This window comes from Kribbella sp. NPDC050459 (assembly GCF_040655315.1).
Classification (GTDB): Bacteria; Actinomycetota; Actinomycetes; order Propionibacteriales; family Kribbellaceae; genus Kribbella.
Genome location: NZ_JBFAJQ010000007.1, coordinates 115,343 through 228,537, shown reverse-complemented (window position 1 = coordinate 228,537; position 113,195 = coordinate 115,343). Strand labels below are relative to the sequence as shown.

Annotated in this window: 108 protein-coding genes (2 of these 108 running past the window's edge); 37 read left to right on the top strand and 71 right to left on the bottom strand. The window is 70.1% G+C overall.

All coding sequences use genetic code 11. The annotated features are described in order from the left end of the window. The 4 genes in view from hisH to hisD are tightly spaced (each overlapping or abutting the next) and all read right to left on the bottom strand, a layout consistent with a single transcriptional unit that may run on beyond the window. Positions 1-530, bottom strand: the 5' portion of a protein-coding gene (gene hisH, locus AB0I12_RS23910; protein ID WP_359933495.1) for an imidazole glycerol phosphate synthase subunit HisH. It extends 112 nt beyond the left edge of the window; 530 of the gene's 642 nt are visible here — the first part of the coding sequence; it begins with the start codon at positions 528-530; its stop codon lies off the left edge, out of view. Next, positions 527-1,126: an imidazoleglycerol-phosphate dehydratase HisB gene (hisB, locus tag AB0I12_RS23905; protein WP_359933493.1), complete on the bottom strand. Its 600-nt coding sequence runs from the start codon at positions 1,124-1,126 to the stop codon at positions 527-529. The genes hisH and hisB overlap by 4 nt, the downstream gene beginning before the upstream one ends. Continuing rightward, on the bottom strand, positions 1,123-2,241 hold the full coding sequence (locus AB0I12_RS23900) for a histidinol-phosphate transaminase (RefSeq protein ID WP_359933491.1): 1,119 nt from the start codon (positions 2,239-2,241) through the stop codon (positions 1,123-1,125). Before AB0I12_RS23900 ends, hisB begins: the two co-directional genes overlap by 4 nt. Then, the gene (gene hisD, locus AB0I12_RS23895) at positions 2,241-3,566 is read right to left on the bottom strand and encodes a histidinol dehydrogenase (protein ID WP_359933489.1); all 1,326 of its coding nucleotides are present in this window, start codon (positions 3,564-3,566) and stop codon (positions 2,241-2,243) included. The genes AB0I12_RS23900 and hisD overlap by 1 nt, the downstream gene beginning before the upstream one ends. A gap of 102 nt (positions 3,567-3,668) precedes the next feature. On the opposite strand from hisD, the gene AB0I12_RS23890 reads away from it, so the two are divergent. Genes AB0I12_RS23890 through AB0I12_RS23880 form a run of 3 tightly spaced genes read left to right on the top strand, consistent with a single transcriptional unit; the run spans position 3,669 to position 4,919 of the window. Next, positions 3,669-4,340 (top strand): LON peptidase substrate-binding domain-containing protein, encoded by a 672-nt coding sequence (locus tag AB0I12_RS23890; protein ID WP_355689981.1) that lies wholly within the window; start codon positions 3,669-3,671, stop codon positions 4,338-4,340. 40 nt (positions 4,341-4,380) lie between these two features. Further along, complete coding sequence (locus AB0I12_RS23885; RefSeq protein WP_359933486.1) at positions 4,381-4,617, top strand: YlcI/YnfO family protein; 237 nt, start codon at positions 4,381-4,383, stop codon at positions 4,615-4,617. Next, positions 4,617-4,919: a type II toxin-antitoxin system PemK/MazF family toxin gene (locus AB0I12_RS23880; protein ID WP_359933484.1), complete on the top strand. Its 303-nt coding sequence runs from the start codon at positions 4,617-4,619 to the stop codon at positions 4,917-4,919. The genes AB0I12_RS23885 and AB0I12_RS23880 overlap by 1 nt, the downstream gene beginning before the upstream one ends. Here the strand turns inward: AB0I12_RS23880 and ilvD are convergent. Both ilvD and AB0I12_RS23870 read right to left on the bottom strand, forming a co-directional pair. Next, positions 4,916-6,766: a dihydroxy-acid dehydratase gene (gene ilvD / locus AB0I12_RS23875; protein ID WP_359933482.1), complete on the bottom strand. Its 1,851-nt coding sequence runs from the start codon at positions 6,764-6,766 to the stop codon at positions 4,916-4,918. The two genes, AB0I12_RS23880 and ilvD, sit on opposite strands and share 4 nt — an antisense overlap. Positions 6,767-6,782: 16 nt before the next feature. Continuing rightward, complete coding sequence (locus AB0I12_RS23870; RefSeq protein WP_359933480.1) at positions 6,783-8,189, bottom strand: IS110 family transposase; 1,407 nt, start codon at positions 8,187-8,189, stop codon at positions 6,783-6,785. 273 nt (positions 8,190-8,462) lie between these two features. Here AB0I12_RS23870 and AB0I12_RS23865 point away from each other — a divergent pair, with 273 nt between their 5' ends. The 3 genes from AB0I12_RS23865 (at position 8,463) to AB0I12_RS23855 (ending at position 11,816) form a co-directional block, all read left to right on the top strand. Further along, a complete protein-coding gene (locus AB0I12_RS23865) occupies positions 8,463-9,320 on the top strand; it encodes a helix-turn-helix domain-containing protein (protein WP_359933478.1) in 858 nt (285 codons plus the stop codon). 10 nt (positions 9,321-9,330) lie between these two features. Next, positions 9,331-11,166: a DNA helicase RecQ gene (gene recQ / locus AB0I12_RS23860; RefSeq protein ID WP_359933476.1), complete on the top strand. Its 1,836-nt coding sequence runs from the start codon at positions 9,331-9,333 to the stop codon at positions 11,164-11,166. Between the two features lie 80 nt (positions 11,167-11,246). Next, complete coding sequence (locus AB0I12_RS23855) at positions 11,247-11,816, top strand: dihydrofolate reductase family protein (RefSeq protein WP_359933474.1); 570 nt, start codon at positions 11,247-11,249, stop codon at positions 11,814-11,816. 20 nt (positions 11,817-11,836) lie between these two features. Here the strand turns inward: AB0I12_RS23855 and AB0I12_RS23850 are convergent, their stop codons facing one another. Continuing rightward, a complete protein-coding gene (locus AB0I12_RS23850) occupies positions 11,837-12,706 on the bottom strand; it encodes a LysR substrate-binding domain-containing protein (RefSeq protein WP_359933472.1) in 870 nt (289 codons plus the stop codon). Positions 12,707-12,807: 101 nt separating this feature from the next. Here AB0I12_RS23850 and AB0I12_RS23845 point away from each other — a divergent pair, with 101 nt between their 5' ends. Together AB0I12_RS23845 and AB0I12_RS23840 are read left to right on the top strand one after the other, a co-directional pair. Further along, entirely contained in the window at positions 12,808-13,509 is a 702-nt protein-coding gene (locus AB0I12_RS23845) for an SDR family oxidoreductase (protein WP_359933470.1), read from the top strand. A gap of 10 nt (positions 13,510-13,519) precedes the next feature. Then, positions 13,520-14,281, top strand: coding sequence for an SDR family NAD(P)-dependent oxidoreductase (locus AB0I12_RS23840; protein WP_359933468.1), 762 nt, complete (start codon positions 13,520-13,522; stop codon positions 14,279-14,281). A 1-nt stretch (position 14,282) separates the two neighbouring features. Here AB0I12_RS23840 and AB0I12_RS23835 read toward each other — a convergent pair whose 3' ends face one another. The 10 genes from AB0I12_RS23835 to AB0I12_RS23790 form a co-directional block, all read right to left on the bottom strand. Beyond that, positions 14,283-14,654, bottom strand: coding sequence for a VOC family protein (locus AB0I12_RS23835; protein ID WP_359933466.1), 372 nt, complete (start codon positions 14,652-14,654; stop codon positions 14,283-14,285). A 123-nt stretch (positions 14,655-14,777) separates the two neighbouring features. Further along, a complete protein-coding gene (locus AB0I12_RS23830) occupies positions 14,778-16,631 on the bottom strand; it encodes a DUF3352 domain-containing protein (protein WP_359933464.1) in 1,854 nt (617 codons plus the stop codon). A gap of 48 nt (positions 16,632-16,679) precedes the next feature. Beyond that, positions 16,680-17,297, bottom strand: coding sequence for a hypothetical protein (locus AB0I12_RS23825; RefSeq protein ID WP_359933462.1), 618 nt, complete (start codon positions 17,295-17,297; stop codon positions 16,680-16,682). A gap of 33 nt (positions 17,298-17,330) precedes the next feature. Next, positions 17,331-20,879: a DNA polymerase III subunit alpha gene (dnaE, locus tag AB0I12_RS23820; RefSeq protein ID WP_359933460.1), complete on the bottom strand. Its 3,549-nt coding sequence runs from the start codon at positions 20,877-20,879 to the stop codon at positions 17,331-17,333. A gap of 336 nt (positions 20,880-21,215) precedes the next feature. After that, entirely contained in the window at positions 21,216-21,329 is a 114-nt protein-coding gene (locus AB0I12_RS23815; protein WP_359933787.1) for a LuxR C-terminal-related transcriptional regulator, read from the bottom strand. Positions 21,330-21,352: 23 nt separating this feature from the next. Next, positions 21,353-23,518, bottom strand: coding sequence for an NB-ARC domain-containing protein (locus AB0I12_RS23810; RefSeq protein ID WP_359933458.1), 2,166 nt, complete (start codon positions 23,516-23,518; stop codon positions 21,353-21,355). Between the two features lie 22 nt (positions 23,519-23,540). After that, a complete protein-coding gene (locus AB0I12_RS23805) occupies positions 23,541-24,443 on the bottom strand; it encodes an RluA family pseudouridine synthase (RefSeq protein WP_359933785.1) in 903 nt (300 codons plus the stop codon). A gap of 32 nt (positions 24,444-24,475) precedes the next feature. Further along, positions 24,476-25,072, bottom strand: coding sequence for a signal peptidase II (lspA, locus tag AB0I12_RS23800; RefSeq protein WP_359933456.1), 597 nt, complete (start codon positions 25,070-25,072; stop codon positions 24,476-24,478). A 23-nt stretch (positions 25,073-25,095) separates the two neighbouring features. Then, positions 25,096-25,788 carry a TraR/DksA C4-type zinc finger protein gene (locus AB0I12_RS23795; protein WP_359933454.1) on the bottom strand — a complete coding sequence of 231 codons (693 nt, stop codon included), beginning with the start codon at positions 25,786-25,788 and terminating at the stop codon, positions 25,096-25,098. Positions 25,789-25,973: 185 nt separating this feature from the next. After that, a complete protein-coding gene (locus AB0I12_RS23790; protein ID WP_359933452.1) occupies positions 25,974-26,249 on the bottom strand; it encodes a DUF167 domain-containing protein in 276 nt (91 codons plus the stop codon). A gap of 277 nt (positions 26,250-26,526) precedes the next feature. On the opposite strand from AB0I12_RS23790, the gene ileS reads away from it, so the two are divergent. Beyond that, positions 26,527-29,676, top strand: coding sequence for an isoleucine--tRNA ligase (gene ileS, locus AB0I12_RS23785; protein ID WP_359933450.1), 3,150 nt, complete (start codon positions 26,527-26,529; stop codon positions 29,674-29,676). Between the two features lie 103 nt (positions 29,677-29,779). On the opposite strand, the gene AB0I12_RS23780 is transcribed toward ileS, so the two are convergent. From AB0I12_RS23780 to AB0I12_RS23750, 7 genes are all read right to left on the bottom strand, one after another. Next, a complete protein-coding gene (locus AB0I12_RS23780; RefSeq protein ID WP_359933448.1) occupies positions 29,780-30,256 on the bottom strand; it encodes a MarR family winged helix-turn-helix transcriptional regulator in 477 nt (158 codons plus the stop codon). 266 nt (positions 30,257-30,522) lie between these two features. After that, positions 30,523-31,272, bottom strand: a complete 750-nt coding sequence (locus AB0I12_RS23775) for a DivIVA domain-containing protein (protein ID WP_355480080.1) — start codon at positions 31,270-31,272, stop codon at positions 30,523-30,525. A gap of 135 nt (positions 31,273-31,407) precedes the next feature. Next, entirely contained in the window at positions 31,408-31,713 is a 306-nt protein-coding gene (locus AB0I12_RS23770) for a YggT family protein (RefSeq protein WP_130379857.1), read from the bottom strand. Between the two features lie 38 nt (positions 31,714-31,751). Continuing rightward, positions 31,752-32,315: a cell division protein SepF gene (gene sepF, locus AB0I12_RS23765; RefSeq protein WP_359933445.1), complete on the bottom strand. Its 564-nt coding sequence runs from the start codon at positions 32,313-32,315 to the stop codon at positions 31,752-31,754. 81 nt (positions 32,316-32,396) lie between these two features. Next, positions 32,397-33,110: a YggS family pyridoxal phosphate-dependent enzyme gene (locus AB0I12_RS23760; protein WP_359933443.1), complete on the bottom strand. Its 714-nt coding sequence runs from the start codon at positions 33,108-33,110 to the stop codon at positions 32,397-32,399. Beyond that, positions 33,107-33,838 (bottom strand): peptidoglycan editing factor PgeF, encoded by a 732-nt coding sequence (pgeF, locus tag AB0I12_RS23755; RefSeq protein ID WP_359933441.1) that lies wholly within the window; start codon positions 33,836-33,838, stop codon positions 33,107-33,109. The genes AB0I12_RS23760 and pgeF overlap by 4 nt, the downstream gene beginning before the upstream one ends. A 9-nt stretch (positions 33,839-33,847) precedes the next feature. Beyond that, a complete protein-coding gene (locus AB0I12_RS23750) occupies positions 33,848-34,831 on the bottom strand; it encodes a S41 family peptidase (RefSeq protein WP_359933439.1) in 984 nt (327 codons plus the stop codon). 57 nt (positions 34,832-34,888) lie between these two features. Between AB0I12_RS23750 and AB0I12_RS23745 the strand changes: the two genes are divergently transcribed. Then, positions 34,889-35,407, top strand: a complete 519-nt coding sequence (locus tag AB0I12_RS23745; RefSeq protein WP_359933437.1) for an ArsR family transcriptional regulator — start codon at positions 34,889-34,891, stop codon at positions 35,405-35,407. A 54-nt stretch (positions 35,408-35,461) separates the two neighbouring features. Here AB0I12_RS23745 and ftsZ read toward each other — a convergent pair whose 3' ends face one another. From ftsZ to mraZ, 13 genes are all read right to left on the bottom strand, one after another. Continuing rightward, a complete protein-coding gene (ftsZ, locus tag AB0I12_RS23740; RefSeq protein WP_359933435.1) occupies positions 35,462-37,084 on the bottom strand; it encodes a cell division protein FtsZ in 1,623 nt (540 codons plus the stop codon). A 101-nt stretch (positions 37,085-37,185) separates the two neighbouring features. Beyond that, on the bottom strand, positions 37,186-37,926 hold the full coding sequence (locus AB0I12_RS23735; protein WP_359933433.1) for an FtsQ-type POTRA domain-containing protein: 741 nt from the start codon (positions 37,924-37,926) through the stop codon (positions 37,186-37,188). A gap of 18 nt (positions 37,927-37,944) precedes the next feature. Next, positions 37,945-39,405, bottom strand: coding sequence for a UDP-N-acetylmuramate--L-alanine ligase (gene murC / locus AB0I12_RS23730; protein WP_359933431.1), 1,461 nt, complete (start codon positions 39,403-39,405; stop codon positions 37,945-37,947). After that, positions 39,402-40,490 (bottom strand): undecaprenyldiphospho-muramoylpentapeptide beta-N-acetylglucosaminyltransferase, encoded by a 1,089-nt coding sequence (murG, locus tag AB0I12_RS23725; protein ID WP_359933429.1) that lies wholly within the window; start codon positions 40,488-40,490, stop codon positions 39,402-39,404. The genes murC and murG overlap by 4 nt, the downstream gene beginning before the upstream one ends. Before the next feature lie 22 nt (positions 40,491-40,512). Then, entirely contained in the window at positions 40,513-41,760 is a 1,248-nt protein-coding gene (ftsW, locus tag AB0I12_RS23720; RefSeq protein ID WP_359933427.1) for a putative lipid II flippase FtsW, read from the bottom strand. A 4-nt stretch (positions 41,761-41,764) separates the two neighbouring features. Continuing rightward, a complete protein-coding gene (gene murD / locus AB0I12_RS23715; RefSeq protein WP_359933783.1) occupies positions 41,765-43,192 on the bottom strand; it encodes a UDP-N-acetylmuramoyl-L-alanine--D-glutamate ligase in 1,428 nt (475 codons plus the stop codon). Between the two features lie 124 nt (positions 43,193-43,316). Then, positions 43,317-44,399: a phospho-N-acetylmuramoyl-pentapeptide-transferase gene (gene mraY / locus AB0I12_RS23710; protein WP_355480101.1), complete on the bottom strand. Its 1,083-nt coding sequence runs from the start codon at positions 44,397-44,399 to the stop codon at positions 43,317-43,319. Continuing rightward, positions 44,396-45,787, bottom strand: a complete 1,392-nt coding sequence (gene murF, locus AB0I12_RS23705; RefSeq protein ID WP_359933425.1) for a UDP-N-acetylmuramoyl-tripeptide--D-alanyl-D-alanine ligase — start codon at positions 45,785-45,787, stop codon at positions 44,396-44,398. The genes mraY and murF overlap by 4 nt, the downstream gene beginning before the upstream one ends. Continuing rightward, entirely contained in the window at positions 45,784-47,253 is a 1,470-nt protein-coding gene (locus AB0I12_RS23700; RefSeq protein WP_359933781.1) for a UDP-N-acetylmuramoyl-L-alanyl-D-glutamate--2,6-diaminopimelate ligase, read from the bottom strand. Before AB0I12_RS23700 ends, murF begins: the two co-directional genes overlap by 4 nt. Before the next feature lie 137 nt (positions 47,254-47,390). Then, a complete protein-coding gene (locus AB0I12_RS23695; RefSeq protein ID WP_359933423.1) occupies positions 47,391-49,541 on the bottom strand; it encodes a penicillin-binding transpeptidase domain-containing protein in 2,151 nt (716 codons plus the stop codon). 256 nt (positions 49,542-49,797) lie between these two features. Continuing rightward, positions 49,798-50,445, bottom strand: coding sequence for a hypothetical protein (locus AB0I12_RS23690; protein ID WP_359933421.1), 648 nt, complete (start codon positions 50,443-50,445; stop codon positions 49,798-49,800). Further along, positions 50,445-51,422 carry a 16S rRNA (cytosine(1402)-N(4))-methyltransferase RsmH gene (gene rsmH / locus AB0I12_RS23685; protein WP_359933419.1) on the bottom strand — a complete coding sequence of 326 codons (978 nt, stop codon included), beginning with the start codon at positions 51,420-51,422 and terminating at the stop codon, positions 50,445-50,447. The genes AB0I12_RS23690 and rsmH overlap by 1 nt, the downstream gene beginning before the upstream one ends. Before the next feature lie 227 nt (positions 51,423-51,649). Continuing rightward, entirely contained in the window at positions 51,650-52,081 is a 432-nt protein-coding gene (mraZ, locus tag AB0I12_RS23680; RefSeq protein ID WP_130446673.1) for a division/cell wall cluster transcriptional repressor MraZ, read from the bottom strand. A 624-nt stretch (positions 52,082-52,705) separates the two neighbouring features. On the opposite strand from mraZ, the gene AB0I12_RS23675 reads away from it, so the two are divergent. The 3 genes from AB0I12_RS23675 to AB0I12_RS23665 are packed head-to-tail and all read left to right on the top strand — an operon-like array spanning position 52,706 to position 57,261. Beyond that, positions 52,706-53,611, top strand: a complete 906-nt coding sequence (locus AB0I12_RS23675) for an AAA family ATPase (protein ID WP_359933779.1) — start codon at positions 52,706-52,708, stop codon at positions 53,609-53,611. A gap of 3 nt (positions 53,612-53,614) precedes the next feature. Next, positions 53,615-54,901 carry a DUF58 domain-containing protein gene (locus tag AB0I12_RS23670; protein ID WP_359933416.1) on the top strand — a complete coding sequence of 429 codons (1,287 nt, stop codon included), beginning with the start codon at positions 53,615-53,617 and terminating at the stop codon, positions 54,899-54,901. After that, complete coding sequence (locus tag AB0I12_RS23665; protein ID WP_359933414.1) at positions 54,898-57,261, top strand: DUF3488 and transglutaminase-like domain-containing protein; 2,364 nt, start codon at positions 54,898-54,900, stop codon at positions 57,259-57,261. The genes AB0I12_RS23670 and AB0I12_RS23665 overlap by 4 nt, the downstream gene beginning before the upstream one ends. Position 57,262: 1 nt before the next feature. Here AB0I12_RS23665 and AB0I12_RS23660 read toward each other — a convergent pair whose 3' ends face one another. The 3 genes from AB0I12_RS23660 to AB0I12_RS23650 form a co-directional block, all read right to left on the bottom strand. Further along, positions 57,263-57,697 carry a GNAT family N-acetyltransferase gene (locus AB0I12_RS23660; RefSeq protein ID WP_359933412.1) on the bottom strand — a complete coding sequence of 145 codons (435 nt, stop codon included), beginning with the start codon at positions 57,695-57,697 and terminating at the stop codon, positions 57,263-57,265. A gap of 109 nt (positions 57,698-57,806) precedes the next feature. After that, positions 57,807-58,208 (bottom strand): DUF3040 domain-containing protein, encoded by a 402-nt coding sequence (locus AB0I12_RS23655; RefSeq protein WP_355689905.1) that lies wholly within the window; start codon positions 58,206-58,208, stop codon positions 57,807-57,809. Positions 58,209-58,440: 232 nt separating this feature from the next. Beyond that, positions 58,441-59,184, bottom strand: a complete 744-nt coding sequence (locus AB0I12_RS23650) for a methyltransferase domain-containing protein (RefSeq protein WP_355689903.1) — start codon at positions 59,182-59,184, stop codon at positions 58,441-58,443. Between the two features lie 174 nt (positions 59,185-59,358). On the opposite strand from AB0I12_RS23650, the gene AB0I12_RS23645 reads away from it, so the two are divergent. Next, on the top strand, positions 59,359-59,718 hold the full coding sequence (locus AB0I12_RS23645) for a cupin domain-containing protein (protein ID WP_359933410.1): 360 nt from the start codon (positions 59,359-59,361) through the stop codon (positions 59,716-59,718). Between the two features lie 59 nt (positions 59,719-59,777). Here AB0I12_RS23645 and AB0I12_RS23640 read toward each other — a convergent pair whose 3' ends face one another. From AB0I12_RS23640 to AB0I12_RS23625, 4 genes are read right to left on the bottom strand one after another with little or no spacing between them, the layout of a single operon-like run. Then, positions 59,778-60,992 (bottom strand): DUF480 domain-containing protein, encoded by a 1,215-nt coding sequence (locus AB0I12_RS23640; protein ID WP_359933408.1) that lies wholly within the window; start codon positions 60,990-60,992, stop codon positions 59,778-59,780. A gap of 52 nt (positions 60,993-61,044) precedes the next feature. Next, on the bottom strand, positions 61,045-61,293 hold the full coding sequence (locus AB0I12_RS23635) for a hypothetical protein (protein ID WP_359933406.1): 249 nt from the start codon (positions 61,291-61,293) through the stop codon (positions 61,045-61,047). 36 nt (positions 61,294-61,329) lie between these two features. After that, positions 61,330-61,803: an SAV_6107 family HEPN domain-containing protein gene (locus AB0I12_RS23630; protein ID WP_359933404.1), complete on the bottom strand. Its 474-nt coding sequence runs from the start codon at positions 61,801-61,803 to the stop codon at positions 61,330-61,332. Continuing rightward, complete coding sequence (locus AB0I12_RS23625; protein WP_359933402.1) at positions 61,800-62,423, bottom strand: DUF6504 family protein; 624 nt, start codon at positions 62,421-62,423, stop codon at positions 61,800-61,802. The genes AB0I12_RS23630 and AB0I12_RS23625 overlap by 4 nt, the downstream gene beginning before the upstream one ends. A 328-nt stretch (positions 62,424-62,751) precedes the next feature. Between AB0I12_RS23625 and AB0I12_RS23620 the strand changes: the two genes are divergently transcribed. Next, complete coding sequence (locus tag AB0I12_RS23620; protein WP_359933400.1) at positions 62,752-63,315, top strand: DM13 domain-containing protein; 564 nt, start codon at positions 62,752-62,754, stop codon at positions 63,313-63,315. A gap of 9 nt (positions 63,316-63,324) precedes the next feature. After that, the gene (locus AB0I12_RS23615) at positions 63,325-63,795 is read left to right on the top strand and encodes a YbaK/EbsC family protein (protein ID WP_359933398.1); all 471 of its coding nucleotides are present in this window, start codon (positions 63,325-63,327) and stop codon (positions 63,793-63,795) included. Here the strand turns inward: AB0I12_RS23615 and AB0I12_RS23610 are convergent. Both AB0I12_RS23610 and AB0I12_RS23605 read right to left on the bottom strand, forming a co-directional pair. Next, complete coding sequence (locus AB0I12_RS23610; protein ID WP_359933396.1) at positions 63,782-64,519, bottom strand: nucleotidyltransferase domain-containing protein; 738 nt, start codon at positions 64,517-64,519, stop codon at positions 63,782-63,784. The two genes, AB0I12_RS23615 and AB0I12_RS23610, sit on opposite strands and share 14 nt — an antisense overlap. A 10-nt stretch (positions 64,520-64,529) precedes the next feature. Continuing rightward, positions 64,530-66,467 carry an N-acetylmuramoyl-L-alanine amidase gene (locus AB0I12_RS23605; RefSeq protein ID WP_359933394.1) on the bottom strand — a complete coding sequence of 646 codons (1,938 nt, stop codon included), beginning with the start codon at positions 66,465-66,467 and terminating at the stop codon, positions 64,530-64,532. Between the two features lie 147 nt (positions 66,468-66,614). Here AB0I12_RS23605 and AB0I12_RS23600 point away from each other — a divergent pair, with 147 nt between their 5' ends. The 3 genes from AB0I12_RS23600 (at position 66,615) to AB0I12_RS23590 (ending at position 70,838) form a co-directional block, all read left to right on the top strand. Beyond that, positions 66,615-67,223, top strand: a complete 609-nt coding sequence (locus AB0I12_RS23600; RefSeq protein WP_359933392.1) for a DUF4126 domain-containing protein — start codon at positions 66,615-66,617, stop codon at positions 67,221-67,223. After that, entirely contained in the window at positions 67,223-68,530 is a 1,308-nt protein-coding gene (locus AB0I12_RS23595) for an NAD(P)/FAD-dependent oxidoreductase (protein ID WP_359933390.1), read from the top strand. Before AB0I12_RS23600 ends, AB0I12_RS23595 begins: the two co-directional genes overlap by 1 nt. Before the next feature lie 91 nt (positions 68,531-68,621). After that, complete coding sequence (locus AB0I12_RS23590) at positions 68,622-70,838, top strand: UvrD-helicase domain-containing protein (RefSeq protein ID WP_359933388.1); 2,217 nt, start codon at positions 68,622-68,624, stop codon at positions 70,836-70,838. Between the two features lie 3 nt (positions 70,839-70,841). Here AB0I12_RS23590 and AB0I12_RS23585 read toward each other — a convergent pair whose 3' ends face one another. Together AB0I12_RS23585 and metF are read right to left on the bottom strand one after the other, a co-directional pair. Further along, positions 70,842-71,372 carry a histidine phosphatase family protein gene (locus AB0I12_RS23585; RefSeq protein WP_359933386.1) on the bottom strand — a complete coding sequence of 177 codons (531 nt, stop codon included), beginning with the start codon at positions 71,370-71,372 and terminating at the stop codon, positions 70,842-70,844. A gap of 4 nt (positions 71,373-71,376) precedes the next feature. Next, a complete protein-coding gene (gene metF, locus AB0I12_RS23580) occupies positions 71,377-72,294 on the bottom strand; it encodes a methylenetetrahydrofolate reductase [NAD(P)H] (protein ID WP_359933384.1) in 918 nt (305 codons plus the stop codon). A gap of 58 nt (positions 72,295-72,352) precedes the next feature. Here metF and AB0I12_RS23575 point away from each other — a divergent pair, with 58 nt between their 5' ends. After that, on the top strand, positions 72,353-73,435 hold the full coding sequence (locus tag AB0I12_RS23575; RefSeq protein ID WP_359933382.1) for a polyprenyl synthetase family protein: 1,083 nt from the start codon (positions 72,353-72,355) through the stop codon (positions 73,433-73,435). Here the strand turns inward: AB0I12_RS23575 and AB0I12_RS23570 are convergent, their stop codons facing one another. After that, the gene (locus tag AB0I12_RS23570; protein WP_359933380.1) at positions 73,436-73,855 is read right to left on the bottom strand and encodes a helix-turn-helix domain-containing protein; all 420 of its coding nucleotides are present in this window, start codon (positions 73,853-73,855) and stop codon (positions 73,436-73,438) included. It abuts the gene before it with no gap. Between the two features lie 76 nt (positions 73,856-73,931). Between AB0I12_RS23570 and AB0I12_RS23565 the strand changes: the two genes are divergently transcribed. Further along, positions 73,932-74,270 (top strand): DUF4180 domain-containing protein, encoded by a 339-nt coding sequence (locus AB0I12_RS23565; protein ID WP_359933378.1) that lies wholly within the window; start codon positions 73,932-73,934, stop codon positions 74,268-74,270. On the opposite strand, the gene AB0I12_RS23560 is transcribed toward AB0I12_RS23565, so the two are convergent. The 3 genes from AB0I12_RS23560 to thiE are packed head-to-tail and all read right to left on the bottom strand — an operon-like array spanning position 74,253 to position 75,747. Then, positions 74,253-74,678: a barstar family protein gene (locus AB0I12_RS23560; protein ID WP_359933376.1), complete on the bottom strand. Its 426-nt coding sequence runs from the start codon at positions 74,676-74,678 to the stop codon at positions 74,253-74,255. The two genes, AB0I12_RS23565 and AB0I12_RS23560, sit on opposite strands and share 18 nt — an antisense overlap. After that, on the bottom strand, positions 74,675-75,103 hold the full coding sequence (locus AB0I12_RS23555) for a ribonuclease (RefSeq protein ID WP_359933374.1): 429 nt from the start codon (positions 75,101-75,103) through the stop codon (positions 74,675-74,677). Before AB0I12_RS23555 ends, AB0I12_RS23560 begins: the two co-directional genes overlap by 4 nt. Then, the gene (thiE, locus tag AB0I12_RS23550) at positions 75,100-75,747 is read right to left on the bottom strand and encodes a thiamine phosphate synthase (protein ID WP_359933372.1); all 648 of its coding nucleotides are present in this window, start codon (positions 75,745-75,747) and stop codon (positions 75,100-75,102) included. The genes AB0I12_RS23555 and thiE overlap by 4 nt, the downstream gene beginning before the upstream one ends. A 43-nt stretch (positions 75,748-75,790) precedes the next feature. On the opposite strand from thiE, the gene thiO reads away from it, so the two are divergent. The 5 genes from thiO (at position 75,791) to AB0I12_RS23525 (ending at position 82,205) form a co-directional block, all read left to right on the top strand. Further along, positions 75,791-76,918 (top strand): glycine oxidase ThiO, encoded by a 1,128-nt coding sequence (gene thiO, locus AB0I12_RS23545; protein ID WP_359933370.1) that lies wholly within the window; start codon positions 75,791-75,793, stop codon positions 76,916-76,918. 168 nt (positions 76,919-77,086) lie between these two features. Then, a complete protein-coding gene (locus AB0I12_RS23540; RefSeq protein ID WP_359933368.1) occupies positions 77,087-78,046 on the top strand; it encodes a LysM peptidoglycan-binding domain-containing protein in 960 nt (319 codons plus the stop codon). A gap of 73 nt (positions 78,047-78,119) precedes the next feature. Further along, on the top strand, positions 78,120-80,081 hold the full coding sequence (gene pknB / locus AB0I12_RS23535) for a Stk1 family PASTA domain-containing Ser/Thr kinase (protein WP_359933366.1): 1,962 nt from the start codon (positions 78,120-78,122) through the stop codon (positions 80,079-80,081). A gap of 34 nt (positions 80,082-80,115) precedes the next feature. After that, complete coding sequence (locus AB0I12_RS23530; RefSeq protein WP_359933364.1) at positions 80,116-81,006, top strand: DMT family transporter; 891 nt, start codon at positions 80,116-80,118, stop codon at positions 81,004-81,006. Beyond that, a complete protein-coding gene (locus AB0I12_RS23525) occupies positions 81,003-82,205 on the top strand; it encodes a glucoamylase (RefSeq protein WP_359933362.1) in 1,203 nt (400 codons plus the stop codon). Before AB0I12_RS23530 ends, AB0I12_RS23525 begins: the two co-directional genes overlap by 4 nt. Here the strand turns inward: AB0I12_RS23525 and AB0I12_RS23520 are convergent, their stop codons facing one another. Both AB0I12_RS23520 and AB0I12_RS23515 read right to left on the bottom strand, forming a co-directional pair. Then, complete coding sequence (locus AB0I12_RS23520; RefSeq protein WP_359933360.1) at positions 82,206-83,276, bottom strand: glycoside hydrolase family 172 protein; 1,071 nt, start codon at positions 83,274-83,276, stop codon at positions 82,206-82,208. 59 nt (positions 83,277-83,335) lie between these two features. Beyond that, entirely contained in the window at positions 83,336-83,863 is a 528-nt protein-coding gene (locus tag AB0I12_RS23515; RefSeq protein ID WP_359933358.1) for a hypothetical protein, read from the bottom strand. A gap of 181 nt (positions 83,864-84,044) precedes the next feature. Between AB0I12_RS23515 and AB0I12_RS23510 the strand changes: the two genes are divergently transcribed. After that, complete coding sequence (locus AB0I12_RS23510; RefSeq protein WP_359933356.1) at positions 84,045-87,185, top strand: amidohydrolase family protein; 3,141 nt, start codon at positions 84,045-84,047, stop codon at positions 87,183-87,185. Here the strand turns inward: AB0I12_RS23510 and AB0I12_RS23505 are convergent. After that, positions 87,182-88,291 carry a Gfo/Idh/MocA family oxidoreductase gene (locus AB0I12_RS23505; protein ID WP_359933354.1) on the bottom strand — a complete coding sequence of 370 codons (1,110 nt, stop codon included), beginning with the start codon at positions 88,289-88,291 and terminating at the stop codon, positions 87,182-87,184. The genes AB0I12_RS23510 and AB0I12_RS23505 overlap by 4 nt on opposite strands. Positions 88,292-88,411: 120 nt before the next feature. Then, positions 88,412-89,167, bottom strand: coding sequence for a methyltransferase domain-containing protein (locus AB0I12_RS23500; RefSeq protein ID WP_359933352.1), 756 nt, complete (start codon positions 89,165-89,167; stop codon positions 88,412-88,414). A 106-nt stretch (positions 89,168-89,273) separates the two neighbouring features. Between AB0I12_RS23500 and AB0I12_RS23495 the strand changes: the two genes are divergently transcribed. From AB0I12_RS23495 to AB0I12_RS23485, 3 genes are all read left to right on the top strand, one after another. Further along, positions 89,274-90,254 carry an ATP-binding cassette domain-containing protein gene (locus tag AB0I12_RS23495; RefSeq protein WP_359933777.1) on the top strand — a complete coding sequence of 327 codons (981 nt, stop codon included), beginning with the start codon at positions 89,274-89,276 and terminating at the stop codon, positions 90,252-90,254. Between the two features lie 113 nt (positions 90,255-90,367). Next, positions 90,368-91,081, top strand: coding sequence for an ABC-2 family transporter protein (locus AB0I12_RS23490; protein ID WP_359933350.1), 714 nt, complete (start codon positions 90,368-90,370; stop codon positions 91,079-91,081). After that, positions 91,074-91,877 carry an ABC-2 family transporter protein gene (locus tag AB0I12_RS23485; protein WP_359933348.1) on the top strand — a complete coding sequence of 268 codons (804 nt, stop codon included), beginning with the start codon at positions 91,074-91,076 and terminating at the stop codon, positions 91,875-91,877. Before AB0I12_RS23490 ends, AB0I12_RS23485 begins: the two co-directional genes overlap by 8 nt. 1 nt (position 91,878) lies before the next feature. On the opposite strand, the gene AB0I12_RS23480 is transcribed toward AB0I12_RS23485, so the two are convergent. Genes AB0I12_RS23480 through AB0I12_RS23460 form a run of 5 tightly spaced genes read right to left on the bottom strand, consistent with a single transcriptional unit; the run spans position 91,879 to position 96,501 of the window. After that, the gene (locus AB0I12_RS23480) at positions 91,879-92,856 is read right to left on the bottom strand and encodes a ribose-phosphate diphosphokinase (protein ID WP_359933346.1); all 978 of its coding nucleotides are present in this window, start codon (positions 92,854-92,856) and stop codon (positions 91,879-91,881) included. Positions 92,857-92,893: 37 nt separating this feature from the next. Next, a complete protein-coding gene (locus AB0I12_RS23475) occupies positions 92,894-93,919 on the bottom strand; it encodes a GntG family PLP-dependent aldolase (RefSeq protein WP_359933344.1) in 1,026 nt (341 codons plus the stop codon). Beyond that, positions 93,916-95,289, bottom strand: coding sequence for a class II 3-deoxy-7-phosphoheptulonate synthase (locus AB0I12_RS23470; RefSeq protein ID WP_359933342.1), 1,374 nt, complete (start codon positions 95,287-95,289; stop codon positions 93,916-93,918). Before AB0I12_RS23470 ends, AB0I12_RS23475 begins: the two co-directional genes overlap by 4 nt. Positions 95,290-95,332: 43 nt before the next feature. Then, positions 95,333-95,725 carry a DUF2237 domain-containing protein gene (locus AB0I12_RS23465; protein WP_359933340.1) on the bottom strand — a complete coding sequence of 131 codons (393 nt, stop codon included), beginning with the start codon at positions 95,723-95,725 and terminating at the stop codon, positions 95,333-95,335. Positions 95,726-95,736: 11 nt separating this feature from the next. Continuing rightward, positions 95,737-96,501: a lysophospholipid acyltransferase family protein gene (locus tag AB0I12_RS23460; RefSeq protein WP_355689836.1), complete on the bottom strand. Its 765-nt coding sequence runs from the start codon at positions 96,499-96,501 to the stop codon at positions 95,737-95,739. A gap of 335 nt (positions 96,502-96,836) precedes the next feature. Here AB0I12_RS23460 and AB0I12_RS23455 point away from each other — a divergent pair, with 335 nt between their 5' ends. The 4 genes from AB0I12_RS23455 to AB0I12_RS23440 are packed head-to-tail and all read left to right on the top strand — an operon-like array spanning position 96,837 to position 100,087. After that, positions 96,837-97,643 (top strand): alpha/beta fold hydrolase, encoded by an 807-nt coding sequence (locus AB0I12_RS23455; protein ID WP_359933338.1) that lies wholly within the window; start codon positions 96,837-96,839, stop codon positions 97,641-97,643. Further along, positions 97,636-98,337, top strand: a complete 702-nt coding sequence (locus tag AB0I12_RS23450; protein ID WP_359933336.1) for a hypothetical protein — start codon at positions 97,636-97,638, stop codon at positions 98,335-98,337. The genes AB0I12_RS23455 and AB0I12_RS23450 overlap by 8 nt, the downstream gene beginning before the upstream one ends. 60 nt (positions 98,338-98,397) lie before the next feature. Beyond that, positions 98,398-99,639, top strand: a complete 1,242-nt coding sequence (locus AB0I12_RS23445) for a TIGR00300 family protein (protein ID WP_359933334.1) — start codon at positions 98,398-98,400, stop codon at positions 99,637-99,639. Between the two features lie 25 nt (positions 99,640-99,664). Then, positions 99,665-100,087: a nuclear transport factor 2 family protein gene (locus AB0I12_RS23440; protein WP_359933332.1), complete on the top strand. Its 423-nt coding sequence runs from the start codon at positions 99,665-99,667 to the stop codon at positions 100,085-100,087. A 4-nt stretch (positions 100,088-100,091) separates the two neighbouring features. On the opposite strand, the gene AB0I12_RS23435 is transcribed toward AB0I12_RS23440, so the two are convergent. Then, positions 100,092-101,381: a DUF3883 domain-containing protein gene (locus tag AB0I12_RS23435; protein WP_359933330.1), complete on the bottom strand. Its 1,290-nt coding sequence runs from the start codon at positions 101,379-101,381 to the stop codon at positions 100,092-100,094. 106 nt (positions 101,382-101,487) lie between these two features. Here AB0I12_RS23435 and AB0I12_RS23430 point away from each other — a divergent pair, with 106 nt between their 5' ends. Further along, on the top strand, positions 101,488-102,237 hold the full coding sequence (locus AB0I12_RS23430; protein ID WP_359933328.1) for an enoyl-CoA hydratase-related protein: 750 nt from the start codon (positions 101,488-101,490) through the stop codon (positions 102,235-102,237). On the opposite strand, the gene AB0I12_RS23425 is transcribed toward AB0I12_RS23430, so the two are convergent. The 8 genes from AB0I12_RS23425 to AB0I12_RS23390 all read right to left on the bottom strand — a co-directional run bounded on the left by AB0I12_RS23425 (position 102,234) and on the right by AB0I12_RS23390 (position 108,231). After that, the gene (locus AB0I12_RS23425; protein WP_359933326.1) at positions 102,234-102,710 is read right to left on the bottom strand and encodes a hypothetical protein; all 477 of its coding nucleotides are present in this window, start codon (positions 102,708-102,710) and stop codon (positions 102,234-102,236) included. The genes AB0I12_RS23430 and AB0I12_RS23425 overlap by 4 nt on opposite strands. Before the next feature lie 70 nt (positions 102,711-102,780). Further along, positions 102,781-103,488 (bottom strand): endonuclease/exonuclease/phosphatase family protein, encoded by a 708-nt coding sequence (locus tag AB0I12_RS23420; RefSeq protein ID WP_359933324.1) that lies wholly within the window; start codon positions 103,486-103,488, stop codon positions 102,781-102,783. After that, positions 103,485-104,615, bottom strand: coding sequence for an ROK family glucokinase (locus AB0I12_RS23415; protein ID WP_355689824.1), 1,131 nt, complete (start codon positions 104,613-104,615; stop codon positions 103,485-103,487). The genes AB0I12_RS23420 and AB0I12_RS23415 overlap by 4 nt, the downstream gene beginning before the upstream one ends. Positions 104,616-104,673: 58 nt before the next feature. Next, on the bottom strand, positions 104,674-105,645 hold the full coding sequence (locus AB0I12_RS23410) for an ROK family glucokinase (protein ID WP_359933322.1): 972 nt from the start codon (positions 105,643-105,645) through the stop codon (positions 104,674-104,676). After that, positions 105,636-106,034 carry a hypothetical protein gene (locus tag AB0I12_RS23405; RefSeq protein ID WP_359933320.1) on the bottom strand — a complete coding sequence of 133 codons (399 nt, stop codon included), beginning with the start codon at positions 106,032-106,034 and terminating at the stop codon, positions 105,636-105,638. The genes AB0I12_RS23410 and AB0I12_RS23405 overlap by 10 nt, the downstream gene beginning before the upstream one ends. Further along, positions 106,031-107,335 carry an ArsA family ATPase gene (locus AB0I12_RS23400; protein WP_359933318.1) on the bottom strand — a complete coding sequence of 435 codons (1,305 nt, stop codon included), beginning with the start codon at positions 107,333-107,335 and terminating at the stop codon, positions 106,031-106,033. Before AB0I12_RS23400 ends, AB0I12_RS23405 begins: the two co-directional genes overlap by 4 nt. A gap of 4 nt (positions 107,336-107,339) precedes the next feature. Then, positions 107,340-107,771 carry an SRPBCC family protein gene (locus tag AB0I12_RS23395; RefSeq protein ID WP_131462701.1) on the bottom strand — a complete coding sequence of 144 codons (432 nt, stop codon included), beginning with the start codon at positions 107,769-107,771 and terminating at the stop codon, positions 107,340-107,342. 4 nt (positions 107,772-107,775) lie between these two features. Next, positions 107,776-108,231, bottom strand: coding sequence for a hypothetical protein (locus AB0I12_RS23390; protein ID WP_359933316.1), 456 nt, complete (start codon positions 108,229-108,231; stop codon positions 107,776-107,778). 112 nt (positions 108,232-108,343) lie between these two features. Between AB0I12_RS23390 and AB0I12_RS23385 the strand changes: the two genes are divergently transcribed. After that, entirely contained in the window at positions 108,344-110,131 is a 1,788-nt protein-coding gene (locus AB0I12_RS23385; RefSeq protein ID WP_359933314.1) for an AMP-dependent synthetase/ligase, read from the top strand. Positions 110,132-110,554: 423 nt separating this feature from the next. On the opposite strand, the gene AB0I12_RS23380 is transcribed toward AB0I12_RS23385, so the two are convergent. Then, positions 110,555-112,111 (bottom strand): DUF222 domain-containing protein, encoded by a 1,557-nt coding sequence (locus AB0I12_RS23380; RefSeq protein WP_359933312.1) that lies wholly within the window; start codon positions 112,109-112,111, stop codon positions 110,555-110,557. Positions 112,112-112,830: 719 nt separating this feature from the next. On the opposite strand from AB0I12_RS23380, the gene AB0I12_RS23375 reads away from it, so the two are divergent. Then, on the top strand, positions 112,831-113,195 hold the 5' end (the start) of the coding sequence (locus AB0I12_RS23375) for an ABC transporter ATP-binding protein (RefSeq protein ID WP_359933310.1). 550 nt of this gene lie beyond the right edge of the window; only the first 365 of its 915 coding nucleotides appear in the window; the start codon lies at positions 112,831-112,833; its stop codon lies off the right edge, out of view.

Genomic DNA, 113,195 nt, shown 5'->3' with positions numbered 1-113,195 from the left:
TCCCCGCCGTACGTCGTCCAGGTGACGCGCGGCGTGACGGACTCGCGGGTGTCGGTCAGCTCCCAGCTCCGCACGCCGTACGAGTGCACGAAGTAGAACCGCTCCTTCTCCAGCCCGTCGAAGAGCGTCGTGCCGGACGGTACGTCGACCGTGTTCCAGCCCATGTGCGGGACCGGCTCCCCGTCCACCGGCTGGAGGCGCTCGACGGTGCCGGGCCACTGCTCGCAGCCCTCGGTCTCGACGCCGTGCTCGATGCCGCGGGTGAACAGGATCTGCATGCCGACGCAGATCCCGAGCACCGGACGGCCGCCGGTCAGCCGCCGGTCGACCGCGACATCGCCGCGGACCGCCTTCAGCCCGGTCATACACGCTTCGAAGGCGCCGACGCCCGGCACCAGCAGACCGTCCGCGTCGCACGCCGCGTCGAAGTCCGCAGTCACCGTGACGTCCGCGCCGACCCGCCGCAGCGCGCGCTCCCCCGACCGGATGTTGCCCGAGCCGTAGTCCAGAAGCACGACCTTCTTGCTCACAGAGCACCCTTGGTGGACGGGATGCCCGGCTGCCGCGGGTCGAGCTCGGCGGCGGCCCGGAGCGCGCGGGCGAAGGCCTTGAACTGCGCTTCGACAATGTGGTGCGGGTCGCGGCCGGACAGCACCCGGATGTGCACGCAGATCGCGGCGTTGAAGGCCAGCGTCTCGAAGACGTGCTGGGTCAGCGAACCGGCGTAGTCGCCGCCGATGATCGCGTACACCTGCCCGTCCGGCTCGCCGGTGTGCACGCAGTACGGACGGCCGGACAGGTCGACGGTGCAGTGCACCAGCGCCTCGTCCAGCGGCACGGTCGCGTCGCCGAAGCGGCGGATCCCGCGCTTGTCGCCGAGGGCTTCCTTGATTGCCTGCCCGATCCCGATCGCGGTGTCCTCGACCGTGTGGTGCGCGTCGATCTCCAGGTCGCCGACCGTGTTCACGTGCAGGTCCAGCAGCGCGTGCTTGGCGAGCGCGTTGAGCATGTGGTCGTAGAAGCCGACCCCCGTGGAGATGTCCGCCCGGCCCTCGCCGTCGAGGTTCAGCTCGACGAGGACCTTGGACTCGCTCGTCTCCCGATCAATCCGCGCTCTGCGGCTCATGACAACCTTCCTACGTCGCTCTTCACGATGCGCTCCAGCGAGGCGCGGAACGCGGCCATCTCCTCGCCGGTGCCGATCGACACCCGCAGCCAGCCGTCCGGGCCGGTCTCCCGGATCAGGACGCCGTCGTCGAGCAGCGCCTGCCAGACCGCGTGCCGGTCCGCGAACGTGCCGAACAGGACGAAGTTGGCGTCCGAGTCGACGGCGCGCAGCCCGAGCGACCGCAGCCAGTCGACGGTCTCGTCGCGCTCGACGCGCAACTGCTCGACCCGGCCGAGCAGCTCGTCGGAGTGCCGCAGGGCGGCCCGCGCGACCGCCTGGGTCACGGCGGACAAGTGGTACGGCAGCCGGACGATCCGCAGCGCGTCCACGAACTGCTTGCTGGCGGCAAGGTACCCGACCCGGCCGCCGGCCATCGCGAACGCCTTCGACATCGTCCGGGCGACGGCGAGATTCGGGTACGACGGCAGCAGGCTGACCGCGCTCGGCGTCCCGGTGCGGCGGAACTCGGCATACGCCTCGTCGACCACCACGACGGCGCCGTGCGCGGCGGCGTGCGCGACGATCGCCTCGGTCACGTCGATCGGCAGCGCCGTCCCGGTCGGGTTGTTCGGCGAGGCGAGCAGCACGACCGACGGGCGGTGCCGGGAGATCGCGGCGATCGCCTTGCTCCGGTCGAGCGTGAAGTCCTCGGCCCGGCGGCCGGTGACCCAGGCGGTGTTCGTGTCCCGCGCGTATTCCGGGTACATCGAGTAGGTCGGGGCGAACGACAACGCCGTCCGGCCGGGGCCGCCGAACGCCTGCAGGACGTGCAGCATCACCTCGTTGGACCCGTTCGCCGCCCAGAGCTGCTCGGGCTCCAGGTGCGCGCCGGACTCCCGGGCCAGGTACGCCGCGAGGTCCGCGCGCAGGCCGAGGAACTCGCGGTCCGGGTACCGGTTCATGCCGCGGGCGGCCTCGGTCACCGCGGCGGCGATGTCGGCGACGGTCGCCTCGCTCGCCGGATACGGGTTCTCGTTGACGTTCAGCAGCACCGGGACGTCGAGCTGCGGGGCGCCGTACGGCTCGAAGCTCTTGAGCTCCTCGCGGATCGGCAGCCCGTCGAAGCGGCCCATCACTGCTCCTCGGGGAATCGGACGGAGACCGCGGCACCGTGGCCGGGCAGATCCTCGGCGTCGGCGAGCGTGACCACGTGACCGGCGACCTCGCGCAGCGCGTCGCGCGAGTAGTTCACGACGTGCATCGCCTTGAGGAAGCTGCGCACCGACAGGCCGGACGAGTGGCACGCGCAGCCGGCCGTCGGGAGCACGTGGTTCGACCCGGCGCAGTAGTCGCCGAGCGACACCGGAGACCAGCTGCCGACGAAGATCGCGCCTGCGTTGGTGATCAGGCCGGCCCGCTCCTCGGCGTCCGCGGTCTGGATCTCCAGGTGCTCGGCGGCATACGCGTCGACAACCGCGGTGCCCTGCTCGAGGTCGTCGACGAGCACGATCGCGGACTGCTGACCGGACAGCGCCTCGGCGACCCGGTCCCGGTGCCTGGTCTGCGCGACCTGCGGCGGCAGCTCGGCCTCGACCGCCTCGGCGAGCGACTCGCTCGGGGTGACCAGCACGCTGGCCGCCATCGGGTCGTGCTCAGCCTGGCTGATCAGGTCAGCGGCGACGTGCTTGGGGTCAGCGGTCGCATCGGCCAGGACCGCGATCTCGGTCGGTCCGGCCTCGGAGTCGATGCCGACCTCACCGAGCAGGTTGCGCTTGGCGGCGACGACGTAGATGTTGCCCGGGCCCGTGATCAGGTTGACCTTCTTGCAGCCCTCGAAGCCGTACGCGAAACCGGCGATCGCCTGGGCGCCGCCCATCGCATACACCTCCTCGATCCCGAGGAGCGCGCACACCGCGAGCACCGTCGGGTGCGGCAGCCCGCCGAACTCCTTCTGGGGCGGCGAGGCGACGGCGAGCGACGGCACGCCGGCGACCTGGGCCGGTACGACGTTCATCACGACGCTCGACGCCAGCGGCGCGCGGCCGCCGGGCACGTAGAGACCCACGCGCTGGACCGGGACGAACCGCTGCGTCACCCGCCCGCCCGGTGCGGGCTCGGAGGTGACATCGGCGGTGAGCTCGTCCTGACTGACCTCGCGGACGCGGCGGATCGACTCCTCGAAGGCGCTGCGCACCTGCGGGTCGAGCTCCTCCAGCGCGGACTTCAGCGCCGCGGCCGGGACCCGGATGTCCTCGACGCGCACATGGTCGAACTTCTCACCGTAGTCCCGGATCGCCTCGAGGCCGCGATGGCGGACGTCCAGGCAGATGGGTCGGACGACGTCGAGAGCCTTCTCGACGTCGAACACGGCTCGGGGAACGAGGGCATTCACTTCGGCTTGGAGGTCGGAGACCTCTCCGGCCGCCACTCGGCCCCGCAGGTCGACGCGGCGAATCATGGGAGTCAGTCTAGTGGTCACGCCCCGCACCCCCGACGCCATATCCACAGGGCGGCCGGTCACCGGACGTGATCGGGGCCTGCGTCCACTACGCTCGTCGGCATGGACTCCCGCCTGCCGTTGCTCACTGTCGACACGGTGATCTTTCCCGGCCTGGTGGTCTCGATTCCGGTCACCGACGTGCAGGGCCGGGCGGTGGTCCGGGACCTGGTCGAGAACGGCGGCGAACTGATCTGCGGCGCCCTCGCGGTCCGGGACGGGTACGAGCTGGGCGAGCGGGTGTTCCGGTCGCTGTACGGGACGGGCTGCGCGGCGACGATCTCCGAGATCGCGGTGGACGCCGACGACGAGGGCCCGATCGAGGTGACGCTGACCGGGAACCGGCGGTTCAAGGTGACCGAACTGGACGGCACCGGCGACTACCTGGTCGCCGACGTCGAGTGGCTGCCCGACGACCTCGGCGACGACCCGTTGGGGACGGCGACGGTCGCGCTGGAACGCTTCCGCAGGTACGCCGCGGCGGTCAGCGAGATCAGCCGCCCGGGCCTGCACCTCGGCGACCTCCCCGACGATCCGGGCACGCTGTCCTACCTGATGTCGGCCGCGATGAAGCTGATGACACCGGACCGCCAGAAGCTCCTCGAGGCCGAGGACGTCACCACCCGCCTCGCGCAACTCGTCGGCCTGATCGACACCGAGCTCTCCGCCATCGCCGCGCTCCCGTCCCTCCCCGCCACGGACCTGATCAGCTGGTCCGCCCTCTCCCCCAACTGACGCACTACCGGATTGAATCCCGGGGCGGTATGGTTTTGGTATGAGCAAGCAGATCACCGTGCGGTTGCCGGACGAGCTGGTCGACTTCATGGACGAACTGGTCGCCACCGACAAGGCGACCAGCCGGGCGTCCGTGGTCGCCCGGGCGATGGAGCGTGAGCGCCGCCGCGAGCTGGCCGCCCGCGACCTCGCCATCCTGAACGAGTACGGCGACTACCCGGATCTCGAGGGTCTCGCCCCCGCGGCCGCCGGGACCGTGCTCAGCGACCTCGACTGATGCGCCCGATCCACATCGCGCGGCTCGACAAGCCGCGCCCGGTGGTGGTGCTCACCCGCGAACTGATCCGCCCGCGCCTCACCAACGTGACGGTCGCCCCGATCACCAGCACGATCCGCGGCCTGTCCACCGAGGTCCGGGTCGGCCCGGAGAACGGCCTCGACCACGCCAGCGCGATCTCCTGCGACAACATCCAAACCATCCCGAAGTCCCAGCTCGGCCGCCTGATCGGCCACCTCCACCCCGACCAGGAACCAGCCCTGGCCGAGGCAATCAACCTGGCGTTCGACCTGGAGCTCTAGCCCAGCTTGCTGATGTCGCGGACGGCGCCCTTGTCGGCGCTGGTGGCCATGGCGGCGTAGGCGCGGAGGGCTGTGGTGACCTTGCGGTCGCGGGACTTGGGGGCGTAGACGCCGTTCAGGGCGTCGCGGCGGGTGGCCAGTTCGTCGTCGGTGACCAGCAGTTCGATCGAGCGGTTCGGGATGTCGATGCGGATCCGGTCCCCGTCCTCGACCAGGGCGATCGTCCCGCCGGACGCCGCCTCGGGCGAGACGTGGCCGATCGAGAGTCCAGACGTGCCGCCCGAGAAGCGGCCGTCGGTGATCAGGGCGCAGACCTTGCCGAGGCCGCGGCCCTTCAGGTACGAGGTCGGGTACAGCATCTCCTGCATCCCCGGCCCGCCCTTGGGGCCTTCGTACCGGATCACGATGACGTCGCCGGGCTGGATCTGCTTGGCCAGGATCTTCTCGACGGCCTGCTCCTGCGACTCGCACACCACCGCGGGACCCTCGAACGTCCAGATCGACTCGTCCACACCGGCCGTCTTCACCACGCAGCCGTCGACGGCCAGGTTGCCCTTCAGCACGGCCAGGCCGCCGTCCTTGGAGTACGCGTGCTCGCGGTCCCGGATGCACCCGTTCGCGGCGTCGGTGTCCAGCGTCTCCCACCGCTCGGACTGCGAGAACGCCTGCGCGGACCGCTTGCAGCCCGGCGCCGCGTGCCACAACTCGACGGCCTCCGGCGACGGCGAACCGCCGCGCAGGTCCCACGTCTTCAGCCACTCGTCGATCGAGTCGCTGTGCACGGTGGTGACGTTCTGGTTCAGCAGGCCGGCGCGGTGCAGCTCGCCGAGGATGGCGGGGATGCCCCCGGCACGGTGCACGTCCTCCATGTAGTACGTGCCCTGCGGCGCGACGTTCGGCGCGACCTTCGCCAGGCACGGGACGCGGCGCGAGACCGCGTTGATGTCGTCGAGGTCGAAGCCGACCTCGGCCTCCTGCGCGGCCGCCAGCAGGTGCAGGATCGTGTTCGTCGAGCCGCCCATCGCGATGTCCAGCGCCATCGCGTTGCCGAACGCCTCCTTCGACGCGATCGAGCGCGGCAGCACGGTCGCGTCGTCGTTGTCGTAGTAGCGGTGGGCCAGCCCGACGACGGTCTCGCCGGCCTTCTCGTACAGCGCGCGGCGGGCGGTGTGGGTGGCCAGCACCGACCCGTTGCCGGGCAGCGACAGGCCGATCGCCTCGGTCAGGCAGTTCATCGAGTTCGCGGTGAACATGCCGGAACAGGAACCGCAGGTCGGGCAGGCGTTCTCCTCGATCCGCAGGATGTCGGCGTCGGAGACGTTCTCGTTGACGGCCTCGGACATCGCGTCGATCAGGTCGAGCTTGCGGACCGTCCCGTCGACCAGCGTCGCGCGGCCGGCCTCCATCGGGCCGCCGGAGACGAACACGGTCGGGATGTTCAGCCGGAGCGCGGCCATCAGCATGCCCGGGGTGATCTTGTCGCAGTTGGAGATGCAGACCAGCGCGTCCGCGCAGTGCGCCTCGACCATGTACTCGACCGAGTCGGCGATCAGGTCCCGTGACGGCAGGCTGTAGAGCATGCCGCCGTGGCCCATCGCGATCCCGTCGTCGACGGCGATCGTGTTGAACTCGCGCGCGATCCCGCCGGCCGCGTGGATCGCCTCGGAGACGATCCGGCCGACCGGGGCCAGGTGGGTGTGACCGGGCACGAACTCGGTGAAGCTGTTCGCCACCGCGATGATCGGCTTCCCGAAGTCCTCGCGGGCTACCCCAGAGGCCTGCATGAGCGCGCGAGCGCCCGCCATGTTGCGGCCGTGGGTGACAGTGCGGGACCTCAGAGCAGGCACGACGAACATCTCCTAGCTAGGTGTGGCGTATCTCCTGATAGTGCCACGCCCGTCCGAATGACGGTATGCGGGTCCCGGATTCTGGAGCCGCGGTTTCTGAGTTCCTAAGGGATGTCAAGCCACTTGGTGGGTCGTAGGGTTGGTGTTGGCGGGTCGGGATGTTGGAGCGCTTGGCGACTCCTGTGGCTCCCGGCCCGTTCTTGCTTTGTGTCGCTTGGACACGCGGGTGTGGGCGGCTTTGTCGCGGGTTTTGGGGTCGATCTTGTGGTGCTCGCGGACGAGTGGTGGCGATGTGGCAGATCGCGGAGTCGTGGTGCCGTTCGGTGGCCATCAGCCGGGCGTATTTCGCGGCGAGTTGGGGATCGGTTCTGCGGGCTTGGTCGGCGGCGGTGAACAGGGCTTCGCGCAGTAGCGGGTCGCCGGCCTTGGTGAGGCCGTGCTGGTGGTGGGACTGTCCGGACTGGGCGACTTTCGGGACGAGGCCGGAGTAGGCACGGATCGCGGCCAGGCTGGTGAACCGGTGCGGGTCGCCGATCCGGCCGGTGATGATGGCGGAGGTGACCGGGCCGACGCCGGGTGCGGAGGCGATGACGGCGGTGGGGTCGGCCTCGGCGTAGAGGTTCGCGATTCGTTCGTCGAGGTCGTCGATCTGGTCGGTCAGGACCTGGGCCTGTTCGGCCTCGACCGCGATATCGGCGGCCAGTTCGGCGAAGTCGATCCCGGTTTCGGTGTCGGTGCCCCACAGCTGCAGGGACTGTTTCGCGGCGGTGAGCAGTGCCCGGGCGTGGTCGTCGCGCCAGGCGCCGCGCGAGTGCCGGATCAGGAACCGGGTCAGCCGGGCCTGCCCGAGCCGCACCAGCGCGTGCGGGTCGGCGTAGCGGGCCAGCACCGCCAGCGCGGCCTTGCCGTAGTTCGAGCCGAGCGCCTCGTACCAGGCCGGGCCGAGCAGCTCGAGCTGGGCGTCGAGGCGCTGGAACACCGCGGTACGGCGTTTCACGATCGAGGACCGGATCTTCACGATCCGGCGCAGCGGTTCGGCCGGCCCGTTGCTGGTGTGCTCACGCAGCCCTTCAGGGTGCAGCAGCGGCAGCCGGGCGAGCAGCTTGGAGTCCAGGTGGTCGTTCTTGGTGTGCTTGGAGTAGTACGCCCGCAGATCGGCCGACTGCGTGGTCGGCACCATGCTCACCTTCGCGCCGCGGCGGCGCAGCCATGACGCCAGCGGTGCCCAGGCGTTCCGGGTGGGCTCGAGCACCACCCGCACCGTGTCGCCCTCGGCCAGACCGAGCGCGGCCCACAGCGCCTCCAGCTCGGCCGGCCGGGTGAAGAACTTCCGCCCGGTCCACACAAACGTCCCGTCCGGGCGGGCCAGCGAGGCCTGATGAGCGGCACGACAGGCGACATCGATACCCAAGGTCAGTTCCACACGCGTCCCTTCCAACATCACCGGATCCCAACACCACACACACCAGGCCCGATTCGACGACGGCACAGCCCAGACATTCCACAAGCAGGAGTCCGACCCACCCCGCGGCGAGCAGCTCCAAGTTCCCGAACAGGAACACCGGCCGAACACAGACCGGCCCCGCGGACGACCACTCAGAACTCAGGAATCACCAAAGCGTTCCGGTCGGTGGTTCGGCCACCCGCGGGGCACACACACAACCTAAATGTCGGTGGACGGTCCTAGCCTGGACGCATGGCAGGACTGGGCCATCACACCCGCGCGGCGCACCCCGCGCTGCGCCCCTTCGTGCCTGACATCACCGGCTATGCGTACGCCGGTGATCCCCCGGCGCTGCACCGCGGCCTGCCCTCGCGCCACCTGACGCTCGTCATCACCCTCGACGAGCCCCTCGGCGTCGCGTGGCCGGGCGGCCCGGTGGACAAGTACGACGCACTCGTCGGAGGACTGCACTCGCGGGCGGTCCACATCGGTCAGACACCGAGCCGCGCCGGCGTACAGGTCTCGCTCACTCCCCCGGCCGCCCGAGCGCTCCTCGGACTGCCGCCGGGCGCCCTCGCGTCGACGGTGTTCGGCCTGGACGAGGTCCTCGGCCGGCCCGCGCGCGAGCTGACCGAGCAGCTGCGCGAGGCGCCGACTTGGGAGACACGCTTCGACCTGCTCGAGGCCCTGCTGCTGCGGCAACTCGACGGGAGCCGTCCCGGTGCTGTGCGGCCCGAGCTCGGCTGGGCCTGGCAGCGACTGTGCGGCGCGAGCGGCTCGGTCGGGGTCCAGGAGCTGGCGACCGAGGTCGGGTGGAGCCGGCGGCATCTCACCGATCGGTTCACGTCGGAGTTCGGTCTGCCGCCGAAGGTCGCGGCCCGCGTGCTGCGGTTCGAGCGCGTCACCGAACAACTACGCCGGCAGCCGCGGATCCGGCTGGCCGAGCTGTCGGCCGCCGCCGGGTATGCCGACCAGGCACATCTGACCAGGGAGTTCCGAGCGATCGCGGGCTGTTCACCGCGGCAGTGGATCCGTGAGGAACTCCCCGACCTGTCCGGTAATCCACAGGTATCGGCGATCGCGCCAGCATCGTCGGCGCGATCTCACTAGACTCGCCGGGGTGAGTGAGACGACCGAGCTGCCCGATTCCGAAGCCCTCCAGGTCCTCCGGCGGGTGTTCGGGTACGACGCCTTCCGCGGCGAGCAGGGCGACATCATCGACACCGTCGTCGCAGGCGGCGACGCGCTGGTGCTGATGCCGACCGGCGGCGGCAAATCGCTGTGCTACCAGATCCCGTCGCTGGTGCGATCCGGCGTCGGCGTGGTCATCTCGCCGCTGATCGCGTTGATGCAGGACCAGGTGGACGCGCTCACCGCGCTCGGCGTCCGGGCGGGATTCCTCAACTCCACGCAGGACTTCGAGCAGCGGCGCGAGGTCGAGCAGGCGTTCCTGGCCGGCGAGCTCGACCTGCTGTACCTGGCGCCCGAGCGGCTCCGGGTGGAAGCGACCGTGCGGCTGCTCGACCAGGGCAAGATCGCGCTCTTCGCGATCGACGAGGCGCACTGCGTGTCGCAGTGGGGCCACGACTTCCGGCCCGACTACCTGATGCTGTCCGAGCTGCACGAGCGCTGGCCCGACGTGCCGCGGATCGCGCTCACCGCGACGGCGACCGAGGCGACCCACCAGGAGATCGCGACCCGGCTGAAGCTCGGCGACGCGAAGCACTTCGTCGCGAGCTTCGACCGGCCGAACATCCAGTACCGGATCGTCCCGAAGGACAATCCGCAACGGCAGCTGCTCGATCTGCTGCGCACCGAGCACGCCGGCGACGCGGGCATCGTGTACTGCCTGTCCCGCAACAGCGTCGAGAAGACCGCGGCCTTCCTGACCCAGAACGGGATCGAGGCCCTGCCGTACCACGCCGGCCTGGACAGCCGGACCCGCGCCGCGAACCAGGCCCGGTTCCTGCGCGAGGACGGGCTGGTCGTGGTGGCGACGATCGCGTTCGGCATGGGGATCGACAAGCCGGACGTCCGCTTCGTCGCGCACCTCGACCTGCCGAAGTCGGTCGAGGGCTACTACCAGGAGACCGGCCGCGCGGGGCGTGACGGCCTGCCGTCCACCGCCTGGCTGGCGTACGGGCTGCAGGACGTCGTCCAGCAGCGGAAGATGATCGACACGTCCGAGGGCGACCTCGCGCACCGGCGGCGGCTGAGCGCGCACCTCGACGCGATGCTCGCGCTGTGCGAGACGGTGCAGTGCCGGCGCTCGCAACTCCTGGCGTACTTCGGCCAGCAGGGCGACGCGTGCGGGAACTGCGACACCTGCCTGACGCCGCCGGAGTCCTGGGACGGCACGATCGCGGCGCAGAAGCTGCTCTCGACGGTGTTCCGGCTGCAGCACGAGCGCGGGCAGAAGTTCGGCGCCGGGCAGCTGATCGACATCCTGCTCGGCAAGGAGACCGACAAGGTCAAGCAGTTCCGGCACGACCAGCTGACCGTGTTCGGGATCGGCACCGAGCTGACGGACACCGAGTGGCGCGGCGTGATCCGCCAGTGCCTCGCGCTGCGGTTGCTCGCGGTCGAGGGCGACTACGGCACGCTCGTGCTCACCGAGGACAGCGGCGAGGTGCTCGGCCGGCGGCGCGAGGTGATGATGCGCCGCGAGCCCGAGCGGGTGCGTTCCAGGAGCAGGTCGTCCAGCGGCAAGAAGGCGGCCGCCGCCGATCTCGCGCCCGAGGCGGCGCCGGTGTTCGAGCGGTTGCGCGCGTGGCGGGCGGCGGTGGCCAAGGAGCAGGGCGTCCCGGCGTACGTGATCTTCCACGACGCGACGCTGCGGCAGATCGCCACCGACCGGCCGACGTCGCTGGCCGAGCTGGGCACGATCAGCGGCATCGGCGAGAACAAGCTGACCAAGTACGGCGACGGCGTCCTGGAGACGCTCGCCGCGGAATGATGTCGAATCGGCGGTAGCGTCTTCGACGCGAAGGCACAGGGCGCGGACCGACCGCGCCACCGGAGCGAGGGAGCACGCTCATGTCTTCATCCGTGCTGTTGATGTCGATGTCGGCCGACGGCTACATCGCGGGACCGGACGACCGGCCCGGCAACCCCGGCGGCGACGACTTCATGCGGTTGCACGAGTGGTACCTGGACGACGCCGGCGAGGTCGGTCGCCCGGACGGCGAGGCCGGCGAGATCTGGGACGAGCTGAACGCCACCGGCGCGGTCCTGGTCGGCCGCCGTACGGCGGAGCAGGTCGACTACTACGGCGGGCACCACCACGGGGTACCGATCTTCGTCGTCAGCCACGACCCGACACCGGTCGACTACGAGAACGTCCACGTCGTCGGCGACATCGAGACCGCGATGGCGCAGGCGAAGGCGGCCGCCGGCGACAAGGACGTGCTGGTCCACGGTGCGGTCACCGCGCAGCAGGCGCTGGCGGCCGGCGTCCTCGACGAGTTGCAGCTCAGCCAGGTGCCGGTCCTGTTCGGCAGCGGTCTGCGGCTGTTCGACGTCCTCCCGCACCGCGTCGAGCTCGAGGTCGTCCGCGTGATCGACACACCCCGCGCGACGCACATCCGCTACCGGGTCCTCAACTGAGCAACGGCTGAGGACACCGCCTAGTGCGTCCAAGTGACCGTTGGAGCAAGGCCGGCGAAGTCCTGGAGCAGGCGGGAGCGGCGGGTGGCGATCCAGGCCAGGGCGACGGTGTTCGGCGCGAGGTTGTCGACGGGGACCGTGACGACGTCGGGGCGCTGGTAGAAGGTGGCGACGGACAGCGGGACGATCGAGACACCGCGGCCGGCGGCGACGTGCTCGAGCTTCTCCTCGACGCTGTGCAGCACGGGGATCGGTTTCGCCGTCCGGGTCCGGAGCTCGACGGCGATGTCGCGCCACTCCGGTACGGCGTCGGGGTCCTGCAGGAGATGCTCGTCGGCGAGATCGGTGATGTCGATGACGGGCTTCCCGGCGAGGCGGTGGCCGGCCGGCAGCGTCGCGACCCGGGGCTCCTCGAAGAGCGGGCGGACGGTGAGGCCGGCCTGGTCGATCGGCAGCCGGACGATGCTCACGTCCACCTGGCCGTCGTGCAGTACGTCGACCTGATCGTCCCACGTGGTGCGGATCAGCTCGATCTCGAGCTCCGGATGCGTCGCGCCGAACGCGCGAACCGCCTCGGTCACGGTCAGGCCCGGCATGAAGCCGATCGTGAACGTCGTCGAGCCGCGCGCGGCCCGGGCCACCCGGCGCCGCGTGGCGTCGGCGGCGGCGAGCAGCGGCCGCGCGTCGTCGAGCAACTGGCGACCGGCCGCGGTCAGTTCGGTCGATCGCCGGGTGCGGGCGAACAGCTGGGCCCGGAGCTCGTCCTCGAGGGCCCGGATCTGCCGGGACAGCACGGGCTGCGCGATGTGCAGCCGCTCGGCCGCGCGGCCGAAGTGCAGTTCCTCGGCGACGGCGACGAAGTACCGCAGCTTGCGGAGATCGAGATCCATAATACCTTCAGGGTATTACAGAGAGCGGAACAGGTCTTGGACGGCGGCGCCCCGGCCGCCGCATCGTGGAAGCGAGATTCCCCACCACGAAAGGCAGTTCCGTGACTCTGCAGGACCACCGCGTCGTCCTTCTCGGCGGTACGTCGGGCATCGGCCTGGCCACCGCACAGCTGGCCGCCGCCCAGGGCGCGACCGTGATCGTTGCCTCGAGCAACCCCGAGTCCGTGAAGGCGGCGCTCGGCGCGCTGCCCGCGTCGGCCGCCGGCGAAGCGGTCGACCTCACCGACCCCGCCGCCGTCCGGGCGTTCTTCGCCGGTCTCGATCCGTTCGACCACCTCGTCTACACCGCCGGCGAGGCGCTGACCTTCCTCGAGGCCGGCTCGATGGACCTGGCGCAAGCGCGGCAGGCCTTCGAGCTGCGGTACTTCGGTGCGCTCGGTGCCGTGAGCGCCGCCGTACCGAAGCTCCGCGCGGGCGGCTCGGTCGTCCTCACGACCGGCGCCGCCGGCGACCGCCCGGGCCCCGGCTGGTCGGTCGCCGCGAGCATCTGCGGCGCGATGGACTCCCTGACCCGCGCCCTCGCCGTCGAGCTCGCCCCGCTCCGCGTCAACGCCGTCAAGCCCGGCGTTGTCCGGACGCCGATGTGGCGCGGCGGCATCGACTACGACGAGGCCGCGCAACACCTCCCGGTCGGGCGCGTCGGGGAGCCGGAGGACATTGCGGCGGCCTACGTCTACCTGATGAACCAGCCTTACGCCACCGGCTCGATCGTCTCCGTCGACGGCGGCCACGTCCTGGTGTGAGACTCCAGTCGTGACACGCATCCTGATCACCGGTTCGGCCGACGGCCTCGGGCAGTTGGTCGCGCGGGAACTCGTCGCCCAGGGCCACGACGTCGTGCTCCACGCCCGCAACGAACGGCGCGCCGACGACGCGCTCCGGGCGGTGCCGGAGGCGACGGCGGTGCTCGTGGGCGATCTCGCGAGTATCGACCAGACGCGGGACCTGGCGGCCCAGGCGAATGCGTCCGGGCGGTTCGACGTGGTCGTGCACAACGCGGCCGTCGGGTACCAGGAGCCGCGGATCGAGACGGTCGACGGTCTCGAGCACGTGTTCGCGATCAACGCGCTGGCGCCGTACCTGTTGACCGCGTTGATCGAACGCCCCCATCGCCTGATCTACCTCAGCTCCGGCATGCACGAAGGCGGTGACGTCGCCCTCGACGACCTGCAGTGGGTACGGCGCCGGTGGCGTGGAGCGCAGGCGTACTCGGACTCCAAGCTGCACGACGTCCTGCTGGCGTTCGCGGTCGCCCGGCTCTGGCCGGACGTGCTGTCGAACGCGGTGGACCCCGGCTGGGTCCCGACGAAGATGGGCGGACGCGGTGCGCCTGGTGATCTCGGCCAGGCGCACCTGACGCAGGTCTGGCTGGCCACCGCGCCGGAGACCGGAAGCGGCAGGTATTACTACCACCGGCGACCGCACCGGACTCATCCGGCCGCTTCGGACCGCGAGACGCAGGACGCCTTTCTGGACGCCTGCGCCTCGCTCACCGGCGTACGACTGCCCCGCTGACTCAGGCCTGCGAGATGTAGAGGCGGTTGCCGTCCGGGTCGTGCAGGCTGAACATCGGGGGTACGCCGGGCCACTCGAGCAACTCGTCGGTGTCGACGCCGCTGGCGAGGAAGTGCTGGTGCGCCCCCTTCGCGTCCGGGCTGGCCATCCGGATCCCGGTGTCGACGCCCGCCGGGTTGCCCTCGCTCGCGGGGACCAGCGCGATGCTCGCCGACGAGCCGGTCGGGGCGACGACGATCCACCGGCCGCCGAGCTGCGGCAACGGCGCGTCCATCAGCACCTCGAAGCCGAGCGCGCCGGTGTAGAACGCCAGCGCGCGGTCCTGGTCGGTCACCGGTACGCCGACGGTCCGGATCTCGCTGATGTGGGTCATGGTCCTTCTCCTTCGTGACGAGGTGCTTTCACCCAGGAGGTAGAACCCGATCCGCCGTTTTCGACATCAGCCACGAAGAAAGCCCCGGACAATTCTGTCCGGGGCTTTCGTTCGCTGTGCTGACTACTTCGCGACGACCCGCAGCGTGACCTCGGCCTCGCCGTCGCCGGTGGAGCGGGTGACGACGCCGGCCGAGCGGAGCGCGGCCAGGTTCTTGTCGTCGGCGAACCGGTCGCTGACCGATCCGGCCGCCTCGAAGTCGACGTACCCGATCATCACCGCGCCCTTGATGTCGGGCAGCGCCTGCTTGAAGTTCTCGGTCTGGCCGAGGCCGCCGTCCTTCAGCACCTGCTCGGCGTAGTCCTTGCTGGTCGAGACGACGAGCGTGTCGCCGTCCTTCGCGCTCTCGATCGGGATGTTCGCCGAGGACCGCTCGCGGAGCAGCGTGGTCAGCTTCTGCACGACCGGCTCGGCCTTCGCCGGGTCGGTCTCCATCCGGGCCGCGATCTTCGGGCCGTCGGCGGTGTCCTTGTCGATCGAGACCGACAGGTTCTTGCCGGCCAGGGTCTTCAGGTCGTCCGGCAGCTTCAGCCCGGTCTCCTGGGCGATCTCGTCGATCATCGGCTGGAGGTTCTCGCCGCCCGCCTTCTGCACCTGCGCCCAGGCGGTGTCGATCAGGTTCTCGCCGCCGGAGATCGCGATCGCGCCGGCGGTGGTCTCCGGCAGCTTGGTGACCAGGTCGGCGGCGTCGGCGGAGCTCACCTTGACGCTCTTGTCGCCGTGCGCGATGCCCTTCAGCTCGACGTACGACGCGTCGAACCGCAGCGCCACCGCGGCGGTCGCGTCACCGAGCCCGGCGATCTGGCTGGACCCGACCTTGCCGCTGATCGAGGCCAGGCCCTTGGCGTCCGCCCAGCCCGAGATGAAGCCCTGCTCGCCGAGCTTGTCCATGTCCGCGCTGAACTTGGCGTTCTTGCTCAGCGGGTTGTCCTTGGCCGTGGCGACGGCCGCGTCGACGGTCGCCTGGTCGTCGCCGAGGATCATGTAGCCGTCGGTGAACGCGCGGCCGGGCTTGTCGTCCTCGTTCGCGAGCAGCTTGTCCATGCCCTTGTTGGCGGCGTCCTCGTCCTTGATCTGGACGGCGACGACCGGGATCGGCTCGTCCTTGCCCTCGGCCGGCGGGAGCGCGGCGAACCCGGCGCGGTCGCCCAGCCAGGGCTTGACGTCCTTGTCGAAGTCGACGTCGGCGAGGTCGTCGCCGGCGGACTTCTTGATCTGCTCGAACAGCTTCTGCCGCAGGTCGTCCTGCTCACCGGTGAGGCCGAGGTTGTCCTTCACGGACGGGAACTTCATCAGGAACCGGACCGCCGCGACCTTCTGGCCGGCCGACGGGTTCAGGTCCACCCGGGCGTAACCGACCGCGGTGCCGGGCAGCACGTCGGCCGGCTGCTTGCCGCCGCCGCCGAGCTTGCCGTAGGCAAAGATTCCGCCGCCGGCGACCACCAGCACCATCGCCACCGCGGCGATGATCGGGATCAGCTTGCCGCGCTTCTTCTTCGGCTCCGGCTGCCACTGCTGCGGACCGCCGTACCCGGGGCCCTGCGGCGGCTGACCGCCGATGTGCATCTGCTCGTACGACGCCTGACCCGGCTGGCCGTGCTGCGGAGGGTACTGCTGCCCGCCCTGGCCGTAGTACTGCGCGCCACCCTGCTGAGGACCACCCTGCTGCGGGCCCGGGCCCTGCGGACCGCCGTACTGGGGACCGCCCTGCTGGGGACCACCCTGCTGCGGGCCGCCGTACTGCTGGCCCTGCTGTGGGTGTTGCTGTGGGTAACCGTGCTGGCCGGGCTGCTGGCCTTGCGGCCTCCCCGGCTGCTGACCCTGCTGGGGCCAGAGGTTCTGCCCTTGCGGCGGGCCGTACTGCGGCTGCTGACCACCGGCACCTGGGTACTGGGGTGGTTGGTTCTGGTCGGACATATGCTCCCTCGCTGGCTCCGATGGCCTCACCACCGGATCTGCAAAAGGCTAGTGGACCGGCGGTGCAGATTCTGACGCAGCAGGTTGCGAAGTGGTTGCAACAGGCTCAGCGCGCCACGTCGCGGCGGCGATGATCGCGCAGGCCAGTGCGGCGCCGATCAGCCAGGAGACGGCCGGCGTCCAGGTGTGCAGCTCCAGCGGGGCCGCGACCAAATCACCGGGGTGAGCGGCCCGCAGCCGCGGCTCGATCGGGTCGTGCCCGAGCAGCATGCCGACGCCCCAGCACACTCCGGCGCCCAGGCAAGCACCGAGAGTGACGATCGCGACCGACCACGGACCGTAGTTGCGAAGCCACCAGAACAGCGCCCCACCAAGCACCACGGCGGCCACGAAGCCGATCGCGGTGAACGTGCCGTCCGGCCCGAAGATCCGGGTCATCTGCTCCTCGCCGAGCGCCCCGCCCTGCTCGTCCACGGTGTACTTGGCCAGCGGCGAGAACTGCTGCCAGGCCCACCCGGCCACCACACCCGCGACCAGGAACACCACCACCGTCACCAGGACCGCCTTCGCCCACGGCAGCCGCGGCTCCTCGACGGCCGGCCTCCCGAACGGGTTCAGCGACGGGGGTGCCAGGTACGGCGACTGGGAGGACTCCGGTTGACTCACGACGCCAGTGTGACGCATGGGTTCCACCGCCGGTCAGCTGGCCAGGCAGGAGGGACCGAGGAGCGCTTTCAGGTCGGCCATCAGCGACGAGGTGGGGGTCACCCGAAAGCGGTCGCCGATGCGCATGACGGTGGTCTTCTGGCGTGCCTGCAGGCGCAGGTGAACCTCTGTCATGCCGGGGTGCGACGTCAGGATGTCCCGCAGCTGATCGACAACCGGCGGAGTGCAGCGGTTGACCGGCATCGTCAGCACGACCGGGCCGCTCGGGCCTTCGGTCAGATCCGGGACGACGACCTCGTCGCCACTCAGCTCGAGCCGGTCCTCGCGGCGCCGGACCCGGCCCTTCATCAAGATGATCGCGTCGTTGGTGAGCAGGTGCGCGTGCAACTGGTACGCCGAGGAGAACATCATCACCTCGATCGAACCTTCGAGGTCCTCGATGGTGACGATCGCGTAGATGTCGCCGCGCTTGTTCACCTTCCGCTGGACCGCGGTGACCAGGCCGCCGATCGTCACCCGGCTGCCGTCCGGCCGGTCCTCGTCGGCGAGCAACTGCCCGATCGTGCAGTCGCTGCCGTTGGTGAGCACGTGCTCGACACCGAACAGCGGATGGTCGGACACGTACAGCCCGAGCATGTCGCGCTCGTGCGCCAGCTTGGTCGCCTTGTCCCACTCCTCGATCTCGGGGACCGTGACGGTCAGGCGGCTGTTGCCCTCGCCCTCGTCGGCGTCGTCGTCACCCATCGAGAACAGGTCGAACTGGCCGTGCGCCTCGTTCCGCTTCAGGTCGATGGCCTCGTCGACGGCCTGCTCGTGCACCGCGACGACCGCGCGCCGGGCGTGGCTCATCGAGTCGAACGAACCGGCCTTGGCCAGCGACTCGATCACGCGCTTGTTGCAGACCGGCAGCGGCACCTTGTCGATGAAGTCGACGAAGTCGGTGAACCGGCCCTTCTCCTCGCGGGCCGCGACGATCTCGGCGACCACGTTCACGCCGACGTTGCGGATCGCGGACAGGCCGAAGCGGATGTCGGTGCCGACCGGGGTGAAGTTCGAGTCCGACTCGTTGACGTCCGGCGGCAGCACCTTGATGCCCATCCGGCGGCACTCGTTCAGGTAGATGGCCATCTTGTCCTTGTCGTCCTTCACCGACGTCAGGACCGCGGCCATGTACTCCGCCGGGTAGTTCGCCTTCAGGTACGCCGTCCAGTACGAGACCAGACCGTACGCCGCCGAGTGCGCCTTGTTGAACGCGTAGTCCGAGAACGGGACCAGGACGTCCCAGAGCGCCTTGATCGACTGGTCGGAGAAGCCGTTCGCCTTCATGCCCTCGGAGAAGCCGACGTACTCGGCGTCGAGCACCTCGCGCTTCTTCTTGCCCATCGCCCGGCGGAGCAGGTCCGCCTTGCCGAGCGTGTAGCCCGCGAGCTGCTGGGCGATCGCCATCACCTGCTCCTGATACACGATCAGGCCGTACGTCGTGCCCAGGATCGGCTCCAGCGCGACGGCGAGCTCGTCGTGCGGGTAGCTGATCTCCTGCTGCTTGTTCTTGCGGAGGGCGTAGTTGGTGTGGCTGTTCGCGCCCATCGGGCCGGGGCGGTAGAGCGCGCCGACCGCGGAGATGTCCTCGAAGTTGTCCGGCCGCATCAGCCGCAGCAGCGCCCGCATCGGGCCGCCGTCGAACTGGAACACGCCGAGCGTGTCACCGCGGGCGAGCAGGTCGTACGTCGGTTTGTCGTCGAGGGACTTGGCCAGCTCGTCGAGGTCCAGCGTGACACCGCGGCTGGCCTCGACGTTCTTGACCGCGTCGTCCATGATTGTCAGGTTCCGCAGGCCCAGGAAGTCCATCTTGACCAGGCCGAGCGTCTCGCAGCTCGGGTAGTCGAACTGGGTGATGACCTGGCCGTCCTGCTCGCGGCGCATGATCGGGATCAGCTCGATCAGCGGCTCGCTGGACATGATCACGCCGGCCGCGTGCACACCCCACTGGCGCTTCAGGTTCTCCAGGCCGCGAGCGGTGTCGACGATCTTGCGCACGTCCTGGTCGGACTCGTACAGCGAGCGGAACTCGGTGGCCTCGGAGTACCGCTTGTGGGTCGAGTCGAAGATGCCCGACAGCGGGATGTCCTTGCCCATCACCGACGGCGGCATCGCCTTGGTGATCCGGTCGCCCATCGCGAACGGGTAGTCCAGCACCCGGCCGGCGTCCTTGATCGCCTGCTTGGCCTTGATCGTGCCGTAGGTGACGATCATCGCGACCCGGTCGTCGCCGTACTTCTCGGTGACGTAGCGGATCACCTCGGGGCGGCGGCGGTCGTCGAAGTCGATGTCGAAGTCGGGCATCGACATCCGCTCCGGATTCAGGAAGCGCTCGAAGATCAGGCCGTGCTGGAGCGGGTCCAGGTCGGTGATCTTCATCGCGTACGCGCACATCGAGCCGGCGCCGGAACCACGGCCCGGACCGACCCGGATGCCGTGCTCCTTGGCCCAGTTGATGAAGTCCGCGACGACGAGGAAGTAGCCGGCGTACCCCTTCGAGGTGATGACCTCGATCTCGTACTCCGCCTGCTTGCGGACCTGGTCCGGAATTCCGGCCGGATACCGCTTGTGCAGACCGGTCTCGACCTCGGCGACGAACCAGGACTCCTCGTTGTGGCCCTCGGGGCAGGGGAAGCGCGGCATGAACCGGCCCTCGCCCTCGGTGAAGCTGACGTCGCACTGCTCGGCGATCAGCAGCGTGTTGTCACACGCCTCCGGCAGCTCCTTCCACACCTCGCGCATCTCGGCGGCGGTCTTGACGTAGAACTCGTTCGCGTCGAACTTGAACCGGTTCGGGTCGGACAGCGTCGAGCCTGACTGCACGCACAGCAGCGCGGCGTGCGCCTGGGAGTCCTCGGGCTTGGTGTAGTGCAGGTCGTTGGTCGCGACCAGCGGCAGGCCGAGCTCGCGGGCCAGCTTCAGCAGGTCCTTCTGGATGTCCCGCTCGATGCCGAGGCCGTGGTCCATCAGCTCGCAGTAGTAGTTCTCCTTGCCGAAGATGTCGCGGAACTCCGCGGCGGCCTCGACGGCCTCCTTGTACTGCCCCAGGCGCAGGCGGGTCTGCACCTCGCCGGACGGGCAGCCGGTGGTCGCGATCAGGCCCTGGCCGTAGGTGTTCAGCAGCTCGCGGTCCATCCGGGGCTTGAAGTAGTAGCCCTCGAGGCTGGCCAGCGAGCTCATCTTGAACAGGTTGTGCATGCCGGAGGTGTTCTTCGCCAGCAGCGTCATGTGGGTGTAGGCACCCGAGCCGGAGACGTCGTCGCGGCCGGAGTTCGCGTCGCCCCACTTGACCCGCTTGCGCTCCGAGCGGTGGGTGTGCGGCGTCAGGTACGCCTCCACGCCGATGATCGGCTTGACGTCGTACTTCTTCGCGGTCCGCCAGAACTCGTAGGCGCCGAACACGTACCCGTGGTCGGTGGTCGCGATCGCCGGCATGCCCATCTCCTGGGCGGTCTTGAACAACTCGTCGATCCGCGCGGCGCCGTCCAGCATCGAGTACTCCGTGTGCACGTGGAGATGCACAAAACTGTCGCTGGACGCCATATCGACGCAGACCTCCCAGGGCGCGATTCAGGTGGACCGGTACAGCCTATGCGGGCCCGTGGACAGTTCTGAATCGGCTCACCGGCGCGCTCCCGCCGCGCCCGCTATCCGGTCGTGGATCAGACCACGAGCACACCAGTTCGCGGCGCGCAAGACGGCGGACCTGGCACCGCCCGGGGTCTCGGGGCACCAGGTCCACCTGCGGCCGGCCCGGGTGGAGGGATCCAGGCGGCCTGCCGCGGGGAGGGGTCCCACGGCCACGTTGTGGCACACAACGCTTGATCCAAGCCTCGCGCGACCGTCGACCCCGCGCATCAGTACGGATACGGATGTTGACTACGTAGGTGGGTGGTCCGCGACCCAGTGGGCGACCTGGCTGCGGGAGGTGAAGCCGAGCTTGCCGAGGATGTGTTCGACATGGGTCTCGGCGGTCCGCCGGGAGACCGTCAGCCGGTCGGCGATCTCGCGGTTGCTCAGCCTTCGCCGATCAGCACCGCGACCTCGTGCTCACGCCGCGTCAGCCGCCGGCCGTTCCGCCGCGTCCCACGCCTGTCCCGTCCGTCGTCCTCGCCCAGCGCGAGCGCGACGGTCTCGTCGAAGGTGTACGCCGCTCCGCGCGCGAAGGCCGCGCCGAACGCGGGCGCACCGATCGCCGCGCGGATCCGCTCCGCCGTCAGGTCGTCGAGCCGGCTGTACGGCGTCGTCTCCCGGACCACGACGCCACTGCGCCAGACCGCCCGCGCCGCTCCCATCAGCCGCGCGGCACGCTCGTCGGGCGCCGCCGCCCCGGCGCACCAGGACAGCGCCTGGACGCAGAACCCGATCCCGGTCCGGTCGTTCAGCGGGCGCAACGACCTGATCGCCTCGCGGAAACGCAGGGTCGCCGACTCGAACTGGTCGTGGTCGCGCGACTGCACGACGCCGAGCACCCAGAGCGCGTACGCCCGCGACTGGACGGCGCCCCGCGATTCGGCGAGCTCGTACGCCCGGCGGCTGAACTCGTCGACCCTGGGGTCATCCAGGAAGAAAGTTGCCAGCGACAACAGGTAGAGGCAGTTGAACTCACCGTGCCGGTCCCCGCCGGCGCGGAACCCGGCGAGCGCCCGCTCCAGCCCGCCGACGGCGGCGGCCTCCCGGCCCTCGTAGATCATCGCGTGCGCCGACACCTCGGCGACCCCGGCCCGCAGCCGGTCGTCGTCGTACTGCTCGGCGAGTTCCGCGCACTCGGTGAGCCAGCGCGCGAACAGTTCCGCCTCGCCGAGGAACATCGCGAGCTGGCAGCCGGCCAGGAGTCCGAACGCGCGGCTCCGCGTCGGCGCCGGCGCGGCGTCGAGTGCCCTGGTGAGATAGCGCAGGCCCTCGCGCAGCAGGCCCGCGAACCAGAACGTCCAGATCGGCGCCGCGAGCTCGAGCGCGACCGGTTCCTCCCCCGGCTCGGCCAGGCAGAAGTCGATGGCCGTCCGGAGGTTGTGGTGCTCGCGCCGCGTCCGCAGGAACAGGTCGGCCTGCCGCGGACCGAACGAGCCGGTCGCCCACTGGGCGGTCAGTGCCCGGTAGTAGTCGCGGTGCCGGAACTGGTACGTGCGGGTCCGCTCACCCAGCCGGGTCGCGCCGAACTGCGAGATGGTCATCAGCATGTCGTAGCCTGCGACCACCGGCGAGGCCGCCGCCGTCCGGGTGATGATCGACTTGTTCACCAGACCGGCGACCAGACCGAGCACCTCGTCGCGTTCGATGCCGTCGCCCGAGCAGACCTCCTCCGCACCGGTCAGGTCGAACCCGCCGGCGAAGACCGAGAGCCGCTCCCAGAGCAGCCGCTCGCCGGGAGAACACAGGTCGTAGCTCCAGCCGATCGCGGCCTCCAGCGCCTGCGGGTACAGCGGATCCGTGGCCCCGCCGCCCAGCAGCAGCCGGACCCGGTCCGCCAGTCGCTCGAGGATCTGCGGCAACGTCAGCGTGCGCATCCAGACCGCGGCGAGCTCGAGCGCGAGCGGTACGCCGTCCAGCCGCCGGCAGACCTCGATCACCTGGTCCCGGTTCGACTCGTCGACCACGAAGCCGGGCATCACCGCGCGAACCCGGTCGGCGAACAGCACCAGCGCCTCGTACCGATCGGGGTCCGTGGACTCGGCAGGCGGCGTCGGCAACGGCGCCACCGTCAGGATCTGCTCGCCCTCGGCCCCGAGGACGTGCCGGCTGGTCGCCAGAACCCGGAGCCCGGGTGCGATCGCCAGCAACTTGCTCACGAGCACGGCGCACGCCTCGACCACGTGCTCACAGTTGTCGAGCACCAGCAGCACGTGCTTGTCCTCGAGAAACTCCGCGACATCCGTCTCCGGGCTCGCCGACACCTGGATCAGGTCGAGCGCCTCGGCCAGCGTGTGGCCGAGCAGGCCCGGGTCCCGCAGCGCGTCCAGTTCGACGAACCAGACCCCGTCGTCGAAGGTACGCCGTACCTCGGCGGCCATCCGCACCGCCAGTCGCGTCTTGCCGACCCCGGCGACCCCGGTCAGTGTCAGCAGCCGGCTGCTCGACAACAGCCGCCTGGTGTCGGCGAGCTCACGCCGTCGCCCGACGAAGCTCGTCACCTCGGCCGGCAGCCGCCAACGCCCCGTCCCCCCGAGGCGAGATTCCTCCATGCCCTCAGCGTAGGCCCGGATCTCAGTCGACGAGGAGGTCGAGCGCGTGGTCGAGGTCTTCGGGGTACTCCGAGGTGAACTCGACGTAGTCGCCGGTGCCGGGATGGGTGAAGCCGAGGCGCATCGCGTGCAGCCACTGGCGGGTGAGGCCGAGGCGTTCGGCGAGGATCGGGTCGGCGCCGTACGTCAGGTCGCCGCAGCACGGGTGCCCGATCGCGGACATGTGGACGCGGATCTGGTGGGTGCGTCCGGTCTCCAGGGTGATCTCCAGCAGCGTCGCGTACCGGAACGCCTCGAGGGTCTCGTAGTGCGTGACGCTCGGCTTGCCGCCGGCCACCACGCCGAACTTGTAGTCGTGGTGCGGGTGCCGGTCGATCGGCGCGTCGACGGTCCCGGTGAACGGGTCGGGATGACCCTGCACGAGCGCGTGGTAGATCTTCTTGACCGTGCGCTCCTTGAAGGCGCGCTTGAGGACCGTGTACGCGTACTCGGTCTTCGCGACCACCATCAGCCCGGACGTCCCGACATCCAGCCGGTGCACGATGCCCTTGCGCTCGGCGGCGCCGCTGGTCGAGATGCTGAACCCGGCGCCGGCCAGGTGCCCGATCACGGTCGGGCCGGTCCACCCGGGCGACGGGTGTGCGGCAACGCCGACCGGCTTGTCCACCACGACGATCTCGTCGTCGTCGTACACGATCCGCAGGTTGTCCACGGTCTCCGGGACGACGGTCACCTCGGACGGCGGCGGTGGCAGCTCGACGTCGAGCAGGACACCGGCCGCGACCCGGGACGACTTCGGCGCCGGCACGCCGTCGACCTGGACCAGGCCGGACTCGATCAGCTCGGCCGCCTTCGTCCGGGACACACCGAACAGGCGGGACAGTGCCGCGTCCAGCCGCTCCCCCGCGAGACCGTCCGGCACCATCACGGTCCGGGAGCTCCCGGATGTCCCTGATGTCACTTCCGCTGCTCCCGGGTCCCGTCCAGCCGGATCCCGCGCAGCGTCTGGATCACCAGCAGGACGGCGGCCGACGTGACCGCCATGTCGGCGACGTTGAAGATCGCCCAGTGCGGGGTCTGCAGGAAGTCGACCACGTGCCCGTGGAACGGCGACGGCTCCCGGAAGATCCGGTCCAGGATGTTCCCGACCGCGCCGCCGAACAGCAGCCCGAACGCGACCGCCCAGCCCGCCGAACCGAGCCTGCGGGACAGGTAGACGACGCCGAGCGCGACCGTGATCTGGATGACGCTGATGTACGGCGTGTAGCCGGAACCGAGGCTGAACGCGGCACCCGAGTTCCGGATCAGGTTGAACTTGAGCAGCGAACCGATCACGTTCACCGGCTCGCCCGGCGTCAGGTGCGCCAGCGCCAGCGCCTTGGTCAACTGATCCAGGAAGAGGATCAGCAGCCCGACTCCCGCGAACACCACGGTCCACTTCCACGACCGGTTACCGGGGGTCGTACTGCCGCCGCCGTCCGCGACAGCGTCATCGGACGACGGAGAACCGGCCGACGCGGTGTCGGCCGGTTCCGGAGTGTCTTCGTCCCCCACCTGGTGAGACGAGGCAGGGTCGTTCAGCGGCGTTCCTGGCGTTCTTTGCATGAGACGCACAGTGTCGCACGCGGGAACGCCTGCAGCCGACCCTTGCCGATCGCGTTGCCGCAGTTCTCGCAGACGCCGTACGTGCCGTCGTCGATCCGGGTCAGCGCGAACTCGATCTGGTTCAGCATGTCCCGGGCGTTGTTGGCCAGGGTCAGCTCGTGGTACCGCTCGAGAGTGGTGGAGCCGACGTCCGCCTGGTCGTTGCCGGCGCCGTCGCTGCCGTCCCGGAACAGGCCCGCGATCTCCTGCTCGGCGTCCCGGATCTCCTGCTTGAGGTGCTCGACCTCACCCTCCAGCTCCGCCCGCAGCTCGGCCAGCTCGGCAGCGGTCCACGGGTCCTCACCCGGCTTCACCTTGAAGGTCTCGGCCGTGTGGGCTGCGGACTTCCCCGGCGCCGTCGCCGGAGTCCTGTTCTCGTTCGTCTTCATGGCCACCCTCTTCGTTGTCGCTTTCCTGGCAGGGGTCTTCTTGGCCGGAGCCTTCTTGGCCGCGGAGCCGGCGGCGGTCGCCGCTTGCTTCGCGGAAGTCTTGGCGGCCGGCGAGGTCTTCTTCGCCGGCGCCTTGCGGGCCGTCGTCGTCTTCTTCGGCTCGCCGGATGCCGGGGCGCTCTTCTTGGCCGCGGCAGAACGTTGGGGGGCGGACTTCTTCCGTGCCGATGTAGCCATGGCGGCTACCCCCTGCCTTAGTCGGAGACTGAAGCGGACTGGTCGCAAGACAGTAGGCCACGCGCACATCACGTGCCAGTCTGACGCGCAGACCGTGGACATACGGTAGTCGGTTCTTCAAGCCCGCTCGATGTTCTGCGCGTCACAACCGCATTGCGGACGTCACTGTCCGTAACAATCCCAGGTCAACCGAGCAGCCGCTCGAGCCGCGCCCGGATGTCGTTCTCCTCCCCCTCCACCTCGACCAGCTTGTCCCTGCTGGTCGCCCCACGCACCAGTGTCACCGCGGAACGCCGTACGCCGAACTCCGCCGCGACCGCCGCCAGGACAGCCTTCGTCGCCTGTCCTTCCACCGCCCGGGCTGCCACCGCGACCACCAGCGCCGGCCCGGACGGACCGTCGTACCGGCCACCGACCGCGGTCCTGGAGGCCCCCGGCCGGACCCGCAACAGAATTCTCATCCTCGAATTCCTACCGCACCACCGATTAACGATTCGTAGCCATCTGGTACGACGCCGTACACTGAGGACCGCGAAGCGCAAGGCAGTGATGAGGCCATCACCTCGGAGCCGCCGGAAGAACAGTCCGTAGGGACCTATTAGAACCGGCAGTGTCTCGTTAAGGAAGTGGGCAACCCGCACAAGGTTGCCAAGGAGGGTGGTACCGCGCGGTAGCCGGCTCGGTCCGGGTGCTTCGTCCCTCGTCCAGCACAGCAGGACGCGACGAAGGACGCAGAAGATGGCGGCAAACACCCCCTGGCGGCAGGTTCCCGCCCAGGTCGACTTCCCCGCGCTCGAGCGCGAGGTGCTCACGCTCTGGGAGGAGCAGGACACCTTCGCGAAGAGCCTCGAGCAGTCCGCCGGCGGCACGCCGTGGACGTTCTACGAGGGCCCTCCGACCGCGAACGGCATGCCCGGCACCCACCACATCGAGGCCCGCGTCTTCAAGGACGTGTTCCCGCGCTACCGGACCATGAAGGGCTTCTGGGTCGAGCGCAAGGCCGGCTGGGACTGCCACGGCCTCCCGGTCGAGGTCGCGGTCGAGAAGGAGCTCGGCTTCAACGGCAAGCCCGACATCGAGGCGTACGGCATCTCCGAGTTCAACGCGAAGTGCCGCGAGTCCGTGCTGCGGCATGTCGACGCGTTCAACGAGCTCACCGTCCGGATGGGCTACTGGGTGGACCTCGAGCACCCGTACAAGACGATGGACCCGGAGTACGTCCAGTCGGTCTGGTGGTCGCTGAAGCAGGTCCACGAGAAGGGCCTGCTGGTCGAGGACTACCGGATCACGCCGTACTGCCCGCGCTGCGGCACCGGTCTGTCCGACCACGAGCTCGCCCAGGGCTACGAGACCGTCGTCGACCCGTCGGTGTACGTCCGCTTCCCGCTGACGTCCGGCCCGCTGGCCGGCAAGGCGTCGCTGCTGGTCTGGACGACCACGCCGTGGACCCTGGTGTCGAACACCGCCGTCGCCGTGCACCCCGACGTCGAGTACGTGGTGGCCACCGACGGAAACGAGTCGCTGGTCATCGCCAAGCCGCTGCTGGACCGTCTCGGCGAGGGCTGGACGGTCACCGGCGAGTACGCCGGCCGCGACATGGAGCGCTGGACGTACCAGCGGCCGTTGGAGCTGGTGCCGTTCGACGAGCCGGCGCACTACGTCGTCCTGGCCGAGTATGTGACCACCGAGGACGGCACCGGTCTGGTGCACCAGTCTCCCGCCTTCGGTGCGGACGACCTCGCGGTGGGCCGCGCGTACAACCTGCCGGTGGTGAAGCCGGTGGACACGACCGGTCACTTCGACGCCGACGTACCGCTGGTCGGCGGGCAGTTCTTCAAGAAGGCCGACGAGGACCTCGTGAAGGACCTCAAGGACCGCGGCCTGCTGTTCAAGCACGTGCCGTACGAGCACCCGTACCCGCACTGCTGGCGCTGCCACACCCCGGTCATGTACTACGCGCTCCCGTCCTGGTACATCCGCACCACGCAGGTGAAGGACGCGCTGCTCCGCGAGAACGAGAAGACCAACTGGTTCCCGGAGTCGGTCAAGTGGGGCCGGTACGGCGACTGGCTGCGCAACAACATCGACTGGGCCGTCTCCCGGTCCCGCTACTGGGGTACGCCGCTGCCGATCTGGCGCTGCGGCGAGGACCACCAGGTGTGCGTGGGGTCGCTGGCGGAGCTCGGCGAACTGGCCGGCCGCGACCTGAGCGCGACCGACCCGCACCGGCCGTACGTCGACGACATCACCTTCGACTGCCCGACCTGCGGCGCCGAGTCGCGGCGCGTGCCCGAGGTCATCGACGCCTGGTACGACTCGGGCTCGATGCCGTTCGCGCAGTGGGGCTACCCGTGGGTGGAGGGCTCGCAGGAGAAGTTCACGGAGACGTACCCCGCCGACTTCATCTCCGAGGCGATCGACCAGACGCGCGGCTGGTTCTACACGCTGATGGCGATCGGCACGCTGGTGTTCGACGAGTCGTCGTACCGCAACGTCGTCTGCCTCGGGCACATCCTCGCCGAGGACGGCCGGAAGATGTCCAAGCACCTGGGCAACATCCTCGAGCCGATCCCGCTGATGGACGACCACAGCGCCGACGCGGTGCGCTGGTTCATGGCCGCCTCCGGGTCGCCGTGGAAGGCGCGCGGCATCGGGCCGAACGTGCTGAACGAGATCGTCCGGAAGGTGCTGCTCACCTACTGGAACACGGTCGCGTTCCACGCGCTGTACGCCCGGTTGGCCGATTGGTCGCCTGCTGACGCGCCGGCTGTCGAGGAGCGTTCGGTGCTGGACCGCTGGCTGGTCAGCGAGACGCACCGGCTGGTCCGCGACACCGACGAGGCGTACGCCGCGTTCGACACGCAGCGGCTCGGCCTGCTGATCAACTCGTTCGTCGATGTGCTCTCGAACTGGTACGTCCGCCGTTCACGCCGCCGGTTCTGGTCCGGTGACGCGGGCGCGCTGGCCACCCTGCACGAGACGCTCGACGTGCTGACCCGGGTGATGGCGCCGCTGACGCCGTTCGTCACCGAGCGGGTCTGGCAGGACGTGCTCCGCCCGGTCACGCCCGGCCTGCCCGAGTCGGTGCACCTGGCGAGCTTCCCGACGTACGACGAGACGCTCGTCGACGACACCCTGGCGCGGCACGTGGCGATGGCCCGCCGGGTCGTCGAGCTCGGCCGGTCGGCCCGCGCCGAGGCGAAGGTGAAGACGCGGCAGCCGCTGGCCCGGGCGCTGGTCGGGTCGGCCGCGATCGCGGACCTGTCGCCGGAGCTGCTGCAGGAGATCGCCGACGAGCTCAACGTGGGCACCGTCGCACCGCTGTCCTCGGCGGGCGCGGACCTGGTCGAGTTCTCCGCCAAGGGCAACTTCCGGGAGCTCGGCAAGCGGTTCGCCAAGCAGACCCCGGTGGTCGCCGCTGCGATCGCCGCGGCCGACGCCGGCGCGCTGGCCGCCGCCCTGAAGGAGTCCGGAACGGCGACGGTCGTGGTCGACGGCGAGCAGGTCCAGGTCTCCGAGGCCGAGGTGCTGGTCTCCGAGCGGCCGAAGGAAGGCTGGTCGGTGGTCAACGAGCAGGGTGAGACCGTTGCCCTCGACCTCGAGGTGACGCCGGAGCTGAAGCAGGCCGGCCTCGCCCGCGAGGTCGTCCGCACCCTGCAGGAGGCCCGGAAGAACGCCGGCCTCGAAGTGTCCGATCGGATCACGGTGTGGGTGACCTCGACCGACGCCGAGCTCAGTGATGCCCTCGGCAAGCACGCCGAGGAGATCGCCCGCGAGGTCCTCGCCGTCGAGCTCCACCAGGAGGCACCGGTCGGCGTCACCCTCGTCGACGTTGCCGAAGGCACCGAAGAGGACCTGCAGCTCACGTACTGGCTGGTCAAAGCCTGACCCCGGCCTCCGCGCCTCCGTGCGTTTGACAGGTTCACCTCCCAAACTGCCCCTTCACCGCCAGCATGCGGGTGATGAAGGGGCACGCGGAGAGGTGAACCTCTTAAACGGGTGGGCGGACGGCGCCGGCGCGGAGGGACGGGGTTGGGCCGAGTTGGGCGATGACGTCGACCAGCAGCAGTCGCGTCTGCTCGACTGCGTCGTCGCCGAGCGCCTTTCGCAGCTCGGCGTCGATGGCTGCGCGGTGTTTGCGGGCCGCGGCGATGATGGCCTCGCCGCGGTCCGTGAGCACGACCTGGCGTGCCCGCGCATCCGACGGGTCCGGCCGGCGGTTGACGTAGCGACGGATCCATAGGTCGGCAACCGTCTTCGAGGCGGCCTGCTGGGTGACACCCAGCTGCTCCGCGAGTGTGCTGATCGTCACCGGCCCGGCGACCAGATGCTGGAACACCACACCGTCGGAGAAGCGTGAGTCCTCGAAACCCTCGGCCGCGAGCCGGCGCTGCAACTCGTCGGCCAGCGCCCAGCCGGCGAACAGCGAGGCCAGGGACAGATCGGCAGCGGCAGGATCGAACTCCATGCCACGGAATATAAAACCTTGGTTGTGCATCGGCCGGGAGCCCGGTGGAGTGTGTTCCCCGACGGTCCCTCCGGGGAATCACCCTCACTCCTACGGCCGGCGCCGTACCGGCTGCGGCTTGCTGATGTCGAGACGCTCAGCGGCCGGAAGGTTGCTGCTGCCTGGCCCTGACTCCCTGTCACTACCGGGAGACCCTGTGTCAAAAGTGGCCAGACATGGCGAAGAGGCGGTGCCGCCGGAAAGCACCGCCTCTTCGATCAGGTCTGTCAGACGCCGTGACCGTGCGCCTGCGCACGCGCCTCCGGCCGGAAGCCGTTGCGCGGGCTGAGCGTGTCGTCGCCGTTGCCGAGCGCCTTCAGCTGCTCGGTGAAGTAGGTCTTCAGGCGGCTGCGGTACTCACGCTCGTAGGCGTGCAGGTCGTCGATCGTGCGCTCGAGCTGACCCTTCTGCTTCTCCAGGGTGCCGAGCATCTGCGCGCGGCGCTCGGCGATCTCGCCGTCGAGCTTCTCGGCGCGGGCGCGGGCCTCACCGGTCATCCGGTCGGCCTTGCCGCGAGCCTCGTTCTCCAGCCGCTCCGCCTTGGCGCGGGCCTCGCCGATGATCTTGTCGGCGGTGTCCTTCGCCTCCTGGACCAGGTCGTCGGAGTGCTTGGTGGCCATCTCCAGCAGCCGCACCGCGGAGCTGGAGGCGTCGCCGACCGTGCCGGCCGCAGCGGCCGCACCCGGAACCGCCACCGGCGGCTTGGGCTCCTCGGGCTTCTCGACCACGACCGGGGGCTTCGGCTGCTGCACGACGGGCGGCAGCGCGGCGGTCTGGTCGACCGGCCGCTGCTGGTCGGCACCGGCACGCTGAGCCGCCGCGAGCTTGGCCCGCAGCTCCTCGTTCTCGGCGAGGAGGCGCTCGAGCTCGGCCTCCACCTCGTCGAGGAAGGAGTCGACCTCTGTGACGTCGTAGCCCTCCCGTAGTCGGACGGGCGTGAATTGCTTCGAGCGGACGTCATCCGGCGTCAGCGGCATCTTTCACCTCGTTTGTCTGTGTCTTGGCGGAGTCCCCGTGGCCCTCGCCTTGGCGACTCAGTAGATCACGTTATCGCTTCGTTGTCTTATGACGGAATCCGGGCTCTACCTACCCGGTCTTCGCGGTCCTCACCCTCACAACGACCGAAGGGCCGTCGAGTTGATCGCCATCGCCACCGACACCATGACGAACAGCATCAGCATCGACAGGTCGATCCGGATACCACCGGCCCCGATCGGGGGCAGGATCCGCCGCAGCGGCTTCAGGAACGGATCGGTGATCGAGTAGATCAGCTCGAAGAACAGCAGCAGCGGACCCTTGGGGTGCCACTGCGGAGCGAACATGACGATCAGGCTGAGTACGAACCGCGCCACCAGCACCAGGAAGAAGGCGAGCAGAACCCAGTAGAGAACGATGAGGACGAGCGCTAGAGCATCCATGTCGACAACGAGTGTAGAAGACGGCGGAAGCGCCGGCTTCAGCTCTGGTTGTAGAACCCGTCCGCAGCGATCTTTTCCTTCTCCTCCGCGGCCACCGTCACGTTCGGCGGGCAGACCAGGAACACCTTGGTGGTGATCCGCTCGATCGAGCCCCGGCAGCAGAAGATCAGGCCGGCCGCGAAGTCCACCAGCCGCTTGGCGTCGGCGTGGTCCATCTCGGTCAGGTTCATGATGACGGGCGTCCCGTCGCGGAAGTGCTCACCGATGACGCGCGCCTCGTTGTAGCTGCGCGGGTGCACGGTGGTGATGCGGGCCAACTCGGTAACCTCCGGGGACGGCGCGACCCCGCGCCGGTCTGGGAACTTGCTGACCGTGGCGCCGCCCAGGTCCGTGCGGTCCTGGCGCTCCTCGCGATGGTCACGCGGCTCGCGGCTCTCCCGGCCGGCGGGCGCCGGCTCGGCTTCGTGGGAGTCCCCGTCGACGGCTTCGTCGTACTCGTCGTCGTACTCGTCGTCGTACGTGTCGTCGTAGCGGGCGTTGTAACGCTCCCCGTCTTCGACCAAGCCGAGGTACACACCCATCTTGCGCAGCGCGCCGCTCATGGCCCTCCAGCACCTCGATCCGGTTCAACGGCAACTCGACGACAACAGTGAGCAGGAAGCAAAACCCGCTCGCTATCGACACTAACCCAGCGGAGTGCGCGTACCGAGTAATGCGCGCCCGAGCCGGACGTGTGTCGCACCGTGCTTGATCGCGGCCTCCAGATCGCCGGTCATCCCGGCCGAGATCCAGTCCGCGCCGGGGTGTTCGGAGCGTAGTCGCGAGGCTACGTCACGCAGCCCGGCGAAGGCTTCGTCCGGGTCCGATCCGAGCGGCGCGACCGCCATCACTCCCCCGAGCTCGAGACCCTCCGCCGCCGCGATCCGAGTGGCCAGCGCCGGCACGGCGGACGGCTCGACGCCGCCGCGGATCGCACCGCTCGCCGCGTCCGCGGAGCCGTACGCCGCGAGGCTCACCTGGATCAGGCAACGCACCGTCTTCGCTTCCGCGACGGCCGCCTTCGACAGCGCGTCGGCGAGCGAATCACGGTCGACCGAGTGCACGACCGACGCGTAGCGCACGACCGACCGGGCCTTCTTGGACTGCAGCTGACCAACGAAGTGCCAGCTGAGGTCCGGGCAGTCCGGTGCCTTCGCCTTCAGCTCCTGCTCACGGTTCTCCCCGACGTCGGTCACCCCGAGGGCCGCGAGCGCCCGTACGTCGCTGATGGGGAAGGTTTTGGTGATCGCCACGAGGGTGACCTCGTCCCGGCCTCTCCCGGCCGCCTGACAGGCCTTCTCGATCCGCTCCTGCACCTGCTCCAGGTTCGCCCGGAGTTCGTCGGCGCGAGTGCTCACGGCGTGACCCGCTTCCGGATCAGTCCCGCCATCCGCCCGCTCTCCGGACCTTCGCGGCGGTACGAGTACAGGTTCGGGGATTCGATCGTGCACGCGGTCGCGTCGATCACCTCGACGCCGAGCTCGGCGAGCTGCGCCTGGACGCCGGCGGCGACGTCGATCGCGGGCGTCCCCCAGCTCGTCTCCGAGTACGACGCCGGCACCCGCTCCGCGACCTCGGCGCGCATCTCCTCGGGGACCTCGTAGCAGTTGCCGCACGCGTACGGCCCGAGCACGGCGGTGATCCGCGACGCACCGAGCTCCCGCATCGCGTCGACGGTCGCCGGGACGATGCCGACGTACATGCCCTTGCGGCCGGAGTGCGCGGCGCCGATCACGCCGCCGCCGGACAGCAGCACCGGCAGACAGTCGGCGGCACGGACCGCCAGGACGACGTCGGAGCGGGTGGTGACGAGCCCGTCGGCCCGCGGCATCGGCTGGATCGGCAGCTCGTCGTCCGGTCCGACGACATGGACGTCACGGCCATGCACCTGGCTGACCCGCACGACGTTGTTCGCCGGCACGCCGAACTCCGCCGCGACCAGCCGGAAGTTGGCAGTGACGCCCTCGACGTCCGGACCCGAGGCGCTGCCCAGGTTCAGTTCGCCGTACGGCGGTTGGCTGGCGCCACCGAAACGATCGGTGAAGGCGACCCGGGCGGCGGAGAGTTCCTCGTCGTAGCCGAACACGACTGAAGATTACCCAGCGGCGACCGCCGGACTCAGCACCGTCCGCGCCTCGTCGGTCACACCGTTGCGCGCGTTGTCCGCCGGCAGCCCGATCACGTGCTCGGCCGCCCGCCGGTAAGCCTCGGTCAGGGCCAGGTCCGCGGGCACGTCGACGTCGGGCGTGATGCCGGTGCCTTCCCAGTTGGTCCCCGACACCGCGTTCACCGAGCGCACCACCGGCACCGTCGCCTCGAGCTGCTCGTGCAGCTTGAATCCACGACGGGCATGCGCGCCGCCACCCGTCCGCTCACCGACGACGACCGCGCGCCCGAACTGCTGCAGGTTGTACGCCAGCTCCTCGCCGCCGGAGAAGGTCGCCGAGCTGGTGAGCACCCAGATCGGCTTGCTGCCGTCGTAGCGCGGACCCGGCACGTACGGCGCGGTCCAGAACTGCCGGATCGTTCCGTCGGCCGGCGTGAGCAGATCCTGCAGATGGATCGGCTCGCCGGACGCGAGGAGATAGCTGCAGACGAAGGCGACCTGGTCGGGCGACCCGCCCACGCAGCGGCGCAGATCGATCACCAGCGCGTCGGTCGACGCGAGCAGCGTCATCGCCGCCGTGATCACCGGGGCGGCGTGCTCGGGCGGATACAGCAACGGCCGGATCTCCAGCAGGCCGATGTTGCCGTTCAGCCGCTCGACCCGGGCCATCCCGCCGGCGTCGAGCTCTGCCCTGCGGCGCCAGTGCGCTTCCTCCGCCACCGGGTCCGTCTCGTCCGGCAGCCCGTCGCGGTGGTACTTGAGCCGCAGATGCTTGTCCTGGTTGCCGATCTGCAGGTCGGCGGTAACGCGCTGCGCGAGCTCCTCCGGCGCCTCGAACGCGTCGTAGCGCCCTTCGGCGGTCGCCGCGGCGAGCCGGTCCGCGATCTCGCGGCCGGTCTCGGGAAAGACGTAGTGCAGGGCGACCAACGCGCCCAGCCGGTCCAGCACTGCCCTGATCTCTTCGGTTCGCATGAGCAGGAGTGAAGCACGGGGTTTGACAAAGCGTCAACAATCTTCGACGCTTTCGTCATGAGCGAGATCTCCGACCACCTGGAGGTGTCGACGGCCGCGCAGTTCAAGGCTCTCGGGCACCCCTTGCGGCACCGTCTGCTGTTCGCGCTCGGGCAGGATGCGGCTACGATCAGCCAGCTCGCCGCGGCGCTGGGCACGGCGAAGGGCAACGTCGCCCACCATCTGGGGGTGCTGCGTGACGCCGGGATGGTGCACGTCGCCGAGACCCGGCAGGTGCGCGGCGGGACCGAGCAGTACTACCGGCGTTCCGTGCGACGGTTCGACTTCGTCGGTGAAGGCGCCCGGGCGAACCATGCCGTGTCGCTGCAGGCGGTCGCGGCCGAGCTGGAGACGGCCGATGACGTCCCGGCGTTCACCGTGCGGAACCTGCGGCTGACCGCCGAGCAGGCCGCGGAGCTCGCTGCGACGCTGGACCGGATGGTCGGTGAGCTCGAGGACGCCGGTGCGGGTGAGTCGCGGTACGGCGTCGTCGTGTCGGTGTACCGGCCGCGGCAGCCGTCGGCCGGCAAACAGTGAGCGCCCACCGGCCGTCATCGCGATGGCTGGTGGGCGCTCGGGTGGTGCGGCGTCCTACTTGAGGAAGTCCGGGATGTCGAGGTCTTCCTCGGGCTCGGGCTTCTTCGGCTTGGGGGTAGCGGCGCCGCTCGTGGAGCTGCTGGGGCCGTGCGTCGGCCAGGAGTGCTGGGTCGACGGCGAGGCCGGGGTGTGCGGGGCCGGCTGGGCGGACTGCTGACCGTTCTGCACGGGGCGGGCCGAGTTCGTCGTACCCACGCGCGGTTCGGTCGGGGCCGGGACCGGGATCGTTTCGTCTGCCGGGGCGGACGAAGGCGCCGGAGCCTGCTGCTGGCCCTGGGGTGCTGGTGACGCCGGAGAAGGCTGGGTCGGGGCTGCCTGGGAGGGCTGGCCTCCGGTCGGCTGGCCGGCCCCTGCCTGTCCCGCGCCCGGCTGTCCCGCGCCGGACTGACCGGTGCCGAACTGGCTCGCGCCGGGCTGACCCGCAGTGGGCTGGCTCGTCACAGGCTGGCCCGCCGGCGGCTGGCTGGTGGCCGGCGGTGGCGTGGTGGGCTGGCCCGCTTGCTGGCCTGCCTGCTGGGCCGGTGGGGTCGAGCCGCCGGACATCGGCGCCGAGTAGGTCGGGCGGGTGGACTGCGGTCTGGCCTGGTTCATGGCCTGTTCGCGGCGCTTCGGCATCCCGCCGTCGAAGCCGGCCGCGATCACCGTGACCCGCACCTCGTCGCCGAGGGCGTCGTCGATGACCGCGCCGAAGATGATGTTCGCGTCCGAGTGCGCGGACTCCGACACCAGTTGCGCCGCCTCGTTGATCTCGAACAGGCCGAGGTCGGACCCGCCCGCGATCGACAGCAGGACGCCGTGCGCGCCCTCGATACTTGCCTCCAGCAACGGTGACGAGATGGCCGCCTCGGCGGCCGCGACCGCGCGGTCCTCGCCGCGCGACGAGCCGATGCCCATCAGCGCCGAGCCGGCGTTCGACATGACCGCCTTGACGTCGGCGAAGTCCACGTTGATCAGACCGGGCGTGGTGATCAGGTCGGTGATACCGGAGACGCCCTGCAGCAGCACCTGGTCGGCCTGCTTGAACGCGTCCAGCACGGACACGGCGCGGTCGGAGATGGTCAGCAGCCGGTCGTTCGGGATCACGATCAGCGTGTCCACCTCCTCGCGGAGGGTGCTGATGCCGTCCTCGGCCTGGGTCGCGCGGCGCTTGCCCTCGAACGAGAACGGCCGGGTCACCACACCGATGGTCAGCGCGCCGAGCGACCGGGCGATCCGCGCCACCACTGGCGCGCCGCCGGTGCCGGTGCCGCCGCCCTCGCCGGCGGTGACGAAGACCATGTCGGCGCCCTTCAGCGCCTCCTCGATCTCCTCCGCGTGGTCCTCCGCGGCCTTCTGCCCGATCGCCGGGTTCGCACCGGCGCCCAGGCCGCGGGTCTCCTCGCGGCCGATGTCGAGCTTGACGTCCGCGTCGCTCATCAGCAACGCCTGTGCGTCGGTGTTGATGGCGATGAACTCAACGCCCTTCAGACCGTGCTCGATCATCCGGTTGACGGCGTTCACGCCGCCTCCGCCGATGCCGACGACCTTGATGAGTGCCAGGTAGTTCTGCGGTGCCGCCACGTCCGCGCCTCTCGCCTCGTTGCTTTCCCGTTGTCCAGCGAAAAGACTGAACCTCAAGTGGATGCTTAGACTTATGTCAACTTTAGATTACGCCGCACGATACGGGACGCTTCGCGCCAAAATCCACGCGCCTCGCCGCACGGTGCCGATGTGACCCGTCACCGCTTTTCGCCTTTGGTGACAGGGAGATCGGGCGCCGAGACGTCGTACACCTTCGCCTCGCGCTTCATCAGCACGCTCAGTACCCCGGCCTTGCGCTCGCTGTCATCGGAACTACCCCAAACGACCTTCACGCCGGAGCTGAGGTTGAGGGTGATCGAGTCCGGCGACGCTGCCGAGATCGACCCCACCTGCGCCCGCAACGTGTCCGGCAGCGCGGCCGAGACCGTCACCACCGAGTGGATCGTGACGTCGCGCCGCGCACCGGTCACCTTCGCCTCCGGCAGTCCGGCCGGCCGGTCCGGCACCGTCCGGTACGACGTCCCGGTCGCGTCCACCAGCTCGTACCGCGAGCCGTCGGTGACCACCACGACCGGAACCCGTTCGGTGACCACGATCACGATCTTGCGCGGCCACGCCCGGGTCACCTGCGCGTCCGCGACGGCCGGGACGGTGCGCACCCGCTCCGCGATCGATCGCAGGTCGACCTTCGCCAGCGGGGTCCCGATCGGCGCGGCCGCGACCTGCTCGATCGTTGCCACCGGCACCGTGTCGGCGCCGCTGATCCGGACCCCGGAGACCGCGAACGCGGTGGAGAAGTAGAACAGCCAGACGACCAGACCGGCCAGCACGACCAGTCCGCCGCCGACCGCCCACGGCAACCAGCTGCGCCACCGCACCAGCCGTTGCCGGCGCGCGAACCGCTGCTGTGCCCGAGCGAGATCGACGCTCTGGCTCATTCGACGTACCCCACGCTTTTACTTCACCACAGGCTCGGGGGTCTCCTGCGCAGACTCGCGGGTGGCAGCACGTTCGGCCAGCAAACCAACGACTTCCGGGCCGATCAGCGTCACGTCGCCCGCGCCCAGCGTGACCACCAGGTCGCCCGGCTCGGCGAGATCCGCGACCAGCTGCGGTACGGCTGACCACGACGGCTCGAACCGGACCTGCTCGGGCTTCAGCGGCACGTGGTTGGCGATCAGCGCGCCGGTGACGCCGGGCTCCGGGTCCTCCCGGGCCGCGAACACGTCCATCACCACGACCTCGTCGGCCAGGGCCAGCGCGTCGGAGAACTGGGTCGCGAAGATCCGGGTCCGGCTGAACAGGTGCGGCTGGAAGCACGCGACGACGCGCCCCTCCCCCGCCACCTGGCGGGCCGCGGTCAGGTCGACGGCCAGCTCGGTCGGGTGGTGCGCGTACGAGTCGAAGACCCGGACGCCGTCCTCGAGACCCTTGAACTCGAACCGCCGCCCGGTGCCGGTGAACGACGCCAGGCCCTCGGCCAGGTCGGCCGCGGAGAACCCGAGCCCGAGCCCGACGGTCAGCGCCGCCGACGCGTTCAGCGCGTTGTGCTTGCCCGCCTGCTGCAGCCGGACGACCGGCAGCTTGCGGCCGCGGTACACCGGCACGAACGACTGCGTCGCCCCGGTCGCGGTGATCTCGGTGACGTGCAGGTCCGCGTCGTCGGCCTCGCCGTACGTCCGGACGTCGATCCCGCGGTCGCGCGCGAACGACGCCAACCGCCGGGCGCCCGTGTCGTCCTGGCAGATCACCATGAACCCGCTGGGCAGCACCCGGCCGACGAAGTCCTCGAAGGCCTGCCGGTAGCTGGCCTCGTCGCCGTAGTTGTCCAGGTGGTCCGGCTCGACCGACGTGACGATCGACACCTCGGGCGAGTAGGTCAGGAACGACTTGTCCGACTCGTCCGCCTCGGCGACGAACAGGTCGCCGGTGCCGTCGTGCGCGTTCGACCCGGACTCGTTCAGGTTGCCGCCGATCGCGTACGACGGGTCGGCGGCGCAGTGCTGCAGCGCGACCGTGAGCATCGACGTGGTGGTGGTCTTGCCGTGCGTGCCGGCCACCGCCAGCGTCCGGCGGCCGACCATCACCGAGGCGAGCGCGGCGGCCCGCGGCAGGATCGGGATCCCGGCCGCGCGGGCGGCGACCACCTCGGGGTTGGTCTCGCGGATCGCGGTCGACACCACCACGGTGTCGGCGTCCTTCACGTGCTCGGCGGCGTGGCCGACCCAGCAGGTCGCGCCGAGCGCCCGGAGCGCGGCCAGCACCTTGCCGTCCTTGGCGTCCGACCCGGACACCTCGATCCCGCGGGAGGCCATGATCCGGGCGATCCCGGACATGCCGGCGCCGCCGATACCGACGAAGTGCACCCTGCCCAGCTTCTCGGCCGGTAACAGCGTGTCAGGAGCGGTGACGATCACGAAGCAGACCCCACCACATCGAGGATGATCCGCGCCAATCGGTCGTCGGCGTCGGTCCGGATGACACCGGTCGCAGCTGTGGACATGGCTGTCAGACGCTCGCGGTCGAGCAGAAGTTGCGGCACGTTCGCGCGCACCCAGTCCGCGGTCAACTCGGCGTTGTCGATCAACACACCACCCCCTACGTCGACGACCGGCTTCGCGTTCAGCCGCTGCTCACCGTTACCGATCGGCAGCGGAACGTAGATCGCGGGCAGGCCGACACCGGACACCTCGGTGACAGTGTTCGCACCCGAGCGGCACACCACCAGATCCGCAGCGGCGTAGGCGAGGTCCATCCGGTCGACGTAGTTCAGCACGACGTACGGGTACCCGCCCGTCGGCGGCACCTCCAGGGTGTTCTTCGGGCCGATCGCGTGCAGCACCTGGATCCCGGCCGCGGCCAGGTCCGCGGCGGCGCCGGAGACGGCCTCGTTGATGCGTTGTGCGCCCTGTGACCCGCCGGTCACGAACAGCGTCGGCGCGTCCGGGTCGAGGCCGAAGAACCGCCGGGCCTCGGCGCGCAGCGCGGCCCGGTCCAGCGTCGAGATCGCCCGCCGGATCGGCAGGCCGACGTACTCGGCGTGTGGCAGGTCGCTGCCCGGGAACGACGTCTTCACGTGCTCGGTGCAGTACCGGGCGGCGAACTTGTTCGCGATCCCCGGGACCGCGTTGCCCTCGTGCACCACGATCGGCGTCTTCCGCCGCCAGGCGGCGACGTACGCCGGGGTGGACACGTAGCCGCCGAAGCCGACCAGAACGTCCGCCTTCGCCTCGTCCAGGATCCGGCGGGCGGCGCTCACCGAGGACAGCATCTTCCCGGGGACGGCGAACAGCGCCGGCGTGGGCTTGCGCGGCAACGGCACCGGCGGGATCAGCTCCAGCCGGTACCCGGCCTCGGGGACCACGCGGGTCTCGAGGCCGCGCTCGGTCCCGAGGGCGAGGATCTCGACCGTCGGGTCGATCCGGCGCAGGGCGTCTGCGGTGGCGATCAGGGGTGAGGTGTGGCCGGCGCTACCGCCGCCGGCCAGAACGATGCTGGGCACAGCTTTCAACGCTCCCGCGGGTTCACTGGTACGACGTACGTCGCGAAGGCAGCCAGCCGAAACGCGGCCGCCGGGTTTCTTTCAGGGCGGCCTGCGCGCCGGGCTCGGCCTTCGCGAAGGACAGCAGCATGCCGATCGCGATCAGCGTCGGCAGCAGTGCGGAACCACCGTACGACAAAAGCGGGAGCGGGATACCCACGATGGGTAGCAGTCCGATCACGGCGCCGAGGTTGACCAGCGTCTGCGCCATGATCCAGATGGTGATCCCGGCCGCCGCGTAGCGGACGAACGGCTCGGTGTTCCGGGTCGCGATCCGCACCCCGGCGTAGGCCAGGGTGAGGAACAGGGCGAGCACGGTGAGCGACCCGACCAGGCCGAGCTCCTCACCGATGACCGAGAAGATGAAGTCGGTGTGCGCCTCCGGCAGGTTGCCCCACTTCTGCCGGCTGTTGCCGATCCCGACGCCCCACCAGCCGCCGGTCGAGAGCGCGTAGAACGAGTGGTACGCCTGCCAGCCGATCCCGGAGGCGTCGCCGAACGGGTTCATGAACGACGTGACCCGGTCGAGCCGGTGCTGGGCCGTCATCACGAAGTACGTCGCGATGGTGCCGACGACCGCGATCGTCGCGACGAACAGGCGGGTCGGCGCGCCGACCACCCAGATCAGCCCGATCATGATCGCCATCAGCACCAGCGCCGTACCGAGGTCGTGCTGCCCGACGACCAGCGCGATCACCAGACCGCAGACCGGCACCATCGGGACCAGCAGGTGCTTCCACTGGGTGAGCAGCTTCTCCTTGCGGGCATACAGGTCCGCACACCACATCACCATCGCGAGCTTGGCGAACTCACTCGGCTGGATCTGCAACGGGCCGCCGAGGTTCAGCCAGTTGGTGTTGCCGTTCACCCCGACGCCGAGACCCGGGATGTAGGTGAGCACCAGCAGGAACACGGAGCCGAGCAGCGCGACGTACGCGAGCATGCGGAAGTGCCGGGGCGTCATCCGCGAGGCGACGTACGCCATCGGGAGGCCGACGCCGACCCAGATCAGCTGCCGGACGAAGATCGTGTAGCTGTTCCCGTTCGCGCGCAGCGACAGCACGCTGGACGCCGACAGCACCATCATCAGGCCGAGCACCAGCAGCAGGCCGGTCGCCCCGAGCACGATGTGGTACGACGTCAGCGGGCGGTCGAGGACCTCCTTGATCGCCGCGATCCACGGGCGCTCGCTCTGCTTCTTCTGGTCCGGCTGATCCGCGATCGACGTCACGCGATCACCCCAGTCGGCGTACGGCTTCGGCGAAGGCGTCGCCGCGGGCTCCGTAGTTGGCGAACATGTCCCAGGACGCGCAGCCGGGCGCGAGCAGCACGGTGTCACCCACCTGTGCGAGCTTCGCCGCCTCCCCCACCACGATCTCCATGGCACCAGTGTCGGTTGACTCGACGACGATCCTCGGGACATCCGGTGCGTGTCGCTCGAGAGCTTGGGCGATCACGTCCTTGTCCTGGCCGAGCAGGACGACCGCACGCAAACGCTTGCGCGCCGCGATCACCAGCTCGTCGAACGTCGCGCCCTTCGCCTGACCGCCGGCGATCCACACCACGTGCTCGTAGGCCAGCAGCGACGCCTGCGCGGCGTGCGGGTTGGTGGCCTTGGAGTCGTCGACATAGTTGACCCCGGCAACGTCCGCGACGTGTGCGATCCGGTGCTTGTCGGGCCGGAACCCGCGCAGCCCGTCACGGATCGCGGTCGCCGGGACGCCGAAGGCGCGGGCCAGCGCGGCGGCCGCCAGCGCGTTCGCGACGTTGTGCGGCGCGGGCGGCGTGACGTCGCCGATCGAGGCCAGCTCCAGCGCCGACGTCTTGCGCTGCTCCACGAACGCGCGGTCGACGAGCAGGTCGTCGACCAGGCCGAGCATCGACAGTCCCGGCGTACCGAGGGTGAAGCCAATCGCCCGGCAGCCCTCGATCACGTCGGCTTGTTCGACCAGGTGCTCGGTGGCGGGGTCCGCGACGTTGTACACGCACGCGACCTGGCAGTTCTCGTAGATCCGGCCCTTGTCCTGCGCGTACGCCTCGAGCGACCCGTGCCAGTCGACATGGTCCGGTGCGATGTTCAGGACGGCGGCCGCGTGCGCCGACATCGAGTGCGTGTAGTGCAGCTGGTAGCTGGACAGCTCGACCGCGATCACGTCGTACGGCTCGGGGTCCATGACCGCCTCCAGCAGCGGCAGCCCGACGTTGCCCGCGGCAACGGCGCGGTGGCCGGCCGCCTCCAGCATCGCGGTCAGCATCTGCACGGTCGTGGTCTTGCCGTTGGTGCCGGTGATGCACAGCCACGGCGCCGCGTGCTCCGGGTCGCGCAGCCGCCAGGCCAGCTCGATCTCGCTCCAGATCGGCACGTCCCGCTCGGCCGCCTGCGCGAGCAGCGGCGCGTGCGGCGGTACGCCGGGTGACGTGACGACCACGTCGACGTCCTTCGGCAGCTCGGTCGTGCTGCCCGGGCCGAGCGTGATCGTGGCTCCGAGCGTCTCCAGGATCTGCGCCTTCTCGCGCAGCGCCTCGGTGTCGCGGTCGTCCAGGACGACGAGGTGCTCGGCGCCGGCCTGGATCAGCGAGTCGGCGCAGGCGTAGCCCGCCGTACCGAAGCCGAGCACCACGAACCGGGTCGTCGCCCAACCCTCGGACGTGCGTGTTTCCATGGTCACGGGGCCTCCCGGTCTGGACTGAGGAGCGGCGGGAGCGAAGCGACCAGAGCGACGAGGGAAGACCGGGAGTCAAAGCCCCGTGACCCGCCGCGACGGAGTCGCGGCAATTCAACACAGCTCATCCGGTCACCCATTCCGCGTAGAAGACCCCGAGTCCGATCACGACGCACAGGCCCTGGATGATCCAGAACCGGATCACCACGTTCACCTGTTCCCAGCCGAGCATCTCGAAGTGGTGGTGCAGCGGCGCGATCAGGAACAGGCGTTTACCGACGCCGGTGGCCTGTTTGGTGATCTTGAAGTAGCCGACCTGCAGGATCACCGACGCGGTGATGACGACGAACAGGCCGCCGAGCAGCAGCACCAGCAGCTCGGTCCGGGTCATCACGGCCATGCCGGCCAGCGCGCCGCCGAGCCCCAGCGAACCGGTGTCGCCCATGAAGATCTTCGCCGGCGACGCGTTCCACCACAGGAAGCCGAACAGCGCACCGGTCAGGGATGCCGCGACGACCGCCAGATCGTGCGGATCTCGGACTTCGTAACACTTCGCGCCGACGCCCTGCGCGGTCGCGCAGCTCTGGTTGAACTGCCAGATGCAGATCAGTGTGTAGGCGCCGAACACCATCATCGACGCGCCCGTGGCCAGGCCGTCCAGGCCGTCGGCGAGGTTCACGCCGTTCGACATGCCGGCGATCAGCAGCAGGATCCAGATGATCACCAGGATGGCCGGCAGCTCCAGCCAGCCGATGTCGCGGATGAACGAGATGAACGGCGACGCCGGCCGCTGGCCGCGCTCGTCCGGGAACTGCAGCGCGAGCACCGCGAAGATCACCGCGACGAGCGTCTGGCCGGCCAGTTTCGCCTTGCTGCGCAGACCGAGGCTGCGCTGCCGGAAGATCTTGATGAAGTCGTCCAGGAACCCGACCGCGCCCATCCCGGCGAACAGGAACAGCACCAGGATCGCCGAGGCGCTCGGCGGCGTCATCGTGAACAACTTCGCCGCGAAGTACCCGACGATGGTCGCGATGATGAAGACGAAGCCGCCCATGGTCGGCGTACCGCGCTTGATCTGGTGGGACTTCACGCCGTCGTCGCGGATCTCCTGGCCGTACCCGCGCCGGGCCAGCCACTTGATCGCGTAGCGGGTGCCGAGCAGCGTCAGCACCATCGCGACGGCGCCGCCGAACAGGATCGAGATCACTGCTGTTCCTCCAGCAGGGCGTCGGCGAGGCTGCGCAGTTTGGCGGCCTTCGAGGACTTCACCAGCACGACGTCACCGGCGCGCAACTCCTTGCGCAGCAACTCCAGCGCCTCGGGGATGGTCTCGACGAACACGGACTCGTTGCCCCACGAGCCTTCCAGCGAGGCGCCGAGGTGGATCGGCTTCGCGCCCTCGCCGACCACGACCAGCCGGTTCACGTCCAGCCGGACGGCCAGCCGGCCGATCGCGTCGTGCTCGTCGGCGGAGACGTCGCCGAGCTCGAGCATCTCGCCGAGCACCGCCCAGGTCCGCGCGCCCCGGGACCGGCCGATGGCGGCCAGCGACTTCAGCGCCGCGCGGGTCGACTCCGGGTTCGCGTTGAAGGCGTCGTTGATGACGGTGACGCCGTCCGGCCGCTCGGTGAGCTCCATCCGCGCCGCGGACACCCGGGTGGCGGCGTTCAGGCCGCCGGCGATCTGCTCCGGCGTCAGACCGATCGCGACCCCGACCGCAGCTGCGGCGAGCGCGTTCGACACGTAGTGCTCGCCGATGAACCGCAACCCGACGTCCGCGCCGAAGTCGCCGATGTGCAGCGTGAACGCGGGCCGCCCCTCGCCGTCGATCTTGACGTCCGTGGCCCGGACGTCGGCCTCGGGCGCCTCGCCGAAGGTCAGCACCCGCTCGGTCGTCCGGCTCCGCATCGCGGCCACCCGGTGGTCGTCGGCGTTCAGGATCGCGATGCCGCCCGGCCTGACGGCCTCGATCAGCTCGCCCTTGGCGAGCGCGATGTTCTCCTGGGACCCGAGCTTGCCGATGTGCGAGGTGCCGACGTTCAGCACCAGGCCGACCTGCGGCGGCGTGATCCCGGTCAGGTAGGTGATGTCGCCCAGGCTCCGGACACCCATCTCGGCGATCAGGTACTTGGTCGCGGCGGTCGCCTGCAGCGCGGTCAGCGGGTGCCCGATCTCGTTGTTGAACGAGCCCTCCGGCACCACGGTCTCGCCGTACGGGCTGATCAGCTGGCCGATCAGGTCCTTGGTGCTGGTCTTGCCCGAGGACCCGGTCAGCGCGATCACCGTCAGGCCGGGCAGCTTGCCGATCACGAACCGGGCCAGGTCGCCGAGCGCCCGCTGCGCGTCGTCGACGACGATGCAGGGGCTGCCCTCGACCGGCCGGGTGGTGAGCGAGATGGTGACGCCGGCCGCGGTCGCCGTACCGACGAAGTCGTGGCCGTCGACGCGTTCGCCGGGCAGGGCGACGAACAGGCCGCCCGGTCCCGCCGCCCGGGAGTCGATCACCACCGCGCCGTCCACGACGGCCGTGGGCTCGGCGCCCACGAGCTCTCCGCGGACGGCGTCGGCGATCTCGCCGCAACTGACAGGGATCACCGGTCTGCCTCCAGCAACTCACGCACGGTTTCGCGGTCGTCGAACGGGTGGATCACGCCGCCGACGTCCTGGCCTGTCTCATGACCTTTCCCGAGGACGACGACGGTGTCGCCCGGGCCGGCCAACTCGATCGCGGACGCGATCGCCCGCCGCCGGTCGCCGATCTCGTGCAGGTCCACCTGCGGTACGGCGTCCCGCGCGCCGGCCAGCGCGGCGGCGCGGATCGCCGCCGGGTCCTCGCTGCGCGGGTTGTCGTCGGTGATGATCACCACGTCCGCCGCCCGGGCGGCCTCGGCGCCCATCGCGGGCCGCTTCCACGGGTCCCGGTCGCCGCCGCAGCCCACGACCGCGAACAACCGGCCCTTGGTCGCGCCGCGGGCGGCCCGCAGCGCCAGCGCGACCGCGTCCGGCGTGTGCGCGTAGTCCACGATCACCGCCGGCCCGTCCGCACGGGTGAACGTCTCCATCCGCCCCGGCACACTCGCCGTCCGCAGCCCGGCCGCGATCGTCTCGACCGGTACGCCGACCTGCCGCAGCATCGCGGTCGCGAGCAGCGCGTTGGCGACGTTGAAGTCACCGGGCAGGGCGATCTCGATCGTGAACGCCTCGCCGGGGCCCCGGACGTCGATCATCGTGCCGCCGTGTTCCGACCGGTGCAGGCCCGCGACGGTCCAGTCGGCATCGCCCTTCGTCGACACGGTGACGGTCGGTACGACGGTCTGCGCCGCGAGCCGGCGCCCGTACTCGTCGTCGATCGTCACCACGGCGACATCGCACCGCTCCGGGGTGAACAACGAGGCCTTCGCCTGGAAGTAGTCCTCGAACGTCTTGTGGAAGTCCAGATGGTCCTGCGTGAGGTTGAGGAACCCGGCGACCGCGTAGCGCGCGCCGTCGACGCGGCCCATCGCCAGCGCGTGGCTCGACACCTCCATCGAGCACCACGCCACGGCCTGTTCGCGCATCACCGCGAACAGCGCCTGCAGGTCGGTGGCCTCCGGGGTGGTCCGGACGCTCTTCACGACCTCGTCGCCGATGCGGGTCTGGATCGTCCCGATGAGCGCCGTCGGGCCGAGCTCCCGGAGCACGGAGTCGAGCAGGAAGCTGGTGGTGGTCTTGCCGTTCGTGCCGGTCACACCGAGCAGCCGGAGCGCGCTGGTCGGCTCGCCGTACACGCGGGACGCGACCGCTCCGAGCACGCTGCGCGGCTTGTCGACGACCAGCACCGGAAGGCCCGTGGCCGCGGCGCGGTCCGCTCCGGCCGGGTCGGTCAGGACGGCGACCGCCCCCGCTTGCTGGGCGCGTGCGACGAACTCCGCACCGTGCGTGACCGCACCGGGCAAAGCGGCGTACAGGTCGCCGGGAAGGACGGAACGCGAGTCGAGGGAAACGCCGGTCACTGCCACCGGCGACTCTGCCGGAGGTTGTGTTCGGGCGACGTTCGCGAGGTCGGCGAGGCTGACCGGCACGACGTGCCGTGGCCTGATCGCTGCGACCGCGCCGCCGGCGGCGGTAGGGGTGGACACGGGCCCTGAGGCTACCGCTCCAGGCCCCGTGACTCCTATCTGACCCTGCGTCACCAGACTCTGTGTCACCAGGCTGGGCGTCACTTCCACGTCAGCGGGATGTTCGGCTGCGCCGCACCCGTCGGCGGTACGACGTACTTCTGCAACGCGTAGCTCATCACGTCTCGGAACACCGGTCCTCCTTGGAGACCACCACCCCGGGCACCCTGGGGATCGTGCAGTACGACGTACGTCACGAACCGCGGGTTGTCCGCAGGAGCGAATCCGGCGAAAGAAGTCGCCCAGGCGCCGTACTTGCCGGTCCCGGGAACCACCTGCTGGGCGGTACCGGTCTTGCCGGCCACCAGGTAGCCGTCGATCGCAGCCTGCGGCGCGGTGCCCTTCTTCGCGGTCACCGCCTCCATCATCGTGGTGACCTCCTTGGCCGCCTTCTCGCTCACCACGCGACGGGCCGGGGCGGTCTGGTTCGGGATCTTGGCGCCGTTGGCGTCGACGTAGTTGCGGACCAGCTTCGGCGGCACGTAGACGCCGCCGTTCGCCACCGCGTTCACCGCGGCGGTCTCCTGAACGGCGTTCACCGAGAGGCCCTGGCCGAACGCCACGTTCGACCGGGTCAGCTCGGGCCACTCGTCACCCGGCGTCAGCAGGCCCTTGGTCTCGCCCGGGAAGTTCAGGCCGGTCGGCTCGCCGAAACCGAAGTCGTGCAGATACTTCACGAACTGCGCGATCGGCATCTTCTGCGCGGCCATGATCGTGCCGACGTTCGACGACTTCGCGATCACCCCGGAGATGGTCAGGTTCATGGTGTCGTGCGACCAGTGGTCCTTGATGATCCGGCGCTGCACGTCGATGCTGCCGGGGACCTGCAGCTTGGTGTTCAGGTCGATGATCCCGGCGTCGGCGAGGGCGGCCATCGTGACCACCTTCTGCACCGAACCCGGCTCGTAGCTGCGCTCCAGCGCCGGGTTGTTCAGTTCGGACGCCTTGTACTTCGTGTTCGGGTCGAACGTCGGGTAGTTCGCCATCGCCATCAGCTCGCCGGACTTCACGTCCATCACGACCACCGTGCCGGAGCTGGCCTGGTAGTCCCGCACCGCCTTCTCGATCCGCTTCTGCGCGAAGTACTGCAGGTCGGTGTCCAGGGTCAGCTCGACGCCGAGACCGGGCTTCGGTTCCTGCACGGTGTGGTTCGCGTTCGGAATCTTGTTGCCCTTGGCATCGACCTCGTACATCGCCTGGCCGTCCTTGCCGGACAGCTTCGCGTTCAGGCCGTACTCGAGCCCGGACTGGCCCTTGCCGTCGGCGCCGGTGACGCCGACCAGGGTGGCCGCGATGCTGCCGTTCGGGTGGCTGCGGATCGGGTCTTCCTCGGTGTAGAGGCCGGCCAGCAGCGGCGCCTGCTGCTCCTTCGGCTTGCCCTTGTTCTGCTCGGCGATGGGCGCGTTCGCGGCCTTGATCTCGGCCTGGATCGCGGTCCACACGGTCGGGCTGACCTGGCGGGCCAGGTACTCGAAGCGGCCGGGACCGGACATCGCCGCGACGAGCTTCGCGGCGGTCGTCCCGGGGAGCTTCGGGGCCAGGATCGCGGCCAGCTGCTGGGCCACCGGCTTCGTCTGCTGCGGGTCCGCGGTGATCGCGACCGCGTCCTCGGTGACCGCGAGCTCGACGCCGTTGCGGTCGGTGATGGTGCCGCGGTTGGCGTGCAGGGTGAACGAGCGGGCATTCTCCTTGGTCGCCGCCTGCGCGTAGCTGTCCGGGTCCACGCCCTGGAGCAGCACGAGCCGCCCGGCGAACAGCGACAGCACGAACGCCATCACGCCGAACGTCATCCGCAACCGCAACGCCGGCCGCCCGAGCCGCAGCATCCGCGGTGGCTTCTTCACCCGGCGCTTCTTCGGCCGCGGCCGAGGCCTGTTCTGCGGCGGCCGCTTCGCCGAGCTCTTCTTCGCCGGCGCCTTCCGCGCCACCTTCTTGGCCGTGTTCTTGGCGGTGTTCTTTGCGGTGTTCTTGGCGGTCCCCGACCGCGCCGCACCGGGCGCCTTCGCACCCGGCACCTTCCGCGCCGCACCGGCCGCGCTGCGGCGCGCGCCGCCGCCTCCGCCGCGGCGGTCGTCGGCGCTCGGCGCCGCCTTCCGCCCCGAGCTGCTCGACGCCCGGCGAGCTTCGCCGCCTCGAGCCGACGCGGCGCGTGCGCGTGGCACGGCCGCGCCGCCCTGGGGGGCGTTGCTCACACCCCGGCCGGAGCCGCCCGACCCGGGCGCCCGGCGCCCCTCACCGCGCGCCGCGGAACGGCGTGCGGCTTCCTCCTCCTCCTGGGCTTTGCGGAGGAGGCGCTCGCGGGTGGATTCGGGGCGGGGTGGGACAGTGCGACCACTGTCCGTAGCGGACGGACGACGGGGTTGAGCCTTGCGGGGCGGGTTGTCCCGGCCCGGAGCAGCACCACGCTTTCGTGGCGGCGGCTCGTTTCCCCGTCGGTCCGTCATCCGATCATCCCCGTGTGGTCGTGGCGGGCTTCTTCGTCGTGGCCGGCGGCTTGGTGGTACCGGCCGGCGGCTTCGTGGCGGTCGTGGGCGGCTTGGTGGTGCCCGGCTTGGTGGTGCCCGGCTTGGTCGTCCCGGCCGTCGGCTTGACCGGCGTCACGGGCTTGACCGGAGTCACCGGCTTCACCGGCGGCTTGGCGGTCGCCTGGCCGGTCGGCGTCCCCGGCCCGAACATCGCCGTACCGGCGCCGGCCTTGCCCTCGGCCGGTACGCCGAGCACCCGTCCGTCGGACAGCCGCAGGAACACCGGGTTCGGGTTCGGCACCATGCCCATCCGCAGCGCGCGGTCGGACAGGTTCTGCGGCGACTCCAGCGTCCGGACCTGCTTCTCCAGCTGCTCCTGCTGGTCACGGAGCTGATCGGCCTGCGAGCTCAGCTTGGTGATGTTGAACGTGCCGCTCTGCAGTTCGGTGTTCAGCAGCAGCAGACCGACCAGTCCGGCGGCCAGCAGCGACACCACGAAGATGACGAACGGCATCCGCGGCGGCCGGAACGGCGCGCCGTACACCACCCGGAGCCGCGGCTGCGGCTTCTTCGCCGGGCCACTGGCGACCGGAGTCACCCGCGCCTTCTGCGGGCTGAAGACAGTACTCATCAGGCCACCAGTCCCCTCTCCCGGATCCGCTCGGCCGCCCGCACGCGAGCGGAGGCGGCACGTGGGTTCGCCGCGACCTCCTCCTCGGTCGGCCGTTCGGCGCCCCGGGTCAGTAGCTTCAGATACGGTTCGTGCCCCGCCGGGATCACCGGCAGGTCGTCCGGTACGTCGGACTTCGTGCCCGGCGCGAACGCCTGCTTGGTGATCCGGTCCTCGAGCGAGTGGTAGCTCATCACCACGATTCGGCCGTGCAGCGCGAGCGCCTCGAGCGCGGCGGGCAGCGCGCGGCGCAGCACGTCGAGCTCCCCGTTCACCTCGATCCGCAACGCCTGGAAGGTCCGCTTCGCCGGATGACCGCCGGTACGCCGGGCGGCCTGCGGGATCGCGTTGCGGACCAGCTCGGACAGCCGGGCGCTGTTCGTGAACGGCTCGGTCTCCCGCTCGCGGACGATCCGGTCCGCGATCCGGCGGGCGAACTTCTCCTCGCCGTACTGGAACAGGATCCGGGCCAGGTCGGCCGCGCTGTAGGTGTTGACGATGTCGGCCGCCGTGGTCGGGCCGGTCGGGTCCATCCGCATGTCGAGCGGCGCGTCCTGCGCGTACGCGAACCCGCGGTTGGCCTCGTCCAGCTGCATCGACGAGACGCCGAGGTCGAACAGGATGCCGTCGATCGCCGCGATGTCGAGGTCGGCCAGCACCCGCGGCAACTCGTCGTACACCGCGTGCACGAGGGTGATCCGCTCCTGGTCCTCGTCCTGATACCGGGCCAGGCGCTCGCCGGCCAGCCGCAACGCGTTCGGGTCCCGGTCGAGACCGATCAGCCGGACCTCGGGGAACTGCCGCAGGAACGCCTCGGAATGACCGCCGAGGCCGAGGGTCGCGTCGACGACGACGGCGCCGGGACGCGCGAGCGCCGGCGCCAGCAGCGCGACGACGCGCTCCAGCATCACCGGCACATGCCGCTCCGCAGCGTCCATCTCGACCCTTCCCGTCGCCGCGGGGACGACCCTGCCCCCGCAGGTCATGTGGTGCGTAGACAGCCCGGAGACAGCACCGTCCGGTCAGATCGCGGGTACGCCTTCCGGGGAAGTACCTGTGGGTCTTGGCGCCGGGGAAGTGACGCCAACACTCCAGGTCGGAAGTCGGACCCGTGATCTCACCGGACGGTCGGTGTGTTCCAGTCCTCGCACACTGTTCAGCTTGATCAGAAGATCCCGGGCAGTACTTCCTCGGACAGGTCGGCGAACGCCTGCTCCTGCTCCGCGGAGTACCGGTTCCAGTTCTCCGTGTTCCAGATCTCCACCCGATTCATCGCCCCGATGACGACACAGTCGCGATCCAGTGACGCATAGTCGCGCAGCATCGGCGGGATGGTGACCCGGCCCTGCTTGTCCGGCATCTCGTTCGAGGCGCCGGCGAACAGCATCCGGAGGTAGTCCCGGGCACCTTTGTTGGTGATCGGGGCCTGCTTCAACTGCTCGGTCAGCTGGACGAACTCACGCTCCGGCCACACGGACAGCGATCGCTCCTGTCCACGGGTGATCACCAGGCCGTCGGCGAGCTCGTCGCGGAACTTCGCCGGCAGGAACAGCCGGCCCTTGTCGTCGAGCTTGGGGAAGTGAGTTCCGAGGAACACGCTCCACCTCCCCGTTGCGGACTCTCCGACTCAGGCGAGTGTTTCCACCACTTCAGTTCCACTGCGCTCCACCTTACTCCACTTTCCACCACCGTCAACCAACTTCCGCCCCGTTACGCCCCTGTGCCGCCTGAATTCACGCTCAGCGCCAGCGTGTCGCTGCCGGCTCAACGGTCGTCGTCCACCGAGTCCTGTCCGGTGCCGTGGAGCGTGGCGGACGGCTCCGGTGGAGCGAAGTGGAGGACGGTGTGGAGCGATGTGGAGGACCCGGTGGAGGAAAGTGGTGGAGAAGAGTGGAGGACCGGGGTGAACTGTTCGCGGCCCGGAACCGTGAACCAGACAGCGGTTCGCAGCGTCGTACGCCCCGCACACTGCTTTCACCGCCCGTACGCTGGGGGGAAGACTTTTCCGACCCCGCCGTGAGGGCGTGCGCCGATGGACACCGAAACGCCAGGTAACGAAACTTCCGCGACTCTAGGCCCGACCCCCGCAGCGGGACAGAATGTGTCGGCAGTCAACGAATGGGGAGGACACAGAGTGAGCAGCACCGCGACCAGCTCGCCGCTGGCAGGAGCCGGGGACTTCGACGAGCTGTCCGAGGTGGCGGGCCGAGTACGGCGGGCCATGGAACAGGTGATCGAGGGCAAGTCCGACGTCATCGAGGTGGCCGTCACGGTTCTGTTGGCCGAGGGGCATCTGCTGATCGAGGACGTACCGGGCGTCGGCAAGACGATGCTGGCCAAGGCGCTGGCGAAGTCGATCGACTGCAGCGTGCGACGGATCCAGTTCACGCCGGACCTGCTGCCGTCGGACATCACCGGCGTCTCGGTCTTCAACCAGGAGATCCGCGACTTCGAGTTCAAGCCCGGCGCGGTGTTCGCGAACATCGTCGTCGGCGACGAGATCAACCGCGCCTCGCCGAAGACGCAGGCCGCGCTGCTGGAGTCGATGGAGGAGCGTCAGGTCACCGTCGACACCACGACGTACCAGCTCGAGGCGCCGTTCATGGTGATCGCGACGCAGAACCCGATCGAGATGGAAGGCACGTACCCGCTGCCGGAGGCGCAGCGCGACCGGTTCATGGCCCGGGTGTCGATGGGCTACCCGGAGCCGGCCGCCGAGCTGCGGATGCTGGACGGCCACGCGGCCGACGACCCGCTGCAGAGCCTGCAGCCGGTCACCGACGGCCAGCAGATCCTGCGCCTGGTGAAGACGGTGCAGTCGGTGCACGTGTCGGAGTCCGTGAAGGAGTACGCCGTGGCCCTGGTCGGCGCGACCCGCCGCTCGCAGGAGCTCCGGCTGGGCGCCAGCCCGCGGTCGACGCTGCACCTGATCCGCGCCGCGCGCGCTGCGGCCGCGCTGGACTCGCGGGAGTTCGTGCTGCCGGACGACATCCAGGAGCTCGCGGTACCGGTGCTCGCGCACCGCGTGCTGCCGGCGGCCGAAGCGCATCTCGGTGGGCGCGGTGCGGCCGACATCATCTCCGGACTCGTGGCGAGCGTGCCGCTCCCCCGTACGCGCCGGGACTGAGACATGCGGCAGGCTTTGCGCGGACTGACCACCAGAGGGCGGGCGTTCGTCGCGGCCGGTCTCACGGCTTCGCTGTGCGCTCTCCTGCTCGGCCAGAAGGATCTGCTGCGCGTCGGCATCCTGCTGGCCGCGCTGCCGGTCGTGGCGGCGCTCGTCGTCGGCCGGACCCGGCTGCGGCTCCAGGTACGGCGCAGCCTCGCGCCGGACCAGGTGCCGGTCGGGACGCCGGCGACTGTCGAACTGGCGCTGAGCAACCAGGGCCGGATGCCCGCGGGGCTGCTGCTGCTCGAGGACCGTATTCCTTATGTACTGGGCCACCGCCCGCGGTTCGTCGTCGACCGGGTCAGCCCGAACTGGCGCCGGACCGTCACGTACCCGGTCAAGTCCGACGTCCGCGGCCTGTTCCAGGTCGGCCCGTTGATGCTGACGGTGGCCGATCCGTTCGGGCTGGTGGAGACGACCCGGACCTTCACCCGCAGCCAGCACCTGCTGGTCACGCCGCGGGTCTACAAGCTGCCCGAGGTCCGCCTCGGTGCGGACCGCGCCGGATCCGGTGAGAACCGGCCGCGGGCGATCGCGGCCGCCGGTGAGGAGGACGCGACGGTCCGCGAGTACCGCGACGGCGACGACCTGCGCCGGGTGCACTGGCGGTCGACCGCGCGCCGCGGCGAGCTGATGGTCCGCCGCGAGGAGCAGCCCTGGCAGAGCCGGTGCGCGCTGTTCCTGGACGCGCGGACGATCTCGCACCACGGGCACGGCCCGTCGTCCAGCCTGGAGTGGGCGGTCAGCGCGGCCGCGTCGATCGGTATCGACAGGATGCGGCGCGGCTATGTCACCACGATGCTCGGCGGGCCGACCACGCTGTCGGCGATCACGCACCGGTCGTCCGCGGCAGTGCACCAGCCGCTCACGCAGCAGCAGCTGCTGACCGAGTGCGCGACGGTCGAGGAGCACAAGTACGCCGAGCTCGGCCCGTTGCTGACCGTCGACCGGCACGCGCAGGACCCGAGCCTCGTGATTGCCATCGTCGGCGCCTGCGGCAGTGAGGACATCACCGCCCTGAACCGCTGGCGGACCAGCCAGGCGACCGGTGTCGCGCTGGTGCTGGACGCCGCGAGCTGGGCGGTCGGTGCCGAGGCGACCGAGAAGGCGGCCCGGCTGACCGCCGCCACGGACGCCACCGAGAACGAGCTGCGCCGGAACGGCTGGCGAGTCGCCAGAGTCCGCCGCGGCGACCACCTCCCGACCGTATGGTCCGGGCTAGGCCTACGAAGCGGAAGAATCGCATGACCGGTCACGCCAGGATTTCCCTCGCCGCGTGGGGCGCGACCGTGCTGGGGGCGATGGTCCTCACGCCGGTGTTCTCCGGCCCGTTCCTGTTCATCAGCGCGTTCCTGTGCGCGCTGGTGACGGGGGTCGGCGTCCTGCTGCAGAACCTGCGCGCCCCGCGCATCGTCGTACCGATCGTCCAGCTGGTGGTGCTGGTCGAGCTGCTGTCGCTGTTCTTCCTGCACGACACGATGAAGTTCGGGGTGCTGCCGCTGAAGGCGACGGCGCTCGAGTTCAACGCGCAGATGGTCGACGCGATGGACTCGATCAACCGGTTCAGCGCGCCGCTGCCCCAGGACTCGCATCTCACGCTGTTCGCGGTGTCGGTGATCGCGGCCGCCGGATTCCTGATCCACGTGATCGCCGTCCAGCTGCGCCAGGCCGCCTGGTCCGGGTTGCTGCTGCTGATCATGTACACGGTGCCTGCCGCGACCGTGCACGGCGGGCTGCCGTGGCTGCTGTTCATCCCGCCCGCGATCGGGTACATCCTGCTGCTGTCCGCCGAGGGCCGCAGCCGGCTGAGCCGCTGGGGGCGCCGGATCTCGGGCGTCTCGCATCTCGACGCGGCCGAGCCCGTCGAGGCGTCGGCGCTCGGGCAGGCCGGCCGCCGGATCGGGCTGACCGTCGTCGCGATCGCCGCCCTGCTGCCCGCGTTGCTGCCGACGCTGCCGGAAGGTGTGATCGGCAACGGCCTGGCCGGCGGCGGGAGCGGCAGCGGGATCGGGGCGAGCATCTCGTCGACCGACCCGATGCTGGACATGGGCAAGAACCTGAAGCGCGGCGACAACGTCGTGGCGCTCACCTACAAGGGCGGCCCGACCGGCGGCACGTACCTGCGGCTGACCGCGCTCGACCTGTTCGACGGCAACACCTGGCGGATCGCGCCGCGCTCCCCCGGGCAGAAGCTCAGCGGCGGCGACCTGACCCCGCCGCCCGGCTACTCCGGCGACCTGTCGAAGGTGCAGCAGACCTCGATGGAGATCGACGTCACCCGGACGTTCCGGTCCCAGTTCGCCCCGGTTCCGTACCCGCTGCGCTCGATCTCGCTGAAGCGGGACTGGCGCTACGACGCCGGCTCGCTGGACGTGGTCTCGTCGAACGGCTCGATCGTCGGCGGCAAGAAGTACAAGCTGACGTCGTACGACGTGCAGCCGAGCCCGGAGCAGCTGCACGACGCGATCACCACCAGCGCGCCCGACCAGTACACGTCGGTCGTGCCGCAGCGGACGCCGGCCGACATCAGGCAGAAGACGTACGAGATCACCGCCGCGGCCAAGGACAACAAGTTCGAGGCGGCCGTCCTGATCCAGAACTGGTTCCGCAGCGGCGGCGGCTTCACCTACAGCACGCAGAACGCCAAGGGCAGCGGTATGGCAGCCCTCGAGGAGTTCCTGCTGACCAACAAGGAAGGGTACTGCGAGCAGTTCGCCACCGGGATGGCCCTGATGGCCAGGATCATCGGGATCCCGTCCCGGGTCGGGATCGGCTTCCTGCCCGGCACCGCCGGCAAGGACGGCGACTACACGGTCCGGATGCACGACATGCACGCGTGGCCGGAGCTGTACTTCCAGGGCGTCGGCTGGGTCCGGTTCGAGCCGACGCCGTCCGCCCGGGTCTCGGCCACGCCGAACTGGACGATCGCCGCCACCCAGAACCCGACCAACCCGACGACCGCGCCGACCAACGTGCCGACCACGCCGGGCGACCGGGAGACCCCCGGTGTCACCCGCCCGCGGAACGACCCGAACCTGCCGAACGACAACGGCTCCGTGATCGTTGACTCCGGCAACTGGTTCACCAACGGCGGCGGCAAGGCGATCGCGGCCGGCCTCGGTGTCGTCCTGCTGCTCTGCGTCCCCTGGCTGATCCGCACGCTGACCCGGCGCCGGCGCTTCCTGCGGCCACCGGGACGGGCCGCGGCCGAAGGGCTGTGGGCGGAGATCCGGGACACCTCGCGCGATCTCGGCCTCGACTGGTCCGACATCGCGACGCCGCGGCAGGCCGGTCAGTGGCTGGTGTCCGAGCTCCCCGAGGATAACCACGGCGCCGCCCGCCGGCTGGCCCGTGGGATCGAGGCGCTGCGGTACGCCGAGGACACGCATCGCGAACTGGACCTGCGTGCGGACGCGGCCGCCGTCCGCGAGGCGCTCTGGTCCCAGGCCCGGCTCCGCCGGCGTTGGCGGGCGCGGCTGCTGCCGCCGTCGTGGCGCTGGTACCTGAGCCGGGGCACCACCGAGGCGTCCGACCTCCTCGACGACTTCGACCTGCTCCTGGCCCGGCTCCGCTCGCTGATTCTTCTGAAGCGCCCGCGCACCAACTGACTCACAGCGGGATCTGGTAGAGGATGAACCCCCGGTTCTCGGCCACCTGGTCGTAGAGCCGGCGGGCGGTCGCGTTGGATTCGTGCGTCGACCAGTACACGCGCCCGCACGCACTGTCGCGGGCCCAGTCGGTGACGGCTTCGATGAGTGCCCGCGCCACACCTCGGCCGCGGGCGTCGGGCGCGGTGAACAGGTCTTGCAGATAGCAGGAGTCCGGCGCCGTCGTGCTCGCGTGCGTCAGGAAGTGGACGATGCCGACCAGGTGCCCGTCCAGGCGGGCGCCGAGCGCGTGGATCTCCTCGTCACGCTGGAACCTGGTCCACGCCTGTTCGAAGAACTCGTCCGGCATCGTGCGGCCGTAGAACTCGTTGTAGCCGGCGAACAGCGTCTGCCAAGCGGCACGGTCAGTGGATTCCAGGCGTCCGATAGTGAGCATGGGACGAACGGTGTCACGCCGGAGGGCCGAGAAACGACCGCACCCGTCCCACCAGGGCACGGGTGCGGTCGAAAGGTCTCGAGAAGGGTCGAGCGGTGCTCGAAAGCGGTCAGAGATCCTCGTCGCGGCGACGGCGCCAGCGGTCTTCCATACGCTCCATGAAGCTGCCGGACGAGTCGTGCTTGGTCCGGTGCCGCTTCGTCGGCGGCGGCGGCGGGATGTCGTCGGACTCCCCCGCGTTGCTGATCCGCTTCATGCTCAGCGCCGCGACGTACAGGCACGCCACCATCATCACGAAGCCGATGACTCCGATGATCGTGTTGGGAATGATCGCACCGGTCATCAGCACCGCGATGCCCAGCACGAATCCAACGCCGGCAAGCACTGCCCGGCGCTTGTAGTACAAGCGCACATTGGTCCCACGCATGGCGGAAACGAACTTCGGGTCTTCCGCAGCAAGGGCACGTTCGAGCTGCTCGAACTGGCGCTGCTCTTCTTCCGAGAGGGGCACCGTCGATCCCTCCATGATGAGCGCGATCTCGATAGGCCGCCTCCAGTCTAGGCCGCGCCCGCGTCACACGAAACCCTGACCGGCTGTCCAGCGCGTCACGGTCCCGCAACTGCCCTGGCCAGACCGGCCCCAAACCTGTGTCCTTCGGCGTGTCGCTCACAGCCGGTTCACAGCTAGCGTCCACCCCGCGCGCCGGAGGTAGTGCTCTCGTCACCCTCCGTCGCAGCGCCGGTCAGCGCGTGGCGAGGATGTGCAGCTGCGTCGCCAGCGCGCGGAACGCCGGGTGCTGGCTGGCCGCACGCTCCAGCTCGGCCAGGGAGTCGGCCGCGCCCGGCTCGGAGTCGACGAACGCCGACGGCACCAGGTCCGCGAACGTCCGGACGCCATGCACGGTGTGGACCATGAATCCGGCGTCCGCCAGCTGTCCGGTGATCCCCGCCTCGTCGAACCGCCGCGGCATCGGGTCGGTCGCACCCCAGCGCCCGTCCGGGTCCTGCAGCGCGATCCGCGCCTCGGCCAGGTGACCGGCGAGCGCCCGCGCCAGGACGACGGCGTTGCGCTGGGCAACCAGCAGACTCAGTACGCCGCCCTCGCGCAGCACCGAGGCCATCGCCTGCAACGCCTGGACCGGGTCGTCGACGACCTCCAGCACCCCGTGGCACAGCACGGCGTCCGCGCTCGACTCCCCCGCCAGGCCGGGGAGCTCCGCGGCGTCGCCCTGGACACCGCGGACCAGCTCACTGACGCCTTCGTCGCGGGCCCGGCGCTCGAGTGAGGCCAGCGCGTCCGGGCTCGGGTCGACCACCGTCACCCGGTGCCCCTCGACCGCCAGCGGAACGGCGAAGCCGCCGGTCCCGCCGCCGAGGTCGACGATGTCCAGCCCGGCGCCGGGGTCGGTCCGCTCACGTCCCGCCAACGCCACGCGCAGCGCCTCGCCCACCAACGCCGTCCGTACGCTGCGCCGCCGATCCACCATCAACCCTCCAGCCGGTCCCCCATCGCCACCCCACCGCGCCACACCCTACTTCCACCGGGCCCGCGGTCTGCCCGCCGCCCGTCGTAACCGGTCCTTAAGTCCCCGGATCTGTCGCCGAGGCGGGGATCGGCGCACTCTCGACACAAGGGGAGATGCGATCACCAGGGAGGGATCATGGCCATCTTCAGCAAGTCCTTCGACGAGCCGGACGAGCGACGCGCACCGGACAAGACGAGCGTCGACGTCGTGAAGCTGCCGGGCGCCAGTGTCGCCCGGATCACCTTCCAGCCTGGCTGGCGCTGGTCCGAGTGCATCCGTCCGGTCATCGGCGGCGACTCCTGCCAGGTCCGTCACGTCGGAACCCTGCTCTCCGGCGAGATGGAGGTCGTCCACGACGACGGCACCAAGGCGCGGCTGCTGCCGGGCAGCGCCTACGTCATCGAACCCGGGCACGACGCGTGGGTCGTCGGCGACGGCCCGGCGGTCGGCCTGGAGTTCGAGTCGCTGTCCGCGGAGACGTACGCCAAGGCCTGACGCAGCGGCCGATCCGGCTGAGGCAGCATCGGAGGGGTTGCTGCCTCACCCGGGCTCGGCTAGTGCGACGGTGTCCGGCCGATGACGTACAGGCGGCGGGTGGTTTCGGCGCGGGCGGTGATGGGACCCCGCAGGTACCACTCGATGTCGGTGAGGCCTGCGGCTTCGGCCACGCCGACGACGTACGCCGGTTCGTGGAGCACGTAGTCGAGGCTGACCTCGTGGCCGAGTAGCTCGTCGACGTGCCGGACCTCTTCGCCGGCGTGGAGTGCGAGGACCAGCCAGCCGCCGGGATCGAGCGGACGGGTCAGCGCGGTCATCGCGCCGGGCAGCTCGGACGCGGCCAGGTGGATGAGCGAGTACCAGCCGAGGACCGCGGCCCAGCCGGAGCTCGCGGGCGGCCGGCCGAGCCGGCGCAGGTCGCCGACCTCGAACTGCAGGTGCGGGAACCGCCGGCGGGCCTCAGCGATCATCTCGGGCGCGAGATCGATGCCGGTGGCGTCCGCGCCCCGGTCGGCCAGGTACGCCGTGACGTGCCCCGGCCCCGTGCCGACCTCCACCACCGGGCGGCCGTTGGCGTGGGCAACCACCCGGTCGAGCAGCCACCGCTCGAACGGCAACGCGTCCAGTTCGTCGAGCAACTCGTCCGCATACGTCCCCGCGACGGCGTCGTACGCCGAGCGCACCCGGGCGTCACGCTCGTCCGCTCCGTCGGCGATCACCGTGTCGCGGTCGACGCTCTCGACGGCGACGGCGGCCTCCACCTCGGGCACCGGGCCGAGGAGGTGGACCCAACGACGGTCGTGCTGACCGACACGACGCTCCAGCTCCCGCACCAGCGGGTCGGGTCGCGCCGCCATCCGCTGCAGGGACGCCTCGACGTCGCTGCGGTCCTCGAACTTGTGCAGCCGCTCGGCCCGCGTCCGCAGCTCGCCCGGTGCTTGCGCCCCGCGGAGCAGCAACACGGTGATGAGCGCCCGCTCGTCCGCTGCGAGCTCGAGCTTCTCGTCGAGGATCTGGTGGTACTTCAGCGTCCGCCGTCCGACATCCACCCAGACGATCCGCAGCAGCTCCCGGTCCCGCAGCGCCCGCGCGACCCGCTCCACCGTCCCCTGGTCGTAGTCGACCACCGGATCCCGGTTACTGGTCTGGTTGCACGCCGTCCGTAGGGCGTTCGCCGTCAACGGGTACGACGCCGGCACCGTGACCTGCTTCTCCAGCAGGCTCCCGAGAACCCGCTGCTCCTCGACATCCAACACCGGAAGTCCACTCACCCCGCCGACCCTAGACGCTGCCCGGCCGACGGATGAACACCTTTCGGCTGACTCACCCAGGTTGGTAGGTGTCGGGCAGGATCAGGGGCTCGAACGCGGTGCCGTTGCAGGTCGGGCAGAGGATGTCGGCCTGGATGCCGGAACCCGCGCACCGCGTGCACAGGCCGTCGTGCCAGGAGTCGCCGGACAGCGCCTGGTGAGGACGTGGGTAATGCGTGTCCGGCAGGTAGCACTCGGCACCGGTGAGGGCGTGGACACGACCACACAGGTCCTTGCCGAGGCCTCGGGAGGGTTCGCTCACGGTCGGGATCTCCTCAACGCGGGACGGATGCGCGCCTCAGCTGGCTCGCATCCAGGACTGGGTCAGGACGGACTGCGGGTCGGTGGTCGCGGTGAGCACCGGCGTTGTGGACAACCGCAGGCTGGCTTCCACCTGGGTGTAGAAGGTCTCCACGGCGCGGATCAGGTCGTCCGCCTCGCGGGTGCTGACGGCGCGCTCCAGCCCGGCCTCGGCGGCGGCGCGCTGGGCGGCGCCGGCGGCGAAGAACGTGGCCCACTCGCCGAACTCGGGCGCGACCTCGGCGAGCAGCACCCAGGCGTTGCGCTGGACCCGCCGGCGGCTGCCCGACCGGACCGGGCGGGCGCGGACGGCGAGCACCGCGGCCGCGACCCGGAGCGCCGCGACGTGGGCGCTCGAGTAGCGGATCAGATGGTCGTTGGTCTCCGTCGCCTCGGCCAGGGCGGCGCGGGCACGGAACAGCTCTCGGCTGGCCGCGCCGGCCGCGGCCGGCGACACCGGTGAAACAGTCATCGGTCGGTCACCCTTTCCAGTTGCCAGCGGCCCGAGTCCGGGTCGTGGGCGAGGTCGAACATCTCCTGCCGGCCGCTCCGGCCACAGCCGGCTTCCACCCGGAAGACCGTGCGCTCCGGTCCCCAGTCGGCGTCCAGCACCCCGACGGCCGCCGGAGTGCCGGCCGAATGCGGGCCGGCGGGAAGCGTGGCAGCGGGGCGCGAGCGGGGGTTGGCCGCCGCTGCCACGCCGGCTGTGTGCGCCCGGGCCGGACGGGCCGCGGCGCGGGCCGCCGAACAGGCCTCGGCGACGGTGGCCGCGTCGATCCGGGCCAGCGAATCGGTACTCGCGGCCCGCCGGTCGGCTCGTGAGTCGGCCCGTGGGTCGATCCGGTCGAACGCGCGGTCGGCGCGGGCGTCGTACGCAGAGGTGGCGCCGGCGAAGTCGGTGCGGACGGCGTACGGATCGTGGATGTCACCGGTGCCGATGACGCCGCGCTCCCACCAGGCCGCGGTCTCGGTCCACTGCGACCTGACCGCGCGGACCCGCCAGAGGCGGCCGCGCCAGAGGAACTGGTCGGGGACCTGCACACCGTCCACCGCGATCGAGTGCACCTCGACGGCGTCGTCGAACTCCCACATGTCCCATCGCCTCCTGATCACCACCGGCCCCGAGTCGGCGGCCCGGCGGGTGGGCACGGGGTGGGGGTCGAGGACCACCCCGGTGCCGGACCCGCCGGGACCACCGGATTCCGATGCGGCCGCAACTCCGCACCGGAGCCGTCCAGTTGTCCGGTCCACCTCGGTCCGGCCTCCCGACGAAACCGGGTTCGAGGTAATCGAACATCTGTTCGAACAAGGGAAGCGTATCGCCGTCCGCCGACAGTCGTCAACGGTCCGTAAGCCCGGCGCGCCGCCGGGGGCGCGGTCCGGGCGCCAGACTGGAAGCTCCGGGACGGAGGGACGAACGATGCGGAAACGGGCAGCCGGAACGGCCGCGGCGGCGGTCGCCGTCGTGGTGGCAGCGATCGCGCTGCCGCTCTTCCAGCCGTGGCGGCTCGTCACCGACAAGGTCGTCGACGAGGCACTGCCCGGCGCTGTTCCGATCTCCACGACTTCATCGTCGACCAGGCCACCGACAATTTCCGCCGGGCCGCAACGGCCGGCCTCCCGGCCGGCGCCGCAGCCCAGGGTTCTGCTGACCGGTCAGTTGATCTCGCACGAACACCGGACGTCCGGCACGGTCGCGGTTCTCGCCCTGCCCGACGGCCGCCGGATCCTCCGGATCGAGAACCTGGACACCTCCGACGGTCCCGACCTGAAGGTCTGGCTGAGCGACGCGAAGGTGGTCGCCGGCAAGGCCGGCCGGCATGTCTTCGACGACGGGCGGTACCGCGCCCTGGGCACCCTGAAGGGCAACCACGGCAACCAGAACTACCCGATCCCCGCCGACGTGCGGCTCGGCGACTTCCGCAGCGCGGTGATCTGGTGCGACCGGTTCAACGTGTCGTTCGGCGCCGCCGGGCTGACCTAAGCTCACCCCGTGAGCAGTCATCCCAATGTGCAGAAGGTGGCCGACGCGCTGGCCGCGGCCGGTGCGACCGGCGAGATCGTGATCCTCGACGAGGCGGTGCCGACGGCGGCGGCCGCGGCGGCCGAGCTCGGCTGCGAGGTCGGCGCGATCGCGAACAGCCTGATCTTCGCCGGCGACGGCGCCCCGGTGCTGATCCTCACCTCGGGCGCGCACCGCGTGGACACCGCCAAGGTCGCTGCCGAGCTCGGGATCGGGAAGCTGAAGCGGGCCACGCCGGAGTTCGTCAAGGAGCACACCGGTCAGTCGATCGGCGGCGTCGCCCCGGTCGGGCACCCGGGCCGCGTCCCGACGTACGTCGACACCGCCCTCGAGCAGTACCCGGTGATCTGGGCCGCCGCGGGCATCCCGCGCTCGGTGTTCCCGACGACGTACGGCGAGCTGCTGAAGCTCACCGACGGCACGCCGGTCACCGTGAACTGAGGACGGCGGGAATCGCGGTGCGCACGAAGCGCCGCGTCAGCCCGGCGCGGGTGTGCCGCCACCAGGGACCGGTGCGGAACGCCGGCCCGTAGCGGCGGCGTCTGATGTCCTCGACGACGTCCGCGGGAGCTCCGAGGCGGGGCAGGACGTCGAAGGCCGCGCGCTTGGTGATCAGGTCGCCGGTGGCCAGCGTCACGTGGGCGCGGGCGATCGTGAGCAGGCTGAGGTCGACCCAGATGTCGGCGTACCAGTTCGACCGCTTCCGGGTGGCCGGCAGCCAGAACTCGCGCAGGTCCCGGCGGATGAAGGCTAAGAGCTCCTCGTCGCTGGTCGGCGGCAGCAGGCCGGCCGGCGCCGGGCCGAAGAGCGTCCGGTTGCCGATCGCGAGCTCCCGGCGGGTCACCGGCGTCACCGGGCGGTCGAAGTACCGGCCCTGGGCGAACGTCGGGTGGCGCACCGACGGGTCGGCCAGCTGCGACCTCAGCATGTAGGAGCAGTGCAGCTTGGCTGCCAGCGGATCCGAGCGCATCAGCTCCTGGTGCAGTTCGGCCACTGCCGGCGTCGGCGGCGAAGACACCACGGCGACGACATCCAGGTCGCTGCGCCTCAATTGATAGTCCCCCAGCGCCAGCGAGCCGTGCAGCCAGATCGCTTCGACCGCGGCGACTTCACGGACAGACGCAACGAAGCCGTCCAGCAGCGGCTGGACGGCTTCGTCGATCACGACAGCCAGATTAGACGGCCGGTCGGACATCCACGTCGGCGGCCCGGACGTACGCCATCCGGTGGCCGAACCAGATCTGGTAGTACTTGTCCTTCCCGAGCACCTGGACGTGGTCCGCCGGCGGCTCACCGGCGAACGTCACGGCCCGGTAGTAGTCGGTCTCGATGCTCAGGTCACCGACCGGGTAGGCCTGGCCCTCGCCGATCGTGTACTGCAGCGGCGTCACCGTCTGGTACGGAATGCCGGCCGGGTACGCCGACTTCTCCGGGTAGGCCCGGCCGTACACCGGCACCGACGTCTTGCCCGCCTTCGGCTTCACGACCAGGCCCGGCTTGGCGAACGCGTCAGGGGCGGACGCCGGGCTCTTGAACCAGCCCCTCGCGCCCAGGTACCAGACCGCCACCCAGTCGCCCTGCCGCTCGGCCACGACGTACTCCGAACCTGCTGCGACGCGGGAGCCCATGTCGGAGACCTCGATGGTGCCGTTGGACCCGTCCGGGTGCAGACCGAGGTCCTTGACCAGCGGAGCGTTGTCGTCCGGCGCTTGGCGCAGGTAGACGAAGTTGGTGCCCTGCGGCTTGCACGGCGTGCCGGGCGCGTCGCAGCTGTTGATCACCTGGACGTTGCCCGCGAAGCCCGGCTTGATCGTGACGATCGAGCCTGCCTTCACCGGGAACACGGACTTGCCCCAGATCGGCGCGCCGACCAGGTCCATGTAGTGCTCCCAGTCCCAGTACGGTCCCGGGTCCCAGTGCATGCCGCGGACCGTGGACGGGACGGTGCCCGGCACCTGGTCGTGGCCGATGATGTGCGCCCGGTCGAGCGGGATGTCGTTCTTGGCTGCCAGGTAGGCCACCAGCTTGGCCGAGTTGCGGTACAGCGCCTCGGTGTACCAGGTCGCGCCCTGGGCCGCGAAGCCCTCGTGCTCGATCCCGATGCTGTGCATGTTCACGTACCAGTTGCCGGCGTGCCAGGCGACGTCGTTGGCCTTGACGTGCTGCCAGATGTGGCCGTCCGACGAGCGCATCGTGTACTGCCAGCTCACGTACGTCGGGTCCTGGACCAGGTTCAGTACGCCCTGCCAGCCGCCCTCGGTGTCGTGGATGACGATGTAGTCGATCTTGCCGGTCTCGGGCCGATTCGCGAGGTCGTGGTTGCCGTAGTCGCCGGCACCGAACTCCGAGTACGGCGCGGGCAGCCACTCGCAGCCGAGCGACGCCGGGCACTCCACGTCCGACGTGGACGGCTGCACCCCGGCCGGCAGCGACAGCTTGCCGAGCTGCGACTTGTCCGGCGTCACCGCGACGGCCGGCATCACGATCTGCTGGCCGGTGTTGGTGGTCCGGGCCGCGCCCTTGGCCATGATCGTGTAGACGTCGTCGGCGAACCCCGCGGCGCCGGCCTTGTCCCCCGCCTCGGCGTACGACGCGACCGCGCCGTACCAGGCGGCGGGCGAGGTGTCCGCGCCGACCGGCAGGCCGAGCGACTTCTGGTACGACGCGAGCACCGCCGCGCCGCCGTTGATGTTGGCGGTCACGTCGGAGCGCAGCGCGCCCTGGTCGAGGCCGGTCAGCTCCGCCGCCTTCTGCAGCGTCTGCAGCGACTCGGCGGTCGCGACCTTCTGCTTCCCGGACAGGTCCGCCACCTCGGACGCACCGAGTCCGGTGAGGTGCATCGGGCCGTAGCCGCCGGACGTGCTCGGCGCGCCGGCGTGGTCGTCCCAGCGGGACTCCGCGTAGGAGACGGCCAGCAGGACCGACTCCGGTACGCCGTACTTCGCGGCGGCCGCGCTGTACGCCGACGCGGCGACAGCTGACGACGTTGACGACGGGGACGGCGCACCCTGTTGGGACGCCTCGGCCGGTGGACCTCCCAACGACACGCCGGTCAAGGCGACCGGCAGCGCTACCGCAGCGAGTGCGGCAAGAATCTTCGGACGACGCAGCATGATGTTCTCCTGAACCCGTGGGCGGGTGCCGGTCACACAGACTGGCAGCCTAGTCACTGTGGGTCGAGGCGACGCGGATGTCAACGGTTAACCAAAACTCACGTCGTCGGGTTCGATACTGACGAAGAGGGATTACGGAGTACGACGATGGAAGCGCTGCCGTTGGCGGTCACGACCGGCTGGGCCAGTGGGGTGAACGCCTACGCCTGCGTGCTGATCCTGGGCCTGCTGGGCCGGTTCGCGGGCGCCGGCGACGTGCCGCACGCGCTGACCACCACGCCGGTGCTGATCGCGGCGGGTGCGCTGTTCGCGTTCGAGTTCGTCGCCGACAAGATCCCCTACATCGACTCCGCGTGGGACGCGATCTCGACCGTCATCCGGCCGACGATCGGTGCGATCCTGGCGGCGCTGCTGTCCAGCGAGGCCGGCACGCTGCAGCAGGCCCTGATCGCGACGACCGGCGGCGTGGTGGCGCTGCTCTCGCACGCGGTGAAGTCGAGCCTGCGGCTCGCGATCAACACCTCCCCCGAGCCGGTCACCAACATCGCCGCGTCGTCCGGCGAAGACGTCGCGGTCGCCGGCGTGGTGTCGCTGGCCGCGTTCCACCCGGAGGTCGCGCTCGTCATCGCAGGCGTCCTGCTGGTCCTCGGCCTGATCGCGGTGTACTTCGGGTTCCGGTTCATCCGGCGCGGCTCTGCCAGGTTCAAGGCCTGGCGCGACAAACGTAGTCCTGTGACGGGGAGCAGTGCTGTCTGATGGCCGATGTGATTGTCGTCGGGGCCGGTCTGGCCGGTCTCGCGAGTGCTGTGCGGCTGGCCAAGCTGGGTCACAAGGTGACCGTCTGCGAACGCGATGAGCATCTCGGCGGCGCACTGGGCCGCGTCGAGGCCGACGGCTTCACCTGGGACGCCGGTGCAGCCAGTACGACGCTGCCGGCCGCGCTGCGTGACCTGTTCCGCAAGAGCGGTCGCCCTATCGAGAGTCTGGTGCAGCTGGACCCGGTGTCCGAGCCGCGGCGTCACATGTTCACCGACGGCTCCGTACTCGACCTGCCGATCAGCGACCGCGGTGCGCAGGAAGAAGCGTGGACAGACCTGGCTGGTGCACCCGTGGCCGCACAGTGGACCGCTCTGGTCGACGCGTACGGCGAGACGTGGCAGCTCCTCCGAAAGACCTCGCTGGAGCCGCCGCTGGAGGACAGGCTGCCGATCAAGACGCTCCGTGCCCTCAAGCCGTGGCAGTCGCTCGACAAGGTCGCTCAGCGCGAGCTCACTGACGACCGCGCCCGCGCGGTCCTGCGACACTTCGCAGCCCAGGGCGGATCGGACGCCAGACTCACGCCGGGGTACGTCGGTGTCTGGTCGTACTTGGAGCGCACCTTCGGCCGCTGGACGATCGCAGGCGGTTTCGGAGCCCTGGCCGACGCCCTCGTACAGCGGGCCAGCGAACGGAAGATCACGGTCCGCACGAGCGCCGAGGTAGTCGCCGTCACCACATCCGGCGGCGCGGTGACCGGCGTACGGCTCGCTGACGGTGAGGAGCTGCGCGCAGACATCGTCGTGAGCGACATCGACCCGCGGGTCCTCTACGAGTCCTTCGTCGACGACCCCGCCGCCAAGAAGGTCCGCAAGCGGATCCTCTCCACACACCAGGCCCAGGCCGCGTACGTCGTACATCTCGGCCTGAAGGACCCGATCCCGCAGCTGCCGTTCGAGACCGTGCTGCACGGGACCCCGACCGTTGTCGTCCGTACCAGCGGCACCGCGCCGGCCGGGCACCACGCCTGGTCCGTGCTGGTCCACGGCTACCCCACCGACGATGTCCTGGACCTCCTGGTCGCCCGTGGTCTGCACGTCCGGGACAACGTGGTGTCGCGGCAGACGTCGCCGTCCTGGTGGGCCGGAGTGGCCTGGGAGGGCTACCGGACGGCCCGCCGCCGGGCGGCCAACGTGTCGCCGGTGAAGGGTCTGTACTGCGTCGGCGCGGGCGCGCACCCGGGGTCCGGGGTGCCCGCCACCACACTGGGTGCCGCGATCGTGGCGGACGCCATCGGGAAGGCTTGAGACCCGTGTGGGGTTGGACAGGTAAGCCAACTAAGATTGGTTGTTCCTGTGTTCTGAGTCGGGGCGGGTCCCGGCCGTAGAGAGGACCTCGGTGGATCAAACCCCCACATCGGCCGATCACGACGACCACGCGACCGTGGAGCGGGCTGAGCTGGCGGCGGAGCAAGAACATGTCGACCGGGTGTACGGCCGGGTCGAGGAGGCCGCACGGTCGGCGTCCCGGATCGCGGTCGAAGGCCATCAACGCGGCCAGGCGCAGAACGTCGGCCGGGTCCGCGAGGAAGAGCAGACCGGTCTGTACGAGCGGGACGTGCTGGTGTTCGCCGCCGCCCGCCGGATCGCCGAGCTGGACGCCGAGCACGAGGGCCTGGTGTTCGGCCGGCTCGACTCCGACCGCGGCGACGACGAGCCGGCCGCCACGACCGCCGCCGACCTCGAGAAGCTGTACGTCGGGCGCATCGGGGTCCGCGACGCGGAGTACGAGCCGCTGGTGATCGACTGGCGGGCGCCCGCGGCCGAGCCGTTCTACCGCGCCACGGCGACGGATCGGCAGAAGGTCGTCCGGCGCCGCGTGCTGCGGAACAAGGGGGCGCGGATCGTCGGCCTCGAGGACGACCTGCTGGCCCCCGAGCGCGCGCCGCAGGACCTGCCGGTGATGGGCGAGGGCGCGCTGATGGCGTCGCTGTCCCGGGCCCGTGGGCACACGATGCGCGACATCGTCGCCACGATCCAGGCCGAGCAGGACGAGGCGATCCGGTCACCGGCCCGTGGCGTCACGGTCATCGGCGGCGGACCCGGCACCGGCAAGACGGTGGTCGCGCTGCACCGCGCCGCGTACCTGCTGTACAGCGACCGCAGGCGCTTCGAGCGCGGCGGCGTCCTGGTCGTCGGCCCGTCCGCCGCGTTCATGGCCTACATCGAGCGGGTGCTGCCGAGCCTCGGTGAGAACACGGTCTCACTGCGCGCTGTCGGTGAGCTGGTCGACGGCGTGAAGGCGACCGCGGTCGACGACGCACCGGCCGCGGCGATCAAGGGCTCGCTGCGGATGCGCGGCGTCCTGTCGCGGGCCGCACGCGACCGGGTGCCGAACGCGCCGACCACGCTCCGGGTCTTCCTCGGTGGCGCAACGGTCGAGCTCGACGCGAACCAGCTCGACAACGTCCGGCGGAACGCACTGCGCCGCACGGTGCGCAACCGCGCGGCAGGCGAGGCGCGCAAGGGCCTGATCGCCGCACTGTGGCAGCGGTTCCCGGAGGACCTGCGCACCGGTCCGCTCGGCGACCGTGAGGCGTTCGGTGACCGCGTCGCCGACACTCCGGCGTTCCGGACGTTCTTCAGCCAGTGGTGGCCGGTGCTGAGCCCGGAGGCCGTGCTGCGCTGGCTCGGGGACGCACGGCGCCTCCAGCGCTGGGCGCGCAACGACCTGACTCCCACCGAGGTCGACACGCTCGCCACGGCGATCCGCTCGACGGCAGAGTTCACGATTGCCGACGTCGCCTTGCTCGACGAGCTGGGCACCTTCCTGGGCCGTCCCCCGATCCTGGAGAACAAGGACGACGAGTTCGACTGGCTGGAAGGGCTGTCGGACGGCGTCAACGAAGTCCTGACCAGCTCGGAGCGCCGGGCCCGGGCCGCGGCCGCCCGGGAGGCGGAGGAGCCGGACGAATATGCGCATGTGCTGGTGGACGAGGCACAGGACCTCTCCCCCATGCAGTGGCGGATGGTCACCCGGCGCGGACCGCAGGCCAGCTGGACGATCGTCGGCGACCCGGCGCAGAGCTCCTGGCCGGACCCGGACGAGGCGCGGGCCGCGATGGACTCGATGCTGTCGCACCTGCAGCGGCACGCGTTCCGGCTGTCCACCAACTACCGGAACTCGGCCGAGATCTACTCGTTCGCCGGTGAGGTGATCCGGCAGTCCATCCCGGACGCGGACCTGCCGAACGCGGTCCGCAGTACCGGGGTGGAACCGGAGCACCGGGTCTTCGACGCCGGCAAGGTCTCCCAGGCAGCGGGCGACGCCGCGGTCGAGCTGCTCCAGCTCGTCGAGGGCACCGTCGGCGTCATCGTGCCGCCGGCGCTGCGTCCGGCGGTCGATCCGGTCCTGGCCGAGCTCGACGACCCGCGGGTCGTCGCCGTCAGCCCGCTCGACTCCAAGGGCCTCGAGTACGACGCGGTGGTCGTCGTCGAACCGGACCGGATCGTCAGCGACACGCTGGGCGGTGTCCGGGCGCTCTACGTCGTCCTGACCAGGGCGACGCAGCGGCTGATCACCGTCAACAGCAGCACCCGCTGGCTGCCGTCCTAGGTCCTACGCGCGCGGTACGACGAAGGACACCAGGTCGGCGTCGTTCGCGGACAGGTCGGCCCAGTGGCAGGTGAGGTGCAGGACCGCCAGGCCGGTGGTCGGGTACTTCTGGGTGAGCTCGACGCGCTCGGGGCTGGTGCCGTCCAGCGCGAGCTCGTCGGCGAGCCACGGGATGCCGGGCCCGTGGCCGACGACGACCACGGTGCGGGCCTCGGCCGGGGCCTCGTGGATCACGTCCAGGATGCTCTCGCTGTCGGCGTTGTAGACGCGCTTGTCGTACCAGACGTCCTTGGCGGCGACGCCGGCCTCGGCGACGTACTTCCAGGTCTCGCGGGTGCGCTTCGACGGCGAGCACAGCACCAGGTCCGGTTCGATGCCCTGGGCAACGAGGTACCGGCCGGCCGCGCCCGCGTCGGCGCGGCCGCGGTCGGACAGCGGACGTTCGAAGTCCTGCATCGTCTCCGGCGGCACCGCCTTCGCGTGCCGGAGCAGGACGAGCGTGCGATCGATCAACAGGTCCGACGGGTCAGCCATTGCGTCAGGATACGACGGACGCCTTGAGGTTGAGGAAGACCTGCCGGGTCGCGGTGGATCTGTTCAGGGTGATGAAATGGATCCCGGGAGCTCCGCCGGCAAGCAAACGTTCGCACAACTCGGTCGCGATCTCGATGCCGACCGCGCGGACGGCCGCCGGGTCGTCCTCGACCGCGAGCAGCCGGTCGGTGACGGCGGACGGCAGCGCCATGCCGGTGAGGTCGGCCATCCGCTGGATCTGCTTGATGTTCGTGACCGGCATGATGCCGGGCAGCACCGGGATGTCGCAGCCGAGCGCGGCGGCCCGGTCGACGAGCCGGAAGTAGTCGTCGGCGCCGAAGAACATCTGCGTGATCGCGTAGTCGGCGCCGGCCCGCGCCTTCGCGGCGAGCACCTGCGCGTCGGCCTCGAGCGAGTCCGCCTCGGGATGCTTGTCCGGGAAGGCGGCGACGCCGACGCAGAAGTCGCCGAGCGAACGGATCAGCTCGACCAGCTCGATCGCGTGGTTCAGCCCCTCGGGGTGCGCGACCCACGGCTGGTTCGGGCCGCCCGGCGGGTCGCCCCGGAGCGCGAGCATGTTGCGGACCCCGGAGCCGGCGTACGCGCCGATCACCGAGCGGAGCTCGTCACGGGAGTGTGCGACGCAGGTCAGGTGGCCGAGCGGGGTGAGCGAGGTGTCCTGCGCGACCCGCTCGGTGACCCGGATGGTGCCGTCCCGGGTGGTGCCGCCGGCGCCGTACGTGATCGACACGAAGGTCGGTCGCAGCTGCTCGATCTCGCGGATCGAGCGCCACAGCACCTCCTCCGCCTCGGGGGTCTTCGGCGGGAAGAACTCGAACGAGAACGACCGGTCGCCGGACGCGAGCAGCTCACGGATGGTCGGCGCACCGCCGGGAAGCGTCGAGGGAAGTCCGTTCGCCATGGCGATCAGGTTACCCGCGGTGGCCGCTGCCGTCTGCCGACCGACTACGCTCCGAGACGTGGCCCGAGATGTGGATGGCGATGTGGATGTCCCGGCCGGGATCCAGCAGGTGCTGACCCGGTTCCTGGACCGGCAGGAGGAGCGGCTGACCGCGATCGGCCCGGAGCTGGCCGAGCAGGTGCAGGCCGCGCGGGAGGCGACCAGCGGCGGCAAGCGGCTGCGTCCCTCCTTCTGTTACTGGGGTTTCCGGGCCGCCGGCGGTGACCCCGCGCAGCCGATCCTGGAGGCGGCGGCGAGCCTGGAGATGCTGCACGTCAGCGCACTGGTGCACGACGACGTGATGGATTCCTCCGACGTACGCCGGGGCGCGCCGGCCGCGCACCGCCGGTTCGAGGCGCAGCAGCGGGAGCGCGCCGCGCAGTCGGGGTACGGCGCGGATCCGGTCGGCTTCGGGGTCGGGGCCGCGATCCTGCTCGGCGACCTGTGCCTGATCTGGGCCGACGAGCTGCTGCACACCTCGGGCTTCGACGCGGCCGCCCTGGCCCGCGCGGAGCAGTACTTCGACGCCGTCCGGGTCGAGGTGACGGCCGGTCAGTACCTCGATCTGCTCGCGCAGGCCAGCGGCGAGTCGGACATGGATCTGGCGTTGCGGGTGCTGCGCTACAAGTCCGCGACGTACACGATCGAGCGGCCGCTGCACATCGGCGCCGCACTGGGCGGCGGGGACGAGCAGCTCATCACGTCGCTGTCCGGGTACGGGCTGCCGTTGGGCGAGGCGTTCCAGCTGCGCGACGACCTGCTCGGCGTGTTCGGCGATCCGGCCGTCACCGGCAAGCCCGCCGGGGACGACCTGCGCGAGGGCAAGCGGACGGTCCTGATCGCGTACGCCGTCGACCACGCGTCGGAGACCCAGCTGGCCGAGTTCGACCGGCTCTTCGGCCGCCCCGACCTGGACGACGACGAGATCCAGCTGCTGCGCGAGATCCTCCAGGACTCCCGCGCCGTGCAAGCCTGCGAGGACCTGATCACCGACCGCACCGAGGACGCCCTCTACGCACTCGACCAGGCCGCCATCGCGGACGACGTCGCCCGCAAGGCCCTCACCGACCTGGTCGTCGCCGCCACGTCGCGCGTCGTGTAGCTACTGGTCCGCGAGCAGGTTGATGAGCCGCAGGAGGTCCGCGGTGGCGGGGAGGTTGCCGAGGATGATGACCTTCAGGACGGCCCGGTCCTCGTCGTAGATCGTCTCGGCCTTGAGGTGCACGGCTTCGGGCTGGTTGAGCGCGCCGTGGATGTGCGTGCTGAGGCGGTCCGCGGTGGCCCGGTCGACGGCGTCGATGTGGACGATGCTCGACGCCTCGACGTGCCGGGCGGAGCGGTCGACCTCGACGACGGCGGTCGGCGTACCGGTGAACTTCTCGAGGTCCTCGCGGGTGATCCGGTACTGCTTGCCGATCCGCACCGCCTTCAGGCGTCCGTCGCGGACGTAGTTGCGGATCGTGCGGACGTGCAGCCCCAGGCGGTTCGCGACCTGCTCCACCGAGTACAGCTCCTGGGCCATCTCCTCAGCGTAAGGCACGTTCCTTAGAATTCCCTATAAATAGTCAGATTCAGACATTTAGGGTATTTTCGGGTACATGCCTCGGGTCCATGTCAGCCAGACACCGCTCGGCGACGAGCAGGACGTCGTCCAACTCATCGTCGACGCGCACTACGCGCACGAGGCCGAGTGGATCGCGTTCACGCCGGAGCAGGTCGGCAACGACTTCTTCGAGCTGCGCACCGGGCGGGCCGGCGCGATCACCCAGAAGTTCGTCATGTATCAGATGGGCCTGGCCGTCGTCGGCGACATCTCGGCCCGGGTGGCGGCGAGCAAGCCGCTCGCAGACTGGGTGCGGGAGAGCAACCGCGGCCGCAACCTGCTGTTCGCCGCGGACCTCGACGAGCTGACCGAGTGGCTACAGGACCGGCAGTGAGCTGAGCAGATCGGGGGTGTCGGTCTCCGCGACGAGGACGCGGAGCTGGCCGGAGTTCGTGGTGTCCTCGGCGAAGATCTGCAGCGCGACGTCGACGGTGTCGTGGTCGTGCTCGAGCAGGTGGCGCAGGCCCGTCCAGAGCACGACCTCGGGTGCGCCGGTCGAGCGGTCGCTGAGCGAGTCGGCGAGCGCGTCCCAGTTCCGGCCGAACCAGCGCGGCAGGTCGAACGCGGTCGCGCACAGGTCGAGGAAGCCGGCCTTGTCGTGGATCTCGCCGGTGTCGAGCAGCACGAACCCGAACCCCTCCGCCAAGGCATCACGACGTACGTCGTCGGCGCCGGGCGCATCCGGCCAGCGATAGACCCCGGGCCGCAGCCCCTCCTCCAGCAGGGCGCGCAGTGACGTCATGAGGTTCCCCCGTCTTCCGCGATCCGGCGGAAAGACTTGTAGTGGTCGTCCGTGTAGTAACGCTCACCGGCGTTCCCGGTCACGATCCGGCGGGCGCCGCGGTCCTTCTCGCCCGGCGTCTTCACGGTGTACTCGTGGTAGTAGCCGCGGTCGTGCTTCGGCAGGATCTTCTCCAGGTTGCCGAAGACGACGCCATCGCGGCTGTACGGGTACGGGCCGCCCTGCTCGATCAGCTTCAGCGTGTCCTGCGCCTCTCTCGGCAGGTCCGCCGTGGCGACGATCCGCAGACCGCTCTCCGCGTCGACGTCCGGCTTCTTCTCGGCCGTCCCGGCCGCACACCCGAACAGCGAAGCCGCCAGCGTGATCACGAGCATCGCGATCACCACGACCGCGACGATCCGCGCGGCCTTCGGGTTGTTGATCACCCGGCCACCCTCAGTCGCCGGCTGAACTCGGCGGCCGCCGCTTCCGGGTCGTCGGCCTCGGTGATCGCCCGCACGACCACCACCCGCGTGGCCCCCGCCTCGAGGACCTCGTCGAGCCGCTGCAGGTCGATACCGCCGATCGCGAACCACGGCTTCGGCTGCCGGCGCCCGGCTGCGTACGACACCAACTCCAGACCCGCCGCCTGACGCCCCGGCTTGGTCGGCGTCTCCCAGGTCGGCCCGACGCAGAAGTAGTCCGAGCCCACCTCGTCGACCGCGGCGTTCACCTGACTGAACGAGTGCGTCGAGCGCCCGATGACCGGCCCCGGTCCGGTGATCGCGCGCGCGGCGTGCACCGGCAGGTCACGCTGCCCCAGATGCAGTACGTCGGCTCCGGCGGCGAACGCGATGTCGGCGCGGTCGTTGACGGCCAGCAGCTTGCCGTGCCGCTTGCACACGTCCGCGAACACCTCCAGCGCGGCCAGCTCGTCCGCGGCCTCCATGTCCTTCTGCCGGAGCTGCACGATGTCCACGCCACCGGCCAGTGCGGCGTCCAGGAACTGTTCGAGGTCGCCCTGCTTCTCACGGGCGTCCGTGCACAGGTAGAGCCGGGCATCAGCGAGACGGTCGGTGTGGTCAGTCACACCCCAAAGCCTGCCATGTCCGCCCGGAAGTAGGGTTGAGGGCATGCCTGACGTGGTTGTTATCGGCGCCGGACTGATCGGGCTCGCGACTGCGTGGCGGCTGGCCTCGGACGGGGTACAAGTAGCGGTCTGCGACCCCACGCCAGGTGCGCAGACGTCCAACGTCGCCGCCGGCATGCTGGCTCCGGTCACCGAGGTCGAGTTCGGCGAGGACGACCTACTCGCGCTCAATCTCGCGTCCGTCAACGCCTGGCCCGCCTTCGCGGCCGAGCTGGAGGAACTGACCGGCCAACCCGCCGGGCTGCACCAGACCGGCACGCTGTCGGTCGCGTACGACGTCGACGACATGTCGGTGCTCCGCCGGGTCGCCGACTACCAGCGCAGGCTCGGGCTCGAGGTGGAGGTGCTGTCCGGCCGTGACGCCCGCCGCCGCGAGCCCATGCTCGCCACCGGCGTCTCCGGCGGCGTCTGGGTTCCGGGTGACCACTCCGTCGACAACCGGCAGGCCGTGGCCACTCTCCTGCGTGCCGTGGAGTTGTCCGGCGTCGAGCTCGTCCGCCGGCGCGTCACGCGGGTCATCACCTCCGGCACGACGGCTGTCGGCGTAGAGCTGGACAACGGCGACACCGTGCACGCAGGGCAGATCATCGCTGCGGCAGGGCCGTGGACGTCGCAGCTGGGCGGCATACCCGAGGAGCTCCGCCCGCCGGTGCGTCCCGTGAAGGGTGAGGTACTGCGGCTGCGTGTCCCGGAGGCGTACCGGCCGGCCCTGCACCACACCGTGCGCGCGACAGCCCGCGGCTTCTCTGTCTACCTGGTCCCGCGCCCTGGCGGTGAGCTGGTGGTCGGGGCGACCAGCACCGAGCTCGGCTACGACACCCGCGTGCTGGCCGGCGGCGTGTTCGCGCTGCTCCGCGACGCGCGGACCGTGCTGCCGGTCACCGACGAACTCGAACTCGTCGAGTCGATCGCCGGGCTCCGGCCCGCGACGCCGGACAACGCGCCGGTGCTCGGACCGTCCGGGCTGGATCGGTTGCTCTGGGCAACCGGCCACTACCGCAACGGCGTGCTGCTGACGCCGGTCACCGCGCAGGTCCTGGCCGAGACCGTGCGGACCGGGACGCTGCCCGACCTTGGCAAGCCGTTCCTGGCCGCCCGGTTCGGTCACTGACTCACCGTTGCCCGCAGCAACCGGAAAGATTGTGAACGACAACAATGTAGTTCAGCCTTGAATTGTAACCTTTGCGTTACAGGCGTAACACCAACCCCATTCGCCCCTGTTGTCACATCCGTACCAGCACATACGGTCAATTGACGTTCACACGGGGAGTTGGTTGCGATGCGCAACGTCGTACGGATTCTGAGCGGACTGGCCGTGCCGGTGCTGGCGGCGGCGGTGATCACGGCCGGCTCGCCGGGCTGGGGCGCGTACAAGGTGAAGCAGGGCGACACCCTGAGCCACATCGCCGGCCGCTACGGCACGACGGTCTCGACGCTGGTCGCGCTGAACCACCTGCCCGGCAACGGCAACGCCATTTACGCAGGCGAGGTCCTCAAGGTCCCGGCCAAGGGCTCCGGTCAGGGCTCGGCGAAGAGCACCGCCAAGACGCCGGCGAAGCGCTCCCAGCTCGGCCGGGTGACGTACGTCGTGAAGCCCGGCGACACCGTGTCCGGGATCGCGAAGCGCTTCAAGTGCTCGCAGGCGAACCTGCTCGCCGCGAACGGGCTCAAGGCCGGCGACCGCATCTACGCCGGCAAGCCGCTGCAGGTCCCGGTGAAGATCCGGCCGAAGGCGCGGACGGACAACACGTTCGCCGGCCGGACGTACGCCGACCACATCGTCGCGCAGGCCAACCGCAACCGGGCGACGCTGAAGAAGCGCAAGCTGCCGACCCGGGCTCAGATGCGGTCACTGATCGTGAGCACCTCGCAGCGGTACGGCGTCGATCCGGAGCTGGCGCTTGCGGTGAGCTGGCAGGAGTCCGGCTGGAAGCAGCGCGTGGTCTCGCCCGCGAACGCGATCGGCGCGATGCAGGTCATCCCGTCGACCGGCCGGTTCGCCTCCCGGCTCGTCGGGCGCGACCTGGACCTGCTCGAGCCCCGCGACAACGTGACCGCCGGCGTCGTCCTGCTGAGCCGCCTGACCGGCGCCGCCCGGCTCGACATCGCGGTGGCCGGCTACTACCAGGGCCTCGGCGGCGTGAAGAAGAACGGCATGTACCCCGACACGAAGCTCTACGTGAAGAACGTCCTGCGCATCAAGGCCCAGCTCGAACGCGGGTGGGATCCGCTGCGGTGAGCCTGAGCCGGGCACGCTGAGCTGTTATCTACACTCTCTGCAGAACGGTTTGGGGAGAGGCGGCTCACGGCAGGTGACGGACGACGTGGACACGCAGGTCAGCGACCGCCTCGTCGGGCGAGTGCTCGACGGTCGGTACCGCGTGGGCGCGCGTGTCGCGAAGGGTGGCATGGCCACCGTCTACCAGGCGCTCGACATGCGCCTGGACCGCACCGTCGCGCTCAAGGTGATGCACGACGGGCTCGGCGACGACGCCCAGTTCACCCGCCGGTTCGTGGCCGAGGCCCGCGCCGCCGCCCGGCTGTCGAACCCGAACGTGGTGGCCGTCTTCGACCAGGGCGACGACGACGGCACGCTGTTCCTGGCCATGGAGTACGTGCGCGGCCGCACGCTGCGCGACGTCATCCGCGACGAGGCGCCGCTGTCCCCCGCCCGCGCGCTCGACCTGCTCACCCCGGTCCTGTCCGCCCTGTCGGCCGCGCACGACGCCGGCATCGTGCACCGCGACATCAAGCCCGAGAACGTGCTGATCTCCGACAAGGGCGCGGTGAAGGTCGCCGACTTCGGTCTCGCCCGAGCGGTCAGTGCCAGCGGCAACACCGCCACCCAAGGCCTGCTGATGGGCACGGTGTCGTACTTGGCGCCGGAGCTGGTCACCGAAGGCAGCGCCGACGCCCGCTCGGACGTGTACTCGGCCGGCATCCTGCTGTACGAGATGCTCACCGGCAACAAGCCGCACTCCGGTGACACCCCGATCCAGGTCGCTTATGCCCACGTGCACGCCGACGTACCTCCGCCGTCGCTCGAGCAGCCGAGCATCCCGCCGTACGTCGACGCACTCGTGCAGCGCGCGACCGCGCGTGACCGGGACCTGCGGCCGACCGACGCGCGGGTGTTCAGCCGGCAGGTGCACCGGGTGCGCAGCGCGCTCGAGGAAGGGCTCCCGGACGACCCGGAGCTGACCGGCGACTTGACCGTGCCGATCCAGCAGATCCGGCAGGACAGCGGGTACGACGACGGCTACACGCGCGACGTGCCGCAACTGGAGGACCAGCCGCTCCGCCACGACACCATCGTCGTACCTGTGCAGCACGGCCGGCCGACCGGCGCACCGGCCAAGACCTCGCCGCCCGTGAAGGCGCCTCCGCGGCGCAGGATGCGGGGACCGATCGCGCTGATCCTGATCCTGGCGGCCGCGATCGGCATCGGTACGGCGGCCTGGTACTACGGCATCCACCGGTACACCACCACGCCCGACCTGGTGAACATGGAGCCTGCCGAGGCGAACGCCGCAGCGGCCAATTCGGGGCTGCGGACCAGCCTGGACAACCAGGACTACTCCGAGGATGTGAAGGTCGGTCTGATCATCCGGACCGACCCGAAGGCGGGCGACCGGATCCGAAAGAACGGTGACATCGGTCTCACCGTCTCCAAGGGTCCGGAGCGGTACCGGGTGCCGCAGCTGGTCGGTCTGCAGCTCGACGCCGCCCAGCAGGCGCTGTCGCCGATCAAGCTGATCACCGGGCAGATCAACGAGCAGTACAACGAGACCGTGCCGCAGGGCCGGGTGATCGCGATCAGCCCGAGGTTCAACACGGAAGTGAAGCCGGGCACCGCGGTGAACTTCGCGGTCAGCAAGGGGAAACGGCCGATCACCGTGCCGGACCTGACCGGCAAGTCGTACAAGGAGGCGAACAGGACGCTGCGCAAGCTCGGGTTCGCCGTCGGGCGCAGCACGCAGTACGACGAGAAGGTCGCCGAGGGCAACGTGATCAGCCAGAGCCCGAACAGCGGCACCCTGTTCGCCAAGGACAAGGTCTCGCTGGTCGTCTCGCTCGGCCCGCCGCTGCGCGAGGTGCCGGACGTGAAGCGCAAGACCACCGCCGACGCGCAGAAGATCCTCGGCGACGCCGGCTTCGTGGTCCGGGTCGAGAAGGCGCCGTTCAACCTGGGGCTCAACATCGTCGCCGCGCAGAGCCCGGGCGCGGGCAAGAAGGTCAAACCCGGCAGCACGATCGTGATCACCGTGCTCTGAGCTGTTTTGCCTCGCGGGGAACGCGTCTGATCTGATGTCCGGCGTGAACCACCCGCGTCTTGCCGTGCTGGCCCTGCTGTCGGTCGCGGCGGCGTGGGGGTCGACGTTCTTCCTGACCAAGGACCTGCTCACCAGGATGGACGTCGCCGACTACCTGGCGTTGCGGTTCCTGATCGCGTCGGTCGCGCTGGTGCTCGTCCACCCGCCCGCGATCGCCCGGCTGAGCCGCCTGGACCGCGGGCGCGCGGTCGCCCTCGGCATCACCTACGGGATCGCGCAGCTGCTGCAGACCGAGGGGCTGCGGCACACCTCGGCGAGCGTGTCCGGTTTCGTCACCGGCATGTACGTCGTGTTCACGCCGCTGCTCGGCGCGGTGATCCTGCGGCACAAGATCGGCCGGTGGGCATGGTTCGCCGTGGTCCTCGCCACGGTCGGCCTCGGCGTCCTGTCGCTGCGCGGCCTCAGCCTCGGCACCGGGGAGCTGCTGACGCTGGCGTCCGCCGGTCTCTATGCGCTGCACATCATCGGCCTCGGCGCCTGGTCGACGTCGCGGAACGCGTTCGGGCTGTCGTCGCTGCAGATGATCGTGATCACCTGCGTCTGCGCCGTCGGCGCCCTGCCCGGAGGGTTCTCGGTCCCTTCGACGGGCGGTGACTGGGTCAGCGTCGTCTACATGGCGCTGGTCGCCGGCGCGCTGGCGCTGATCGTCCAGACCTGGGCGCAGGCGCACCTGACGCCGACCCGGGCCGCGATTGCGATGACAATGGAGCCGGTGTTCGCCTCCGGGTTCGCGGTGCTGTTCGGCTCGGACGACCTGACCTGGCGGATGCTGGTCGGCGGCGCACTGGTGGTGTCGGCCATGTACCTGGTCGAGCTGGCGCCGCGGCGTAAGTTCGAGGCGGAAGTGCAGCATCTGGCCCAGTGAGGGAGATCATGCGGGAGAACCGGCGACGGGACGTGTGGTTCCCGTACGCCGTGATCGCGGTCCTGCTCGCCACACTGGCCGCCGGGACCATCAGCAATCTCGTCCGCAACCCGCAGCCCCGCCTGGTCGCCGACGGCCTCCCCGGCCGGCCGCACGCCCAGTCCTCGCTCGAACACGACGATCTGCTGCGGCACGCCCTGACCGACCTCGACGGGCTCACCCTGCCCAACGGCGCGACCCTGGCCGGCTGGAACGGACCGTGGCGCTACGTGTGGCCGCGCGACGCGTCGTTCGTCGCAGTCGCCCGGTGCGCGGTCGGCCAGCACGACAAGGCCCTCGACGTACTGTCGTTCCTGGACCGAGTCCGGCCGGCTGCAGGTCGCTGGCAAGCGCGCTACACCTCGACCGGCGACAAGGTGGACGACGGCCGGGAGCCACAGCTGGACGCGTCCGGCTGGGTGCTCTGGGCGACATGGTTCTGCCGTGCGGGCGACAGGTACTGGGAGCTGGTCGAGGAGTCAGCGGACCAGATCGTTCGCGAGTTGGGTCCGGATGGGCTGCCAGGGCCCTCGCCTGACTACTGGGAGCGGTCCGAGAAGGAGCTGACGATCGGTACGGTCGCACCACTGTTGACGGGCCTGCGGTCGGCGGTCCGGATCGCCACCGAGCAGAACCGTCCAGCAGCCGCGACGCGTTGGCAGGAAGCGCTGGACAAGTTGTCGGCGGCAACTGATCGCGCCTTCGGCCCGGACTACCCGCGGACGCCGGCCCGCGCCACGAGCTTCGTCGAGCCCGGTGTCGAGCCGGTCGGCCTTGGCGGCGGTGCGGACGCCTTCGTCACCGTACTGGGGCCGCCGTTCGCGCCCGCGCGGGACGTCGTGTCGACGGCGATCGACCACGCGCACGGCGTACTCACGCAGCCCAACGGTGGGGTGACACCCGGCGAGTCGTGGCGTGCGGACGGGGTGTCCTGGACGCCGCAGACCGCGCTGTTCGCTCTCAGCGCTGCCGCCCGCGGCGACCACTCCGGAGCCGAAGCCCTGCTCACCTGGCTCGACCAGCACCGAACCAGCACCGGAGCCCTTCCCGAAAAGGTCAACCGAGACCTGGAGCCGGCCGGCGAGGCCCCACTCGCCTGGACCGCCGCCTTGGTGGTCCTCGCCGACACCGCCCTCCAGAACCCGCTGCCGATCCCGTAGCTAGCAGATCTCCATCTCGTCGTGGGTCGGCGCGTCCGGCCGGGTTGTGCTCGTCTTGCCGGAATAGAAGAACGCGGTGGACGAGATGTCGTCCTGGAGCGGCAGGTAGCGCCCGCCGGAGCGCCAGCCGAGGGCCTGTACGTCGACGCGCAGCCGATCCTTGAAGCGGATCGGGTCCGGCAGGTGGAAGCGGTACATGCCGAACCGCTGCTGGCTCTGGTACTGCCCGTCCGGCCGGATCACCTGCGGCATCCCGAGGTACGGCGTACTGAACTCGGTGTAGCCGCCCAGGTGGGGTACGTCGAAGTTCCACGCGCCGCCGAAGTAGTCCTCGGTCCCGGTGCCGCAGATGGTCGGGAACTCGTCGTCGCCGTCCAGGTAGAACTTCACCTCGCCCTCACCCCACCAGCCGGTGCTGTTGACGCCCCAGGCCAGGTAGGTGCCGACGTAGTGCCCCGGCCCTTCAACACCGTCCAGCAGCGTGTGCACCGTCTTGGAGGGCAGCGGGTTGCTGCGACGCCACTGGGCGTGCAGGTACGCCGACTTGTCCGGCACTGCGCCGAGCCAGTAGTCCACCTGGAAGTACACGACCACGGGCTCGTCGTGGGTGTTCTCCAGCGTCAGTTGCGCCTGCGTCTGGAACGGCATCTCCCAGTAGCAGTTGAACCCGCCGTTCGGGTTCACGGCGACCGGCAGCGAGTTCACCTGGGCGAACTTGCCCCAGCCGGAACAGAAGAAGTCACCGACCGGCGTCTCGATCGCCGGTGCCTGGTCGCCGTCCCAGTGGGCGCGCAGCACGAGACGGCGCCAGTGGTCGACGTGCGTGGTCAGCCAGATGTGGGTGATGCAGCCGGAACCGGCGATGTCCGCCAGCGTCACGGTCTCCCCCGCCGCGATCTCGATCGACGGCGAGACCTTCCACCCCTGGCCGAGGTCGCGGGCTGCGTTGGCGCCGGTCCCTTCGGTCCGCCGCCCACCCTGACCGGGCTCGCCGGTGGGGTTCTCCGCACTGATGGAGCGCGTCTCGACGTCGGCGAGCGCGCTGATGCCGGTGAGGTTCCCAAGAGTCATACCCGCGACCTTAGGCCCGGCCGGGTCCGGCTAGAAATCGATTGCCCATCCAGTGGGACTCAGCAGGGACGGACCTCGGCGTCCAGGCCGTGGGTGAACGCGAGGCAGGCCCACGGGCGTCCCTGGTCGCGGTGGGCGCGGACGATCAGCGGGTACGCGTCCGCGCCGCGCACCCGCGGGGTCTTCTCGGTCGGCAGCGAGCCGACGGCTCCCCCACGCGCCTCGGCCGCGGCCTTCACGTCCGCGACCGACACCGTGCTCCGAGCGTCCTTCGTCGCCGCCTGCTTCGCGTCGGTCGCGACCTGCAGCGCGAAGTCGATCTCCGGCGGCTTCGACCAGATCGTCTGCGTCACCGGAATGATCAGCCCGAACATGGCCAGCCCCACCCCCGTGACGATCTGCCGCAACCGCCGCGTCTGATCGGTCAGCAACAGCGCCGCACAACACACCGCGAGCAGCACCGTGAGCCCGCGCAGGACCCAGTGCCGATCCAACCGGCTGTCGACCGCCAACCCGGCCCCGACCGCGACCACCAAACAGAGCCCGACCGCACCCAGCGCCCGAACCCGTGGAGACAGAGATTGCATGCCGCAGACGATAGACGTACGACACCGGCCCCCGGCCACACGCCCTGTGACGCGCACCTGGCCGTTCGTCGCACGGTAGCGGCCGTTGGGCGCGGGGCGCGCCGGTCAGGATCGTGTGTGGCGGACGGTGCTGGCAGATTCTTAAGGGTCCCACCGCCCCCTAGGGATTGGACCCGATGACGTGACCGAGAACCCTGGTTCCTGGAGCATCTCGCGGCGGCGCGCGCTGCAACTCGGCGGCGGCGCTGCGGCCGTCGGCGCCGTACAACTTCCCGCCCTGCCGTCCGAGGCGAGCACCGACACGACCGGCGGCAGTCAGGCCGTGCTGCGCGAGGGCACGAATCTGATGGTGTCGGTGTCGCCGGACGGGAAGTGGCTGGCGTTCGACCTGGCGACGGCGATCTGGGTGACCCCGGCCGCGGGCGGTACGTCGCGCCGCCTCACCGACGACCTGCAGGACGCGACCCGGCCGCGCTGGGCGCCGGACGGCCGGTCGATCGTGTTCCAGTCGTACCGTGACGGCAACTTCCACCTCTGGTCGATCAGACCCGACGGCACCGGCCTCCACCAGCTGACCAGCGGACGGTACGACCACCGCGAGCCGCACGTCACACCCGACGGCCGCTCGATCGTGTTCTCGTCCGACCGCGGCGATCTTCACGGCCCCGGCAACGTCGCGGGCAGCTACGGCATCCACCGCCTCGACCTCGCGACCGGCGCGATCGTGGCGCTCACCGACGACGCCGGCGAGGAAGCCGAGCCGACCGTCTCGCCCGACGGCCGGAAGCTCGCGTTCACCGTCGACACCGGCTCGATCGTCGAACTCGACCTCGCCTCCGGTGTCCGCACGACGATTGTCAACAATCAAACGGGAATCACGCTCTTCGGCCCGTCGTACTCCCCGGACGGCAGGCTCGCGTACGTCCGCCTGACCGGCCCGACCTGCGATCTGATTGTCGACAATCAGCAAGTCACCCACGGACAGGACGTCTTCGCGGTCCCGCCCTCCTGGGCATCGACGGACCTCTTCTACACAGCCGACGGGACCGTCCACCGTTACAGCGCCGACGGCGAGCACACCGTCGTACCGTTCGCCGCGGCTGTCCCCGTGACGTCGCGCCGGCCGCGCCCCAAGGCGCCCGACCTGGAGTCGACGAGCCGGCGCACAGTCCGCGGGATCGCGAGTCCGACGGCCTCGCCGGACGGGAAGTGGCTCGCCTTCCGCGCGTTGAACGCGATCTGGCTGGCATCGACGGACGGCAAGGCACAGCCCCGCAAGGTAGTTGCCGACGGCTACTTCAACTCCGACCCGGACTTCTCGCCCGACGGCCGGACCTTGCTCTACGCCAGCGATCGCGACGGTACGGCGGACCTGTGGCTGCACGACCTCGCAACCGGCACGGACACCAAGCTGTCAGGTCTCCCCGGCGCGCAGACCGCGCCGCGTTTCGCACCGGACGGACAGCGGATCGCGTACCAGGACCAGGACGGGATCGCCTGGGTCCTCGACGTCAGGTCGGGCGAGGTCCGCCAGGTCACACCGACGCTGTTCCAGCCCGGCCGGGTCAGCTGGTCGCGCGACGGCAAGACGCTCGTCCTCGCCGCGGTGAAGCCGTTCTCGAAGCGGTTCCGCGAGGGCACCAGCCAGCTGCTGTACGTCGACGTCGCGACGGCCGCGCTCGAGTACGTCGAGCCGATGCCGTTCCGCTCGCTCGCCACCCGCGGCGACGACGGCCCGGTGTTCTCCCCCGACGGCACACACCTCGCCTTCGTCGTGGAGAGCCTGCTGTACGTCGTACCGGTCGACGCCCGCGGACGCTTCACCGGAGAACCGCGCGCGATCACCGACGAGGTGACGGACTCCCCCGTCTGGCAGGACAACGACACCTTGCTCTACCTGCACAACGGAACGTTGCGCAGGACAACCGGTGGCCGGGCCGAGACGGTCAAGCTCGACCTGCAGTACCGCCGGGCGACCATCAGGCAGCACGTCACGATTCACGCCGGCGCACTGTGGGACGGGCGCGCGACCACGCTCCGCCGGGACGTCGACGTCGTGGTCGACGGCGCGCGCATCGCCGCCGTACGCCCGCACACCGGACGCGCCGACATCGACGCGTCCACGCTGACCGTGATGCCCGGGTTGATCGACGCGCACAACCACTGGCATCTGCGCGGGCGGGCGTGGGGTGCGCGGCAGGGCAACCTCTGGCTCGCGTACGGCATCACGTCGACGCGTTCGCCGGGCGATCCGGTGTACCAGATGCAGGAGACGCGGGAGGCGCTCGTCAGCGGCGCCTTGCGCGGGCCGAGGTACTTCGCGACCGGCGAGGCGATCGACGGATCGCGCGTCTACTACAACTTCATGCGGCCGACGGTGTCGCTGCGGCAGCTCGGCCTGGAGATCGATCGGGTGGAAGGGCTCGCGTACGACCTGGTGAAGACGTACGTTCGCCTGCCGATCGAGTACCAGCGCCGGGCCATCGCGCTCGTCCACCGGCTCGGGCTGCAACTGTCGTCGCACTACCTCTATCCCGCGGAGCATCTCGGCATGGACGGGATGGAGCACACCGGCGCGACGAACCGGCTCGGGTACTCGCACACCGTCAGCCGGCTCGGACGCGCGTACGCCGACGTGGTGACGCTGTTCACGCGGGCCGGGCTGTCGGTGACGCCGACGCTGTTCAACTCGACGATGGCGCACGTCGACGACCCGTCGCTGCTCACGGACCGCCGGACGACGACGCTCTACCCGTCCTGGGAGTACAACGCGCTGATCACCGAGGTGAACACGGCGCGCGGACCGGCCGGCGTCACCACCCGCGAACTCCTCCGCGGCAACGTCGACATGGTCCTGCGCATCCACCGCGGCGGCGGCCTGGTCATCTCCGGCACCGACACCCCGCTCGACAACATGGCCGTGTCGCTGCACGCGAACCTCCGCTCGATGGTCGCGGGCGGCTTCACGCCGTACGAGGCACTCACCACGGCGACGCACAACCCGGCGAACTGGCTCAACCTCGAGGACCGACTCGGCGTCGTGAAACCAGGAGCCCAGGCAGACCTGTCCTTCGTCACCGGCGACCCGCTGGCCGACATCCGCGCAGCCGCCGCCGTCGACCAGGTGATGATCGCCGGCAACCTCCACACCGTCGACGACCTGCTCGCGCCGTACGCCTCGAGCGCCCGCACCCAACCCGCCGTCCACACCCCGAACGCCCCACAACCCCTGACCCGCGCCGAAGCCCACGCCCACGCCCACAACACCGACTACTGGTGGCACGAACCCGAATGGCTCCACCGCGCCTGCTGCGAAAGCTAGAACGTCGTCGTCAGGTCCTGGGTCTGCCCGGTCGCGGAGGCGCGGTACGCCGATTCGATGATGTCGATGACGTGCCGCGCGTGCTCGGCGGTGACGATCGAGGGGATGCCGTCGCGGACCCAGTCGACGAGTTGCATGACGTCCTCGTACACGTGCTGCTCCTCGATCTCCCGGTGGACGCCGGTCACGTGCGGAAGCAGCACCTGGTTGCCCGGGCCGCGGGGTGACAGTTCTGCCGGGTTGCGGCCGGGGAAGTCGAACGGTTCGCCGTTGAGCAGCACCCCCTCGATCGTTCCCGCCGTACCGTAATAGGCGCCGCCGAAACCGCCGCGCATCCCGCCCGCCGCGGTGCCGGTCGCGACGCAGAACAGGTTGTCGCCGAAGTCGATCAGGATCACGGTGTTGTCGTCGGCATCGGTCTGTACGTCGCCGCGCAGCGGGATACGTACGCCGGACATGGCCGTGACGCGCTTCGTCGGTCCGAGGATGCCGGTCACCGAATGCAGCGCGTACACGGTCATGTCGTACAGCGGTCCGCCGCCGGGTTTGCGGAAGTACCACGACGGATCGATGTTGCTGAGTACGTCGTTCCCGCCGCGGACGGACTCGTCCTCGTGGTAGGTGCCGAACGCCGCGCCGCAACTCACCCACGACAGCGTCCCGATCGCGCCCTCGCGGATCAACTCCCGCGTGCGGACATGATGCGGCCGCAGCATCTCGCCCGGCGACGCGACGATCCGCAGGTCGTTCTCCGCCGCGAGTTCGATCAGCTCGGTGGCCTCCGCGACGGTGATCGTCATCGTCTTGTTGAAGTGCACATGCTTCCCGGCCTGTAACGCGAGCTTCCCCTGCTCGTAGTGCAGCCCGATCGGCGACGCGATCGTCACCGCGTCGACATCGCCGCGCGCCAGCAGCTCCTCGTACGTCGTGAACGCCCGCGCGACCCCGAACTTCTCTGCGGCGGCCTCCGCCCGCCCTGCGACCGGATCACACACCGCCGCGAGCACCACCCGATCCGCGAGATCAGGCTGCGAGAGATGCGGAAGCAGTCCGCGCACCGAAATACTGCCCGCCCCGACAACACCCATCCGCACGGTTTCGGCCATACCCGCAATTCTATTGGCGCCCGGCGCGGCGGGGCGCGGCTCGCCGCGTGGCACCGAACGCACGCTCGCCGGAAACTATTTGCCGGCAGGCGGCGAAAAGGTTCCGCAAAGAGGCGCGGCCTAGCTGTTGCGGTGGGCTACGACTCGGGTGAAGCCGAGGGTTTGGCCGGCGTCGGTGCGGAGCATCTCTGCTTCGATTCCCGGCGTACCGCTGTCCTGGTCGCAGGCCTCGTTCCACTGCAGCCAGTCGCGCCATCCGTCGGGCAGCCGGTCGGCGACCTCAACGGTGACCAGGCCGGTCTTCTCCCAATGCCGGCGCCACCAGGAGGGGCTGTGCCAGGCGCAGAAGTCCCAATGCCAGTACGGCGCGAGGTGTGGCGGCGGAAGCGTCTCGTACTCCTCGGCGAGGCCGGGCTGCACGATGCCGAGCTGGCCGCCGGGTTTCACGAAGCGGGAGAGGTACCCGAGGTAGAGGTCGTCGGTGCCGAAGTAGTGGTACGCGCCGATGCTGACGACCGCGTCGAAGAACCCATCGGCAAACGGCAACGCGTGCGCCTCCGCATGGACCGGGTGAACCCGATCCTGCAGCCCCGCCTCGACCACGCGCCCCAGGTTCTCGTCAGGTTTCACCCACAGATCGGTCGCCCACACCTCGACCCCGAACTCCTTGGCCAGAAAGACCGAGCTGAGCGCGCTGCCACACCCCAGGTCGAGCACCCGCATCCCCGACTCGAGCCGCATCACCCCACCCAACGCCTCCGCCTGCCACACCGGATTCGGCCCCATCGCACCATCAACCATCCACCGCGCGGAGTAGACGGCCGACCGTGGATAGCGCTCGTTTCGCAGCAACACGTCGAGCTCGGAATCGTCCATGCCACGCGAGTGTCCACGCCCGTCCGCGCCGACCACAAACGGTTTTCCGCCGCGCGGACGGCACCGTCCGCTGAGCTGTCGTTGCCATAGGTTGGTCAGCGTGCCGATGATTGAGGTCGCCGATCTGATCAAGGAGTTCCAGAAGCCGCAGCCGACGACCGGTCGCCTTTCCGGCATCCGGCAACTGTGGGCTCCCAGGCGCGCCGTGCGTGCGGTCGACGGCGTCAGTTTTGCTGTCGAGCGTGGGGAGATGGTCGGCTACCTGGGCGCCAACGGCGCCGGCAAGTCCACGACCATCAAGATGCTCACCGGGATCGTGGTGCCTACCTCGGGCACGGTGCGGGTCGACGGCCTGGTGCCCTGGGCGAATCGCCGCAAGCACGCGCACAACATCGGGGTCGTGTTCGGGCAGAAGACCCAGCTCTGGTTCGACCTGCCGCTGCGCGTCTCGCTCGAGACCATTCGCGACCTCTATCGGATCCGCCCGGCCGAGTACGCCGCACGGATCGACGAGTTCGACGAGGTGCTGCAGATCAAGGACTTCCTGGACACGCCGATCCGGTCCCTCTCGCTGGGACAACGCATGCGCGGCGATCTGGCCGGAGCCATGCTGCACCGCCCGCAGGTGCTGTACCTGGACGAACCCACGGTCGGTCTGGACGTGGTCGCGAAACAAGCCCTCCGTGACTTCATCGCGGAGCAGAACCGGGTTCACGCCACCACGGTGATGATCACCACGCACGACATGGACGACATCGAGCAGCTGTGCCGGCGGATCGTGATGATCGACAGCGGGCGTGTTGTGTACGACGGCGACCTCGCGGCCCTGAAGCGGCGTTACCTGCCGTTCCGCGAGGTGGTGGTCACGCCGACGGAGGGTGCTGACGCGACGTCCATCCGGGCGGAGCACGCCGATCGGCTGGAGAACTCCGACGGCACGATCTCGCTGCGCTTCGATCCGGAACGGATCAGCGCCGCGGCCGTGATCGCGCAGGCGACGTCGGTCGCCGAGATCGCCGATCTGCACGTCAACGAGCCCAAGTTGGAGGATGTGGTTCGGCTGATCTATGCCGAGGCCGAGCGGTGACCGGCTCATCCCGGATCGCGCGATCCGAACGACCTGCCTGGGTCACGCCGTGGTCGATGGTTCGACTCGGTTCCAGGAACGCAATGTTCTTCCGGGCGAACGTCGCACTGTCCATGGTCTCGGTCGCCCTGCAAACGGTCCTGCTCGTGACGGTGTGGCGTGCTGTCTACACCAACCGCCCCGCGGTCGCGGGGATCAGCGAGTCCGATGCGGTCAGCTATGCGGTGATCGCGATGCTGCTGTGGCACGTCACACTGCCTTGGCAACTGTCGTCGATCCCCGAACGGGTGCGCGAGGGAACCATTGCGACAGATCTCCTCCGTCCCGTCGGAGTGGTGGGCCAGAGCCTGCTGCAGTCCGTCGGAGCAATCGTCGGCGCGATCCCCGGAGTCGTGGTCGGCGTGGTCCTCGCCCTCGCGCTGGGAGGGCTGACGCCGCCGGCGACCGGTGCCGCGTTCCTCGGCTTCCTCCTCACCGCCGCGCTCGGCTGGTTGCTCGCCGCGTTGCTGAATCTCGCTGTCTCGATGGTGGCGTTCTGGACGACCGATACGCGCGGACCGTTCTACGTCTACCGAGCCATCGCCAGTTTTGCTTCCGGCGCACTCGTCCCGCTGTGGTTCGTCCCTGCGTCGCTGCGCCCGTATCTCGACGCGCTGCCGTTCGGGCTCCAGATCTTCGCGCCACTGCAGCTCTGGCAGGGACAGGAGCCACTCGGCGGCCTCGGGGGCGTGATCACCGCTCAGCTCGGCTGGCTGGCGGCTTCCACGGCCATCGTCGCGCTGGTCACTTGGCGCGCCTTGCGCAAGGTGGTGATCAACGGTGGCTGATCTGATCCGGGACTTCCGCATCCTGCTGCGCGTGGCGTGGCTGACCGAGCTCGAGCACAAGGCCAATCTCTTCATCTCCGTCATCGGCGCGCTGGCCTTCAACGCCGGACAGCTGCTGTTCATCGGAGTGCTGCTGCACGCCTTCGGATCGATCGGTGGCTGGACTCCGGCCGAGGCGCTGGTGCTGTTCGGCATCCGGATGGCGAGCCACAGCGTGTACGCCTTCTTCTTCCGCAGGACGGTCGATGTGGACCTGGTGGTGCACACGGGAGAGTTCGATCGCTATCTGTTGCGTCCGACCAGCCGGTTCCTGCAATTGCTGATGCGCCGCTTCAACCTGCAGCAGATCGGCGACGTGATCATTGCCGGTGCGATCCTCGCGCTGGCCCTGCCGCGGGCCTCGATCTCCTGGCATCCGCTCCTCGCGGTGTGGCTCGCCCTCGCGATCGCCGCCGGCGGCCTGCTCGAGGGCGGGCTCCAACTGGCCCGCGGCGCACTGGCGTTCCGGTTGCGGAACACGCAGTCGCTGACGTTCCTGATCGACGCCGTCCTCGGAACCTACGGCAACTTCCCGCTGCAGATCTTCGGGCCGGTCGGTGCCGTCCTGTTCACGATCCCGCTGCCCTTGGCCTTCGTCGCCTGGATCCCGGCCGCCATGGTCACCGGGCGGGTGGACTCGCTGTGGTTCCCGGCGTGGCTGGGATGGCTGAGCCCACTGGTGGGAGTCGCTTGCATGGCGGCGGCGATCGCCTTCTTCACCCGGCAGTCCCGGCACTACTCCAGCCCTGGCTCCTGAGTCAGAACGGCAGCTTGGGCTGCGGTGGGGCGTGGGTGGGGTCCACGCCGTCGAAGAGACTGCTGACGGACTCACCGTCGTGGATCCGGGTGATGGCTTCGGCGAAGAGGCCGGCGACCGAGGTGACCTGGAGTTCGGGGAAGCCGTCGGGGCGGGGGACGGTGTCGGTGCTGATGACCTCGGTGATCGAGGGGTGGGCGCGGAGGCGTTCGACGGCCGCGCCGGCGAACAGGCCGTGGGTGCAGGCGACTGCGGCGGACGTGCAGCCGCGGTCCTTCAGGCGGTCGAGCAGCTCGATGATGGAGCCGCCGGTGGCGATCTCGTCGTCGAGGACGATCGCCTGCTTGCCGGTCACGTCGCCGACGATGGCGTCGATGACGACGCGGTCGTCGGCCAGCCGCTGCTTGCTGCCGGCCGCGACGGGTACGCCGAGCAGCCGGGCGAACTGCGTCGCGGTCTTCGCGTTGCCGAGGTCGGGGCTGACGACGACGGTGTCGGACAGGTCGCGGCCGCGGAAGTGGTCGGCGAGGACGCCGATCGCGGTCAGGTGGTCGACCGGAACCGAGAAGAACCCGTGCACCTGCGGCGCATGCAGCGCCATGGTCAGGACCCGGTGCGCGCCGGCCGTGGTCAGCATGTCGGCGACGAGCCGGCCGCCGATCGAGATCCGGGAGGCGTCCTTCTTGTCGGACCGCGCGTACGCGTAGTGCGGGATGACCGCCGTGATCTGCTGCGCCGACGCGCCGCGGGCGGCGTCGATCATCAGCAGCAGCTCCATCAGGTGCTCCTGCGTCGGCGGCACCAGCGGCTGCACGATGTACACGTCGCGTTGCCGGCAGTTCGTCTGCAGTTGGACCTGCAGGCAGTCATTGCTGAAACGATGGATCTCGACCGGAGAAAGCGGTACGCCGAGATCCCTGCAGATCTGCTCCGCCAACTCGATGTGGGCACTCCCGCTGAACACGACGATCTCTCGCACGGCTCTCCCCGAACGCTGCGACCCCGACAGCTGCACCCTAACCGATCAGTCGCGCGAGGGTTTCCGCGGCCGTCCGGCAGTCGGCCGCCGACGCGTCCAGGTGCGTGACGATCCGCAGCTGGGTCGCGCCGACACCCCCGACGAGTACGCCGGCGTCGCGTGCCCCGGCCACCACCTCGGGCACGGTGTGACCGGTGCCGGCCAGATCGACGACCACGATGTTTGTCTCGACCTGATCGGGCTTCACCGCACCGGGCGCCGCGTCCGCGAGCACCGCGGCGATCGCGCGCGCGTTCGCGTGGTCCTCGGCCAGCCGCTCGACGTTGTGCTCGACGGCGTACAGCCCGGCCGCGGCCAGGACGCCGGCCTGCCGCCAGCCCGCGCCGAGCCGCTTCCGCCAGATCCGCGCCTCGCGGATCAGCTCCGCCGACCCGACCAGCACCGAGCCGACGGGCGCGCCGAGGCCCTTCGACAGGCAGACGCTGGCCGCGGCGGCCCGGGACGCAAACGATGACACCGTACGGCCCGTGGCGACGGCGGCGTTCCACAACCGGGCGCCGTCGAGGTGCAGCGGCAGCCCAACGGCATCCAGCTCATCGGCCAGGGCGTCGTACGAGTGCTGGATCGACCCGCCGCCGAAGTTGTGCGTGTTCTCGACCGAGACGGCCGACGTCACGACGAAGTACGGGCCGAGGTCGGGAGCGATCAGCGACCGGATCTGCTCCAGGTCGATCTGCCCCGACGGCGCGCTCCAGGTCCGCGTCGTGACACCGGCGGACACGGCGTGCGACCCGAGCTCGGCGCGGACGATGTGCGCGCCGGCCTCGCACAGCACCTCGCCGCCGCGCGGGACCAGGGCCCGGACGCCGAGCATGTTCGCGAGCGAGCCGGTGACCGTGAACAGCCCGGCCTCGTGCCCGAGCAGCTCGGCGACCCGCTCCTCCAGCGCGTTGACGGTCGGGTCCTCGCCGTACACGTCGTCGCCGACCGGGGCCGACGTCATCGCGGCCAGCATCTGCGCCGACGGACGCGTGACGGTGTCCGACCGCAGGTCGACGGTCATGCCTGCGCGCCCCGCAGCCGCTCCGCGACCAGGAACGCCAGCTCGAGGGACTGGTGCCGGTTCAGGCGCGGGTCGCACGCGGTCTCGTACCGGTTGACGAGGTCCTCCGCGACCAGCTCCTCGCCGCCGCCGAGGCATTCGGTGACGTCGTCGCCGGTCAGCTCCATGTGGACGCCGCCCGGCCAGGTCCCGACCTGCTCGTGGGCGTCGAAGAAGCCCTGGACCTCGTCCATCACGTCGTCGAAGTTGCGGGTCTTGTAACCGTTCGGGGTCTCGAACGTGTTGCCGTGCATCGGGTCGCACACCCACGCGATCGGCGAACCGTGGTCGCGCACGGCCTCCAGCAGCGGCGGCAGGGCGGAGCGGATCTTGCCCGCGCCCATCCGGGTGATGAACGTGAGCCGGCCCTCGACGCCCTTCGGGTTCAGCTTGTCGATCAGCGCCCGGATGTACTCCGGGGTCGTGGTCGGGCCGATCTTCACGCCGAGCGGGTTCGACAGCGAGGCCAGGAACTCGACGTGCGCGCCGTCCAGCTGCCGGGTCCGCTCCCCCACCCAGAGCAGGTGGCCGGACACGTCGTACGGCTGCTCGGTGCGCGAGTCGATGCGGGTCAGGGCGTGCTCGTACTCGAGGATCAGCGCCTCGTGCGACGCGTAGAAGTCGACGGTCTTGAACTCGTCGGACGTCGCGCCGCAGGCCCGCATGAAGGAGAGCGCACGCTCGATCTCGGACGCCAGCTGCTCGTAGCGCATGCCGACCGGCGACGACTTCACGAAGTCGGTGTTCCAGGCGTGCACCTGGTGCAGGTCGGCGTACCCGCCGGTGGTGAACGCGCGGGTCAGGTTCAGCGTCGCGGCGGCCGCGTTGTAGACGCCGCGCAGCCGCTGCGGGTCCGGGATCCGGGACTCGGCCGTGAAGTCGAAGCCGTTGACGGCGTCCCCGCGGTACGACGGCAGCGTCACGCCCTCGCGGGTCTCCTCGCCGGACGACCGCGGCTTCGCGTACTGCCCCGCGATCCGGCCGATCTTCACGACCGGCACGCTGGCGGCGTACTGCAGGACGACGGACATCTGCAGCAGCACCCGCAGCTTGGCCCGGATGTTCTCCGCGGTCACGCCCGCGAACGTCTCGGCGCAATCGCCGCCCTGGAGGATGAACGCCTCACCGCGGGCGACCGCCCCGATCTTCGCGGTCAGGTCGTCGCACTCACCGGCGAACACCAGCGGCGGCAGCGTCCGGAGCTCGGCGATCACCTGCTCCAGCACCTCTTGATCCGGCCACTCCGGCTGCTGCAGCGGCTTCAGCCCGCGCAGCTCGTCCAGCGTGGGAACCCCGGGAACCTGCCCAGCCGTCAACGTCGCGAATTGCATGAAGCCAACTCTAGGCGAACCCGCCGGACGCAGCGTGAACGTCTCAGGCCAGCGAGCGGGGGTCCGGCGGTACGTCGACGGCGTGTGCGCGCAGCACCGAGAGCGGGATCGTCTCCAGCGCCCGCGCGTGCGTGGACGCCAGGACGACCGGAGCCGCGGCGCCGTCGTGGTACGCCTGGAGCCAGCGGCCGGCCACGACGCACCAGCGATCGCCCGGCCGGAGCCCGGTGAAGCTGTACTCCGGGCGGGGTGTGACCAGGTCGTTCCCGACGGACGTCTGATGGGTCAGGAACTCCGTGGTCATCACCGCACAGACGGTGTGACTGCCGAGGTCCTCGGGCCCGCTCGTGCAGCAGCCGTCGCGGTAGAACCCGGTGACGGGATCGGTCCCACACTCCTCGAGCGGCTCGCCGAGCACGTTCAAGTCGCTGTCCATCGGGCAGGTGGTCAGCTGGCCTTGGTGTCGCCGAGGCGGAGGTGCTCGTCGACGGACTCGCCGGCCTTGATCAGCTCCTTGGCCTTGTCGGCGTACATGTCGACGTACTCCTGGCCGGACAGGTCCATCAGCGCGTACATGATCTCGTCGGTCACCGAGCGCAACACGAACCGGTCCCGCTCCATGCCCTCGTAGCGGGAGAAGTCCAGCGGCGTGCCGAACGCCACACCGGGGCGCACCAGCCGCGGCAGCAGCCGGCCCTTCTCACGGTAGAACCAGTTCGGCCAGATCCGGCCCGGCGGCTGCAGCTTCTCGGTGTCGATCATCGCGACCGGGATCACCGGGACGCCGGCCACGATCGCCATCCGGGCGACGCCGGTCTTGCCCTTGTACAGCCGGCCGTCGGGCGAGCGGGTGCCCTCGGGGTAGATCCCGAACAGGCCGCCCTTCTCGAGGATCCCCAGACCGGTGTTCAGCGCCGCCAGCGAGGCGCGGCCGCCGGAGCGGTCGATCGGGATCTGGCCCACGGACCGGAAGAACGTGGCGACCAGCTTCCCCTTCAGGCCAGGAGCGGTGAAGTACTCCGACTTGGCCGGGAAGACGATCTGCCGCGGCACCGACACCGGCAGGAAGATCGAGTCGCAGAACGCGAGGTGGTTGGAGACCAGCAGCGCCGGACCCTCGGTCGGCACGTGCTCCACCCCGGTCACTTTGGGGCGGAAGAGCAGCTTCACCAGTGGTGCGACCAAGAACCGTCTGAGGAACAGGTACAGCATCCGCCTCGACCTCCGTCACTCGCCCGACACACTCACCCGACAGCACTCACGCAGGATCCGCCACAGCCTCTGCAGCCATGGTGGGACCGTACCCATTCCGGCACCAGTGCACGCCGGTGGCGGTCACGCGACAACTCCGGCGCGCCACCTTCCGGTGCGGACACTACGTTCCAGCTTCCCTCTCAGGCAATGTCACCGCCAGGAATGTGGGCGTTGCGCACCGTGTTGTCACCTGGATGCAGACTGGACGCAGCCCAGATGCGACGATTGTCACGCGCCTTCGAGGGATGATCCGGGGCGCGGTTGTGAGGACCGTGAGCGGCGAGGAGTCGAGCGTGCCAGTGCAAGCCCACGCGGAGGAGTTTCGCAGTCCCGGCACCGGGGAGAACGCCGCTGTCGGCGTGCTCCTGAGCCACGGGTTCACCGGCTCGCCGTGGTCGATGAAGCCGTTCGCCGAGCATCTGGCCGCCGAGGGGTACGGCGTCGCGGTCCCCCGGCTGCCCGGTCACGGGACCAGCTGGCAGGAGATGAACAAGACCTCCTGGCCGGACTGGTACGCAGTACTCGACAACGAGTTCGAACGGCTGCGCAAGGAGCACGACCAGGTGTTCCTGGTGGGCCTGTCGATGGGCGGCTGCCTGGTGCTGCGGCTGGCCGAGCAGCACGGCGCCGACGTTTCCGGTCTGGTCCTGATCAATCCGTCGGTGCGGACCGACGACAAGCGGCTGGCGCTGCTGCCGGTGCTCTCCCGGCTCGTACCCTCGTTCCCCGGTATCTCGAACGACATCAAGAAGCCCGGCGTCGACGAGCGCGCCTACGACCGGATGCCGCTGCGGGCCCTGCACTCGCTGTCACAGCTGTGGAAGGTCACCCGGGACGACCTGGCGAAGATCACGCAGCCGGTCCTGCTGTTCCGCAGTACTGTCGATCATGTGGTGGAGCCGAGCTCGGGACGGGCGGTACTGTCCTCGATCTCGTCCCGCGACGTGACCGAGACCCTGCTCGAGGACAGCTATCACGTGGCAACCCTGGACAACGACGCACCGCGGATCTTCGCGGACTCGACCGCCTTCGTCGGCCGGCTGAGCCGGCCGCGGACCGAGCCCGGGAACGAGCCCGAGAACGAGCCCAGCGATGCGTGACAACGGATTGACGGCGACGTCGTACACGTCGCTCGGGGGCATCGACCCGCTGGTCGCCGAGCCGGTCCTGGACGCGCTCGCCGCGGCCGGCATCGCAGCGTACTGCGAGAACCAGAACGAGGCCCGGACGCCGGAGGAGGCCGAGGACGCACCGGCCCGGATCCCGGTCGGGTTCGACGAGATCTTCGTCGACGCCGAGGCGGTGGACCGGGCCCGCCCGGTGATCGACCGCAGCACCGAGGACGCCGAGTGGCGGTCGCTGGTGGAGCAGTTCAGCAAGCCGTCCGCGCCGGGGCACGACGGCGGCGAGGACCCGGTGCCGCGCTGGCCGGTCAGCGAGGACGTCGACGACAAGTACGAGCCGCTGATCGACGTGCCGACCGGTCTCACCGTCGAGGAGAAGGCCGAGGACGACGAGGAGCCGCCGGCCAAGAAGGCCGACGACCCGCACGACCACTACGTCCCGCCGGAGCCGCCGCGCGGCCCGCGGCTGGACTGGATCAGCCGGCTCGCCTGGCTGGGGCTGCTCGGCGGGCCGCTGCTGCTGATCGCGGCCGCCCTGCTGGACTTCGGCACCGGCCGGATCACCACGCTCGCGGTCGCCGGGTTCATCGGCGGGTTCCTGACGCTGGTGTTCCGGATGAAGGACCGGCTCCCTCCCGGCGACGGCGGCGACGACGGGGCCGTCGTCTGAGCTAGAGTGCGGATCGTCGGACAATCCGACACATCCGATTCGATTTGGGGAGGGCGCCCCGTGCAGGTCACCGAGACCGTCGAGATCACCGGCCACCTGATGGACACCGGGCTGCTGTCCCGGGTCCTCGACGACATCCGCGGGTACGGCGGCGAGTACACGCTCGACAAGTTCGACCTCGGCTACGACAAGGACGACCCGTCCACGGTCCGGATGACGGTCGGCGCCGAGGACGAGGAGGCGCTGCAGCGGCTGCTGATGCGGATCCAGACCAAGGGCGCGAACCTGGTGAACCCGGGCGAACCGGAGATCACCGAGGTGGCGCAGGACGGCGTCTTCCCGGACGGCTTCTACTCGACCACCAACCTGCCGACCAACGTGCGGCTGGGCGGGCACTGGGTCGAGGTCCGCAACCCGGAGATGGACTGCGGGCTGCTCGTCGAGGGCGACCCGGAGCCCAATGCCGTGCGCACCATCCCGATGTCGGAGGTGCGGGCCGGGATGAAGATCATCACCAGCGCGCAGGGCGTCCGGGTGATCCCGCCGATCAGCGAGTCCACCGAGGGCGGGTTCGGCTTCATGGAGTCGGACGTGTCCAGCGAGAAGCCGCAGCGGGTGCTGGTCCGGCAGGTCGCCGACGGGATGCGCGAAGCCAAGGCGAACGGCCTGAAGGTGCTCTGGGTCGGCGGGCCGGGCATCGTCCACACCGGGGCCGCGCCGGCCATGGTGGCCCTGGTCGAGGCCGGCTTCGTCGACGTGCTGTTCGCCGGGAACGCGCTGGCCACGCACGACATCGAGTCGTCGCTGTACGGTACGTCGCTCGGCGTCGACCTGGACCGCGGCCGCGGGGTCGAGCACGGGCACGAACACCACATCCGGGCGATCAACACGATCCGCAAGGCCGGCTCGATCGCGGCAGCCGTCGAGCAGGGCGTGCTGACGTCGGGCGTGATGCACGCCCTGGTGAAGAACGGCAACCGGTTCGTGCTGGTCGGGTCGGTGCGCGACGACGGCCCGCTGCCGGACGTCTACACCGACGTCCTCGAGGGCCAGCGCGCGATGCGGGCCGAACTGCCGGGCGTCGGGTACTGCCTGATGGCCGCCACCATGCTGCATTCCGTTGCTACTGGCAACATTCTGCCCGCGTCGATCCCGCTGACCTGCGTCGACATCAACCCGGCCACCGTCACCAAACTGGCCGACCGGGGATCGTCGCACGCCCGCGGCATCGTCACCGACGTCGGCCTGTTCGTCGAGCACCTGGCGCGTGAGCTGTCTCCCACCTACGCCGACGGCAAGTGACCCCGCCGGAGTAGAGGCTGGAGTCATGAACCAGGACTTCGAAACGTTCCTGCGACGGTTCGAGGAGGCCAACACCGCGTTCGTGAACGGCGATCCGTCGCTGTGGTTGCCGTTGGTGTCGCGCAGCGAGCAGAGCTCGATCTTCGGCGGTTTCGGCGGCCAGGAGGTCGGCTGGTCCGAGATCGGGCCCCGGTACGAGTGGGCGTCCTCGCAGTTCCGCGACACCGGCGGGACGGTCGACTTCGAGTACCTCGACACCTACGTCGGCGCGGACACGGCGTACACCGTCGCGATCGAGCGCTGCACCGTCCACCACGCCACCCAGCCGGCACCCGTCCCGCACGAACTGCGCGCCACGATGATCTTCCGCCTCGAGGACAACGAGTGGAAGATCACGCACCGGCACGCCGATCCACTGAGCCCCAGGTCCTCCCCCTCGGGGCCGTGAGTCCTCATTCCGTTAGGGGCTGCCCGTTCAAGGTGTAGTCGTACGAGCGAGCGACCAGGTCGGTGGCTTCCGGGCACCAGTCGAACATCCGGAAGATGCCGCTGTTCGGAACCAGGTCGCCCGCTGCGGTGAATTCGATGTCGGAGAGCACTCCCAGCACACATTGGCCGGGGTGCTTGCGTGCGTGCTCGACTTCGCCCGGGGTGACGATGACTGCTCGTCCGACGGTCTCTGTGCCCTTGGCTTCCAGGTACCTCACCTCCGCACCCTTCACCGCGATCGCGTCGTACGGATTGCCGTGACGGGTGTCCTGGACCTGCCAGCCGAGGTCACGGTAGTGCCGCATGAGTCGGTCCTGAGCGGCGTCTTCGACCTGCTTCCGTCGCTCCGGGTCGAGCTGCCAGGCCTGCCGTCGTGCCGTACGTCGTGAGACCGGCCGGCCGAGGTGACCCGCCCAGATCTGTTCGAGCCGGCGTCGGACCTCCTGGCGAATCGAGGTCCCGCTCGCCTGCGGCTCCCAGTGCTGATCCGAGAGCTCGGCCTTCAGTCGCTCGATCGGAAGAACATCCTCCGGATCGACCAGTGCGTCCCAGTCGATCAGCGCATAGTTGGCGTCGTTCGGCTTGGTCTCGTCCCAGTGAGCGTCCTGGAAGACCCGGCTGGTGAACGTACCGCTGCCGATGATCCCCCGCCGGTCTCTGCCCTGGCGGAGCATGAAGACGCGATCGCCTGGCTCGATCCCACCCGTTCTCGGGCCGACGGACCACTGGCCACGCACGATCCCGCCGGCTGCGGCAGTGCGGACGTCTTCGTCGTACTCGTCCTCGTTCCATGCCCACAGGCCCGGATTGTTCGTCACGAGGAAGGCGTGATCTCCGCGTTCCGGCCCGGTTCGGGCCCTCTCGGCGGCGCTGATGCTGTCGACGTCGGAGGTGTCGACGTAGCTCACAGGGTTGCGTTGCCGACCGACCAAGCGGCCGACCAGCGCGTCCCTGACGGGGTCGCCGGGGGCGAGTACCCGGCCCAGCAGAGCCTTCTTCAGGCCGGGTTTGGGATCCGCCGGCACGGACTCGTACCCCTCCAGCTCGGCAACGATCTGTACGACCCCTCGATAGGAGATCGTCGCGAACCGCTCCCGCGTCAGCGCCCGCTCGTCAAGCCTCCAACGGCCGCGATTGACGGCCCAGAGCACCTCGTCACTCGCGGTTCGGTCCCAGCCGACCCACGTGCGTCCCAGCGGGTCGCGGCGTGCGTCGACGGAGTAGGCGTCCGCCAGCGCCAAGTTCACAGCCATGCCGCACCGTCCCTCTGGTCCCCAGCCATATCGTCAAGCAGCCCCACTATCGGACGCGGCCGGTGCTCCGTTACAGCCCGTCTGCTCCATAGGCTTAGATGTGGGAATGACCGAACTCGTGCACCTGGACGTCGCCGGCGGTGTGGCCGCGATCACGTTGGACTCGCCGCACAACAAGAACGCGCTGTCGCAGCAGCTGACCGGCGAACTGCTGGAGCAGCTGGAGGCGGCGGGGGCGGACGACGACGCCCGGGCGATCGTGATCCGGTCGGCGCTGGACGTGTTCTGCTCGGGCGCGGACCTGTCGGAGGCGACGACGGTCGGGATGGGCGTCGGAGCGCAGCGGATGGTCGACGTCCAGCGGGCGATCGTCGCGAACCCGAAGCCGGTCGTCGCGCGGGTGGCCGGGCCGGTGCGAGCCGGCGGGATCGGGATCGTGGCGGCCGCGGACATCAGCGTGGCCGGCGAGAGCGCGACGTTCGCGCTGACCGAGGTACGGCTGGGGCTCGCGGCGGCGACGATCTCGCTGACCGTCCTCCCCCGGCTCACGGACCGCGCCGCGGCGTACACGTTCCTCACCGGCAACGGCTTCGACGCGCTCGAGGCCGCGCGGCTCGGGCTGCTCACCCTGACCGTGCCGGACGCCGATCTGGACAGCGCCGTCGACACCGTGCTGACGTCGCTGCTGAAGGGCGTCCCGCAGGGCCTGCGCGAGACCAAGAAGCTCGTCAACCGCGAGCTGCTCGCCGACATCGATGCCCGCGGCAAAGACCTCGCCGAGCTCTCCGCCTCCCTGTTCGGTTCCCCCGCCGCCCAGGAAGCCATGCTCGCCTTCCTGAACCGCAAGAAGGGCTAACCCAGCTCGGCGCAGATGTCGTTGGCGATGGTTCCGCTGCTGGAGAAGACGGTGTTCTGCGGGGTGAAGACCCAGCGGCCGGCCGTCACCACCAGGAACGTGCTCCCCGCGTTGTTGCTCGCCGGCTGCCCGACCAGCGCGTTGCCGGTCAGGATCAGGCGCCCGGTCGCGGCGTCGACGAACGTCGGTCCGGAGATGTTGTAGCTGCGCGACACCCGGGTTTCCAGGTTCGTCACCGTCAGCGCGACCGGGCCGGTCGCGATCAGGTCGCCGCCCGGAGACGCCGGCCGGACGAGCGCGGCGTTCCGGCCGGCACCCGCCAGCGCGAAATCGCAGAACTCCCCCGCCGGTGCCGAGAATTCAAACGGCTGACCGCCTGGTACGGCGGGCACGGCCCGCGCTCCGGTCGCACCGACGCAGGTCAGCGCCACCCCCGCCGATCCGAATGCCACCCACCGCCTGAAGCCGTTCATGATGTTCCCCCTCCCCCGACGCCTGGCACGCCAGGACATCTCCCAACGTGCACACGCCGACGAACGACCGTCAAGGCCTGTCGCGGGAGCTGATCTCGATCAGCATCGGCAGGTGGTCGGACGCGGCGGCCAGGTCCTCGGCCGACGCGGGCAGCGGGAGGATGCGGCCCTGGAGTGTTGGTGACAGGTGGGCGCCGTCGATGCGTTTGTGCGGGTCGGTGGAGCTGAAGGTCGGGCCCGCGTCGGCGCCCAGGTCGGTCAGGCCCTCTGCGGCGAGGCGTTTCCACACCGGGCCGTCGGGTTCTTCGTTGAGGTCGCCTGCCAGCAGGTACGGCGCGCCGAACGTCCGGCAGCGGCGCAGGATCTGCTCGAGTTCACGCCGGCGGCCGAGGATGTGCAGGCCGAGGTGGCAGCAGACGACCGCGAGCCGGGCGGCGCCGACGAGCACGTAGCCGCCGGCGGCTCCGCCGGGGAGCTGGGTGGCGATGAAGTTCAGCCGGCGGCGGACGAACGGCCGCCAGATCCGCCAGTGCAGCGGCTCGGCGAACTCGATGCCGTCGGCAATCAGGATCGCGTTCCGGGCGGATGCCGCGACGTACCGCAGGCCGAACGTCGCGGCCATCGCCCGCCGTTTGCGCCGCGTCCCGAACCAGGTCGGCGCCTCCTGGACCAGCATCACGTCCGGCGCGCACGCCCGCACCACCCGCGCCAGCGCCGTACGGTCGTCACCCCAGCGGTGCACGTTGTACGACAGCACCCGGAGGGAGCCGTCGGTCATGCGTCGGGGTCGGCGTGGTGCAGGTCGTGGTCGGACGCGGCGGCACGCATCCCGGTACGGCGTCCAGCGGACTTGCGGGCCGCCCGCTCCAGGCGGGTCGAGCGTCCGCGCGCCGCAGCCGTCTTCGCGGTCACGGCCGTGGTCTTCACCCGCACCCGGCGCAGCCAGGTGGCCTCTTCACGGGCCAGGTCGGCCGCGCCGACGAGACCCGCTTCCGGACCGAGCACCGCGCGGACGATCCGGGCCTCCGGGCGGAACCCGCGACCGGTCAGCGTCCGCTTGAACGCCTCCCGCGCCGGCGCCAGCAGCAGCTCGCCCGCGTCGGACACGCCGCCGCCGATCACGAACGTGCCCGGGTCCAGCGCGGCGGCCAGGTTCGCGAGGCCGACGCCGAGCCAGCGGCCGACCTCCTCGAGCAGCTCGACCGCGACCGGGTCGCCGTCCTTGGCCAGCTCGGTCACCATCGGGCCGTTGATCTTGCTCGGGTCGCCGCCGGCGGCCCGGAGCAGGTTGTGCGCGACCGGCGAACCGGACAGCGCCAGCTCGCGGGCCTCCCGGGTGAGCGCGTTGCCGGACGCGTACTGCTCCCAGCAGCCGCGGTTCCCGCACTCGCAGCGGTGGCCGCCGGGGACCACCTGCATGTGCCCGAACTCGCCCGCGATCCCGAACTTGCCGCGCTGCAAGGCGCCGTCGTTCAGGATCGCGCCGCCGATGCCGGTGCCGAGCGTGACGCAGACCAGGTGGCTCTCGCCCTGGCCGCCGCCGAACCGCCACTCCGACCAGGCGGCCGCGTTGGCGTCGTTCTCCACCACGACCGGCAGGCCGAGCCGGCGCTCGACCGCGTCCCGCAGCGGCTCGTGCCGCCAGGCGAGATGCGGCGCGAACAGCACCGACGACCGGGTGCCGTCGACGAAGCCGGCGGCGCCGATGCCGACCGCGATCACGTCGTGCCGCGACTCCAGGTCGTGGACGATCTCGGCGATCGCGTCCTCGGTCTCCTTGGGGTCCTTGGTCGGCGTGTCGCGGCGCAACCGGTCCAGGATGTTGCCTTCGGGGTCGACCACTCCGGCGGCCACTTTGGTCCCGCCGATGTCGATCCCGATCGTCAAAGCCTGCGTCAAAGCCAAGGTTCGACCCTTCTCGCGACCCCCGCCGGACAGCCTCCAGTATCCCAGGTCAGGACAATCATCGGGACGTCACCGGCACTGCGGCCGGCTGCCGGGCCAGGTCGGCGGCACCGATCAGGCCGGCGTCGTTGCCCAGCTCGGCGAGGGTGAAGGGTGCGTGCGGGCGGTTCGCCTTGGCGGGCAGCACCTTCTCGAACGCCTGCACCGCGGACTTCATGATCAGGTCCTTCGCCGCGCTCACACCGCCGCCGACCACGACGAGGCTGGGGTCGAAGATGGTCGCCAGACTGGCCACTCCCTCACCGAGCCAGCGGCCGAGGTCCTCGAGCAGCTCGACGGCGCACGGGTCGCCCTGCATCGCGGCGTCGGTGATCATCGGGCCGGTCAGCTCGGCCGGGTCGGTGATGCCGCACACGCTCAGCATCTGCACCGCCGCCAGCGAACCCGACTCGGCCTGGGCCCTGCCCTCGCGCACCAGCGCCTTGCCGGAGGCGTACTGCTCCAGGCAGCCGCGGGAACCGCAGCCGCACCGGTGTCCACCGGGGACGACGCGCATGTGGCCGAGCTCGGCCGCCACGCCGTTGGCGCCGCGGAGCAGCTCACCGTCGACCACGACGCCGCCGCCGATCCCGGTGCCGACTGTGATGCAGACCATGTGCTCGACGTCCTTGGCGGCGCCGAACGCGAACTCGCCCCAGGCGGCCGCGTTCGCGTCGTTCTCGACCACGACCGGGATGTTCAGCTCCGCGGCGACCCGCGCGCCGAGCGGCTCGTCGCGCCAGGCCAGGTTCGGCGCGAACAGCACCGTCGACCGGTCCGACGAGACGAATCCGGCGGCGCCGATCCCGACCGCCTCCACGGCGTGCGCCGCGATCAGCTCGGCGGCCGCGTCGCAGATCGCCGCCGCGGTCGCGTCGGTCGAGTCGGCCGGGGTATCGCGTTGCGTCCGCGCGATGATGGCGCCGGTCTCGTCGACCACGCCGGCGGCGATCTTCGTACCGCCGACATCGATGCCGATCGTCAGTCCCATGGTTCGGGGTCCTCACTCACGTCGATCCGGTCCACCCGGGACCGGGTCGCTTCTTGGGCCGGTTCCTCCTCCGCTGCGGAGGACCGCGACGCTGCGTCCTCCCGCGCCTGCCGGGCCGCGTCCGCGGCGGCCTCCAGCAGAGATCTCAACGAGCCCAGCACGTGCGCGGCGGCCGTCGACAGCTGCTCGACCGTCTCCGGGCTGGTGTTCCGCACCCGGTGGATCAGCTGACACACGGGGCACCACACACAGTCCGGCCCCAGCTTGTGCCCGTGCTCGTGCTCGGCGGCATTCTCGTCAGCGGGCGGGGCGTCCTTGGCGGCGTTCTGCAGGACGGCGAACAGCTTCGCCGCCTCCTCGGCGACCGAGCCGATAGGTTCTTTGCTCACCGTGCGGCCTCGTGGCGGCTCAGCTGCTCGTGGTACTCGGCTGTCAGGCCCTGGGCCAGCTCCTGGGCCGACTCCAGCGGACCGGATCCGCTCGGCATCTCGGGCGCGACCGGCCGGGCGGCCTCCCGCGGCGAGAACCGCACCTGCAGCCGGCCGTCGTCGAGGCGGGCGCCCGCGACCACGCCGCGCGCCAGGGCGGCCGGCAGCGGCAGCACCCGCCGGTACGACCCGACGGTGATGATCAGCTCGTCGCCGTGCCGCGCCAGCTCCAGCTCGTCGGCGGATGCCAACGGCAACGGCATCGTCAGCGTGTACGTCCGGCCGTCGGTGTCGATGTGCCGGTCCACCCACAGCGACGTGTCGGCGGTGGCCCGCGCGAACGGGTCGTCCCCGCCGTACATCTCGACCGCGAACGCGGCCAGCTCCTCGACGCCGACCGGCTCACAGACCCGGTACGGCGACTCCCAGATCGGCAGCGGGCGGAACGAGTCCGCGACCTCCTCGAGGATCCCGCGCTGCGCGGCGACCCACTGCCGGCGCCAACTGTCGGCGCCGGCGGCCGGGAAAACCCGGTTCGCCACGACACCGTCGACGCGGTACCCGTACAGCGACAGCCGGGTCAGGGAGCGCCGGGCCTCGGCGACCACGACCGCCTCGGGCGTCAGGACCAGCCGCACCGAGGCGTCCGGCCCGGCCAGCAGCGTGCGGATGTCCGACAGGTCGGCCTGCAGCCGCCGCAGCGCGTCGAAGACGGTGTCGTCCGGCACCGGGATGCTCGAGCCGCGGTTCAGGAACGGGCGGAAGGTGCGCATCATCTTTCGCTCGGCGTTGAAGATCCGCTCGAGGTACCAGTTCAGGGCCTCCGGCAACGCCAGCAGCCGCAGCGTCTCGGCGGTCGGCGCGCAGTCCACGACGATCACGTCCCAGCGGCCGGACCGGACGTGGTCGCGCACCTCGAGCAGCGCGAGCACCTCCGCGGCGCCGGGCAGCACGGTCAGCTCCTCGGCCTCGATCGGGTCCACCCCGACCGTGTGCAGCACCGACCGCAGGTAGCTCTGGATGTCGCCCCAGGACCGCTCGAACTTGCGCTGCGCGTCGATCTGCTGGACGAACAGCAGGTCGTCGATCTCGGTCGGCTCCGGCCCGACCTCGGAGTCGAACGCGTCCGACAGCGAGTGCGCGGCGTCCGTCGACAGCACCAGCGTGCGCAGCCCGCGCAGCGCCGCGAGCGTGGCCGTCCCGGCAGCGGAGGTCGTCTTCCCTACGCCGCCCTTACCTGTGTAGAGCAGAACCCGAGTCACTGGATCAGGACTCGACGCGCTTCTTGAGGCCCTTCAGGGCGGTGTCGATGATGACCTTCTCTGCCTTGCGTTTCAGCATCCCGATCATCGGGATCGCCACGTCGACAGCCAGCCGGTACGTCACTTCGGTCCCCTCCGCACCCAGATCGCGCAACACGTATGCGCCGTCCATCCCCTTGACCATCTTCGCCTCGACCAGCGTCCAGGTCACCTCGTTGCGGGACCAGACGTAGGCCAGCGTGTACTCGTCGGAGATCGCGCCGGCGTCCACCTTGAAGCGCACCTTGTTCGGCCGGCCGGCCTCGTCGGTGGACAGCACCTCGGTCTCCCGCATCGAGTCGGCCCATTCCGGGTACGCCGCGAAGTCCGCGATCACCGCCATGATCTCTTTGGGGGTCGCGTTCACCTGGATGGTCGAGGTGGTCTGTTCCGCCATCGATTCACCTCTTCGCCGGTCGGGTCTGGTGCGAGGGACCGGCCGGTGGGCCGATGTCCTCACCGGAGACTATCGCGGGATCGGCCCCGGGACGGCGTTCGCCCGCCGCGCGGCCCGCCTCGGCTTCGTCCTTGAACGCCCACAGCCGCTTCCGGTACGCCGCGACGTACCGCTCCTTCAAACGTTCGGCCGCGCGGCCGCGGACCGGTTTCGCGGGGTCGACCCGCAGGTACCAGTGCACGACGACCCCGTCGCGGACCGCCTCCAGCCACCACTCCGCCGTACCGGTCGCAGCGCCGGTGACGGCCCACCGGACACCCTCCAGGCCGCGCCGCTCGGACGGCGTCAGGGTCAGGTCCGGCCACCACTCGCGCCAGAGGGTGTCCGAACCGAGCCGCTCGGCGACGTAGGCTGGATCAGCAACGACCAGGTCGTCGCAACTGATGTCGAGCAACGGCATGGCTAGAAGCTAGTCCATAGTTCCGTGGGTCACATAAACCTGGCTACTTGTGGGTAGGTGACTGTAGCGTGCGCCGGAAGTCGACAATTCGTGACCGACTGAGGAGACGCGGATGCGTGAGTACACCGTTCCTGCTGTGACAGAAGCGCCCACCGGGAGCCTGAGCGACCCGGTGTGGGCGAACGCGTCCTCGCATCCCGACACCGCCGTGTTCAGCCGCCGCACCGGCACGACCTGGACCGACATCACCGCGGCCGAGTTCGCGCGGCAGGTGACGAGTGTCGCGAAGGGCCTGATCGCGGCCGGCGTGAAGCACGGCGAGCGGGTCGCCCTGCTCAGCCCGACGCGGTACGAGTGGACGCTGGTCGACTACGCGATCTGGAGCATCGGCGCGGTCACCGTGCCGATCTACGAGACCTCGTCGCCGTCGCAGGTCCAGTGGATCCTGACTGACTCCGAGGCCGTCGTCGCCGTCGTCGAGAACGCGACCCACGGCGCTGTGGTCGAGTCCGCCCGGGCCGAGGCGCCGGCGCTGCAGGAGGTCTGGCAGATCGAGGCCGGCGCCGTCGACCAGCTCACCGCGCTCGGCCAGGAGATCTCCGACGCCGAGTTCGACAAGCGCCGCTCCGCAGTCACGCCGGACGACCTGGCCACGCTGATCTACACCTCCGGGACGACGGGCCGCCCGAAAGGCTGCAAGATCAGCCACTCGAACTTCATGGACGAGCTCAACCCGGCGGTGAAGATCCTCGACAACCTGTTCGACACCACCGGCGCGAGCACGCTGCTGTTCCTGCCGCTGGCGCACGTGTTCGCCCGGATCATCCAGGTCGGCTGCGTGATGAAGCGGGTCAAGCTCGGGCACAGCGCCGACGTGAAGAACCTCGTCGACGATCTGGGCGCGTTCCGGCCGACGTTCATCCTGAGCGTGCCGCGGGTGTTCGAGAAGGTGTTCAACTCGGCCAGCCAGAAGGCGCACGCCGACGGCAAGGGCAAGATCTTCGACGCCGCCGCGGAGACCGCGATCGCGTACTCGCAGGCCCAGGACAAGGGCGGCGCGTCGTTCGGCCTGAAGGCCAAGCACCTGCTCTTCGACCGGCTCGTCTTCGGCAAGCTGCGGGCGGTGCTCGGCGGCCAGGTGCAGTACGCCGTCTCCGGCGGCGCCCCGCTCGGCGACCGGCTCGGCCACTTCTTCCGCGGCATCGGCGTACCGGTCCTGGAGGGCTACGGCCTCACCGAGACCACCGCTGCGGTGTCGGTGAACCTGCCCGACGACATCCGGATCGGCACCGTCGGCCGCCCACTGCCCGGCGTGACCGTGGCCGTCGCGGACGACGGCGAGCTGCTCTTCAAGGGCGGCCAGGTGATGCAGGGGTACTGGAAGAACGACGAGGCGACCGCGGCCGCGATCGACGCGGACGGCTGGTTCCACACCGGCGACCTCGGCGAGTTCGACGTCGACGGGTTCATCAAGATCACCGGCCGGAAGAAGGAGATCCTGGTGACGGCCGGCGGCAAGAACGTCGCGCCGACGCTGCTCGAGGACCAGATCCGGCTGCACCCGCTGGTCAGCCAGTGCATGGTGGTCGGCGACGGCAAGCCGTTCATCGCCGCGCTGATCACGATCGACCCGGAGACCATCGTGCCGTGGGCGACCGAGCGCGGGAAGCCGACCGACCCGGCCGAGCTGACCCGGGACGCCGAGCTGATCGCCGAGGTGCAGAAGGCGATCGACGACGCGAACGCCTCGGTCTCGCACGCGGAGGCGATCAAGAAGTTCTCGATCCTGCCGATCGACTGGACTCAGGAGTCCGGCGAACTGTCGCTGAAGCTGTCGCTGCGCCGCCACATCGTGATGGAGAAGTACGGCACGGACGTCGAGGCCCTCTACGCGAAGTAGGTAAGCGCGGCAGGAACTATCAAGGAGGCAGGAGCGGCTGAACCGAGGCTGTTACCCGTACGCCTCAGCACCACCTGCCGCCGCGATTAGCCCAGCCCCGCCCTCGTCGACAGCCCAGGTCCGCGTTGGCGGCAGCCTCGTTCCGCCTTGTGACCACGAGCGGGGACGACGGCCTCGACACACGCAGGTGCGTGTGTGACCGGTAAGGGACGACGCGCGAGGCGGACCCGTTCGCGGGCGCGCAGGTCGGGCGACAGGACGAACCTCCCGCTGCCCGGGGCGGCTGGAGGATTCCGTTCGGCGTAGTGGCCGGCGCGTCGCTCAAGCTGCGGGCCGTGTCCTGACCCGCCGCTGCAGCACAACAACCACCTGCCCGCAGGCTCGCGGGTAGGAGGTTGTTGTGCTGTCCGGCTTGCACCGGTCTCACCCGGCAGCTGCGAAGGCGGCCGCTTGCTGCAGGGCAGCCGCGTCGGCCCGCCATCGCGACCGGTCGGCGATGGTCTCCTCGCTGTCAGATAGCTGGACGTCCGGCGGTGCCTCAGATCCGGGCTGGACCTCCGGCGATGCCGCACGCCGTGGCTCGACGTCCGGCGGCGCCGTACGCCGTGGCTGGGCGTGCGGTGGTGGTGCCGTGCGTCGGGCTGTGGCGGGGGTGGGTGCGGGTTCGGCCCAGCTGGGGCGGGCGACGTGGACGACGCCGTCGAGGATGGTGATATGCCAGCGGCCCCTGTGCAGGTCGGTGTGATGGCGACGGCACAGCAGAGCCAGGTTCGAGACTTTGGTGTCGCCGCCGTCGATCCAGGAGACCAGGTGATGGGCGTCGCACATGATCGGCGGCGCCCCACACACCACACAGCCCCGGTCGCGGGCGTCCAGGGCGCGCCGTATCGGCTTGGTGACCAGCCGCACGCGGCGCCCGACATCGAGCGGTTCCGAATTCGAGCCCAGCACCAACGGGATGATGTTCGCGTCACAGGCCAGCCGCCGGATCGTCGCGGCCGACAGCCCGCCGCTGTAGACGGTGCGCCCGATCGCGTCCGCGGTGGCGGCTTTGAGGTCGTCGAGGTCGATCGTGACCGTGATGTTCGCCTTCGCGCCGTATCCGGCCACCCGACCATCCGTGCCCGCGGTGCCTGCCATGTCCCCTGTACCCGCGGTGCTCGCGGCGCCCTCGGTGCCCGTGGCGGGGCCGGCTGTGGGGGCGGTGGTGTCCCACACGGCGGCGGCGATGCTCAGGGCGCCGGACAGGGCGTCGGCCTGGCGCTTGTCGCGCGGGCGCGGGTCGTGTTCGCCGTCGACGGTCTTGTGCGGGCGAGCGCCGGCGTGGACGACGGCGCGCAGGAGTTCGGCGTTCTCGTTGGCCAGGAAGCCCTTGAACTTCACGCCGTTGTCGGCAGCCGAGAGCGTCAGGGACTCGCGTTCATACGCCTTCAGTTCTTCGGGTTCGGGGCCGTCGGAGTCCAGCAGGTCGGCGATCTCCTTGGCGGCGGTGCGCAGTTCGCCGGGCGACAGGTGACCGGCCAGCCCGACCAACTGTTCCGCAGCCGCGTCCAGATGCTCCACCGGGACCCGTGACCGGACCCGGTCGAGACCGAACACGATCGCGGCCGCTTGCGCCGGCCGCAGCAACCAGCCACTGTCAGCACCGTCCCCAGATCCGCTGTCGTCGGATCGGTTGTCGTCGGCTGCGGAGGAGGCAGTGCGCTCGAGGGCGGTCGCCACGGCCGGGTAGTGCGGGGCGGTCTGGGCGAGGCGGAGGGTGCGGCGGGCGGCCGGGGGGTCCAGGCGGTACCGGAAGCGCAGCAGTTCGGCGGTGTCGCGGGCGCCGAGCTCTTCGGCGTACCCGGTGGACTCGATCGCGGCGACCACGCTCAGCCGGTAGGCCTCCAGGCGGGCGAGCTCGGCCTCCAGCGTGTCGAGGGTGGACAGCAGTTCGCTGCCACTCATCGACCACGCCGGCCGTTCGCCTAGAAGTTCCATGGCATCGACTTTAGACGGTCCCACCGACAGTTTCCGAGCCGGAATCCCCTTATTTTGTGGGCTATTCGTGGGCTGCCTGTGGGCCCACACCAGCAAACACCCCAGCCCATCCAGGGTTGCTTCATGAACCAATTGATGACCCGTCGAACCCAGCCATACACCTCAAACTGGATGCACGGCCTCCGCCGCCAGGTGCGCCGCTCTCCGACCGCTGCAGCTGCCACCCGCTGCGCACGGGATCTCGGATGTGACAGTCGATCTGCTCGCGCTTTCTGCCCCGGCAACTGGCGTGCACATCGCGGGGAAGGTGTCGTCGAGCAGTGTGGCGAACTTGATGTTCCGGTCTTGCCGAGCTCTTGCTGGAGCAGGTCGGGCGGCTATCCGCGGTGTTGCTGGCCAGCAACACCGTTCTCATGGTCTTGCCAGGTACCGATGTCTCCCGGCCCGCGCGCCGCGGGGCGGCCAGGCAAACCGCACCTAAGTGCCGAGGCGACCACGCGCCAAGCCACTCTATTTTTCTTCTCTGTTCTCTGTGGAGAGCTGGGTGTCTGGTTGGTCCCGCATGCAGCTTCAGTTGTCGATCCACAGCGTCTGCCGGTGGAGACGTGTGTGCGCCCGGGACCCTCGCCAAGTGGTTCCCGCCATCAGCCGGATGGCTGATGGCGGGAGTATCCCGTTGGGCGATGTGAGCGGTGTACTCCGTCCGCGAAGCTCGATGCATGACCAGTGCTTCCCCGATCGTCGAAGTCAGTGAGCTGCGCAAGGTGTACGGCGGGCGCACCGTCGTCGATGGGGTGTCGTTCGGTGTCGACGAGGGCGAGATCTTCGGCATCCTCGGGCCGAACGGCGCCGGCAAGACCACGACCGTCGAGTGCGTCGAGGGGCTGCGGGTCCCTGACGGCGGGCAGATCCGGATCGCGGGGCTCGACCCGGTCGCCGACCACGCTGCCGTCACCCAGGTGCTCGGCGCGCAACTGCAGGAGAGCGAGCTGCAGGCCAAGCTCACGGTCCGCGAGGCCCTCGAGCTGTACGCCGCGCTGTACCCGCGCCCAGCCGACTGGCGCCCGCTCGCCGAGCGCCTCGG

What these genes read in the sequence shown, in the direction of transcription:
- hisB (WP_359933493.1), bottom strand. Translation starts at nt 1,126, where the DNA reads ATGAGCCGCAGAGCGCGGATTGATCGGGAGACGAGCGAGTCCAAGGTC.
- AB0I12_RS23900 (WP_359933491.1), bottom strand. Translation starts at nt 2,241, where the DNA reads ATGGGCCGCTTCGACGGGCTGCCGATCCGCGAGGAGCTCAAGAGCTTC.
- hisD (WP_359933489.1), bottom strand. Translation starts at nt 3,566, where the DNA reads ATGATTCGCCGCGTCGACCTGCGGGGCCGAGTGGCGGCCGGAGAGGTC.
- AB0I12_RS23890 (WP_355689981.1), top strand. Translation starts at nt 3,669, where the DNA reads ATGGACTCCCGCCTGCCGTTGCTCACTGTCGACACGGTGATCTTTCCC.
- AB0I12_RS23885 (WP_359933486.1), top strand. Translation starts at nt 4,381, where the DNA reads ATGAGCAAGCAGATCACCGTGCGGTTGCCGGACGAGCTGGTCGACTTC.
- AB0I12_RS23880 (WP_359933484.1), top strand. Translation starts at nt 4,617, where the DNA reads ATGCGCCCGATCCACATCGCGCGGCTCGACAAGCCGCGCCCGGTGGTG.
- AB0I12_RS23865 (WP_359933478.1), top strand. Translation starts at nt 8,463, where the DNA reads ATGGCAGGACTGGGCCATCACACCCGCGCGGCGCACCCCGCGCTGCGC.
- AB0I12_RS23855 (WP_359933474.1), top strand. Translation starts at nt 11,247, where the DNA reads ATGTCTTCATCCGTGCTGTTGATGTCGATGTCGGCCGACGGCTACATC.
- AB0I12_RS23850 (WP_359933472.1), bottom strand. Translation starts at nt 12,706, where the DNA reads ATGGATCTCGATCTCCGCAAGCTGCGGTACTTCGTCGCCGTCGCCGAG.
- AB0I12_RS23835 (WP_359933466.1), bottom strand. Translation starts at nt 14,654, where the DNA reads ATGACCCACATCAGCGAGATCCGGACCGTCGGCGTACCGGTGACCGAC.
- AB0I12_RS23830 (WP_359933464.1), bottom strand. Translation starts at nt 16,631, where the DNA reads ATGTCCGACCAGAACCAACCACCCCAGTACCCAGGTGCCGGTGGTCAG.
- dnaE (WP_359933460.1), bottom strand. Translation starts at nt 20,879, where the DNA reads ATGGCGTCCAGCGACAGTTTTGTGCATCTCCACGTGCACACGGAGTAC.
- AB0I12_RS23810 (WP_359933458.1), bottom strand. Translation starts at nt 23,518, where the DNA reads ATGGAGGAATCTCGCCTCGGGGGGACGGGGCGTTGGCGGCTGCCGGCC.
- AB0I12_RS23805 (WP_359933785.1), bottom strand. Translation starts at nt 24,443, where the DNA reads ATGGTGCCGGACGGTCTCGCGGGGGAGCGGCTGGACGCGGCACTGTCC.
- AB0I12_RS23795 (WP_359933454.1), bottom strand. Translation starts at nt 25,788, where the DNA reads ATGGCTACATCGGCACGGAAGAAGTCCGCCCCCCAACGTTCTGCCGCG.
- AB0I12_RS23790 (WP_359933452.1), bottom strand. Translation starts at nt 26,249, where the DNA reads ATGAGAATTCTGTTGCGGGTCCGGCCGGGGGCCTCCAGGACCGCGGTC.
- ileS (WP_359933450.1), top strand. Translation starts at nt 26,527, where the DNA reads ATGGCGGCAAACACCCCCTGGCGGCAGGTTCCCGCCCAGGTCGACTTC.
- AB0I12_RS23780 (WP_359933448.1), bottom strand. Translation starts at nt 30,256, where the DNA reads ATGGAGTTCGATCCTGCCGCTGCCGATCTGTCCCTGGCCTCGCTGTTC.
- AB0I12_RS23775 (WP_355480080.1), bottom strand. Translation starts at nt 31,272, where the DNA reads ATGCCGCTGACGCCGGATGACGTCCGCTCGAAGCAATTCACGCCCGTC.
- AB0I12_RS23770 (WP_130379857.1), bottom strand. Translation starts at nt 31,713, where the DNA reads ATGGATGCTCTAGCGCTCGTCCTCATCGTTCTCTACTGGGTTCTGCTC.
- sepF (WP_359933445.1), bottom strand. Translation starts at nt 32,315, where the DNA reads ATGAGCGGCGCGCTGCGCAAGATGGGTGTGTACCTCGGCTTGGTCGAA.
- AB0I12_RS23750 (WP_359933439.1), bottom strand. Translation starts at nt 34,831, where the DNA reads ATGCGAACCGAAGAGATCAGGGCAGTGCTGGACCGGCTGGGCGCGTTG.
- AB0I12_RS23745 (WP_359933437.1), top strand. Translation starts at nt 34,889, where the DNA reads ATGAGCGAGATCTCCGACCACCTGGAGGTGTCGACGGCCGCGCAGTTC.
- AB0I12_RS23735 (WP_359933433.1), bottom strand. Translation starts at nt 37,926, where the DNA reads ATGAGCCAGAGCGTCGATCTCGCTCGGGCACAGCAGCGGTTCGCGCGC.
- murD (WP_359933783.1), bottom strand. Translation starts at nt 43,192, where the DNA reads ATGGAAACACGCACGTCCGAGGGTTGGGCGACGACCCGGTTCGTGGTG.
- AB0I12_RS23690 (WP_359933421.1), bottom strand. Translation starts at nt 50,445, where the DNA reads ATGAGTACTGTCTTCAGCCCGCAGAAGGCGCGGGTGACTCCGGTCGCC.
- rsmH (WP_359933419.1), bottom strand. Translation starts at nt 51,422, where the DNA reads ATGGACGCTGCGGAGCGGCATGTGCCGGTGATGCTGGAGCGCGTCGTC.
- AB0I12_RS23675 (WP_359933779.1), top strand. Translation starts at nt 52,706, where the DNA reads ATGGAACAGGTGATCGAGGGCAAGTCCGACGTCATCGAGGTGGCCGTC.
- AB0I12_RS23670 (WP_359933416.1), top strand. Translation starts at nt 53,615, where the DNA reads ATGCGGCAGGCTTTGCGCGGACTGACCACCAGAGGGCGGGCGTTCGTC.
- AB0I12_RS23665 (WP_359933414.1), top strand. Translation starts at nt 54,898, where the DNA reads ATGACCGGTCACGCCAGGATTTCCCTCGCCGCGTGGGGCGCGACCGTG.
- AB0I12_RS23660 (WP_359933412.1), bottom strand. Translation starts at nt 57,697, where the DNA reads ATGCTCACTATCGGACGCCTGGAATCCACTGACCGTGCCGCTTGGCAG.
- AB0I12_RS23650 (WP_355689903.1), bottom strand. Translation starts at nt 59,184, where the DNA reads ATGGTGGATCGGCGGCGCAGCGTACGGACGGCGTTGGTGGGCGAGGCG.
- AB0I12_RS23645 (WP_359933410.1), top strand. Translation starts at nt 59,359, where the DNA reads ATGGCCATCTTCAGCAAGTCCTTCGACGAGCCGGACGAGCGACGCGCA.
- AB0I12_RS23630 (WP_359933404.1), bottom strand. Translation starts at nt 61,803, where the DNA reads ATGACTGTTTCACCGGTGTCGCCGGCCGCGGCCGGCGCGGCCAGCCGA.
- AB0I12_RS23625 (WP_359933402.1), bottom strand. Translation starts at nt 62,423, where the DNA reads ATGTGGGAGTTCGACGACGCCGTCGAGGTGCACTCGATCGCGGTGGAC.
- AB0I12_RS23620 (WP_359933400.1), top strand. Translation starts at nt 62,752, where the DNA reads ATGCGGAAACGGGCAGCCGGAACGGCCGCGGCGGCGGTCGCCGTCGTG.
- AB0I12_RS23605 (WP_359933394.1), bottom strand. Translation starts at nt 66,467, where the DNA reads ATGCTGCGTCGTCCGAAGATTCTTGCCGCACTCGCTGCGGTAGCGCTG.
- AB0I12_RS23600 (WP_359933392.1), top strand. Translation starts at nt 66,615, where the DNA reads ATGGAAGCGCTGCCGTTGGCGGTCACGACCGGCTGGGCCAGTGGGGTG.
- AB0I12_RS23595 (WP_359933390.1), top strand. Translation starts at nt 67,223, where the DNA reads ATGGCCGATGTGATTGTCGTCGGGGCCGGTCTGGCCGGTCTCGCGAGT.
- AB0I12_RS23585 (WP_359933386.1), bottom strand. Translation starts at nt 71,372, where the DNA reads ATGGCTGACCCGTCGGACCTGTTGATCGATCGCACGCTCGTCCTGCTC.
- metF (WP_359933384.1), bottom strand. Translation starts at nt 72,294, where the DNA reads ATGGCGAACGGACTTCCCTCGACGCTTCCCGGCGGTGCGCCGACCATC.
- AB0I12_RS23570 (WP_359933380.1), bottom strand. Translation starts at nt 73,855, where the DNA reads ATGGCCCAGGAGCTGTACTCGGTGGAGCAGGTCGCGAACCGCCTGGGG.
- AB0I12_RS23565 (WP_359933378.1), top strand. Translation starts at nt 73,932, where the DNA reads ATGCCTCGGGTCCATGTCAGCCAGACACCGCTCGGCGACGAGCAGGAC.
- AB0I12_RS23560 (WP_359933376.1), bottom strand. Translation starts at nt 74,678, where the DNA reads ATGACGTCACTGCGCGCCCTGCTGGAGGAGGGGCTGCGGCCCGGGGTC.
- thiO (WP_359933370.1), top strand. Translation starts at nt 75,791, where the DNA reads ATGCCTGACGTGGTTGTTATCGGCGCCGGACTGATCGGGCTCGCGACT.
- AB0I12_RS23540 (WP_359933368.1), top strand. Translation starts at nt 77,087, where the DNA reads ATGCGCAACGTCGTACGGATTCTGAGCGGACTGGCCGTGCCGGTGCTG.
- AB0I12_RS23530 (WP_359933364.1), top strand. Translation starts at nt 80,116, where the DNA reads ATGTCCGGCGTGAACCACCCGCGTCTTGCCGTGCTGGCCCTGCTGTCG.
- AB0I12_RS23520 (WP_359933360.1), bottom strand. Translation starts at nt 83,276, where the DNA reads ATGACTCTTGGGAACCTCACCGGCATCAGCGCGCTCGCCGACGTCGAG.
- AB0I12_RS23515 (WP_359933358.1), bottom strand. Translation starts at nt 83,863, where the DNA reads ATGCAATCTCTGTCTCCACGGGTTCGGGCGCTGGGTGCGGTCGGGCTC.
- AB0I12_RS23505 (WP_359933354.1), bottom strand. Translation starts at nt 88,291, where the DNA reads ATGGCCGAAACCGTGCGGATGGGTGTTGTCGGGGCGGGCAGTATTTCG.
- AB0I12_RS23500 (WP_359933352.1), bottom strand. Translation starts at nt 89,167, where the DNA reads ATGGACGATTCCGAGCTCGACGTGTTGCTGCGAAACGAGCGCTATCCA.
- AB0I12_RS23495 (WP_359933777.1), top strand. Translation starts at nt 89,274, where the DNA reads ATGATTGAGGTCGCCGATCTGATCAAGGAGTTCCAGAAGCCGCAGCCG.
- AB0I12_RS23490 (WP_359933350.1), top strand. Translation starts at nt 90,368, where the DNA reads ATGGTCTCGGTCGCCCTGCAAACGGTCCTGCTCGTGACGGTGTGGCGT.
- AB0I12_RS23475 (WP_359933344.1), bottom strand. Translation starts at nt 93,919, where the DNA reads ATGACCGTCGACCTGCGGTCGGACACCGTCACGCGTCCGTCGGCGCAG.
- AB0I12_RS23470 (WP_359933342.1), bottom strand. Translation starts at nt 95,289, where the DNA reads ATGCAATTCGCGACGTTGACGGCTGGGCAGGTTCCCGGGGTTCCCACG.
- AB0I12_RS23465 (WP_359933340.1), bottom strand. Translation starts at nt 95,725, where the DNA reads ATGGACAGCGACTTGAACGTGCTCGGCGAGCCGCTCGAGGAGTGTGGG.
- AB0I12_RS23460 (WP_355689836.1), bottom strand. Translation starts at nt 96,501, where the DNA reads ATGCTGTACCTGTTCCTCAGACGGTTCTTGGTCGCACCACTGGTGAAG.
- AB0I12_RS23450 (WP_359933336.1), top strand. Translation starts at nt 97,636, where the DNA reads ATGCGTGACAACGGATTGACGGCGACGTCGTACACGTCGCTCGGGGGC.
- AB0I12_RS23440 (WP_359933332.1), top strand. Translation starts at nt 99,665, where the DNA reads ATGAACCAGGACTTCGAAACGTTCCTGCGACGGTTCGAGGAGGCCAAC.
- AB0I12_RS23435 (WP_359933330.1), bottom strand. Translation starts at nt 101,381, where the DNA reads ATGGCTGTGAACTTGGCGCTGGCGGACGCCTACTCCGTCGACGCACGC.
- AB0I12_RS23430 (WP_359933328.1), top strand. Translation starts at nt 101,488, where the DNA reads ATGACCGAACTCGTGCACCTGGACGTCGCCGGCGGTGTGGCCGCGATC.
- AB0I12_RS23425 (WP_359933326.1), bottom strand. Translation starts at nt 102,710, where the DNA reads ATGAACGGCTTCAGGCGGTGGGTGGCATTCGGATCGGCGGGGGTGGCG.
- AB0I12_RS23420 (WP_359933324.1), bottom strand. Translation starts at nt 103,488, where the DNA reads ATGACCGACGGCTCCCTCCGGGTGCTGTCGTACAACGTGCACCGCTGG.
- AB0I12_RS23410 (WP_359933322.1), bottom strand. Translation starts at nt 105,645, where the DNA reads ATGGGACTGACGATCGGCATCGATGTCGGCGGTACGAAGATCGCCGCC.
- AB0I12_RS23395 (WP_131462701.1), bottom strand. Translation starts at nt 107,771, where the DNA reads ATGGCGGAACAGACCACCTCGACCATCCAGGTGAACGCGACCCCCAAA.
- AB0I12_RS23390 (WP_359933316.1), bottom strand. Translation starts at nt 108,231, where the DNA reads ATGCCGTTGCTCGACATCAGTTGCGACGACCTGGTCGTTGCTGATCCA.
- AB0I12_RS23385 (WP_359933314.1), top strand. Translation starts at nt 108,344, where the DNA reads ATGCGTGAGTACACCGTTCCTGCTGTGACAGAAGCGCCCACCGGGAGC.
- AB0I12_RS23380 (WP_359933312.1), bottom strand. Translation starts at nt 112,111, where the DNA reads ATGGAACTTCTAGGCGAACGGCCGGCGTGGTCGATGAGTGGCAGCGAA.